Genomic DNA, 111,692 nt, shown 5'->3' on the forward strand with positions numbered 1-111,692 from the left:
GGGAAAGCGAGAAACGAAAACTAATTCGCGATTTCTCCGTGCTCGCATATCATTTCCACAATCGCGTGCTTGAACAATATGGCGTCCACGATGAAGACGTAAAGTTATCTAGCAAAGAAATAGAAGTTTTAAAATGGAGCGCGCAGGGCAAAGCAAATCAGGACATTGCCGACATATTGCGCATATCAGAGCGCACGGTCAGATTTCACCTTGAGTGCGCACGGGCAAAGCTCAACACGATCAACACAACGCAGGCAGTCGCCCGCGCGATTAGGTTGGGGCTTATCTAACGAAAGTCCACTGGCGGAAACGCCACTAGCCTTTCACCATCATCACGGAAATCGTTCTCAAGCGGTTAACATCGTTTGGGAGATTAGTCATGATGATGCTAATTCCTGGGCATCTAGCCCACCTTCATTCCGGCCTTATCGATCAAATGTTCCGCCTTCGGGCGAAGGTCTTTTCAGAAAGACTTGAGTGGGATGTTCGCGTTGAGAATGGCCACGAGCGCGATAAGTATGACGACCTTGAACCGCTATACGCGCTTGCCGTTACAGATGATGGACGGGTTATCGGAACCTTCCGGCTGCTGCAGACCACTGGTCCTCACATGTTGGCAGAAGTTTTCAAAGAGCTAATGCCAGAGGGCATCCCCGTTCGCAGCCCGATCATTTGGGAAAGCACACGGTTTTGTGTTGACACGGAGTTGGCTCAAGCTCGCGGCGACAAGGGCCTCAGTCATATCACCGCAATTTTGCTGTCATCGCTCCTAGAGGTTGGCTTGCAAGCTGGTCTAAGCCACATCCTTACGGTGATCGACGTGAGGATGGAGCGCATACTGCGCCGCGCAGGGTGTCCAATTGACCGCTTGGCGCCTCCCAAGCTTGTCGGGAAAGTACCTTCACTCGCAATCCTTATGGAATGCACTGAGGAGTCAGTTGCAAAAGTCCAGCGGACGAACGGACTAGATGGAAACTGCCTAGAGCCCAGCCAAGTTTGGGCATCTTCGAGGGCGGCCTAGCCATGGCTTATACCTTAGTGAGTACGATTACCGCCGAGGACAGGCTTCAAGCGCTTCTTCGCCAGATGGATTTCCTAATCTCTCTAGGCGACGACGTACCAAGCACGCTGGACGCAGAGGCATTGAAGCGCGTTTTAAAACTAGTCGCAAGAAAGGTTGATGCATTACAGCTTCAAGTTAAGCCCATTAAGGTCCGGAAGGAAAACCCCTTTGAATTTGGCTTAGGCTGCGGCCGCGTATGCATCGCACAGGCGATCCGCCGTTAGGCCTCAAGGTGAGCGGTTAGAAGCAATTTTCAATCGCTCACCACACCACTCGAACAACGAACTGAGCGGCAGTTCCAATGCGCGAGTATAGGCAAAAAGAGTTGCGGCCCCCATGCGTTCTACGCCAGCTTCCCACCTCGCTAGTTGGCTGGGATGGACGCCCATAATATCGGCCATCTCGTCCGCAGAAACGCCTTTGCGAGTTCTCAACACCTTGGCGCGAAGGCCTATCTTCAAATCAATGCTGTTCATTCGCACCTCATCAGACACTCGGTCCACTGTGACCCGCTAACGTACTCAGGGCGCTGCCGAAGCTGGCTATTGTTGTCTCATACCTCAACTGCGCGGGGATAACTCTTATATCAGTGCTCTCCCCGTATGGCTTCCCCGCGACCTGCCAAACCATCATTTGCACAAACCGTTGCACGCGATGCCGTCGCCATTCCCATCGAGTGACTTCACCCCGCACTGTTCAAGATAGAAGGTTGCTTCTTCGCAAGTAGTCATTTGCTTGCAGGTACGCTTCGTTCCGCATGAAAAGCTAGCCGCTCCACTTTCCATCAGTCCGACCGCTCTAGATGCCGTGCTCCCTGCCGACATGAATGGCTGAGCCAAGAGGCGGGAGGACATCGTTGCTTGCGTCTTTCCGCAAAGCGTCTCGCAGGGAATGCCGTCGCCGTTACGGTCGAGACTGCTTACGCCGCATGACGTGAGGTAATAGTGAGCTTCCGCGCACGTCTCCATATCGCCGCAGAGCCGTTTGGTTCCGCATAGGGAAGACTGGGCAATGCGGATTTGACCGGAACCATCTCTCACCGAAATCCTGTCAAGTTTGCCAGAGCCCTGATGTTGGTCAGCACGGCTATTTGACTGATTTTCTATTGCGGTCAGAGCCCAGAAAAAAGAACTCATCAGAATAGTAACAATCAAGCGCTTGACCGCTGCCCGCATAGCACCTTTGCTCCCCAATAGCGGGAGTGTAACAGGCATCTACTTTGCGAAGAAGCTTTGGTGTGCAGACACGCCGAACGCTATCGCACGAGCCATCCGACCGCAGCCAAGATTGCAAAGGCCACTAACGCGACGGCCGTGACCGTAGACCTCCATGATGGATCAGGCCCGCCATAGTCCGGGTTGTTGTCGTGGCCGCCCATATCAGGCTCCATTGATGCAGCGAACGGACTTACGCTCTCTCTTTCAACGTTACCTCATGGAGCGACATGCGGGGATAACTTTCGCGAACATAAATCTCGCCAAGCCGTTGCAGGCTAATCTAGCTGAGGTCAACTGGAACCGCCCCATGGATGATCCAAAGATGGCCCTGCTCTCCAGGCGCCGCCCATCGCGCCTTAAGAAGCACCTAACAAACGCGCCCGCCACATGGATTGTCGTCGCCTTGTTCGTCACCGCACTCGCCGCCGCTTACTTCGGAACCGGAGGCGTGCAGCAATTCAAACAAGCGTCGCCAGTCGGAGCGAGCGAACTGTTCGACGGAAGCATTTCGGCTTGCGGTTGGATACGACGCACCTGCCTCGTGGACGGTGATACAGGTTGGCAGGGCGGCCGGAAGTGGCGCCTGATCGGAATTGATGCGCCAGAGCTTGCCAACGCCGAGTGCGGACGGGAGCGCGAACTAGCGCAGAAGTCGCTTCATCGTCTTACTGAGCTAATGGCAAGCGGTTACCGCATCGTGTGGAGCGGCAAAGATGATCGTTACGGGCGTGCCCTCGTTAATGTAACTTTGGCGGATGGTCGCGACGCCGGATCGGTTCTAAAGACTGAGAAGCTTGCGCAGTCGTGGCCGAACCGCGGGAATGTTTGGTGCGAGCGCTAGGTGATCTTGAAACGCCTAAATAAGTCGGACCGAGAGGTCCCGCTTCTCCAACCCCGAACCAGCAATTCTCATCCGATGGGCAGCATAGGGGTGACACAGCGTAAACGCTTCGTCAGGTCTTCCGCGCAACCAAGTTTCCCACTCCGCCTCTGATGTAAGCAGCACCGGCATCCGGTCGTGATTTATGGATGCCGTGAGATCATTCGGAGTGGTGGTTATAATCGAGTACACATCAAGCTCAACTCGCGGCCCGTCTTTCTTGAGAGGCCCAACGTATCGACGCCAGATGCCGGGGAATGCAAACAGCGGCCTTGGATCGTCGTCATTGATTGCGAACCAATACCATCTCGCTGGTTTTACTCCCTTCGGTTCGGAGTAGGCAGTTGCAGGCACGAGACAGCGCCGATGGAGGAACGAGTCCCGCCAGAACGGATTGCCGCGCACTTGATCGTCCCGTGAGTTGACGACGCGTCTAGGTGCCTTACCCGGTCCATGCCGAATAAAGCCCCACGACAGGTTCACCAACTCCCGCTCGCCATCCTCCGCTAAGCGAACAACCGGCGCGATGTCGCTTGGAAGTATCGCGTCTTTAAGATCGACGGTTGCCGCCCTGTTGTCTGACACGCGAAAGAGATTTCGTATGAGTTCTCGGCCCTTCGTATTGGCGTAGAGTGTGCACACGGCGGTCAGCGTAGCCCTTGTTGTAGTGCGTTGCCGCTCAATTCAAACGTTTCCACCACCACCCGGGGTGATTGGTTGCGTCGCTGAAGGCTCATGAACTGCTCCGGGAGCGACACTGTATCAGGTGCTCGATTATGGTTCGATCTCGCCGTTGCTGTTCACCTATAACAACGTCTTCGAAGATGTAACCGGCTTCGGGATCAAGCGCGGGTTCCAAGCGTTGGGCGACGACAAGCACGGAATGGGCGCGCTCTCGTCTGCGAGGTCCGCGGGCCGCGGTAGTCCTTCCGCATTGCTGGGGCCGGGCGCGCGCACGTTAGATGCTGCGTCAGCCGTTGGTCAGGACGTGCTGGGGGTTGGGAAGCGGAGAGTGAGCCGCAAGACGCTGGATAACGCGGCGAAGCTGGTTCCGTACTCCGGGACGTTTTATCTGCAAAAAGTGGTCAATAGCTCAAAGGATGCCGTGGCGGCAGGGTTGGGGTTGCCGAGAAAGTAGTAAGAGGAAGCCCGGAGGTTCAGCGCTTCCGGGCTTTTTCTGTTAGTAGCGTACAATTTTCGAGAAGCATCGATTGATCCCACAGAATACCTATGTACCGCTTGCTCCTTGGATTGTGATCAGAGGTGTAAGTGACCTCGGAAGAGGAATGAGGATATGGCGGCGCGGCCGAGTAACCGACTTAAGGCATTTGCTGATTTGGTATCTGTTGACGCCTGGCATGACGCTTTCAAAGGAAAACGCAAAGGCGTCGACCTTCACGCCGACATTGTATTTGGTACGGCGCGAGTCGGGCAAGACACCGACGTAGCTATTACGTTTCGGCTGAGTGTAACAAGGGCCGATGTGGTGATCGTGCTCCCGGATGGCGAACCTATAGGCGTCGACCCGAGCAGCGTTCGACGCGATGATCCGCACCCGACCGTCAAGCGAACGCAGACTTTCGAGACGAAATCTGAAGGAGCCATTACCGCAAAAGTAAAAGCGGAGTTGGGAGTCGAGCCGGCCGCTTCGTTTGCTGCAAATGCGCATGTCAGCTCGGGCGTGACAAACACGGAAAAGCTAGTTGCCACAACTACGGCGCCACCCGTCCTTGTCACTCTATCGACCACGGCCGACGGATCATACCGCTGGACATGCACGCCTTTGACTGGGCGCAAATTGCAAGGCCGTGGTTGGGACGCCGCAACGGAGCCATGCTTAAAGCTCCTAGACGGTAGGAAGACAGAGAGCCACCTTATCGCACCAACAGTGCGCATTGAGGTGGGCTGCTTGCGGGAAGATCTCATTATAGAAGACTTAGAACTCAAAGATCCCACAATATGGGAGACCGTTCGGCATCGGACCGGGTTCAAAAATCGCATGGCGGCGGCCGAGGCGTACATTCGTAATGAGCTTATGGCGCACGGGCTCAAAGTCGGCGCGTTAGACCAGCGCTTTTCTCCGATAACACTTGCCGACGTAACCGCCGAACCAAGAGGTTAAGGATGGCAGAGGCGTTTGATAAAGTTAGTGAAATTATTAGCGCGCAAACGGCTGATCTAAAAGAACTTGCCCACATTGCGGGTGCGGACCCTCTATACTTTTATTGCGGGGCAAATCTCAACGGAGCCGATCTTAGGGGTATGGACCTGACCGGCATGGAATTTCACGGTGCAACATTTGTCGATGTGAAAGTAGACAAGAACACCAAAGCTGACTGGCCGCATCTGCGTCAATTGATTGAAAACGTGTTTGAGTGGACCAAGGAGAAGGATAGGGAGCTTGCCAGTCTATGGCAAAGCGGTTTCAGCGCAGCAATTATTGCTCGACAAATGAATGTCCGGTCTCGTCAAGAAATAATTCGACGCGTATACGATCTAAGGCTGTCAACGGCGGAACCAGGAAGAACACTCGCAATTTTCGATGGTAAGTACTTTAAGGATCAACGGCTTGGGGGCTTGGGGCCTGCGTTATATCGGCTCAATTTGGAGATAGCCCAAACATCAATGCGCTTCTGGAAGGTTTCTGAGTGGGTTGCTTTCTTTAGCAATAGATCCCTGCGAACCAGGTTACCTAAATCGGCATTAGACGCGGTTTATGAAAAGGAAGTACTGCTGGTAGAAATTGTAGGCGCAGACTCTGTAGAGAAAATTAGAAGCGCCGTCAGCGAGTACAAGCCGAGGGGAATATTTTTGCACTGCTTGTACTCTTCATATGATCGGAAAGCTGCGGCGATTGATTTAGCCATGGTTTTTGGTCCAAAGGCCCGCTCAACTAAATTTTCTAAAAGGATTTCGGCGAAGGGGAAGATGCGAGTAGAATAGAGCCATCATCTCTGAGGCCGCTTATGACCAAGCAATCGCACATTAGAACTTTCACCGCATGGGCCGCAGCAATCGCCGCGTTCGCCGGAGTAATGGTTTTCACGGACAACGTGGGCGAGACGCTTCGCGTTCCAAGCTCGGTCTACGTTGGGCTTCATGGCGTGAACTTTGGCGCGGGCGCAGAGTCGGAGAGCGACACAGTTCAAACGACGTACGGACTCGGAGGAATGTTGCTCTCGATACTCGCTGCAATCGCAGCTTGGCATGTTGTGGCCGGTAAGCGCTTCTCTCCGGAGGCTCGTGCACACTTTCTCGGTTGGCTTGTTGGGGCAGTGATCGTGTCGGTTGGGGGCGTTGTGCTTTGGAAATTGCTGGAGCCGGCAAGAGGTAACGGCATAGTCATTTCCAACATCTGCAACGCAACCCTTGTCGGAATTGCTGCGCTCGTGGGCGTTCAACTCACTAGGAGCTTGTGGCGACGGATCGATGTTGAGCGCCAACAATAGTTGGCAAGACAACCTTTGTTTCTAATGAGAGGTTTTTCGGAGCGTTTTCCGGAGTCAGTAGCTGGGTCCCGGAAAAAGTTTTGCCCCCACCCCCCTCCGCGGAAATTTCAGACCCCCCACCCCCGTCCGCGCATATGGCTCCATAGCAAGGACATCCCTGCCCGATACGTTGGCCGTGCGTTGTGGGGCGGGTTGCGTGAGCTGCGATTGCTAGGCGCGTTTGCGCTTCTTGCCTTTCGCTTCGTTCATGCGAGCAAGGCAATCATGGAGCTGCGCAACCGTGTGTGCAACGCGGCGTTCTCCAACCTTGATCGGGGCGTCCAGCAGTCCTGCGTGCCGCAGTCGCTTGTAACCGGATGAGCTAGTGGCCAGGAACTCGGCCGCCTCTTTCGGCGTGCGCAGTTGGTTGATGCCGTCTCCGAGATCAAACTGCACCGTGTCGTTCTTCATGCCGATAATCGACAACGGTGTAAGCGTCACGATTGGCTTGCCGCTATCGTCTCCGATCAAGTTGCCTTCAGCATCGAACAGGAGCGCAACCGGGTAGACGCCGCTCTTTGACGGCGACTCTTTTGCAGCATGTTGAGCCGCGCGTGACGCGCAGTCGAGAAGCTTCAGCATGTCTCGTGCGAGTTGTTGAAGCTCAGGCGGAAGGCTCGGTAGTTCGCCGTCATCGTCGCGCATGATTATAGTCCCCGCGATGCGTATTGACGGAAAGGTTGTCTGATTTGCCGTAGCCGTACAACACGGCGCTAAAGCCTGGGGTCAAAGACCTTGAATGCCAGGAGATTACCAGGGAGTGGATTGCGCGGAAAACTCGGCGCTCGCGCCACACTCATAAATCATTGATTTGCTAGATAAAATGTTGGTTGCGGGAGTAGGATTTGAACCTACGACCTTCAGGTTATGAGCCTGACGAGCTACCGGGCTGCTCCATCCCGCGATACCGACATCACCGACCCGACGAGGCCTCCGTATGGGACACCCTGTCGCGTCGTCTCGAACGATCCGGCCACCGAGTGGTGTAGGGGCTGATCTGGGCCCTCATATCCCGTGAATCCGGGCCGGCCCGTTCGAAGGAGCCGCTCCGGTGCGGCTCGGCAGGGTCTATAGCATGTTTTTCGGGTTTGTGAACCCCACTCAACCGGGGTGCGGCAAAGGCCGTGGATTACCTGTCCATAGACCCCGGCAGGCTGCATATTTCATGCGCGTTCTTATCGGCCACGAGCGGGAAAGTTTCGTATAAGCTGGCGTCAAAACAGTGCTCAGAACTTGAGACGAGACCCCGCACGCATGACTAAAGCCGACCCCAAGCGAGCCGCCGACCAAGCCGGTCAGAAGAAAACCGGTGCCGGGCTCGAGGAAACGTTCGTTCTTCTCGACAACAGCACCGGGCGCGGGGCGCCTTCGCTGCTCTTCTCGGAGCCGGTCGAGATCGTATCTGCCTTCGCGCCGGAGGAGGTGCCTGAAGCCATTTCCCGGCTCGAGGCCGGGGCGGCCGCCGGGCTGCATGCGGCCGGGTTCTTCGCCTATGAGCTCGGCTATGTGCTCGAGCCCAAGCTGCGCAGTCTGCTGCCCGAGGGGCGCAATGTGCCCTTGCTCTGGTTCGGCCTTTATCGCGGGCCGCGCGAGATGAACGAGGCCGAGGTCGATCATTGGCTCTCGACGCACACGCGCAGCGGCTCCTACCAGTTCACGTCGGTCGCGTGTGCGTGGGATCAGGCGGAGTACGAATCCCGTTTTTCCGCCGTGCAGGACAAGATCCGCGCCGGCGACATCTATCAGCTCAATCTCACGTTCAAGGCGCGCTTCCGTCTCGAAGGCTCTCCGCTGACCTTCTATCGCGACATGCGCCAGCGCCAGCGCGTCGCCTATGCCGGTATCGTCGATACGGGCGAGGTGACGGTGCTGTCGGCGAGCCCGGAGCTGTTCATCGAAAAGCATGGTCGCGTCGTTTCCACGCGGCCGATGAAGGGCACGGCGCCGCGCGCCGGTACGCCCGAGGCGGACGCGGATGCACGGCGGGTGCTCGCGAGCGACGTCAAGCAGCGCGCTGAAAACCTGATGATCGTCGATTTGATGCGCAACGATCTCGGGCGCATCGCGGAAGTGGGGAGCGTCAACGTCACCGATCTCTTCACCGTGGAGACGTTCCGGACGCTGCATCAGATGACGTCCGGCGTCACGGCCACGCTCCAGGACGGCATCGGCCTCACCGATCTCATCCGCGCGATCTTCCCGCCGGGTTCGGTGATCGGGGCGCCGAAGATCCGGGCGATGGAGCTGATCAGCGACTACGAGACTGAGCCGCGCGGCGTCTATTGCGGCGCGATCGGACACATCAGCCCGAAGGGCACGGCGCTGTTCAACGTCGCCATCCGCACGCCGGTCATTTTCCGCGACGGGCGCGGCGAGATGGGGATCGGGTCGGGCGTCGTCTACGACTCGGTCGGCGCGAAGGAGTATGCCGAGTGCCTGCTCAAGATGAAGTTCCTCACCGATCCGCCGAAGAGCTTCGAGCTGATCGAGACGCTGCTTCATGACGCGGGCGCGGGGTACTGGCTCCTCGAAGGGCACATCAAGCGCCTCAAGGCGTCGGCCGCCTATTTCGGCTACGCGTTCGATGAGGCGGCCGTGCGCAAGACGCTGGCTGATGCGGTCAAGGGCCGGGAGGGGGAGCGGCTGAGAGTGCGGGTTCTGCTGGCCGAGGATGGGACGCTCACCCTCACCACGGCGGAGCAGCCCGCCCAGAAGCCGGACGCGGTGATGCGCTATGTGATCTCCGAGACCCGGCTCGACAGCACAAACGCCTTCCTGTTCCACAAGACTACCCGGCGTGAGCTTTACGACCGGGAGTGGCAGCACTACGCCGACACCGTGAAGGCCGACGAGGTGCTTTATCTCAACGAGCGGGGCGAGCTTGCCGAGGGCAGCCGGACCAACGTGTTCGTGGAGAAGGATGGGACGCTCTTAACCCCACCGCTTTCGTCCGGGCTTTTGCCGGGGGTGTTGCGCAGCGAGCTGATCGCGACCGGCAAGGCCACGGAGGCCGTGCTGACGCAAGTTGATCTCGCAAGTGCGAAGACCGTCTATGTCGGGAACTCGGTGCGGGGACTGGTGCGGGCTGAGCCCATCAAGGCCTGACGGGCCATGCGCTGGCGGGTGTCAGGGCAGCGTGAAAAAGTTCAGGATTGTTAGAGAGTTTCTAAGGCGCCGCTTTCGAGCGGTGCTGATGATGCGTGCGTTCGTTAATTAGAACTGTTCGCACCCGGCTCCTGCGACGAGGAGATGGCAGCCGTTTCCGGCGCGTGGCTATGAAGTGCCGCTACGACAAAGACCAAAGCCGCAAGCGTCAGGGCGACGGCCAGTGCGATTTCACGCACGGAACGACGCGCTCGCTCGGCAAAGGGGCCAGACTGCAATTTGCGTATCATCATGGGTGCCAATTTGCGCAAAGGAACGTGCCACATCCAGGGTTCCGAACGCCGCGCGACAGAAGAGCACAGCGAACGCACGCGACTTAACTGACGCTGAAATTTTTGACACGGCGCGGAAAGGTGCCCCCCGGCAAGAGGGCGCCTAGGGGCCTCCCTACAAGCCCCGCATGATGCATCCGAACACGAGCACGAACTGAGCGAGAAGGATAACCCAGAATTCTTGACCCGTAATGTATGGAATTGACGCACCGAAGACGTACGTCACCAGTGCGAGCACGGTGAGAATGACCGAAAGCATGAATGTCAGGATGCCCGGAGCTTTCAGTGCCATGGGTCGTTCTCTCCCTCGAAGTTTTGGATTTGAGCGGGTGGCGACCGGCGCGATTGCGCACAGAATCTAACCGACTCGCCCGCATGCGGCGCTTATAGCAGGCACCACCCGCTCTGGCACGGGCTTCACGGCAACACTCCCGCCGCAGATGGCCGAGGGAGTCCGCAAGGGCTCGAAACACGCAATCTTTGGTGCTAAATTTTTGTGGATTTCCATGGGCTTTATGGATTTTTCTGCGAAGAATGATGCCGGCTCCGCAGTTGTGCCCTTGAAGGTGCGTGTCGCGAGTACGAGATCGTTTCGTGGGGGAGCGTGACAAGCCCGCAGAGAGGAGCCCCCGATGTTGCGTACCTGCCTGGTTGCCGCCGTTGGTTTCGTTCCACTGCTTTTTTCGGGCGAGGCATCCGCCTACGACGACAAGGTGAGAAAGCACTGCCGCGCAGATTACATGGCCCATTGCAGCCAGCATGATCTCGGCAGTGCCGGCCTGCGCGCCTGCATGCGCAAGGTCGGACCGAAGCTCAGCCCGGCGTGCATCAGTGCGCTCATGGATTCCGGAGAGGTGTCTGCGAGTGCCGGTCAACACCGGCGTGTGGAGGGGCGGTAGCGTTGGTTGGCGCCTGTCCGGTTTGAGCGAGATCATCGCCTCATGCTGCGGTGTGTCTTAACTCCGGCCTTCGCCGGAGTGACGGAGTATGTGAGCTGGTACTTGGAAATGCGACCCCTGTCGTCCTGGTGCAGGGCCTTCAGAACATTCTCGGCGAAGAGTTCACGTCCAGAACAGAGAGCCGCTAAGTGCCGCGCGGTTTGGCGCGGGCCGTCGGCGCGGCGCTCGCCGGATCGTCCGGCCAGGGGTGACGCGGATAGCGCCCTTTCATCTCCGCCTTCACCGCGTTCCACGAACCGCTCCAGAAGCCCGGCAGGTCGCGCGTGATTTGGATCGGCCGATGGGCGGGCGAGAGCAGGTTGAGCGTGAGCGCTAGCCGCCCGCCCGCAATCGACGGATGGGTCTTCAGCCCGAACAACTCCTGCACGCGAATGTGCAAGGCCGGCGCGCCCGCGCCTTCGTAGTCGATAGCGTGACGATTGCCTGTCGGAGCCTCGAAGTGAGTCGGGGCCTCCTCCTCGAGACGGCGCTTCAGGCTCCAGGGGACGAGAGCATCGAGTGCGGTGCCGAGATCGTCGGCGCCGATGTCCGCAAGGCGCGTCTTGCCCGCGAGGTAAGGTCCGAGCCAGTCCGGCAGCGTGGCCGTCAGCGCGGCATCCGAAAGATCCGGCCAGTCGCTCGAGCCCTCCGATCCGGTGGCACCGCGCAGGAATGCGACACGATCGCGAAGCTGAAGCTGGGCCTTGCTCCAGGGCAGCTTGGCGGCGCCGAGCGCGGCGAGACCCGCGGCGAGAGCGGCTTCCACGCCGGGGCCAGGCTCTGCGGCGCGCGGCTCGCTCGCAAGCTCGATTGCATCGAGGCGGCGGACGCGCCGGGCGCGGACGGCGGCTGCTTCCCGGTCGAACGTCGTCTCGTCGCGCGCCAGGATGCGATCGCCCGCGAACGCGATCACCTCCGCTTCCGATGTCTCAGCCGCGAGCACGATGCGGGTGGCGGCGGCCGTGCCCTGCATCTCGGCGACCACGAGAAAGGGAGCGCGCGCGAGCGCATCCGCGGCATCGAGGGTTGCGCCGCGCCCATTGGCGAGCAGGAACTGGCCGCGTGCGCCGCGCGCCTTTGCGATGCGCTCGGGATACGCGAGGGAGAGAAGGGCTGCGGTCGAGACGGCGTGGCTGTCGGCCGCTTCGTCGCGTTTGGCTGAGCCACCCTCGCGCGCGCTTCTTGCCCAGCCTTCCGCGAGGCGGCGCATTTCGGTCGCGCGCCGTGAGCGGTCGCGGCGGAAGTTCTCCAGGCGATGATCGAGTGACGTGTCGTTGCCGCCGAGACCGCGCTCCACGAGAACGGCTGCGATCTCGGAAGCCTCGCGCTCGGCGCCGCGGCGCGCAGCCTCTATGAGCATGGCAGCGAGGCGCGGCGGCAAGGGAAACGCGCGCAGGCGGCGGCCCGTTTCCGTGATATGACCCGCGGAATCCAGAGCGCCGAGGATCTGCAATTCCTCGCGCGCGGCATCGAGGGCGGCCGACGTCGGCGGGTCGAGCCACGCCAGCGTGCGCGGATCGGTGACGCCCCACTCTGCGCAATCGAGCAGCATCGGGGCGAGATCGGCCGCGCGGATCTCGGGCTCGCTGAAGGGCGGCAGGCTTGCCGTCTCGGCCTCGTCCCAGAGCCGGTAGCAGACGCCGGGCTCCACGCGGCCGGCGCGCCCGCGGCGCTGGTCAGCGGAAGCACGCGAGACGCGAACGGTGGCGAGGCGCGTGACGCCCACATCGGGATCGAAACGCGGCACGCGCGAGGTGCCGCAATCGACGACGACGCGGACGCCTTCGATGGTGAGCGAGGTCTCGGCGATGGAAGTTGCGAGCACGATCTTGCGCTGTCCGGCGGGGGCAGGCTCGATGGCGCGGTCCTGCTCGCGCCGGTCGAGCGCGCCGTAGAGCGGTGCGAGGATAGCGGCATCGGGCGACAAACGCTCGCGCAAACGCTCTTCGGTTCGACGGATCTCGCCTTGGCCCGGAAGAAAAGCGAGAATGGAGCCGGTATCCGCGCGCAGGGCTCGCTCGATAGCGTCCGCCATGCGGTCTTCCAGGCGCTTTGTGGGATCTTTTCCGAGGTAACGCGTCTCGACGGGATAGCTCCGTCCTTCGCTGGTGATCACGGGCGCGTCGCCGAGCAGCGTCGCGACGCGATCTCCCGCGAGCGTCGCCGACATGACGAGAAGGCGAAGGTCCTCGCGGAGGCTGCGTTGTGCGTCGAGCGCGAGCGCAAGTCCCAGGTCCGCGTCGAGCGAGCGCTCGTGGAATTCGTCGAATAGAACGGCTCCGATGCCTTCGAGGGTCGGATCGTCGAGGATCATCCGAGTGAATACACCCTCGGTCAGCACCTCGATGCGCGTCTTGCGGGAGACGCGCGTCTCGAGGCGTGCGCGCAGGCCGATGGTTTCGCCCACGTCCTCGCCGAGAGTTTGGGCCATACGGCGGGCGGCGCCACGGGCGGCGAGGCGGCGTGGCTCCAGCAGCAGGATCTTGCGGCCTTCGAGCCAGGTCGCACCATCCAGGGCAAGGGGCACGCGGGTGGTCTTGCCGGCGCCGGGCGGGGCGATGAGAACGGCCGACGAGCGGGAGCCGAGCGCGGCTGCGAGCGGGGCGAGCGCGTCGTCGATCGGGAGTGCAGGCGCGAATCGCCTTAGAGAATTCGAGATTGTCGGCTCTGTCATAGTGGCGGACTTAGCACGTCGGCTTGGCCGTGAAGAGTGAGACTGTTCGCGTCGCCTTTACAACATCGTGGTGCTGGCCGATATCGAGGGCCAGGGGCTGCGGCGCCATGTTCCGAGGCCGCGGATCCCGGAACGTTTTCAGGGAAACTTTCATGCTTCGCTTGGCGGCAGTCCTGGGTCTCTTCGTTTCATTCGCGTTCGCGGCGGACCGCGCGCGGGCGACGGAGCTCGATGGGTTCTGGATGGATTCCCACGGCGAGGTGGTGCTGGAGGTGGAGCCGTGCGGAAAGGCGATGTGCGCCAAGGTCGTCTGGCTCCGTCTCCCTTACGGTCCCGACCGGTTACCCCTCAAGGATTTCCGTAATCCGGACAAGTCTCTGCAGCATCGCGAGGTGTGCGGGCTGCGCGTGATCGACGGGTTCACAAAGCAGCCCGACGGCACCTGGGGCGGCGGCAACGTCTACGTGCCCGATCTCGGCATGAGCTTCAGCGGCTATGCACAGATCCTGAGCCCCACCCAAATCGAGGTGAGGGGCTACGTGTTTCTTCCGTTGTTCGGCTCGACGGAAGTCTGGAGCAAGGTAGCAAAGCCCGCCTATCATTGTCTGAAGGACGGGGTGCCGCCTGCGCCGGACCGGGCGAAGGCCGAGTAAGGCTGCTACCTTCGGCTTTTACATCTTGCGTTTTTTCCGCCCGGTTACGGGGCGGAAATGCCCCGCTCGGCTTCGCGCTTCACGAACTCGCGCTGGGTGTCGGTGATGTAGTCGCGCACGATCGGCACGGCATCGCGTTTCTTGGCCAACTGCATGTGGAATACGAGCTGGCTGCCGGTGCGGAACATCATTTCTGCGCTGATGAGATAGAACTCCCACATCCGGCAGAAGCGCTCGTCGTACATCTCGGCCACCTTGGCGCGGTTCGCCTGGAAGCGGCTTTCCCAATGCGCGAGCGTCTTTGCGTAGTGCAAGCGCAGGAACTCGAGGTCGGTGACCCAGAGGCTGTTCTGCTCGACGGCCGTGAATACTTCGGAAAGAGCGGGCGAGTAGGCGCCGGGGAAGATGTACTTCCTGAGCCAGGGGCTCGCGGTGCCGGGCGGGCTCATGTGGCCGATTGAGTGAAGCAGCATCACGCCGGTGTCGGTCAGAAGCTCGTTCACCTTGGCGAAGTACTCGCCGTAGTGGTGCACCCCGACGTGCTCGAACATGCCGACGGAGACGATGCGGTCGAAGCGGTCGGTGAGATCGCGATAATCGCGCAGCTCGAAGCGGACGCGGTCAGCGAGGCCGAGGGCCTTGGCCTTCTCGTTGGCGAGCTTGCACTGCTCCTTCGAGAGCGTCACGCCGACGACCTGCACGTCCGCCATGCGGCCGAGATAAAGGCCCATGTCGCCCCAGCCGCAGCCGATGTCGAGCACCTTCTGGCCGGGTTTCAAGTCGAGCTTCGAGGCGATGAGGCGCAGCTTGTTCTGCTGGGCTTCCTCGAGCGTGTTGTCGTCGCTCGTGAAGTAGGCGCAAGAGTACTGCATGCCGCGATCGAGGAAGAGGCGGTAGAAGTCGTTGCCGATGTCATAGTGATGAGCAACGTTCTGCTGCGCCTTGCCGATCGGGTTCGCCTGCTGGAAGCGCTTCAGTCCGCGAGAAACTGAGCGCAACACCTTCTGCAGCGGATAGGAGCCGAGCGAGAGTCGGTTGACGGAGAAGAGCGTGAGGAAGTCGCGCAGTGTCGAGTTCTCGAAGCTCATGCGGCCGTCCATGTAGGCTTCGCCCGCGGCAAGCTCCGGGTTGAAGAACAGGCTGCGGTAGAGCGTCGGATCGGTCAGGCGCATGGTCACGTCGGGACCGGGTGCGCGGCCGCCGAAGACGTGGGTGCGGCCCTCGGCGTCGATCACCTTGAGGGTGCCGACGCGAACGAACGACTTCATCATGTGCGAAAGCGGGAACATTGCGTCGCTACCTCTAAACTCAGGCGTAGAGAATCGTGGGCGTCCGGGCTGCCTCGGCGGCTGCGCGGATGGCGGCGATGTTGGCGGCGTAGCTTTCCTTGGTACCGCCCTTGAAGACGGCGGATCCGGCGACGAGTGCGTTGGCGCCGGCAGCGACGACGAGGCCCGCGGTGTCGGGCGTCACGCCGCCATCGATCTCGATGTCGATCGGGCGATCTCCCACCATCGCGCGAACGCGACGGATCTTCTCGAGCTGCGCCGGGATGAAGGCCTGGCCTCCGAAGCCGGGGTTCACCGTCATCAGCAGGATGAGGTCCACGCGATCCAGCACGTGCTCGATCGCGCTCTCGTGCGTCGAGGGATTGAGGGAGACGCCCGCACGGCAGCCGAGCGCGCGGATGGCTTGCAGCGAGCGATCGAGATGCGGGCCTGCCTCGGCGTGAACCGTGATGATCTCGGCGCCGGCCTTGGCGAAGGCTTCGAGATAAGGATCGGCAGGCGTGATCATCAAATGGCAATCGAAGGTCTTCTTCGAGCTCCCGCGGATGGCACTGATCACGGGCGGGCCGAAGGTGATGTTGGGGACGAAGTGGCCGTCCATCACATCGAGATGGATCCAGTCCGCGCCGGCCGCATCGACAGCCGCCACTTCGGCGCCGAGACGCGCGAAGTCCGCGGACAGGATCGAAGGCGCGATGATGAGGGGCCGGGGCATCGTATCTCCGCCATCCGTTCGAGGTTTCAGGCTCTTGCCCTACACGCGGAGCTGCAACTCGACAAGTGCGGAAGGCCCCGCATCCCAAAGATTGTCCGTTGACCGGTCCCTGGAATGGGTTAGGCGGGTGCGTTCAGGCGTTGCTCTCGGCCCGGATCAGTGGGCGTATCCGGGAAGTTCTGCGGCATCCTTGGACCGGCAGAGCTTGAGGGCGAGACGAATGGCCTCCTTGGGATCGCGGCGGATCGTCGAGAGGGGGATTCGCTCGCGGAAGAAGTTCGCCCAGTGAAACTCGGCGTAGGGCTCGGGCGCCTTATCAAATCCTTCCGCCTCGCGCACCTCCCAGGCCAAGTCGCGGAACGGATCATGTCGCAGGGCATGAAGCGAAGTCGGTAGTAACGACGGCGGGATGCGCCGTCCGAACTCGTCATAGGGGTAGAGGCGGCCTTCGGCTTCCATCCGCTGCCAGAATGCGTGGCGGGACAGTTGCGAAATGTCGTCGATCACGTGGACGTAGGCGGTCTTCACCTGCGCGAGGCAAAGGGCAAGCCCGAAGTGGTGGTGATCGACAATGAAGAGTGCGCCGTCGGGGCCGCGCACGGCCGGGATCGGTCTCTTGCAGAGAAGCTTCTCGATCTTCTTGCGCTTGCCGGCGCGGTTTTCGACCTTGCGCTGCTTGCGCGTCACGGAGCGCATACCGACGGCCATCTGGGTCGGGCGAAGCGCTTCGAGAGGCGCCTGGAGGAGCGCGCCAACGGCCATTCGATTGCGCCGCTGGGCAGTTTCATCGGGATGTGCGGTGGAGAGGGTCTTGCGTGGCCAATGGTAATCGAACGCCAGCGCATCGTACATGTGCGTTACCCCACGCGTCGTCGGTCGTTGTGTCCCTTCCGGAAAAGCTAACGAGGCTTTGGTAAACGAAAGGTAAAGGCGGAGGGGGCGGCCTCGCGGCATCGACTGCTTTTAGGCGACGTCGGCGAGGGCCAATGTGCTGGCCGTGCTGTTCGCGCCGACCTGAGCGACGGCAATTCCGGTCTTTGCGCTTTTCGCACGCAGCTTGATCTGAGCGAGATAGGAGGCGACCTCCTCCGCGCTCATGCCGGGTGCGTGCTGATCGAGGTCGAGGGCCGCGATCGAGCAGGTGAGAAGAGGGAAGGCCTGATCGCGGCCGTCGCGGCTCTTGCCGATGATGACGCCGGCTTCGCGGTCCAGAGGCGAATAGAGGCTTTCCGCCTCGAGATTGAAACGCTGCCGGATGGTGGGCAGAAGGGCGAGGAGAGGTGCGCTGTGCTCCTCCACGCCGCCTATGAAAAAGTCGTCGCCGCCGATGTGGCCGACGAAAATATCGCGCTCGATCTGAAGCGACTTCAAGATGTTGGCGAGCATCATGAGCGCCCGGTCGCCGATGCGGAAGCCATATTTGTCGTTGAACGGCTTGAAGTTGTCGACGTCGAGATAGCAGACCAGACGCCGCAGCCCCTGGCGTTCGGCAAGCTCGTCCAGATAGGTGCGGATGGCCTGATTGCCGGGCAGGCGCGTCAGAGGATTGCGGTTGGACGCCTCGCGCGTGCGCATGTCGTTCGAGAGCTTGAGCAGCCCTGTGGTCGGCAGGACGCCGCAATAGGCCATTTGATCGATGACGATGATAGCATCGTTGGCGTCGCTTCCTGACAGCTCGAGCAGGGGATCGAACGGGGAGTTGATGTCGGCGACGACGGCTGAGCAGACGAAGTTCTTGAGGCCAAATCCCAAAGCCTTGTTGCGGAGCAGCTCGCGGCCGAAGCGGGAGTAGATGAAGGGCTTGATGTCACGCTCGCGGACGATGCCCCTCGGCATTCTTCCGGCGTCGATGATCGGAATCATGGTTTGGCGGGGATTGCGCTCGAAGATCTCGAACACGTCCGCGAGGGACGCATCCACGGACAGCGGCATGAGGGGTTCGACGAGGGCGCGCACGTCGTCGGCCGAGAGTCCGTTGCCGCGCCGGCATTGCTCGTTGCCGATCACGCCGTAGCTGGTCTTCAGCTCGGCCGTGTCGATTACAGGACGGGAAATGTAGTAGCCCTGCGCCAGGTCGCAGCGAATGCGGCGGCAGCTATGCAACTCCGCCGTCGTCTCGATGCCTTCGGCAATGACACGGATGCCGAGCGCATGAGCGAGATCGACGATGGATGAAACGAGCACGCGCTTCTTGGGATCGGATTGCACCGAGGAGACGAAGAAGCGGTCGATCTTCAGGAAATCCGGATTGCATTTGTAGAGCATCTGCAGACCGGAGTTTCCGGTGCCGAAATCGTCGAGGGCAACCGAGAAGCCAGCTCTGCGGAGACTTGCGACTTCGCACTCGAAGGCTTCTGCTTCGAGAACCTGATTGCGTTCCGACAACTCGATGCACACGTCGGATGGGTTCATGCCGTGTGCGGACAGAAGCTGCGTCAGATGCGCCTCGATCTCGCGGCGTCTTCCGAGGAGGCGGCCGTCGAGGTTGAGAAAGAGCAGGGCCCAGCCATTCTCCCGGGCGCCTGCATACTTCGCGAGCGCCTTGGTCTGGATGACGAGCTCGAGCTCAAGCAGCACACCCGTTGCGTGCGCGTGCTCGAACAGGCTTTCGGGCGAGGCAAAGCCGAGGCGGTCCGTCTGGCGCACGAGGCTTTCGTAGGCAAGCGTGCGGCCGGTGTTGATGTCTACGATCGGCTGGAGCGCGCAGTCGAGATCCGCGCCCGCGCGCATGAGAAAAAGGTTCGGATCTCGTTGCCAACTGACGTCGACTTCGGCTGTTGCATTCGGCATTGCACGACCCTGTACCCGCTTGAGCGGACCCTAAGGGTGCAGAGCTTAAGGACGCGCTAATCGCAATCCACGCAAGTTGCTGAAATGTATGGTGTTATTCCCGTCTTTTTGTCGTCGTTCCGTCATCTTTCGCTGTGCTGCTCAGAAGAACGTTCTTCTCTTGCGCTCGATGAGCTGAAGGATCATCGGCGTCAGGATGAGCTGCATGGCCAGATCGAGCTTGCCGCCCGGAATGACGATCGAGTTTGCGCGCGACATCCAGCTGTTCTGGATCATCGACAGCAGATAGGAGAAGTCGATGCCGCGCGGGTTCTTGAAGCGAATGACGACCATGGACTCGTCGGGCGTGGGAATCCAGCGCGCAACGAACGGGTTCGAGGTGTCGACGGTCGGGATGCGCTGGAAGTTGATGTCGGTCTCTGTGAACTGCGGGCAGATGTATTTCACGTAGTCCGGCATGCGGTGGAGGATGACGTCGGTGATCGCCTCGGGCGAGTATCCGCGCTCCTCCTTGTCGCGGTGGATCTTCTGGATCCATTCGAGATTGATGACGGGCACGACGCCGATGCGTAGATCCGCGTGGCGGGCGATGTTGACCTTGTTGGTGATCGCGGCGCCGTGCAGACCTTCGTAGATCATGAGGTCGGTGCCGTAAGGGATCTCCTCCCAGGGCGTGAAGGTGCCGGGCGGTGCGCCGTAGATTTCGCTTTCGGCCTGGTCGTGGACGTAGTGGCGCGCGCGGCCCGTGCCGATCTCCCCATAGGTCTTGAAGAGCAGCTCGAGCTCCGGCAGCAGGTTCGCCTCCTCGCCGAAATGGCTGAGCGTGTAGTTGCCTTGGGCCGCGGCGGCCTCTGACGCGGCGTGCATTTCATCGCGGTCGTAGCGGTGGAACGCATCCCCCTCGATGAAGACCGCCGTGATCTTCTCGCGCCGGAAGATCTGCTCGAACGTGCGCCGGACACTGGTGGTGCCGGCGCCTGATGAGCCTGTGACGGAGATGATGGGGTGCTTGGCGGACATTTTTCTTCGTTCGGTCTTGTACGGATTGGCGGAAAGGGTGAGGTGCGTGGCTTCGGATCAGATTCTGAACAGGCCGCGCCGTCCGAACAGCGGCGAGCGCTCGCCTAGTCCGTGCGGGTCGTGGTGCAGGCGTGCAAGATATTCCACCTCGCTCTTCGATCCGCCGACGAAAGCCGTGCGTTGGTGAAGAGAGGCGGGCGTTTGATCGAGGATACGCTCGCAGCCCGAGGTCGCGGCGCCCCCGGCTTGCTCGATGATCCAGGCGAGGGGGTTTGCTTCGTACACCAGGCGGAGCCGGCCCATGGTGTAGCTGTCGCGGAGGTCCGCCGGATAGAGGAAGATGCCGCCCCGGACCAGGATGCGATAGATGTCGGCGACCGGAGAGGCCGTCCAGCGCATGTTGAAGTTCTTGCCGCGCGGTCCCTCGCTGCCGCGCAGGCAATCGTCGATGTAGGTGCGGATCGCCTCGTCCCAATGACGATAGTTGGACGCGTTGATGGCATACTCGCGGGTGGTGGCAGGAATCTCGATGTTCTCCGCCGTCAACAGGAATTGCCCCGAGACGCGCTGCAGCGTGAATATGTGCGTACCGCTGCCGAGGGTGAGAACCAGCGTGGTGTAGGGGCCGTAGACGGCAAAGCCCGCCGCGAGTTGTGCGCGGCCCGGCTGGAGGAAGCTCGACGCGTCCACGCCATTACAGCGAGCCGGCAGCACGGTGAAGATCGTGCCGACCGAGACGTTGGCGTCGATGTTGGAGGAGCCGTCGATGGGGTCGACGGCGACCGCCAAGGGGGCGCCGGGGTGGATAGGAAGCGCCCATTCCAGCTCCTCCGATCCGAGCGAGGCGACAGGCGCGTCCTTGAGCGCGGCGACGATCAGATCGTTGGCGCGAACGTCGATCTCCTTCTGGGCGTCGACACCGCTCTGGCGGCCTGTTTCCGAGCCGAGCGCGCCGGCCAGTGCGCCCAGGCTCACGAGATTGCCGATCCGGCCACAGGCCTCGGACAGGCGAACGACCGTGACGGCGATGTCGGCCCGCGCGGGATCTCCGTGGGCCCAGCGATCCAGAAAGGCCCCTAGATCCATCGGGTCTGTCATCCAGCCTTTTCCTCCCATGGCTTCCCGGTCGTTAATCGGCCGCTTCCGGCCTGCCGAGACTTTTGCCTCGTCTCATTCGAGGGGTAGCCGGGCGTTCGCGCAAGGTTGAACTTTAGTCTCACCTATGAGTAGCCGCGATGTGATGAACAATTCTTAGCAAATGACGATGTATATCTTTTAGCGTGTATAATACTTATGAGCACAATTAATAGGTGTATGTGCGATGGAGGCTGTCGAGCGTACCCGGCCCTCGGCCGGGAACTGGCGGGGCGGTGCGCGCGCGGGCGGAGGGTTCGCCTTTCTTGCCGCGCCCCTCATGGCACAGGTTCTTCTGCTGTCCGGCGTGCTCAACCTGCTGCAGCTCTCGACCTCGGCGTACATGCTCCGGATCTACGACCACGTGCTGCCGTCGCAGAGCCTGGGGGCGCTCGGGATGCTGACGGGGCTGGTGCTGGGCCTGCACGCAGGGTTTGCGCTGCTCGACATGGTCCGCTCGCGCCTCCTTTTTCGCGCCGGGCTGACGTTCGTCCAAAGCCTCGACATCAAGGTGCTCGACGTCGTGCGCACGGCTCCGGCGCGGCGAGGCCTCGAAGCACTCGGCGACGTGGAGCGGATCAGCCGGTTCGTCACCAATTCCGGCCCTTCGGCCTTTTTCGATATGGTGTGGGCGCCGGCCTTCCTGGTGGCGGTGGCACTGCTGCATCCGGTGCTCGGCCTGTTCGCACTCGCGGGAATTCTGCTGCTGGTCACGGTGGCCGTATCGGCGGAGCTTCACGCGCGGGATGTGAGCCGGAGGCTTACGCGGAAGCGGCATCAGCGCGCGGTTCTGGTCCGCGACCTCGTGGCTGCGTGCGCCGTTCCTGATGGCTGCGTGCGCTGTCTCGATATCGCCCACCGCTGGCGTGCGGCGTCACGAGGGTACTATCGGCTCAGGGCGTGTGCGGCGCGCCGGTCGTTGCGGTTCGGTGCGCTCGCAAAGGGATTGCGGTTCATGCTGCAATCGGGTGGGCTCGCGGTCGGCGCTCTGCTCGTGATTGAAGGCGCCATGAGCCCCGGCGCGCTCATTGCCTCCTCCGTCATCCTGGGCCGCATTTTCGCGTGCTTCGACGCGGGTATCGCGCATTGGCGGGACTTTTCCGCCGCGCGCGAGAGCCACGACCGGATCGCCGCGCTACTCGCGAGGTAGGAGGTAAGGAGAGGGCGTTCGCTAGATCTTGAATTCCTCAATGTTGGCGAAGGCGGAGCGCAGGGCGTCCGACCAGGCGGTCGAGAGTTTCTTGAAATACTCGTCGTCCTGGAAGATGCGCTTCTCGCGGCGCGCGTCGAGGCTGTCGCGCTCGTACAGAAGGATGTCGATCGGCATGCCGACCGAGAGGTTCGAGCGCAGCGTCGAGTCGAACGAGAGCAGGATGAGCTTCGCGGCCTCGCCGAGGCTCATCTCGGGACGCGCCACGCGGTCGAGGATCGGTTTGCCGTACTTGTGCTCGCCGATTTGCAGGAAGGGCGTGTCGTCGGTTGCTTCGATGAAATTGCCTTCGGAGTAGATCTGGAAAAGGCGGGGACGCTCGGTGCCGATCTGGCCGCCGAGGATGAAGGACGCGGAGAAGCCCGCCTTGCTCATCTCGAGCGCGGCGCCATCCTGGCGGCGCACGTCGCGCACGGCGTCGCCCACGAGGCGGGCCGCGCGATACATGGAGGGCACGGTGAAAAGCGTGGGGCCGCTGTTGTCGGTGGAGGCAAGCTGCTCGTTAAGATTACTGACGACGGACTGCGTCACGGCCAGATTGCCGGCAGAGAGCAGCACGAGCACGCGGTCGCCGGGCTGGCGCCAGAAGTGGAGCTTGCGATACTGGGCGATGTTGTCGACACCGGCGTTGGTCCGCGTGTCGGCCGCAAAGACAAGGCCGCTGTCGAGCCTCAGCGCGACGCAATAGGTCATCGCGAGCATCCTTCCTGGTTCAGGCAGCTACTGTTGCTGCTGAGCGCCTTGCTGCTCAACTTCGACCTTGACGTCAAGGGCCTCGTTCTCGCCGCCGCGCTGGGTGCCACGAATGGGTGAGGCGGTGGCGGCATCGAAACCGCAGGCCAGGCGCACGTAGCGCTCTGTGGGGCACATGCCGTTCGCCGGATCGAAGCCGACCCAGCCCAGACCGTCGACCCAGGCTTCCGCCCACGCGTGGTGGGCTTCCGATGGTGCCAGTGTGCCCGACAGGAAATAGCCGTTCACGTAGCGGGCCGGGATGCCGATGAGGCGGGCGGCGGAAATGAAGATGTGGGCGTGATCCTGGCACACGCCCCTTCCCTCGGCGAGGGCTTCGGCCGCGCTCGTGTGCTCGTGGGTGGCGCCGATTTCGTACTCCACCGCATCGCGCACGGCGCGCATGAGGGCATGCAGGCAATCCAGCGTGTCGGTCGGGATCTTGCCGTTGCTGACGCTGCGGGAGAGCTCGCGAATGCCCTTGTCGGGGGCGGTCTTGGGTGTTTCGCGCAGGAAGACGCGGCGCGGGGCTATTTCGGTAAGCCCTCGCACGATGCCGCACGTGTCCTCGGTCTCCACGATGCCGGAGGCTTCGATCGTGATACCTTCGTGCAGGGCGCCGAGGGAGGCCAGGTGGACGAGGTTTCCGAAGCCATCGCGGTATTCGATGTGCTTGTCGAAGCCCGGCGCGGAGATGGCCCAGCTCACCACCTCCTGCCCTTCGAAGGACGGCGGCGTGAGGCGCAAACTCTGGATCGAGTAGCGCGCGGGTGTCTCGTAGCGGTAGGTCGTTCTGTGGCGAATCTCGATCAGCATCCGCCCCTCAAGAATTGAAGTGATAAGCCTCGGAGATCTCATGCGCGACGCGATTGTTGCGTGCGATGAACTCGATCAGGAACTCGTGAAGACCCGATTGGAAGATGGTGTCGATGTCGCCCTTGTCGAGGAGCGCGAGCGTGGATCTCGCCGTTTTCGCGCAAGGCATCTCCTCGCCGTAAAGGGAGGAGAGATCATCGAGGGTGCTCTCGATCTCGCCGTAGCAGGCGCGCAGCGAGCGGGGCATGGCGCGATTGAGGATGAGATAGTCGGCGATGCGCCATGAGCGATAGCTGTCCTTGTAGACCCAGCGGTAGCTTCGGTGCGCCGATACGGATCGCAGGATCGCCTCCCACTGCGCGTTGTCGACGCCGCTGCCGATCATGCTGGTGGAGGGCAGAAGCACGTAATACTTCACGTCCAGGATGCGCGCTGTGTTGTCCGCCCGCTCCAGGAAGGTGCCGAGCTGGCTGAAGAAGTAGGTGTCGTTGCGCAGGATGGTGTTGAGGAGGGCGCCGCGATAGGCGGCCGATCGCTCCTTGATCCAGTCGAGGATGCGGGGCAGCGCATCCGGGCGCAGCGTATCCGGCTTGATGGTCTGGAATTCGAGCCACGAGCTGTTGAGTGATTCCCACATCTCCCGCGTGAGGGCTGTGCGCTGGGCACGGGCGTTGCGGCGGGCGGTTGCGAGGCAGGCGTGGATGCTCGAAGGGTTGCTCGCGTCGAAGAGAAGAAAGTCGACCACGTTGCGGGTGTCGAGCGTGCCGTGCTTGGCGTGGTACTGCGCGGCGCAGCCGGCGCTTTCGAGGGTGGACGCCCATTCCTGATTGCGGTCGTCGCCCGCGCGGGGAAGGAGCGCGATGCGATAGCCCGCCTCGATGAGGCGAGCCATATTCTCGGCCCGCTCGATGTAACGCGATAGCCAGTAGAGATCGTTCGCCGTGCGCCCTAGCATGTGTTCTGCGACCCGTTTCGCTCGCGGTTTCTTGTCTTAGTCCTGGAGCACCCACGTATCCTTGGTGCCGCCTCCTTGGCTGGAATTGACGACGAGTGAGCCCTTGCGAAGCGCGACGCGCGTCAAGCCGCCGGGCACGAGACGGACCTCGTCTCCAATCAGGACGAAGGGCCTGAGATCGAGATGGCGCGGCGCGATGCCGTCCTCGACCAGGGTGGGACAGGTCGAAAGGGCGAGCGTCGGCTGGGCGATGTAGTTGTCGGGGTTGGCCTTGACGCGTGCGCGGAAGGTTTCGATCTCCTCCTTGGTTGCCGCGGGGCCGACCAGCATGCCGTAGCCGCCCGAGCCATGCACCTCTTTGACGACCAGCTCGGCCATGTTCTCGAGGACGTATTTGAGCGCGTCGGGCTTGCGGCAATTGTGGGTTGGCACGTTTTTCAGGATGGGCGGCCGGCCCATGTAGAATTCGATGATCTCGGGGATGTAGCTGTAGATGGCCTTGTCGTCGGCGATGCCGGCGCCGGGTGCGTTGACGATGGTGACGTTACCGGCGCGGTAGACATCGAACAGGCCGGGGACGCCGAGCATGGAGCTGGGATCGAACGTCAGGGGATCGAGGAACGCGTCGTCCACGCGCCGGTAGAGAACATCGACGCGGCAGAGGCCCTGCGTCGTCTTCATGTTGAGATACCCGTCCATGACGACGAGGTCGGAGCCTTCTACAAGCTCGACGCCCATCTGGTCGGCGAGGAAGGCGTGCTCGAAGTAGGCGCTGTTATAGATGCCGGGCGTGAGCACGGCGATCACGGGGTCCGTATCGAGGCGATGGGGCGCGACACTTTCGAGCGTCTTTCTCAGATTGTCCGGATAGGTCTCGACGGGGGCGACACGGTTCTCCGCGAACAGGTTCGGGAACATGTGCATCATCGTCTCGCGGTTCTCCAGCATGTAGGAGACGCCGGAAGGCGTGCGGGTGTTGTCCTCGAGAACGTAGAACTCGTTCTCGGCTGTCCGCACGATGTCGATGCCGATGATGTGGGAGTAGATGCCGAGCTCGGGCTCGACGCCGATCATCTCCGGCACGAACGCGCTGTTCTGGATGACGAGCTCGGCGGGGATGCGTCCCGCCTTGATGATCTCCTGGCGGTGGTAGATGTCGTACATGAAGGCATTGAGCGCCTTCACGCGCTGCTCGATGCCCGTCGACAGGCGGCGCCATTCGGCGGCCGAGATGATGCGCGGGATCATGTCGAAGGGAATGAGGCGCTCGGCCGCCTCGGCGTCGCCGTAGACGGCGAAGGTGATGCCCGTGCGCCGGAAGAGTAGCTCTGCTTCGGCGCTCTTCTTGCGAAGGTCCTCGACGCGCATCGTATCGAGCCATGCGGAAACCGCCGCATAAGGCTCGCGCACGCCCTGGCCGAGTCCGTTCATCTCGTCAAAAGCTGGCTTCAAGTCCGATGCCCTGATTTGCTCCATGCTTCGTGTATGGCAAGAGCCGGGCCAATCCGAAGGCCGAAAGAAAAGCCAATGTTTCCGCGGATTTCGTCAGAGGCCGCTGCTTATTTCGCAGACAGTTGCCTTTCTCGCGTGCAGTGCACGATTAAAACGTGGTCACCTTGGCGAAGGCGCACACATGCCTTCCCTGAACGCAGAGCTGCGTTGCGCGGGAGACGCCAGCCGGGCCTTGACGAGTGCGGCGTTCCGTTCTTTAATTTCTGTCATGACAGAAATAACAGTACATAATGTCCCGCTGCCTCCCGCCGTCGAGCGCTTCGTGGTCGCCTGGGGCGAAATGGGGGAGATCTGGGGCGTCAACCGCTCGGTCTCCCAGATCCATGCCTTGCTTTACGTGTCGGACCGGCCGCTTTCGGCGGAAGAGATTGCGGACAAGCTCAAGCTCGCGCGGTCGAACGTATCCACCTCCCTGCGCGAGTTGATGAGCTGGTCGCTGATCCGGCGCGTCTCCGCGTTGGGAGACCGGCGCGATTTCTACGAGGCCGAGGCGGACGTGTTCGAGATGGTGCGTCGGATCGCAGCCAACCGCAAGACGCGGGAAATCGATCCGGCCATCGCGGCGCTTCGTCAGTGCATCGCTGCGGCCGAGGGCGATGCGCGCGTCTCGGGCGAGGTGCGCAAGCGGTTCCACGCGATGCTCGATTTCACGGAGGGCGTGGCGCGGAGTTTCGACGAGGTGCTGCAACTGCCAACGCCCGTGCTTGCCAAGCTGATCAAGATGGGGGGCGCGGTGGCGCGCTTTGCCGGGCTCACGGCCGGGCGCCGTTCGAAGCGAGGCCCGCCAAGCGCCTGAGCCAGCCGGGGCGCGACCGAAAGTCCGGCCGGTGGACGTGTCGAGGATGTTGCGATGACCGTGTTGCAAGCCTTCCAGCCTGACAGGAATTCGAGCCCCGATGCGCGGCCGCAAGAGGTCGCGCTCCCGCTTTTCGCCGCAGGGCAATGTCCGGACTTGGATACCAGAGTGGTCGACCTCAGGTTCCGCGCCCTGGTCGGAGAGGCAGGCTGGATGCGGCTGCCGATGGCCGTGCAACGCCGCTTCTCAAAACGTCTCGCTGCAGGTGCGGTGCTGATCTATGCGGGGGAGGTTCTCGAAACGCGGCTTTCACGCGCCGGCAAAGTTCTGTCGTTCCTCGCTCGCGTCCTCGGTGCGCCTCTTCCGCTCGACGACGGCATGACGGGTGGCGCCACGGTGGCGGTGATGGAGAACGCCGGGCTCGGCGGGCAGAGTTGGACGCGGACTTATGCGCGTGCCGGGCGGTTTCCCCAGGTGATCCACTCGGCCAAGTGCTTCTCCGGCCCGACGGGGCTCGAGGAGCACGTTGGCCGCGGGGTGGGCATGTCGCTGTCAGTGGTGGAGGAGAACGGTGCGCTCGTGTTCCGCTCGGTGCGCTACTTTCTGGCGTTGGGACGTTGGCGGATCCCGGTGCTGCGTGCGATTGCGCCTGGAGACATGGAGATCGTGCACAAGGACGAGGGCGGCGGTGCGTTCCTCTTCACGCTCACGCTTTCTCACCGTTGGTTCGGAACGCTCATACGGCAGACGGCCCGTTTTCACGATGCGTGACGCCGGGGACCGCGTGCCCTTGGGCCGCCTTGATTTGGATTTGTGGTGACCGGCAGTGGAGGATAAGGTCCGCCTCCTTTCCTCTTGGGCTTGTTTTCGAGCCGCCGCAGCACAGGGAGCCCAGTATGATCGGATCCGCCAAGGATTGGGCGTCGCTCTTGGGATTTGACCGGGAGTCGGACGAGAAGACCATGGCGGCGCGGGCGCGGGTGCTGAGCAAGACACTCGCCTATCTCGACGCGCACTTCTCCGATCCCGACGGCCAGCGGCCTTCGGAAGAGACGGTGATGGAGATCGGGCAGTTCCTGATCCTGGCCGAAGGCATGGAAGCCAAGGGCCGGGGTGCCAAGTTCAAGGAGCTCTACGACACCCTCGTTCAACTGCATCTTGGATGGGACGAGATCGACCGGGACGAGGCGTTTCGCGCCATCGGGCAGAAGGTGGCGCTGTTCAAGGGGATCGTGGCGTTCTCGGACGCGTGGCTCGGAACGGTAACCGCGGTTGCGGCGCCTGCTGTAGCGCCGTCGTCCGTGTCTGCGGCGGTCTCCCCGTTCGCCGCTCCCGAGTTCGACGAGGCGGACGTGAAGACCCGGCTCGTGCGCCCCTCCCATTTGCGGCCTTAGACCCTGGTTTAGCCCCCGGGCGGGGCCGTGGAGCGCGTGTCTCCGGGCCGCCTGTGGCAGCGCCTTCTAAGCGCTCTTGCGCCCCGGGCGATCACCGGCTATTGAGGCCCGCTCGGTTCGCAAATGCCCGGTGATTTGACCACGATCACCCAGGCGCGATCCGTGGCACGGCCGGAGAGGTGGCAGAGTGGTCGATCGCGCCGCACTCGAAATGCGGAGTACGGGCAACCGTACCGGGGGTTCGAATCCCTCCCTCTCCGCCATTTTTCCGCTCACGCGCCTGTAGGCGCTCCGCGAGGGCGGGCCACTTGGCCCGGGTCGCCTTGCTCCCGAGCCCTTCGGGCTGAAGTTCAAACATGCTCCCTTCTGGTCCGCTATTTTTTCGCTCACGCGCCTGTAGGCGCTCCGCGAGGGCGGGCCACTCGGCCCGGGTCGCTTTGCTCCCGAGCCTTGCGGGCTGAAGTTCAAACATGCTCCCTTCTGGTCCGCCATTTTTCCGCTTACGCGCCTGTAGGTGCTCCGCGAGGGCGGGGCCACTCGGCCCGGGTCGCTTTGCTCCCGAGCCTTGCGGGCAAGAGTTTGCAGCCACACCTCCGCTTGACTGCCTCTCCCGTTCATAAATCTCGCTTCGTCAATCACTTGGCCAGCCCGGCTTATCGAGAGGCTGCTCCCGGTCAGGGATCGATCGCAGACCCTCCTTGGACTGATCGAAAATTAAGCAGAGCCTGCCTCAAAAACAGTCACAAAAGCTTTGAATGGGGTGTGAACCCCGTATATACGGGGCCTCGAAACCTCGGGCCGGTTGTGAAACCGGCCCGTCGCTGAATGAAAAACAGGCGGGGGGACCCGCCTGTTCGCGTGTCTGGACGTGGATAGGGAATTCTCGATGCTCGACGAAAAGCTGGAGCCGATATTTGCCGAGGTGTTGCGGCGCAATCCTGGAGAAGACGAGTTTCACCAGGCGGTGCGCGAAGTGCTGGATAGTCTCGGCGCTGTCGTCGCGAAGCATCCTGACTATGCGGACGGCGCGCTCATCGAGCGTCTGTGCGAGCCGGAGCGGCAGATCATCTTCCGCGTGCCGTGGGTGGACGACAAGAACCGGGTGCAGATCAACCGCGGCTTCCGCGTGCAGTTCAACTCCGCGCTCGGCCCCTACAAGGGCGGTCTGCGCTTCCATCCGAGCGTGATGCTCGGCACCATCAAGTTTCTCGGCTTCGAGCAGACGTTCAAGAACGCGCTCACCGGCATGCCGATCGGCGGCGGCAAGGGCGGCTCGGACTTCGATCCGAAGGGCCGCTCGGACCATGAGATCATGCGGTTCTGCCAGTCGTTCATGACCGAGCTCGGCCGCCATCTCGGCGAATATACCGACGTGCCCGCAGGTGACATCGGCGTCGGCCAGCGCGAGATCGGCTACATGTTCGGCCAGTACAAGCGCATCGCCAACAAGTACGAATCCGGCGTTCTCACCGGCAAGGGCCTCACCTGGGGCGGCTCGCGCGTGCGCACCGAGGCGACGGGCTACGGCGCCGTCTACTTCGTCGAGCGCATGCTGCGCACGAAGGGTCAGAGCTTCGACGGCAAGAAGGTCGTGGTGTCGGGCGCCGGCAACGTCGCGATCTACACCATGGAGAAGGTGAAGCAGCTCGGCGGCCGCATCATCGCCTGCTCGGACTCCGACGGCTATGTCGTCGAGGAGAGCGGGATCGATCTTGCGCTGCTCAAGGAGGTCAAGGAGCGCCTCCGTGGCCGCGTGAAGGACTACGCGGCTCGCAGGGGTTCGAGCGCGACCTTCGTTCCGGAGGGACGCGTGTGGGATGTGCCGGCCGATATCGCCATGCCGTCCGCCACGCAGAACGAGCTCACGGGCAACGACGCGCGCACGCTCGTGAAGAACGGCGTGGTCGCGGTGGGCGAAGGCGCCAACATGCCGTGCACGCCGGACGCGGTGCGCGTGTTCCTGGATGGCAAGGTTCTGTTCGGCCCGGGCAAGGCAGCGAACGCGGGTGGCGTCGCCACAAGCGCGCTTGAAATGCAGCAGAACGCTTCGCGCGATTCCTGGAGCTTCGAGGCGACGGAGAAGCGTCTGTCGGACATCATGCACGGCATCCACGATCGCTGCGCGCAGACGGCCGAAGAGTATGGCGCGCCCGGCAACTACGTGCTCGGCGCCAACATTGCCGGCTTCACGCGGGTGGCCGAGGCCATGCGTGCGCTGGGCGTGATCTGAGCCTCGCGTTCGATCTCTGACATTTCAAGCGCGGCAGGCCGACAGGTTTGCCGCGCTTTCCTTTTGTGAGGCGCGCTCAAGCGAGGGCGGCGAGGATGGCGTCGAGGCCATCGGTCAGGGCGGCGGGGCCGGGCTGAAGGATGATCGGCGATTTGATCTCGACGATCCGACCCGTGGCGACGGCGGGAATTGCGCTCCATCCTGCGCGCGTCTTGAAACTGTCGAGCTGGACCTTCTTTCCGCACCAGGAGGCGAGGATGACGTCAGGTGCGCGCTCGATCACCTGCTCCGATGTGACGACGCGTTCGCTGGCTGCGGCCTTCGCACGCAAATCCGCGAAGACGTCGGTTCCGCCCGCGATCTCGATCAGCTCGGACACCCAGCCGATGGCGGAGATCATAGGGGCGTCCCACTCTTCGAAGTAGACGCGGGGCCGTGTCGTTCGTCCTTTCGCCTGCTCTGCGATTCCGGCGAGGCGGGTTTCGAGCGTGCGTGCCAGCGCGTCGGCTTTCCCGGTGCATCCGATCAGCGCGCCAAGCGTGCGGATCATCGCGAAGATGCCGGCAATGTCGCGCTGGTTGAACAGGTAGACCGGCAGGCCCCGCTTGGCGAGATCGGCGACGATCGGGCCCTGGATGTCGGAGAAGGCAAGGATGAGGTCGGGCTCGAGCGCGATGATCCGCTCGATGTCGGCCGACAGGAAGGACGAGATGCGCGGCTTTTCTTTTCTGACGCCCGGCGGGCGCACGGCGTAGCCCGATACGCCGACAATGCGATCCTGCTCACCGAGGAGGTAGAGGGTTTCTACCGTCTCCTCGGTGAGGCAGATGATGCGTTCGGCGGGATAGCGCCGCAAGAGAGCGGGCCCCCGTTAGGATGCGGCCGAAGCCGTTGCCTGAGTCGCGGGGGTCACCAGCTCGAGCGCGATGGCTGCGCGGTGAACGAGCACGAAGGCGACGTAGGCAACGGCATTGATGACGAGCACCTCGGTGACGATGGCGATCGAGAAGGCATCGCCCTCGTATGCGAAGGCCACGCCCGCGAGATAGAGGCCGATCTGGTAGGTTACGAAAGCGGCGGCGAAAGCGATGACCAGAGACAGCGGCTGAGGCATGGCAGGCCGCGTTGCGATGCAGGCGGCCAGGAAACCGAGAACGGCCGAGACGCCGATGGCCGCGCCCCAGGCGTAGCTGTCGGCGGTGTGCGGATAGCTGAGCAGCAGGAAACCGACGGCTTGATTGACGAGCCACGCAGTGACGACGAGAGCGAGGCCTTCGCTGCGCCCCATCTTGAGGGCGGCAAGCGCGGCAACGGCCGCCAGGGGTGCGGCACAGGCGAATGAGAAGCTGCCGATGACGGTGAGGCCAGCGATCAGAGCGATCCAAATCGCCGTGCCTGCTGTCTGGCTCGTGGAAGCGTTGGAGGTGTCTGCTGTCCTGTTGGTCACGGGCTTATCCTTTGGCGAGTCTCGATCCTGCGTGTGCGATAGCGGAACGCTTCGTCCGTCCTACCGATACGACGCACGCGGGTAGTGTCAATCCGGTAAAGACGATGACTGACGCCGGACGGCTTGTCTCGCGCGGGATCAGGCGGCGCGGGAGGCTTTTGCAGCGGCGAGCCAGCCTTTTACCCGCTCGATATCGGGAGCTCTCCCGTCGCGCAGGATGCGCTGGCCCGCGGGACTTGCAGCGAATGCCAGCACGTCGGCGCAGAGCTTGGCCTCGTCCACGGCGGCGAGACGATCGCCGGTCCGGTAGCCGGCCTGGGCCAGCAACTCGGCGTAGGTGCCACGCAGGCTCGGAATCTCGAGCATGAGCCGGCATTGGTCCTGCCACAGCGCGATCGTCTCCTCCGAGACCTGCCGCAGAGCCAAGCCTTCGGCGATCCCGCGGGGCGAGGCAGCCAGGAAGTCGGCCACAGACTTAACCCCCAGGGGGGCCAGGCGCTCGGCCATGCGCGGCCCGATGGAGGGCGCGCGCTCGATGTCGTCGGCGAGCGCGAGGCGGTGCCGCTCTGTCGGCCGTTCGTTCAATGGCGGCTCGGCGGCCGGGGGCGTTACGTCCTGCGGAGCAGGCTCGGTTTGCGTGGCGGCAGGCTCGTGAGCTTTGACCTGCAGTGCTGCGGGCTTCGGCGCCGTGACCTTCTTCGGCGGCGCGATGGCGGCGGCACGCTGCTCGGCAAGGCGCGCGCGCTGCGGCGCCTCGATCTCCTTGGCGTAGAGGTCGCGCACGACGCGATCGTCCTCCGGCAGCGTTGCGTTCACCTGACCGGTGGTGGTCAGCTCGTCGTACATGGCGGTCACGATGCGGCGGTCCTCCGCATCCGCGAGGCGCTTGGCCAGCATCTTGGCCGGGATCTTCACGACGGCGAGCACTGTGTCGAGCGTCAGGTTTACGTCGGGCGGCGTGACGGCGCTATCTGTGAACGCGCGGTCGAGCACGCTTGCGAAGGTAGCCGCTGCGTAGACCACCAGCTCGGCCAGGATCTTGCGGCTCAAGGCATCGAGCCCGGCCGGAGGATCGATAACGCCGGTGTTGAGATCGTAGTGGGCGATCAGCGCTTCGTAGTGCGGATTGGCTTTCTCCGCGCCGCGGCAGACCAGCTCGCGCAGCCAGCGCTCTCCGTTGCCCGCGCCAAGTCTCATCTCGCCATGGGCGGCAAGGCCTTGGGTGCGGAGGGCATCGTAAGAGCGCGAGATCGACCACTCGGCCGCGCGGTGGATGCTGTTCTCCGCGTCCGACTGTCCGGTGTGGAAGGGCTGGATCGGATCGGTGACGTAATGGGAGAGCACGCCCGCGTTCCAGATGGCCTGCTCCCAATCGTTGCGGCGGAGCGCGTCCGTCAGCTCGCCGTACCATTTCTCGGCTTTGTCCAGGGCGCCGCCCCAATAACCGTCACGCACGTGAAGAACGTGGTTCTTGAAGTCCTTGAACTGGTCGTCGGGCGCCTTGGAGCCTTCCATGTAGAGGTCGGCATGTTTCAGGAACAGGCGCTCCCAGCGATCAGCGTCGGGGCTTTGCAGATGATGGAGGGCGTCGAGCGCCAGCTTGTGGTGCGTGCCCTTGGCGTGGGCGGCGTAAACGATGCGGAACAATAAGGACATGCGCTTTCCCCGGGGCCTCTCTCATGCGTCGCTGCAACTTGGGGCGAGTCGGGCACGGAAAGAAGAAGGCCCGAGCGCAACCCTGTGCATGAGTGGCTTGATTTGCCTTGAGGGCGTGCCTGGATCCCGGCCACCTTGCGAGGCACGGCTCCGCCATGACGCCGGGATGACGTTGCTGGACAAGATTTGGCAGGCCCATTTCACCGTCACCCCGTCTAAGGACGGGGTGCAGATCCGAGAGCTTTCTCGCTGCGTGTTGCCGACAGCCAGCGGTCGCGTGCTCAGAGGAAGTCGAGCAGGGCCTTCAGCGTATCCTCCGGGGCTTCCTCCGGCAGGAAGTGGCCGCAATCGAGGGCGTGGCCGGTGACCGTGGCGGCGGATTTCTCGCGCCAGCTTGCGAGCACGTCGAACTTGCGGCCCACGATGCCGCGGCTTCCCCACAGCGCGAGCAGCGGCATGGTGAGCTTCACGCCTGCCGCATCGCTTTCGGCATCGTGGACGAGATCGATGGTGGCGGCTGCGCGGTAGTCCTCGCAAGCCGCGTGAATGGCCATGGGATCGAAGAAGGATTCCACGTAATGGCGCAGCACAGGCTCATCGAAGGCGCCGTCGGTGCGGCACCAGGAGGCCAGCGTGTGGCGGATGTAATAGTGCGTGTTGTTGGCGATCATCCGCTCGGGAAAATCTGCCGGCTGGATCAGGAAGAACCAGTGGTAGTAGGCGGTCGCGAACTCGCGGTCGGTGGCGGCGTACATGGTGGCGGTGGGTGCGATGTCGAGCACGGCCAGGCGCTCGACCGCGCTCTGATGATCGAGCGCGAGGCGATGGGCGACGCGCCCGCCTCGGTCGTGGCCGACGAGGCGAAAGCGCTCGAAGCCCAAGGCCCGCATCAAAGCGACCTGATCGGCGGCCATGGCGCGCTTGGCGTAGGCGGCATGATCGGCGCCGCCCGGCGGCTTGCTCGATTGTCCGTAGCCGCGCAGATCGGCGGCGACCACGGTGAAGCGCTCGGCCAGGGGCGCGGCGATTTTGCGCCAGCAGGCCCGCGTTTGCGGATAACCGTGCAAAAGCAGCAAAGGCGGGCCGGAGCCCCCTTTCACGGCTGCGATCTCAATGCCGTTGCCGACGGGGATGGTGTGTGATGTAAAGCTCTCGAACATCTCGGACAGGGGCTGGCCACGTTAACGTTTGGCCGATCCTACGACAGCTTGCACACGATGAGGGGGACTTTTCATGAAGCTTGTGCGGTTCGGACCCAAGGGCTCGGAGAAGCCCGGACTGGTGGACAAGGACGGCAAGATCCGTGATCTCTCCGCGCACGTGGCGGACATCACGGGTGAGACGCTCTCGCCGGAGAGCCTCGCCAAGCTCAAGGCGCTCGATCCGGCCTCGCTGCCGCTGGCGCCGGACGGCGTGCGGCTCGGGCAGCCGGTGGCGCGGCCGTGGAATTTCATCGCCATCGGCCTCAACTATGCGGACCACGCCAAGGAGGCCGGCCTCGAGATTCCTTCCGAGCCGATCATCTTCAATAAGCTCGGCAACACCGTCTCGGGTCCGTTCGACGACGTGATCTATCCGAAGAACTCCGACCGCATGGACTGGGAGCTGGAGCTTGCATTCGTGATCGGCAAGCGCGCCCGCTATGTCGAGGAGAAGGACGCGATGGACTACGTCGCGGGCTATGCGATCTGCAACGACGTCTCCGAGCGGCGCTTCCAGATGAAGCGCAACGGCCAATGGTTCAAGGGCAAGGCGGCCGAGACGTTCGGGCCGCTGGGACCGTGGCTGGTGACGACCGACGAGATCCCCGATCCGTCAAACCTCAAGATGTCGCTCAAGGTCAACGGCGAGGTGAAGCAGCAGGGCTCCACCGAGACGATGATCTTCTCGATCCCGTATCTCGTCGCCTACATCACGCAGTTCTGCGTGCTGGAGCCCGGCGACGTCGTGACCACCGGCACGCCGCCCGGCGTCGGCTCGGTGATGAAGCCGCCGCAGTACCTCAAGGCCGGCGACGTGATGGAACTCGAGATCGAAGGCCTCGGCCTCCAGCGCCAGACGGTCGTACCGTTCACGGGCTGAGCGGCCCTCCTCCTGACATTCAGCCGCCGGCGTTCCGTTTGGCGTCGGCGGCGATCCGCTCTTCCTGCGCGCGCAGCTCGGGGGTGAAGGCTTCGCCGAAGTCGTCGGCCTCGAACACCGGGCGGATCTCGATCTCGGTTTCCTCGTCGTGCGGGTTGGGGCAACGCTTCACCCAGGCGATGGCCTCGGCAAGGTCTTTCACATTCCAGAGCCAATAGCCGGCGATCACCTCCTTGGTTTCGGCGAACGGTCCGTCGATGACGAGGCGGTCCTTTCCCGAGAAGCGCACACGCGCGCCCTTGCTGGAGGGATGGAGTCCTTCGCCCGCGAGCAGGATGCCCGCCTTCACCAGCTCCTCATTGTAGTTGCCCATGTCGGTCAGAAGCTGCTCGCCCGGCATCTCGCCCGCCTCCGACGACTTGCTGGCTTTGACGATGACCATGACCTTCATGGGGATCTCTCCTGCTTATGGGTTGTGTCTCCGGCTGTCCGGCGTTCGCCCGATCAGCGGCTCTCGCAATGAAGACGGCGGACACGCCTGTGTTCCGACATCCCACGAAAAAAGAAATGAGGCGTGATGAAATCGGATCCGTGCGGCCGCGCGGGGCGATCTGTCAGCGCACCGAGAACTTGAAAGGCACCGAGACCACCATGGGGCCGTTGTTCGCATCGCTCGGCATCGGGGGGAAGGGGGCGGCCCGGTCGATCGAAGCGACGGCGGCTTCGTCCAGAACCTTCGAGCCCGAGCTTGCGGTCACCTCGCGCGAGATCAACTCGCCTTGCGGGCCGACGGTGAAGCGGACAATGACCGTTCCGACCTCGCGGGAGCGCGGGTTCACCTTCTTCTTCGAGATGTGCGAGAACAGCCTGCCGCGATAGGCGGAGATGGCGGTCGTATCGCCGCCCGTCTGCTTGGCGCCGGCAGCGCGCTGCTCGTCAACGGCGATTTCTGTCTGCTCGACGGCTGCGACCTGCTCGGGCTTCGCCTCCTTGATCTCCTCAGGCTCTGGCTCGCGAACGATCTTCTCCTGCTCGGGGCCGAACTCGGACCCGATCACGTGCTGCACGTCCTCCTCGATCGGCTTTACTTCCTCGACGGGAGGGGCGGCCTGGACGACCGGGGGCGGGGCTTCGACGGCATCGACGTTCATCTCCGCTTCGCCGAGCTTGGCCACGCCTTCGATGGCGATGCCTTGCTCGACCACGAAGGTGTCCTCGCCGGTTCCTTCATCCAGAGATGCGCCGCCGGGCGAAATCAGGAAGAACCCCACGATCGCCCCGTGGAGGAGGAAGGAGACCAGCCATGTTACAGCCCGTAGCGTCATTGCGCCTGGCGGCTCCGCATTTGCGTTATTGTGCGCTCTTGGGCTTGGGCTGGGAGAGAAGCGACACGCGACCGTATCCACTCTCGCCCACGCGGCCCAGCACGTCCATCACGTCGCCGTAGTTGCTCTTCTTGTCGGCTCGGACGTAGACGACGGTATCGCCCTCGGAGGCACGCAGCTCACGAAGGCGCGGCACGAGATTGTCACTCGAGACCTGCTCCTCGCGAATGTAGAGAGACCCGTCGCCCGCGAGCGAGACGACCATGGCCTTCTTGGATTGACTGACGCGGGCGGCGGAAGTGTTGGGCAACTCCAGGGGGACGCCCGCGACCATCAGGGGCGCGGCGACCATGAAGATGATGAGAAGAACGAGCATCACGTCGACCATCGGCGTGATGTTGATCTCCGCCATCGGGCGATAGCCACTATCGTCCTCGTCGCCCTGGGGCGAGCCATTTCCGACCGCCATGCCCATCAGTGAGACTTTCCTGCACGCAGGGGCTCGCCGGTGGTGGCGGTGCGAGCGAAGCCCTCAGACTGGGGGCGCGAAAGGCGGCGGGCCAGCTCCGTGATGGTGGAACCTGCGCGATTGGCGCCGCGGCCGAGCGACACAGAGATCATGTTGTAGGCCATGACCGCCGGGATGGCCGCCGCAAGGCCGAGAGCCGTGGCGAAGAGGGCTTCCGCGATGCCGGGCGCCACGACCGCGAGGGACGTGTCCTTCTGCTGGGCGATCGACGTGAAGCTGTTCATGATGCCCCACACCGTTCCGAAGAGGCCGATGAAGGGGGCTGCCGAGCCGACGGTGGCGAGAAACGGCAGGCCGACCTCGAGGCGCTGCAATTCGCCCTTGAGGGCGGAGCGCATGGCGCGCTCCAGGCGCGTCCGCAACTCGCTGCGGCTCTCGTTGCGGCTGGCGCCGTCGTCGGCCTCGTGGTGGGCCGCGGAGAGGAGCGTGCGGACAAGGCCGCGAGGGGCCTCGGCCGGGCTCTCGTCGGTCACCGAACGCTCCAGGCGGCGCAGGTCGCGGCCTAGCTTCGTGAGGCGGATCGACTTCTCCAGGATGATGGCCCAGCATGCTACCGAGGCGATCGCCAAGAGGGCCATGACCGTCTTCACGACGGGGTCTGCTTGCAGGATAAGGCCGTAAATCGAGAAATCGTGACCGGCCGCGACCGTGATCTGCTCCACGACGGATACCCTTTACTTACTTCGACAGTTGCACATTCGTGAGCGACTTCACCGTCATTCCCGCGAGGCAGTTATCGAGCGGACCTGCATCGGCTTTGCACTCCACGACATCGTTGATCAGGAAGCTCCCGATCTTGTCGCAGGCAATGTTGTCCAAATCGAAGAGCTTCACCGTGCGCTTCTGGGGCTTGAGCGGTGCCAGATCCATGGCGAAGCGGCGGCCGATCACGCCATCCTGCTGAAAAAGCACGATATCGAGCTTGTAGGACTGGTAGGCCGTCGCGTCATCGTTCTGGACGACGAGATAGGCGCGGCAGCCAGAGCCCTGCGGCTCCAGCTTGTTGAGCTCGACGGACAGCGCGGGCGGTCCTGCAAGGACCGGAAGGGCGCCTACGGATAGCGATGCAAGGGCGACGAAGCCGAGCGCGGTGCCTCGGGAGCGAATGGGCCAGTTCAAGAAATGCCTCCTAGACCTCAGAATTCCGGCCCGCTTTGCCCACTCTTCGCCATGCGGGCGACTGCGGGATGCCGGCTCTTTGCTTCATTATAACCTGACACCGAGCCGCAGTCCCCGCAGTCTTGAGCAGAAATCTCGGGTCGGCATTCCGAATCTTGCGTCGTCCTCACGCTCTTCTTCGACAGAACGGAGTGGTGCCTGGAAACCGGCATCCCCGGCCGGTGATTTTCGAGGTGGGCGCAGAGCTTGCCCGTCAATATCGCGAAACCTGCCCTTGGCGCAACTCATCCGAACACGTTCACACCCGGCATGGCGGGCCAGGAATACCTCGCGGAGGGCACTCCGAAGGCGGCAAAACCTGCCGGTGCCTGCCTGCACCACTCCGGTTCCTTAGGTGTATCCGGAGATGACGATCCTGATTGATTTTCACCCAGATTATTACGGGACTTATTCCCTAAATAAGATGAAGTTCTGTAATTGGGAGCAGGTGATTGCAAAATCGGGAAAAATTCCCGATGCGAGAGTGTCACATACTCCATGAAATCCTGCCGTTTGTGGGAAAGATCACTGTTACTTTGTTGACCGTTTTTTCCTGTGGCTCATAGTCCTCCCGAAGGGAAGGGGAACGGCTGTCAAGGAACTGTGCGGATACAACGTTACGCGCACCGCCAGCCCACTACCGACTATTAGTAACCAAGGGGAGCACGGGGCTAATGAATCTCAGTCGGATCGCGCTGGTCGCAGGAGCACTTGTCGTCGGGTCGCAAGGCGCCGCCGCGCAGGACGCCGCTGGCGGTAATCAGTCAGGGGCCGCTGGAAGCGAGCTGCCCGCGATCGACGTCGTGCAGGAAACCCCGGTTCAAAAGGCTGCGCGGGCCAAGAAGAAGGCCGTCGCCGTGTCGCCGCTCTCGAGCGCACCGTCGACGCCTGCGCCGGAGGCTCCCACCGAAACTCCGGCCGTGAAGGTGCCGAGCGCGGTGACGACCGTATCGGACAGCGACATCCAACGCGAGGGCACGGGACAGGTTCAGCAAGCGCTGCAGCAGCAGGTTCCGGGCGTCATTCTCTCCGACGCCGCCGGCAACCCGATGCGCGCGGAAGTTTCGTTCCGCGGCTTCGACGCCTCGCCGGTCAGCGGCCGCTCTCAGGGCCTGGCCGTCTATCAGAACGGCGTGCGCATCAACGAAGCGTTCGGCGACACGGTTCAGTGGGACGTTCTTCCGAGCAACGCGATCGCATCGATGTCGGTCGTCAGCAACAACCCGTCGTTCGGTTTGAACGCACTGGGTGGCGCGGTCAGCATCCTCATGAAAGACGGGTTTAGCTACGAGGGTGCCGAGGTCGACGTGATGGGTGGCTCGTACGGACGCCGCCAGGTTGGCGTTCAGGCGGGCGGATCGAGCGGAAACGCGAGCATCTATGTCGCGGCCGAGGGTATCAAGGAAGACGGCTTCCGTGATTTCTCCGACAGCGAGATCAAGCGCTTTTACGGCGACATCGGCCTCAAGGGCAGCTTTGCAGAATTCCATTTCAGCCTGACCGCCGCCGACAATCATTTCGGAGCGACGGCTGCTGCGCCGATCCAGCTTCTCGAGAAGAGCTGGAGCAATACGTTCACGTCGCCTCAGACGACCGATCTTGAAGTCTTGATGCCGACGATCTCGGGCACCGTGAAGGCAACCAATACACTGACGCTCTCCGGCGCAGGCTACTATCGCCGTTATAAGAACCGCGTCGTTGACGGCAACGTCACGGAGGCTGAAGAGTGCCCCTCTACGCCGCCCGGTGGCGACCCCGCCGAGGAGTACCTCTGCCTTGAGGGCGACGATAACCAGCCCATCGTCGATACGAATGGAAATCTCATCCCGATCGATGACGTTAGCGACAACGAGGAGCTCGTTGGCTCTATCGAGCGTCTCAGAACCGACAGCGACAGCTGGGGTGGCGTTATTGAAGGGCAGGAGAAGAGCCCGCTGTTCGGCCGTCCGAACCTGTTCATCGCCGGTTTGTCGTACGATCACGGACGCTCGCGCTACAAGACGTCGAGCGAACTCGGCGAGATCGGGCCGGGCTACGTGGTTGATGGCTCCGGCGTGATGATCGGCGGCGTGGAGAACCTGGTTGATCCGGACGAGGCGGATGAACTCGCTCCGCGCGACCTGAAGACCGAGAACACCTACTGGGGTCTCTATTTCTCGAACGCGCTGGACGTCACGGACCGCCTCACGGTGACCGTGGGTGGCCGCTATAACTATGCGCGTATCAAGCTCGAAGATCAGACGGGCGAGTTCAGCGAACTCAACGCCACCAATACCTATGAGCGGTTCAACCCGATGGCAGGCGCCAACTTCAAGCTGCTGCCCGGCCTCTCGCTCTACGGTGGCTACTCGGAATCGAACCGCGCGCCGACGCCGGCCGAGTTGGGTTGCGCCGAGCCTGAGGTTCCGTGTCTTATCGAGAGCTTCCTGACGGATGACCCGCCGCTGGAGCAGGTGGTCGGACATACGGCAGAACTCGGACTGCGCGGACAGGGCAACTACTATGGCGGCCGCTACACCTGGGGCGCCGGCTTGTTCCGGACCCTGGCCTCCGACGACATTCTACCGGTCATGGTCGACAATCGCATCTTCTTCGTGAACGCTGGCGATACGCTGCGGCAGGGCGTCGAACTGTCCGCCGGTTACGAGACGCGCAAATGGAATGTTTATGCGACGTACGCCTTCGTCGACGCGACCCTCGACAAGTGCACCAATCCTGACGATGACGGCCTCTGCGCCTTCCTGGAGCAGGGCGACCGCCTCCCCGGCATTCCGCGCCATCGCTTCAAGGCAGGCTTCGAGTACTGGCTGACCTCCAAGTGGAAGTTCGGCGCGGATCTCGTTGCGGCCAGCAACTCGCCGTTCTTCCCCAACGAGGAATCGGCAGAGGATGACCTTCACGCTCTTCTTGCAGGCTATACTCGGGTCGACCTCCATACGTCGTACGACATCACGGACAACATCCAGATCTATGGTCTCGTGAAGAATCTGTTCGATCGGAAATATGGCCTCTACGGCACGTATTTCGAAACGAGCGATGTAAGCCCGATCAACGAGGAGCTGAACGGCTTCCCGCTCACAGACCCGCGCACCATCTCCCCGTCTCAGCCCTTCGCGGCCTACGGCGGCGTGAAGGTGAAGTTCTAAACTCCCACCTTTCTCCCAAAGGCGGCTCTTAAGAGGCCGGTTGCTCAGCAACCGGCCTCTTTTCTTTTTTGGCGGTCTGCGTGGCGGAGCGGAAGAATCGGTAGCCGGCTTGCTTCGCGACGAGCGCTTCTTCGCTCTAGGGCCTTTCATCCGATCGGGCGTTTTCTGGCATCAAATAGTTCCCGGGCAAATTTCTTATCCGTATAATTACATCAGTATATACACTTCAGCATGTAACGTACAAATACTGATGTAAGTAACGCATAAGGTATTGTTGCCACCGTATAGATCGCGAGTCGAAGATGCTTAGGTGCAACATCTGAAGAGTTTCCGTGTTCCCGAGAAATATCGGGAAATAGTGCCATTGTCGGTGCCAGGACTCTCCGACATTTCTGAATTTGACCAAAAAGAGGCCAATTGGCGCTGGGGTGCCTTGGTCCGCCAGAACAGGGTCGAATAGGGAGTGGGCGGGATGCAGACCTTCAGGTTCACCACGACGAGATCTCTACTTATGGCAGGTGCATCCTGCCTGATTTCAACCAGTGCGTTTGGCCAGCAGGCCGCGCAGCCCGCTAACGAGGGCGGTCTTCCGGAAGTCCAGATCATCCAAAAGAAGGCTCCGGGGGCTCCCAAGGCGGCGACCAAGAAAGCTCCTCCGCCTCAGGCTCCCGCGCCGGTCGCTCAGCCCGAGCCAGTGCAGGACGCCCCGATCGAATCCAACTCGCCCTACGGTGCGGCCAACAGCGGAGGGGCGCGGGCCCGGGCCGAGAACTCGCCGACGTCTCCCATCAACCCGTCCAACATCCTGCCGGGCAACCTGCAGAACTTCTCGTCCGCGGCCAGCCGGGTCGACACCGCACAGATGGACGAGTTCCAGCCGCGGCAGACCAACGACGTGCTGACGCGCGTGCCGGGCGTGAACGTGATCAACGATGATGGCTTCGGGCGCCACGGCGGCATCGGCGTGCGCGGCTCGCCTCCGCGGCGCGGCCGAAAGGTGCTGCACCTCGAGGATGGCCAGCCGATCAACATGAGCGTCTGGATCGATCCTTCGGTGCACTACGTGCCGCCGGTCGATCGTCTCGAGAGCATCGAGGTGCTGCGCGGCACGGTGATCAACCACGGCCCGCTCAACAACCATGGCGTGGTCAACTTCCGTAATCTCTCGCCGTTCGGACCGAACGAGACGGTGATCGGCGCTTCGATCGGACACACCGAGAACGACGGGCGCGGCGAGGCGAAGAGCCAGGATCGTTGGGGCGTTTCCAACACCCGGCATTTCCATACGCGCCAGGGCATCGGCAACGTGGGCGTGGTGTTCTCCTACAGCGGCGCGGAAGCCGACGGCGCGTGGGATACGGAGCGCCTGCGCTACAACGACTTCTACGGCGCTATTGGCTGGAAGGGGATCAACTCGGATCTCACCTTCTCGGTGACGCACTTCCGCCAGCGCGACAACTACGACGAGGCCAACATCGAGGGCGAGGAGGGTGATGGTCCGGGCAATGCCGAGGCCAAGTTCTTCTCGATCGGACACGCCAAGTCGTTCGAGAACCCCGGCGCGAACTACAACACCTACAATGCCGACGTGACCAAGCTTCAGCTCGTGCACAACTACTATGTGGACGACACGACGACGATTACATCGCGCGTCTACGGCTTCGATCATCGCCGTGACCGGTACCAGAACTTCGAAGGCGAGGATCCGAGCGATCCCGGTGATGGGCTCTCGGCAGAGATCGACGGCGACGACGTCTTCGTGCCTGAAGGCGTGATGCTGGGGCGCCTGCGCACCTATCGCCAGCTCGGCGCGGAAATGCGCGCCGAGTTCGCCGACCGCCCGTTCATCGGCGGTCTGCGCCAGGATATCCAGGTGGGCATCCGCTACGAGTACAACGACTTCACGAACAAGAACTTCTTTGGACGCCAGGGGCAGATCCTGGAGGATGGCGACGAGACCGGAACCGTTGTGTTCGACACCGACACCAACGCGAACGCCTTCTCGACGTTCCTGCAGTCGACCATCCATGTAACGAACACCTTCAACGTCACGCCGGGGGTGAGGCTCGATCACTACCGTGTGTCGCGTCTCACGCGTGCGTCCACCGAGGAAGAGGGCGAAGGTGAAGAGGAGGATGTGGGCGATTGCGGTCCGCTCGATCCGTTCCTCGATCCCGTGGATGGCGAATGCGTCGTGATCGAAGGGTTCGATGGCACTCGCCGCACGGACTCCTTCGACACCACGGCCGTATCGCCGGGCATCTCCTTCGCCTACACCGGCTTCTTCAAGTCCACGATCTACGGCGGCTATCACCGCGGCCTGACGCCCCACGTTCTGCGTGAGGCGAACGCCGGCTTCCCGCCGGAGGACGAGATCGGCGACAACTTCCAGATCGGTCTTCGCTCGACGGCGATCCGGGGCGTGACGTTCGACATCGCCGCTTTCCACCACAACATCGAGAACTTCCAGGTCAAGGGCGCTGGTACGGATGCGGCCGGCAACAACGTCTATCACACGCTGGATCGCGTCCAAATCAACGGCTTTGAAGTCTACGGCCGCGTGGACAGCCGCCCCTTCACGGGCGGGCCCTTGAACCTCTTCTTCGAGGGCAACTACACGCTCTCGGACGCCAAGATCAAGAAGGGCACGCTGTTCGAGTGCGAGGAGCCGAACGATGCGGAAGATTGTCAGGCCGATCCCTCGCTGCTCGAGGTGGAGTCTGTCGGCGGCAATCGCGTGCCCGAGGTCTACAAGCACTTCGCGCACCTGACCGTCGGTGTCGAGCACCGCTGGGGCTGGGACGCAAGCGTATCCTGGACCTATCGCGGCAACTTTTACACCGACGAGGTCAACACGCCTTATGGCGGCGACGAGGAAGGCGAGGACGGTCTCGTGCCGGACGTGTGGCTGCTTTCGGCCCGCGCCAACATGAAGCTCGGCGATACGGGAGCGAGCCTCTTCATCGCCGGCGATAACCTGCTCGACAAGCTCTACATCGCAGACCGCGAGGACGGCATCAAAGCCGGCCAGGGCCGTACGGTGTGGGGCGGGTTCAAGTACAAGTTCTAATCGCTATTGCGCTTCTCCCGCATTTGCGACACGGCGGAACGCGGCGTCTCGAAAGAGGCACCGCGTTCCGTCTTTCGAGGCCGTACGGATGCGGGTTTTCGAGGGGCGCTACGAGCGGGCGATCTCGGCCGTGTCTGCGAGGATGTCGTAGGTGCAGGAGATCCCGGTCCGCGTTACCGACAGGATCAGGTAGGGCTGGCGGAAGCGCGCGTTCCAAAGCTCGTGCTCGAACTGCCAGACATGCACCGGAATGGCCGGGTTGCCGACGGCGACCCGAGGCTCGGCCTCCGCCGACCAATCGACCGCCCCCGCAGGCGCGGGCGCGCGATGGGCGCAGGCATCGGCTGCGCGGGTTCGATATGCAGAGACGAGGGCCTCCTCGGTTGCGGACCGGTAGAGGCTATCCTGAAACCAGACCTTGAGGACGGCGAGCAACGCCAAAGCCAGGACGAGAGCCCTCATGACGGATTCGCAATCTCGGCCTTTCGCGGCCGGCCAACGGACAGGGCCGCGCTGCATTCAGCCCTTGGGCGGACGCTGCGGCGTTTGATCTCAGAGGCGGCCAGAGTGCCTCCGGCATGGTGAACAAAGAGTTACGGCGAGCGCGCGGCGGCAAGCGAAAGAGGCTCACTCCGCCCGCCTCATTTCGCAGTGCGGCAAGCGCCGAGGGCCGCGTTTCGGCCGGGAATTGCCCGCGAAAGGCTTGTCAGAGCGCGTTCCATGCGGCATGGATCGCGGCCAGTCTCACACCAAAGTCGAACTTCCGGGGAGGACATACGACCCATGGCAAAAAAGAAGATCCTGATCACCTGGCCTCTGCCGGATGCCGTCATGGCCCGCGCGCGGGAAACTTATGATGTGATCGCGCACGGAGACAACCCGAAGATCACCGTCGACGAGATGCTGGAAACCGCCAAGTCGGTGGATGCCATCCTGCTCACGCTCAACGAGAAGTGCCCGAAGGCCGTGATCGATCGCGTGCCTGAGAACATCAAGTGCATCTCGACGTTCTCGATCGGGTTCGACCACATCGATCTCGAGGCCTGCAAGGCTCGTGGCATCAAGGTCGGCAACGCGCCCCATGGCGTGACGGTCGCGACGGCGGAAATCGCCATGCTGCTGCTGCTCGGTGCTGCGCGCCGTGCGGGCGAGGGCGAGAAGATGATCCGCACGCGCTCCTGGCCGGGCTGGCAGCCGCTGCAGCTCGTCGGCCAGCGGCTCGACAACAAGAAGCTCGGCATCTACGGCTTCGGCAAGATCGGCCAGGCGCTGGCGCAGCGTGCGCGCGGCTTCGACATGGAAGTCCATTACTACGACATCTATCGCGCGAAGCCCGAGGTCGAGGCGAAGTACAACGCGACTTATCACGACAGCCTCGACAGCCTGCTCAAGGTCTCGCAGTTCTTCTCGATCAACGCACCTTCGACGCCGGAGACGCGCGGCTTCTTCAACAAGGCCACCATCGAGAAGCTGCCGCACGGCGCTATCGTCGTGAACACGGCGCGCGGCGATCTCGTCAACGACGAGGACATGATCGCGGCGCTCAAGTCCGGCCGCCTCGGGTATGCCGGCCTCGACGTGTTCGCGGGCGAGCCCAAGATCAACGAGGGCTATTACGACCTGCCGAATACGTTCCTGTTCCCGCATCTCGGCTCTGCGGCCATTGAGGCCCGTAACCAGATGGGCTTCGAAGCGCTCGACAACATCGACGCGTTCTTTGCGGGCAAGGACATGCCGTTCAAGCTGGCCTGATCGCCTGACCAGATATGCTTCGGGGCGGGATACGGATTTGAAAACCGTATCCCGCCCCGATTTTTTTCGGACCGCTCGAAGTTGGCTATTGCTTCAGCTCGGCCTGCTTCTTCGGCTCCGACTTCTCGGCGCGCACGCGGGCGAGCATGTCACGCACCATGTCGCGGGCCGTGAAATCGCAAGCTTCGCGGCTCGAATAGCTTTGATTGTAGTCGCGGGCGAGCTGCGGGAAGACGCTCTCGCTCAGGCGCTGATTGGCCTTGTTGCCCGTCATGAAGGCCGTCTGGCTTTCATCGATGTAGGTGTCGAGCTCCCCGATCTCAGCGGGCGTCAACGGGCCGCTGCACTTCACGGCGATGATGCGCGCGGCGATGGCGCCGCCGATCGAGGCCTTCGTACCCGGCCAGCGGGCGGTGTTCGCGGATGCGCCGCTTGCGGCGATGAGCGAGAGGCCGAGCGCCAGTGTCGAGGCGCGGAAAGCCCAGGTAGTCTTCATGATCGTCTCCGTCGTTGAATGACCGCCGAGCTCGTTTCATTCGTTCCGGCCGGCGTTGAGAGGGAAGCCAGGCCGTGCTCTTGGATCGGTCATAGAACTTGAGGCGAGGGCTCGTCCGACAAGTGTTTTGTCCGGACACCGGACCCGCCTATGATGCGCAGAGAAGATATCTCTGAGGCTTGATCATGGCAGACGGCGAGGCGGGGCGCATTGCGGCAAATCGTGGCCAGAACCCGTCCAGGGAAAGCGGGAAAACGCCATCGATCGGTCTTGTTCTCGGCGGCGGGGGCGCGCGAGGGCTTGCTCATCTCGTCATGCTCGAAGTGTTCGATGAGCTTGGAATCAAACCGAAAATCATCGCCGGAACGTCCATCGGCGCCATCTATGGCGCGGCCTATGCAGCCGGACTTTCCGCCCGCGACATTCGCGCGCATACGGAAGAGACGTTAACCAACAGATTTGAGCTCCTGCGTGATCTGTTCGCCGCACGCGTGCAGGGAGCGGGGCGTTTCTGGAACCTGTTTTCAGAGCGTCACGCCATTCTGACGCCGGAGGCGCTTTTGGATCTCGTGTTTCCCGAAGGGGTTCCAAGGTCGTTCGACGAACTCGCCATTCCGCTCCACATCGTGGCGAGCGACTTCTACGCGCTCGAGCCCGCGGTCTTTTCCTCCGGCCCCTTGCGGCCGGCAGTGGCGGCGAGCATGGCGCTGCCCGTCATCTTCGAGCCGGTTCTGATGAGCGGACGCAGCTATGTGGATGGCGGCCTCACCAACCCGTTGCCGTTCGATCTCATGGCGGGGCAGGTGGACGTTGTGGTGGCGATCGACGTGTCCGGCTCGCCGGTGCCGTCTCCCTCGCGTTTGAGGCCGACGGCGATCGAGGCGCTGTTCTCCTCCTCGTTCCTGTTCGAGCGCTCGATCGTGCGGGAGAAGCTCAAATCTCACCAGCCCGACATCTATATCGATGCCGGAACGGGGCGGTTCCAGGCGCTCGAGTTTTGGAAGGTCCGCGAGATTCTCGCGGCCGCGGAGCCTGCCAAAGCGCAGCTTCGCGCCAAGCTTCAGCGGGTTCTCGGCTCCGAAAGACTGGCGGAGATCGCGCCTCCCGAAAAGCACGCAGCACTCGCCCCGCCGGATGGCGCGAAAGAGCGGATGCGCCGCCTGCTTGCGCGCGCCAAGTCGGATGGAGACCGGCAGACGTGATGCGGTGTGCTGGCGTTTTCTAGTCCGCGCGGCGCGAGGCGAAGAACGTCTTCAGAAGCGCGGCGGCCTCTGTCTCGCCAAGACCAGGATAAAGCTCCGGCCGATGATGGCAGGTGGCGTGGCTGAACACGCGGGCCCCATGCTCCACGCCGCCGCCCTTGGGATCGGGCGCGGCATAGTAGAGGCGGCGGATGCGCGCGAAGGAAATCACAGCCGCGCACATGGGGCACGGTTCGAGCGTGACGTAGAGATCGTGGCCGATGAGCCGCTCGCTGCCGAGCCTGGCGGCGGCTTCGCGAATGACCAGCATTTCCGCGTGCGCCGAGGGATCAGACAGCTCGCGCGTGCGATTGCCCGCGGTGGCGACGACAGCGCCGCTCTGATCCGTCAGGACGGCGCCGACGGGAACCTCTCCCCGCGCCGCGGCGGCTTGGGCCTCCGCGAGCGCGAGTTCCATGTGGCCGAGGCGGGCCGAGGGTGCCATAAGGTCGTCTTCCATTCGAATCCAGAGCCTGACGTCCATGCGCAAGTCATCATTCGGTCATCGCCCGCCGCGGGGCAAGCCGCAAGACGGCGGTTCGCGACATCGCGATCGTTCCAGCACCTCCGCCTCGGGAGGCCGTGGCGGTCGGGAGGAGCGGCGCGACGGCCAGGGCGGCAAGAAGAAGCCGTTTGCGGCCAAGTTCCGTGCAAGGACTGGCGAGCAGGGGGAAAAGCGCGGGAGCGAGGGGGAGCGTCCGGACCGGAGAGAGAAGCCGTCGCCGGCTACCAGTTTTCGCGTCCGCAAGCCGGGGCCGCGTCCTGGCGGCGGCAAGAAGGGCGCTCCGCAGCAGCGTGTTCCTTCGGTCTCAGAGCCCATGCGCATTGCGAAGGCGATGGCGCGGGCTGGGCTCTGCTCGCGGCGAGAAGCGGAGCGCTGGATCGCGGACGGGCGGGTTAGCCTCAACGGGCAGGTGCTGAAAACGCCAGCGGTGGAGGTGCGGCCCAAGGATCGCGTGCTGGTGGACGGGCAGCCTCTGCCCCTCGCGGAGCCTTCACAGCTCTGGCGCTACAACAAACCGAAGGGTGTGGTCACTACGCACAACGATCCGCAGGGACGGCCGACCGTGTTCGACAACCTGCCGCCGGGATTGCCGCGCGTGATCTCCGTGGGGCGTCTCGATTTCAACACCGAAGGTCTCATCCTGCTCACCAACGACGGCGAACTCGCCCGTCATCTCGAGCTTCCGGCGACGGGCTGGCTCAGGCGCTACCGCGTGCGCGCGAAGGGGCGCGTCACGCAGGTCGATCTTGACAAGCTGAAGGAGGGCGTGGAGATCGACGGCGTGCGCTATGGGCCGGTGGAGGCGACGCTCGACACGATGCAGGGCGCCAACATGTGGCTGACGGTCGGCATTCGCGAAGGCAAGAACCGCGAGGTGCGCAAGGTGCTTTCGAGCCTGGGGCTCGACGTCAACCGGCTGATCCGCGTGTCGTTCGGGCCGTTCCAGCTTCTGGACCTGAAGCCGGGCGAAGCCGAGGTCGTCCGGCGGCGCGTGCTTGCCGATCAGCTCGGGCCGCAGCTCGCGGCCGAGTTCGGGTTGGTGGAGGCGAGCGAGGACAAGCCCGCGAAGAAGAAGGGTCCGCAGCGGCCGCATCCGAAATCCAAAGGCGAGCGCGAGGACGCGTGATGCGGGTCGTCGGCGGGACTTTCAGGGGACGCGCGCTCGCTACGCCTCAGCACGACGGGCTCCGGCCTACGTCGGATCGCGTGCGCGAGGCGGTGTTCAACATCCTGCTGCATGGCGTGCCGGGGTTCACGCTGACGGGTGCGCGCGTCATCGATCTCTTTGCGGGAACGGGGGCGCTCGGAATCGAGGCCGTTTCGCGTGGGGCTCAGTATTGCCTGTTCGTGGAAGAAGCCCCCGAGGCGAGGGCGCTTATCCGGACCAACGTGGAAGCGATGGGGCTCACGGGCGCAACACGTATCTTCCGCCGCGATGCCACGGATCTCGGTCCTGCCGGAAACATGGAGCCCTATGGGCTCGCGTTTCTCGATCCGCCCTACGGCAAGGGCCTGGGCGAGAAGGCGCTCGTGGCGCTACGCGACGGGAAGTGGCTGACACCCGGCGCGGTCGTGGTGCTCGAGGAACGGGCCAACAGCGAGGCGGTTTTGCCCGACGGGTTCACCGAGTTCGACCGCCGCACCTGGGGCGACACGCAGGTGGTGTTCGGAGGCTTCAACGGATCCGGCGGATGAGGTTCGCTTCTGTGGCGCTCTGGTAGGCTTGCCGCATAGTTCGTACTGAGCTGTGTCTGGATACCGGCCTCCGCCGGTATGACGTATGCTGAAGCCGCTCGCCACAAACTGACGTCACCCCGACGGAGGTCGGGGTCCAGACACGTATCAAGTGGGTGTCACTTGCGGCCGAAGAGACGCTCGATGTCTGAGAGCTTCAGCTCGACATAGGTGGGGCGTCCGTGATTGCACTGGCCGGAGAAAGGCGTCGCTTCCATCTCGCGCAGGAGCGCGTTCATCTCGGCTGCGGTGAGGCGGCGGCCGGCGCGCACGCTGCCGTGGCACGCCATGCGCGAGGCAATGGCTTCGAGGCGTTCGCGCAAGGGCGCGGCGGTGCCTTCGTTCAGCAGCTCGGCGGCGAGATCCTTCACGAGTCCATCTACTGACGAGGTGCCGAGGAGGGCCGGAACCTCACGCACGGCGACGGCGGCAGGGCCGAACTTCTCGAGCACGAGGCCGAGCTCCGCGAGCTCTTCGGCCTTCTCATCGAGGGCGAGCGCTTCGTCGTCGCCCACTTCGACGACGGCGGGGATGAGGAGGGCTTGGCGCGCGACACCGCCATTGGCAAGGGCACGTTTCAGGCGCTCGTAGACGAGACGCTCGTGTGCGGCGTGCTGATCGACGATGACGACGGAGGTCTCCGTCTGCGCGACGATGTAGGTTTCGTGAAGCTGCGCGCGGGCCGCGCCAAGGGGACGGTGCTCATTGCCGGGAACAACGGACGCTTCGTCGTGCGCATTGCTGTCGGCGCTCGGCGTGTCGAACGCTTCGAAGGGCGCCTGGAAGGCCGCTTGCCGCTCTTCCGCGAAGCCTCCGCTTTGGGCGGGTGCTTCGAAGCGGAAGGACGACGGCGCGGGGTCGTAGTGGCGGTACTGCTGCGGTGTGGCGGCCGGTGTGCGCGCGAGCGTTTCGAGTGTTCGCGCGCCACCCTGCGCGCTGGCCCGGAAGCCCGCGTTTTCGAGTGCATGACGCAGGGCGCCAATGAGAAGGCTGCGCACGGTTGCGCCGTCGCGGAAGCGGACCTCTACCTTTGCGGGATGTACGTTGACGTCCACTTCCGTCGGCGGCAGGTCGACGAAGAGTGCAAGCAGGGGATGGCGCCCCTTGGGAACGAGATCGCCGTAGGCGACACGCACGGCGCCGATAACGAGCTTGTCGCGCACCGGGCGGCCGTTGACGAAGAGGAACTGTTGGGATGCGTCGGGACGATGCAACGTCGGAAGGCCAGCGAAGCCTCTCACGCCGATGCCGTCGCGCTCACCCGATACGGGCACGGCATCGTCCATGAACTCGCGTCCCATGATGCGGCCGAGGCGCTGCAGCATACCTTCTGACGTTGCGTCCGTGCGAGGGAGGCGCAATCCCGTGCGCTCTCCCATGGTGAGGGAGAAGCCGACGTTGGGATGCGCCATCGCGAGACGCTTTACGGCTTCGGAAACGGCCAGATTTTCGGAGCGTTCCGATTTGAGGAACTTGAGCCGCGCTGGGGTAGCGGAAAAGAGGTCGCGTACCTCGATGCGCGTTCCCGGATTGAGGGCTGCAGGCTTCAGCGGTTGCTTGGCGCCACGGTCCACGGCGATCTCCAGCGCATCGCGTGCACCGCGTGGCCGGGAGGCGATGGAGAGATGGGCGATGGCGCCGATGGAGGGCAGGGCCTCGCCGCGAAATCCCAGGGTGTGAATGGCCAGCAGATCGTCCCCGTCGAGCTTCGAGGTCGCGTGGCGCTCGACGCAGAGGGCCAAGTCGCGGGCGTCCATTCCGATGCCGTCGTCTGTCACGCGGATCAGCGACAGCCCTCCCGAGACGGTGACCACCTCGATCTCCGTCGCGCCCGCGTCGAGGGCGTTCTCGACCAGCTCTTTGACGACGCTCGCAGGCCGTTCGACCACCTCGCCTGCGGCGATGCGGTTGACGGTTTCTGGGCTGAGCTGGCGAATGGCCATCGTGAGATCGGAACCTGCGGTGGGAGCGAACGGTAGGCGGCGGCGCCGACTCGATACCGTGTTCCTCAGGATAGCCGCAGGCAGACGGCATAAAAAGGGGGCGGAAACTTCATGCGTTTCCGCCCCTTCTTCGTTCGTACGTTCGTTTTCCTCAGTTCAGGCCCCAGACCTCGACGATGCCTTCGCCTTTGAGGCCAAGCTTCGAGCGGTATTTCAGCTCGATTCGGTCGACCCGCCGGCCGCGGCCCTTGAGGTCGATGGGCGTGGTGAATTCGCCGTCCTTGAGCTTGCGGGCGAATGGCAGGTTCTCGGCCTCGCCGTTCTCGTAGACGATGCGGGCGCTGTAGAACGTGACGTCCGACCGGCGAGCGGCGAAGCGGATCGCCTTGATGCGGCCGACGCGGGGATCGACGCGGATGGCGTCGCGCTCCTTCGAGAACATGGAGACGCGCTCGGCGCCGAGCATCAGCCAGCCTCCGTTGCGGCCGGGGCGATCGCGGTCGCCGATCCAGGCGTTGGCGATGTCGCCGTAGATCTCGACCACGGCGGGGCCGCGGCGATTGGGGGCTGCCCTGTAGACCAGCTCGATCTCGCGGATGAAGCGGTCGCCTCGCAGATCGATCGGCCGGGTCTGGCTGCCGGCGGGGATGGCGGTCTCGATGACCTTGCGGTCGCGCTCGCCGTTTCCATAAACCACGGTCAGTTCGCGCAGGAAGATGTCGTTGTCGGAGACGCGGAGCGCGAGCCGCTCGAAGCGGCCGAACTGCTCTCCCACGCGGATGACGTCGCGCTCGCCGCGGAACGTTACGTCCTGCACGCCGAAAAGCACCCAGCCGGGCGGGATATTTCCGCCGATGCCGCCCCATTGCCCCGGAGGCGGGCCGCCTGCGCCAGGACCGGGGCCGGGACCATGCGGCGGACCGCCTTCGACCTTGCCAATCACTTGCAGGATCGTCTCGCCGGGCCTGAGGCCGGGGCGCTTGGTGACAGAGATCTGTCGCACGGCGCGGCGCGGATCGACGGCGATGGGTTTGCTCTGCTGGCCGGGCGCGACGCGGTTCAGGATCGGCGATCTCTGGCGCGTCCCGTCGGCGTATTCGATCTCGGCGTCTTCGAGGAGGACCGGCAGGTTGCCTGAGCGGATCGCGATTTCGGAGACGTGCGACTGGCGCGGGTCGATGCGGAAGACGACGTTGGCCATCCGATTGTTTATGCGCGCTTCGCCTATGATTTCCGGCGGACGCTCGCGGGAGGGCGGGCCGCCCCGGTCGCGCTCGCGGAACTGAGCAAGGCGGATCTGTGCGTCTGCCGCCTGGGCGACGGATGCGAAGCTGCCGGCCAGAGCCGATACGAATGCAGCTGAGGCAAGTGCGAGCGAGATGTGGTTACGCGCCACGGCGTATTCCCCTGTTAGGCCTATTGTCTTCATCGAAGTGCGCCTGGCCGGGACGCTTTCGACGCTTCGGAGAGTAAGGGCCGACGGAGCCCAAAAAAAGACAGGACTCGGATGAGCCCTGCCTCATTTCGTTCTACCGGTTTGCCAGCGAGCTACGCAGCCCGGCGGTCAGTGCTGACCCCAGATCTGGACCACGGCCGGACGTCCGTCGAGCGCGCTGCGGAGACCCTTGGCGAGGTCGAAGCGCGAGCGGTAGCTGGCCTCGATGGATTTAATCGGCGCTTTGCCGCCTTTGAACTCCAGCGGGCCGTAGGGCTTGCCGGGGTCCACGCGCTCGCGCATCGTGAAGACCTCGTCTGGGCCGCTCGCGTATTTCACGCGGATTTCCTTCAGCGTGATGGCGCGGTCCACGGCCTCGATGCGGAGGCGCGTGAAGCCGCCCTCGTTCTCGCCGACGGTGATCACGTCGCGGTCGAAGCCGGTGAAGCCCGCCGTCTGGGCGCCGAGCAGCACCCAGCCTTGGCGATAGTTGCGCCCTTCGCCCGCAGGATCGAGCCAGCCCTTTGCATATTCGCCCGTCACCTCAATGCGGGCTTGCCCACGGAAATTCGGATGCGAACGGTAGGTCAACTGGATTTCACGAATGAACCTGCTGCCGTCGATTTCGAACCATTTGGAGCGCGTGTTGGCTTTGAGGTCGGCGTCGACGGCGAGGTTCTGCTCCTGCCCGTCGACGAACACCACCCTGAGCGCGTTGACGTGGACGTCGTTGCCGATCACGCGCAAGCGGATGCGCGTGAACTTGCCGAGGTCGCCGCCGACCTTGATCACGTCACGGTCGATGCCGAAGCCGACGTTCTGGTATCCGAACATGACGTCGCGGCCGTCCTTGACGGTGCCCGGGACGGAGTTGTCCGGCAGGGTGCCGGATTTGGCGTCGGTCACGTCGCCGGTGGAGGGCGCGGAGCGTTGCTTTTTCGCGCCCTCGGCGGTCTGGATGCCGAGTACCTCGATCACCGCCTTGCCGCTGCCGGGCGAGTTCACGATGTTGACAGTGTCGATGAAGCCATCGCCCGATGTGTCGTTGATCGGCCGGGTGCGCTCGCCTTTTGAAAGCACGATGGGACGCGTCTCGTTGTGAACGGTACCGTCGCGGTAGACGATCTGCACGCGATCGATGTTCGCCGTCCCCGTCTTGGCGCGAATGCGGATGCCGCGAAACGCGCCCGGCGCCTCGCTGACGTCGATGGATACGCCGCTCCCGCTGAGATCCACGGTTTGCGTGCCGATGAGGACGAGGCGATCTTCGGCTTCGGCGACGGACAGAGCGCCGGCCGCCATCAAGGCGAATACGGCAACTCCCAGCCTGCGGAACATGATGGTCTCCGTTATGGATATGCCAAGCTTTGGCGTGGCCAGTGTTACGCAAGAAAGCGCCGAAAAAGAAGCGGGCGGTATTCTGCTCGTCCGCTCACGGCCTAGGCGGCGGTCAACATGCCGGACTAGTGGGATCGGCGGGCGAACTCGCCTATGGTCGGGGGCATTCAGCCCGGTGCGCGTTGATGGGAGACTTTCGAGCGATGCGGATCGATCAGGGGGCGGCCATCGCGGAGCTCGCGGCGCTGTTCGGGGAGCGTGTGCAGACGGGCGAGGCGGTTCGCCGTGCTCATGCCAACACGCTGACCTGGATCGCGGCCGAGCCGCCGGACGCGGTGGTGTGGCCCCTCACGACTGAGGAGGTGGTTCAGATCGTGCGGGTGGCTGCGGGCCATCGCGTGCCGCTGGTTCCGTTCGGGGCGGGAACCTCGCTCGAAGGGCAGGTGAATGCTCCGCGGGGAGGCATCTCGGTCGATCTCAGCCGCATGACGCGGATCCTCTCGGTTTCGCCGAGCGATCTCGATTGCGTGGTGGAGGCCGGTGTTACCCGCCCCTCATTGAACGCGCATATCCGCGATCTTGGTCTCTTCTTCTCCGTAGATCCGGGGGCGGCGGATGCGACGCTCGGGGGCATGGCTGCCACCCGGGCATCCGGCACCAACGCCATGCGGTATGGGACGATGCGGGACAACGTTCTTTCCCTTAAGGCGGTGATGGCCAACGGGGATGTGGTCGTGACGGGAGGACGGGCGCGCAAGTCGGCAGCAGGGCTGGATCTGACGCGGCTTCTGATCGGCTCGGAGGGCACGCTCGGCATCATCACCGAGCTTACCCTTAAGCTCAATCCCATCCCCGCGCGTATCATCGCCATGGCCTGCCCGTTCTCGTCGCTCGGCGGGGCGTGCGATGCGACGATCGAGGCGACCGAATGCGGCCTGGGACTGGCCCGCGTGGAGCTTCTGGATGCGCTTCAGATCCGCGCCGTTAGTTTTCATTCCAAGCTCTCGTTGCCGGAGCAGCCGCATCTGTTCGTCGAGATCGCGGGCGGAGAGGCAGCCACGGAGGAGCAGCTTCGAGACTTTCGCGAGATCGCGCTTCGCAACGGAGCCATGGCTTGCGATTGGGCGGACGGCGAGGAGGGGCGGAGAACGCTCTGGCGCGCGCGGCATGATGCGTTCTGGGCGGTCAAGACCATGTGGCCGGGCAAATCGGTGATCGCGAGCGATGTGTGCGTGCCCGTTTCAGAGCTGGCGCGCTGTGTCTTGGAGACGGTTGCCGACATCGAGGCCTCGGGATTGACCGCTCCCATCGTGGGACATGTGGGCGATGGGAATTTCCACGTGCTGCCGGTCGTGGACGTGGAGAGCGCCGCGGAGCTTGCTCGGGTACGCGCGTTTCTCGACCGGCTGGTGATGCGGGCGCTCGACATGGGAGGGACCTGCACCGGCGAGCATGGGGTCGGGCAGGGAAAGATGGCGTATCTCGCCCGGGAACTTGGTGCACCCGCCGTAGAAACGATGAGAGCAATCAAGAGCGCCCTCGATCCGTTTCAAATATTAAATCCTTGTAAGATGTTAGGAGACGGATTAGGGAATTGAGCGCGGGTGCCCTGGCATTCATCTAGTTGAAAATACTGTATATTTTTAAAATACAGTTCTTTGGAGTTATTAGCCTAAATCTTAAGCAATATCTCCGGTCGTTTTCGCAGCAGCTTGCAAAGTCGTTTCATTTGGGGTGAAATAAAAATTGCGAACGTGGCGCCGTCCCACCTATCCCCCCCTAGGGGCGTCACAGTTCTTCAGCCCGCGACCTCCCCCCCGGTCGCGGGCTTTCCATTTTCTGGAAGGTCGTCGTGGGATCGTGGCGGCTCTCGCGTCGCTCGCCCTTCATGATGGGGCGGCGCGTCTCCAGCCAGCGGCCTTTGCTTCGTTCTCCGAGCAGAACCAGCGCTCGCCCTTTGCGGTGCTCAGCTTCACGCTGTCGTAGGAAGGTTGCCACGGGAGCAGGTAAGTGCGTGCGCCCGAGCGGATGCGGCCCTTGATGGGGCAACCTTCGGGTGCGGATCGTGTTGCTTCCTCCCAGCGTTTGTCGCGGTAGTCCTGCGGGCGCTCGATGTCTCCAGCCCACAGCCCCACCTTGTCCGTCTGGGCTTCGCTTTCGACACTGGCGTAGCGGCTCAGGAAGCCTCCGGTGGCGAACACGCTGCCTTCCCGCACAAGCTGCCGGGCGATGTCCTTGCCGCGCGTGTAGCAGCGGGCCTTCTTGCCAGTTTCGCCGTCGCTCAACAGCTCGCAGGAGATACGCCGGCCGCGCACCAGGTTGGCGAGGGCATCCTTGGCAGCTACGCCGCAGCGCCACTTGCCGCTCTTGCGCTGGCAGGATTGGCCGGTCTCGGGGGCCTCGATCCCGTCGAGGGTGATGAGCGTGCCGGCGACACGCAGCGTATCTCCCGAGATGGCGATGGCTCGGCCTTCGAGTTTTACTGCATCCGTGTCGGGGAGGGCGCCTGTCGTGGACGGCGCGGATACGACGCCTGCTATCTGGCTTGGCGCCGCATAATAAAGAGCAGCGCTGCCCGCCGCTGCGATGGAGACGATGCCGAGCAGCGCGAGGCCTGCCGTCGTGACGGATACGCGCGTATCTCCGGGAAACACGACCTCGTAGTTGCGCAGCTTGGCCAGCAGGCCTTCCCGATCTCCAGACCGGCGGTCGCGGCCGGGATCGGTCAGGTGGGCCAGGACAAGGAGGAGAGCGAGAACGCTTGCGATGACGGCTGCGACGAGGGCGTCGCCATCGAAGCCGAATGTCCAGGTGCGATACGCGGTGCCGAGCACTGTGAGAGCGGCCGCAATCCTGAGCGCGAGATTGATCTTGGGAGCGCGGACGACAGACAGAAGCGGTTCGAGGATCGGTCCAAGCGGCTCTCCTGCGCGCCGGGCCAGCGTGGCCGTGCCTGCCCCCAGTCCCTTGGCCGTGGCGGCCAAAGCGGAGCCTGTGGCGAGGCTCGCCCGTCCCAGAAAGGAGGCTGATGCAACCGAAAGCGACTTGAAGTGTGACCAGGCGCCGGTGCTGGCGCTGCGAACGCCGGATACGCTGGCGTCGAGCCCGCGCTTGCCGGCCTCCTTCACGTGGGCGGCGGCTGCCGACTGCACGTCCTTCAAGCGCTGGCGGCGCTGCTCACGGCGCACGAGGATGGTGGTGCGGACGTAGTCGCGCCATTCGAAGCCTTCATTGCGTTTTCGCCACCAGAACACGCTCTATCCTCGTGCCGTCTTTCCGTGATGTTTCGATGGGGAAGGGGCCAGCTTACACGCGGGCGCCACGCTTCCTGCCGGACCCATGTCCCCCAATGATGGCAGGGCTTTGTCCGAACGACACAAAAAGCTCAAAATCCCCAGCCGGCGCCACATGGACTTGAGCGCGGACGAGGGATAAAATTCCCGCCAATTGGATTTGTCGTTTGCTGCAACTGGAGAAATCTCATGAAGCCGGTTGGTTTGCGCTTGGTTGGTCAGCTCGTTGCGGCAGCCGGTGTCACGGCCTTTTTCGCGGCCGCTACCCCGGTTCTGGCCATCGACGACGACGGTCCCGCCAAGCCGCGTATCGATTGCACGAAGCCAGTCAACAAGAAGAAGCCTGCCTGCAAGCCGCACAACGTCTCCGACGATGCCGTCATCAACGGGGCCTACTGGCTGGCGCATACGGGGCGGCTGGCGGAGTCTCTGGCTCTTCTCGGTACGGTCCAAGATCGCGAAAATCCGCGCCTTCTCAACGCGATAGGCTTCGCCACGCGGAAGATGGGAGATGTGGACGGCGCTCTGCCCTACTACGCGCGTGCACTCGAGATCGAACCCGATTATGTTCAGGCGCGCGAGTACATGGGAGAGGCGTTCCTGGCCAAGGGTGACCTCGCCCATGCGACCGAGCAGCTTGGTGAGATCGAGCGCCGGTGCGGCCAAGGCTGCGTGGCGTTCACGGAGCTCAAGCGGCAGATCGTGGCGTTCGAAGCGACGCATCCGCAGCGCGGGTGAGCGAACCTCGCACAGATTTTGATTGAGACTAGCGGGGGCGGGCATCTCGCTTCCCAAGGGGGACTTTGATGATCAGACTTGCGTCCAGAACCGTTCGGCTTCTCGGTGTCTCGGCTCTCGGTGCCGCGCTTTGCGCGTCTCCGCTGCTGGCTGAGGGACAGCGGGTTTCCAAGGATGTGGGACCCACGAGTGCGGCGTGCGATGCGCTGGCCAAGGGAACGGCTGCGTGGACGGCCTGCGTTGGGCAAGCGAGCGCCAAGATGGCGGACGAAGAGCTGTTCTATGCCGGCTACTGGCTGGCGAAGAACGGACAGTACGAGCAGGCGCTCGGCTATCTCACTCTTGCCCAGAAGAAGGACGAGCGGGTTCTGACCTACATCGGCTTCGCGACGCGTAAGCTCGGCCATGTCGACGAGGCGATGCCGATCTACCAGAAGGCCCTCGAGGTCAACCCGAACTACACGGTTGCGCGCGCCTATCTCGGTGAGGCGTTCCTCACCAAGCACCAGCCGGAGCAGGCTCGTGTGCAGCTTTCTGAGATCGAGCGCCGTTGCGGGGCTACGTGCCCAGCTTACGTGGATCTCGAGGGACATATCGCCGACTACGAGCGCGCAGCGCGGGGCTGATCGTCTAGCGATCCGGCCAAAGGCAACAGATAAAGAGCGTGTTCTCGCACATGAGACCACGCTCTTTTCTTTTTCGGACTGGCGGCCGGTCAGTTGGTGGCGGGCCGCAGAAGCGGGTTTGCCCAGAGGCGCACGATGCCATCCGCGCCTGCGGAGGCGAGGCGTGATCCGTCCGGCGAGTAGGTGACGGCGTTGATCGCGCCGGTATGGCCGGTGATGGTGCGGATGGTGCGCCCGCGCGAGACATCCCAGATGCGAAGCTGCCCGTCGGCGCCGCTCGACGCGAGATTTGCGCCGTCGGGCGAGAACGAGAGCGAGCCTACGCGGCCGCGATGGCCGTATAGGCGGCGCTGGGAGCGGCCGGAGCTGGTGGACCAGAGACGGATACTGCCATCGAGACTGGCCGAGGCGATCGCCTTGCCGTCCGGCCGGAAGGCCAGTGCGGTGATGAAATCCTGGTGGCCGCGATAGGTGCGGATGCGATCGAGGGTATCGAGGTTCCAGAGCTTGACGGTTTTGTCGGCGCCGCCCGAGGCAAGGCGCGGACCTTTGTCGGTGGTGGCGTAGGCGACGGCTTGCGCCGCGCTGGCGTGGGCGTCGATCACCTGCACTGGGCCGCCGGGCGTCGCGGTATCCCAGAGCGTGACTTTCCAGTCGTGGCTGGAGGCTGCGAAGCGGTCCGCGCGGCCGGCAAAGACCACGGACCAGATCTCGGCCTCGTTGCGCTTGAAGGAGCCGAGCTTCTCGGCGCGCTGCCAATCCCACAGCACGATTTCGCCGCTGCCATGGCCCGTTAGGGCGTGTGTGCCGAACAAGGCGAATGCAGTCGCCGGGCCATTGTCGAGCTCAATCGTACGGATGAGCGTGCCGGAGCTTGGGTTCCAGATCTTGAGGCGTGCGTCCGCGCCGACGGTGGCGATGGCCGAGCCGTCATTGGAGAATGCCACGGCGGTCACCGGCCCAACGTGTCCGCTCAGCTCGGCGACGGGGCGAATGACGGGGGCTTCCTGCAAGGACGCGGTGCGAATGGACGATCCCGTCGAGACGCCAGCCGTGGTCTCGCCGCTGCCGCGGCTTTCGAATTGCGGAAAGCGATCCTGCATGGCGACGGCGCCACTCGCGACGCCGACGCCGACGAGAAGCTTGAACAGGATGGGGCGCCATCCCACGCCCTGCCGCGCGCGGATCGGGCGAGGGCGGCTCGCGGGTTTGCGCTTTTCCTTTTCCTTGTCTTTCTCCTTGGCCTCCGCCTTCGGCTCCTTGACGATGATGGCGGTGCCGGGGTCCTTCTTGCGCAGGATGCGCGGGAGCTTGATGGGCTCGGGCGGCTGAGACAGTTTCTTGGTGCCGCCCGCTGCCGCGGCTGGCGCTGCGGCGGCGGCAGGCTCCGCCTTGGCAGGAGCCACCTTCTCTTTTTTCTCTTTCTCTGCTGCGGGTTTCTTCTTCAGCCCGTCGAGGAAATCGAGCATGCCGCCCTTGGGACCCGGCGCATCGGGTTGCGGCGGTGTCGCCGCGGCGGCAGGAGATTTCGCAGGCTTGGCAGGGGGAGCGGCCTCCTCCTGAGCATCTGCCGGCTTTGCAGCCGGGGCTTTTGCAAACCAGCTCGGCTTCGCGGGCTCGGGCGCGAGCAGCGCGCCGCGCCAGGCCGCGATCGATTGCGGGCGAGCTTCCGTCTGGAGGGCGAGTGCGTGATCGATGGCCTTGAGGAAGCCCGCGCGGTAGGCCGACAGTGCCGCGTCGCGCGCGGGCGTCAGCTCGTCCTTGACCATGCGCGAGGGGCTATCGGACGGCCGCTTGCCGGTGACCGCATGATAGAGCGTGGCGCCGAGTGCGTAGATGTCGGTCCAGGGGCCCTGCTGGCGGCTCGTCTCGGCGTACTGCTCATAGGGCGAGTAGCCCGGCTTCACGAGTGCGGAGACGGTTTTCGAGTGCGCGGCGATCTCTCCGCGCGCCGAGCCGAAATCGATCAGAACGGGCGAGCCGTCCTTGCGGATGATGATGTTGTCGGGCGCGATGTCGCGATGCAGGAAATCCTGCTTGTGAATGAGCTCGAGTGCATCGAGGAGCGGCGCGATGATGGCGTCTAGCTCCTTCTGGCGGGGCGCGCGGCCGAGACCCTTGAGCCACGACTTGAGGCTTTGACCCTCCTCGAAGTGAAGCACCATGTAGGCTGTGTTGTTCGCTTTGAAATAGCGATACACGCGCACGATGTTGGGGTGCGAGAACTTGGCGAGCGTCTGGGCTTCCTCAATGAAGCGGTCGAGCCCCCAGCGATAGTCGCCGGCGCAGTCCTGCGAGCGGGGACCGGCATCCGCGGTGGAGGAGCGGGCGGCGAAGTCCGACGGGAAGTATTCTTTGATGGTGACGTTGCGGTCGAGCGCGACCTCCTCGGCGAGATAGGTGATCCCGAAGCCGCCCGCGCCAAGCACGCGCTCGATGCGGTAGTCACCGACAAGCTCCGTGCCGCTCTTTAGCGCAATCAGATTGGTCATCAGCTCTCGGGCTCTGCGTTGGCTCGGGACGCGTGTTCGATGCCTGTGGCTCGAATTTTGTTGAATCGCTCCAACAGTCTAGCATCTTGGCGGGCGCTCATCCGGAAGGGGGCAATCAATACCCATCTTTCTCGGCGGGCCACTCTTCAAGTTGTGCTCCTCGCGGAAAAGCACGTCGTGTGCAAATCACCTCCGTTGCCCCTTGTGAAGCAGGAATGTGGCGGAGGCGTGCGCTTGGCGCTCCAATGTTGTGCCATTTTGCGCGGGAGCCGCCGTCCGGCCATGTTGCTGCCGCAGAGCGCAACGAAGACTTGAGGCAGATTCGGGCCTGAGCATATCCCATGCAACCTTCGAAACGCGAACCCGTCAGGCTCCGCCGTGGTTGGGCGCCGACGATCCTGATTGTGGCCGGCGGACTTGCGCTCGCCGGGCTCGGCACGTCCGCGTGTGCCAATCCGGAAGCCGCGCCGGGCGGGAGCGGTTTTGCAAATGCCAGCTCGGCCTTCGACTCGTGGGCGGCTTTCACAGATTGGATCGCTGCTAGCTATGCGCAGGCGCCCGCGCTGGTGCTCGGTCTCGTGGCGCTGATTGCGGTGCCGCCGTTGGCGCTGATCGGGTTGCTGGTTCGGAAACGCGAAGCGGCATCGCTCGAGGTGTCGCAGCTTCAGACGCAGGTGCGCCGTGTTTCGCGCGAAGCGGCGGCCGAGCCTCGTGAAGGCGTGAGGACGGGGCATATTCCATTGCGTCCGCTGGAAGCGTGGATCGAGATCGTCAATGCCGGCGAGGTGGCACCATCCGCCACTCAGCAGCGTTACGGACTTCGGCGCACTCTGCTCCGGATCGGCCGTGAAACCGACAACGACATCTGCCTCGAGGACATGACGGTGCATCGCTATCATGCTGCCATTCATCGTACCGAAGATGCGGAGTTCGTGATTACCGACCTTTCGAGCGCGGGCGGAAACGGCGTGGTGGTCAATGGACGCGCGGTGGCGGAGGCGCGGCTCGGCAGCGGCGACGTCATCGAGCTCGGCAACGCGCGGCTGAAATTTTCGGCCGCTCCGGCGAGCTAAGACTGGCGAGCTTAGAGAACACAGGATCAGGAGGAGGACGAAGCAGCATGTCTGGGAACGCTGGTGGGCCACAAGGTCAACGTTCGGGCCGTTTTCTTGGGTCGCTCAAGGATGCGCTGGTGGCTGCCAGCCGGGAGGATACCGGGCGGCAGGAGGCGGCGGTAAAGCTGGCCGCGGCCCAGGCGAGCGAGGGTGCGACGGTTGCCGTGCCGGGGCCGGATGCGGCCGTCCAGCTTCCTCCGCCGCGCGGCGAGGCAGCAACGCCGAGTGCCGCGGAAGCGGCGCGTGAAGCGCGCACGCCGCGGGTGACGGTGGAGAGCCGTCATGTGGAGACCGACTCGCCGCCGACGACGCGCGTGGTGCGTGCGGCCGGCAAGCCGTCTCAGGATGCGCCTCAGCGCACGACGCTCGTGCGCGGCAAGATGCAGGTGACGCGCGGCGCGTTCGAGCACGATCCGGTGGTGGGATGGCTGGTCGTCGTGGGCGGGCCCGGCATCGGACAGTTCCGCCCGATCTTCGAAGGCAACAACTCTCTCGGCCGCGCGAGCAGCAACCGCATTCCGATCGATTTCGGTGACGACGCGATCTCGTCCGAGGAGCAGGCCTATATCCGCTACGATTCGGCGGAGCGCTCGTTCCTGTTCGTGCCGAACCTCGCGAAGACCAATGTCGTTTCCGTGAACGAGAAGCGGCCTACGGGTGCGGTCGAGCTCGCGCAGATGGACGTGATCACGATGGGGCGGACGCAACTCGTGTTCGTGCCGTTCTGCGGGGCGGACTTCGACTGGTCGGCGCTGCAGGAGCAGAGTTGAGCACAAGCTTTCACGACTTTGACGACGGGCCGTGGCGACACGGCTTAAATACTTGTCATGTCTGGCTCCTCGCCGGAAAACCGCTTCACACTGCTGTTGAAGCGCTCTAGGTTTTCGAGGAGCCCGGCGCTGCCGTTTCGGATCCCGCGAGCCGGGGCCGAGCGATCATGGTCTAAAAGGACGAATGCTAGCTTTCGAGCATGCCAGCCGCACCACCAAGGGTGCGCGTAGCTACCAGGAAGACACCGCTCTTTTCTGGAGCGGGGAAGATGCAGCCGCTCCCGGCGCGGTCGTTGCCGTGCTGGCCGACGGCATGGGCGGGCACGCGGGCGGCGCGCTTGCGAGCCGCATGGCGTGCGAGAGCTTCATCAAGGCCTACGCGGATCAGGACGGCCCGAACACGGAGCGCCTGATCGAAGCGCTGACGGCGGCGAACCAGGCGATCGCCGATACCGTAGATGCCAATCCCATGCTGGCGGGCATGGGGTCGACGCTGGTCGGCGTGACCTTCGGGGCGGACGGGATCGAATGGGTCAGCGTGGGCGATAGCCCGCTGCTGCTCTACCGGCGCGGTGAGATCGCGCTTCTCAACGAGGACCATTCGCTCGCGCCCGAACTCGACCGGCTGGCCGCCGCGGGCGCGATCTCGGAGGACGAGGCGCGCCGCGATCCGCGCCGCCACATGCTGCGCTCGGCCGTGACCGGCGACGACATCGATCTCATCGATCTGTCGCGCCGTCCGCTCAAGGTTGAGCCCGGCGATTATATCATCCTGGCGAGTGACGGCTTGCAGACGCTCGAGTCGATGGAGATTGAGCGTATCGTCGCTGCCTATGCCGAGGATGGGGCGGTGGCGGTGGCCAATGCGCTGATCCGCGCCGTCGAGGCGCTCAAGGATCCGCATCAGGACAACGCCACGGTGGTGGCGGTGCGCCTTCTTCCTCAAGACGCCAGCAGCGCAGGTGTCGCCGATGCAACGGGCGATGCGCGGGCGCCAGTGCAAGACGAGGACCGGTAGCAGGTTCTTGCGACCGGGTCTCCCCTGCAACGCGGCGGCAAGGTCCAAACAAGCGAACGGCGGCACTATGGGTGCGTGGACGTCTGCCGTCCGCGGACGCGATCTCTCCAGACACGAGAGATTGCGCGGCCCCGCTTTCGTGAGCGGGCCTCGGTCCGGCAGGCAGGTGCACATCGATCGTGGTCTGGGAGGTCGCTTTGGTCTGGCCAACGCGCGTTCGGCGCCGTGAGCAGAAGCATGCCTTCGAGGCTGCGCTCGAAGACGCACGCCTCGATCCGGACGGGCAGCCCATTCTGTTCGAGGAGAGTGCCGGGATCGGGCCCGCGATCGGAAGTCTTGGCGACATCGCGACGGCCTCCGGCTACGTGGCGCACCAATCGCTGGCGAACGCCTACAGTGCGGAGCGCGATCCCATCGAGGCCAAGACCGTCGAGCCGCCGGGCGAAGCCGCGCGCAAGCTCAAGGAGCTTTTGACGTCCAAAGTGCATTCGCCGGGTGAGTTGCGGCGCTTCAGGCGCCGGTTCGCTGCCCAGAACCATCCCGACCGGGTTCCGGCGGAGCTTCGCGCCGAGGCGCTGGCGGCGATGGCCGAGGTCAATGCGGAGATCGACCGGGCCTTGAAAACGGCTAGGCCGTCCTAGAGCGAGGTGGGGGGCTGGGGCGCGCTACTTGATGCGGCCTCCGTATTCGAAGCCGCCACCATCGATCGTGTCTTCCCAACTGAACGCGGCGAGGAAATCCTCGCATCGTCCCATCACGCGGCTGGGGTAGGCGCGCATGTGCTCGACGCGGCCGCTGTTGAACCACACGGTCACGAACAGCGGCGGCTCGGTCTCGCGGCCCAGCATGTCGTCGATGAAACGGATGAGGGAGCGGGGCGGACAGTATTGCCAGGCCTGGCGGAGTCCTTTGACCTGAATGTAACTCGGCGGCCCCATGACGGATTGAAGCTCGGTCTGATTCATGCCGGGAGCCACGAGTGAGATCTGGTAGCCGTCGCTCAGGGCCGCGCGCGGCAGACCCGCGAGCGCGAGCGCTGCGGGGGCGACGAGGACCAGCTTTCTCAGCCACATCGATACGCGGATCTTGAATCGCATTGCCGCTCCCACTCGCAATCCGGACGCGGTGGGCATTAGAGCGGGCTGCGCTTGTGCCAGGCTTGAGGGACGGCAGGTCTTCTCCGTACGCGGTTCTTTATTCTGCGACTCTCTCCAAGGCGGAATGACCACTTTCAGCAACACTTCAAGAGCGATTCGCGGCAGCGTCCGAGAAATCCTCAACAAATCGTTGATCGAAAAGCCGACGCACTGCATCCCGGTTAAGTGGGGTTGCGTTTCTGATTCGGGGGGTGCCGATGTGCGGGGGAACATCAAATGATCGTCGTGGTGGACGAGCGGGCGACCGTTACGGAAGGATACACGTCCTGGTTTAACCGGGAGGGAATCTCGGCGTGCGGCTTGGCGCCGGGAGAGTTCGAAGGCTGGGTGAGTGCTGTTTCCGAGGCGGATATGCGGTCCGTCGAGGCGTTTCTGCTGGGTGACTGCGGGAACCGCTGCGCGCTTGCCAAGATCATCCGTCGCCGCTCGGCGACAACTGCCGTGATCGCGATGAACGAGAACCGGTCTCTCGAGGAGACGCTGGATCTGTTCGCGGTCGGCGTGGACGACGTGGTGAGGAAGCCAATTCACGTGCGCGAGATCATCGCTCGCGTCAAGGCAATCCGCCGGCGCGCGGTGGGGGCGCCCGACTATACCGATGTCGGCGAGATGCGCGTGTTCTTCGATGGGCGCGATCCCGAGGTGAAGGGAGAGGTTCTTCAGCTTCCGCGCCGCGAGCGGCGCATCCTGGAGTATCTCGTCAGCAACCGCGGTTGCCGCATCAACAAGACCCAGATCTTCAACTCGGTCTACGGCCTGTTCAGCGAGGACATCGACGAGAACGTCGTCGAAAGTCACATCAGCAAGCTCAGGAAGCGGCTTCGCCACCGGCTCGGCTATGATCCGATCGACTCCAAACGCTACCTCGGCTACCGGCTGGTGGTCGACGCGGTGGCCGAAAAACGGGGCGAAACTGGTGATCCGTCCAGCTTCGCGCAAGATGCGGATGCTCTACTCGATAGGTCAGAGCTATTCGTGAAGGATCCCGTCGTATGAGCATTTCCGGCATGATGCGGACCAGTGCGTCCGGTATGGCTGCGCAATCGAGCCGTCTCGGCACTGTTTCCGACAACATCGCCAATGCCAGTACGCACGGCTACAAGCGCGCGTTCACCGAGTTCTCAACGGTGGTGCTCGAATCCGGCTCGTCAAGCTACGTGCCGGGCAGCGTGGATGTTCAGGTCCGCTATGGCATCACGCAGCAGGGCGGCTTCGACTACACCACGTCGAAGACCGATCTTGCGGTGAGCGGCGAGGGGTTCTTCCTGGTCAACGACGGCAGCGGCGTGACGTATCTCACGCGCGCAGGCTCTTTCGTCAAGGCTGCCAACGGAGATCTCGTCAACGCGGCGGGTCTTACGCTCCAGGGCTATCCGTTGAACGGCGGTGTGGCCGCCGTCTCCGCCAACGGAACGACGGGCCTGCAGAACGTCAACATCAGCGCGATGTCGCTCGAGGCAACGCCCTCAACCCAGGGCACGTTCTACGCGAACCTCAAGGAAGACTCGGCTATCCAGACCTCGACGCCTGGAACGGTCAACGACACGACCTCCGTCTATTCCGCGAAGACGTCGATGACGGTGATCGACAACGTCGGCCGCGAGGTGACGCTCGACATCTATTATACGAAGACGGCGACGAACACGTGGGAGGTCTCGATCTTCGACGCTTCCACGGCCGATCCGACGACAAAGTCGTTTCCCTATGGCTCGGCCGGCGATCCGCCGCTCGCGATGGAAACGCTGTTGTTCGACCCGACCACAGGTCAGCTCGATACCACCACGCCGAGCCCGACCTACATGGATATTCCCGTGCCCAACGGACAGACCCTGCGCCTCGACATGGCCGAGTCGAGCGAGCTTGCCGACGAGTTCCAGATCCTCAAGTCGGACGTCAACGGCAACAAGCCTAGCTCGGTGGAGAGCGTGGAGTTCGCCGGAGATGGCACGCTCTATGCCGTCTACGGCAACGGCGCGCGCGTCGGCATCTATCGCATTCCGCTCGCTACCGTGCCGAGCCCGGACAATCTTACGCCTGAGGCGGGCAATGCCTATTCCGTCAGCGCGGATTCGGGAAATCTTCAGCTCGGTTTTCCGGGAACGGCCCTGTTCGGAAAAATTCGTTCCTCGGCACTCGAAAAGTCGACCGTCGATACGGCAAGCGAACTCACCACGATGATCGAGTCTCAGTTCGCCTTCACGGCGAACTCGAAGGTGTTCCAGACCGGTGGCGAGCTCATGGAGGTCCTCGTCAACCTCAAGCGCTAAGCGCTTGAGATGATCTAGGGGGAAGCACGCGCGATGAGCCTTTCGGCAAGTTTGTCCACCGCGAACTCGTCCCTCTGGGTCTCTGGCGACCGCACCTCGGTCGTCTCGCGGAATATTGCCAACGCGGATCGCGCCTATTACACGCGCAAGTCGGTCGAAGTCGTCACCATGCCGGGTTCCGGCGTGCGGAGCTCGGGCGTAACGCGGGCGGAAGAGCCCGTTCTTTTTCGCCAGATTCTGTCGTCGAGCTCGTCGTCCGCGATGCATTCGGCGATCCTCGATTCCCTCGATCTTCTTGATGCCACCGTCAATGACGTGGAGCTCGATGCGTCGCCAGCCGCGCTCATCAACAAGCTCTCGACGGCGCTTCAGAGCTATTCGACGCAGCCTCACAGCGAGCTTGCCGCGAAGGCGGCCGTGCGGGCAGCCCAGGATTTGGCGACCGGCCTCAATGGCGCAGCGGCAACCGTGCAGAAGGTCCGCAACGACGCGGATGCCGGCATCCAGTCGTCCGTCGATCGCGTGAACTCTCTGCTCGCGCAGTTCCAGACGCTCAACGACCAGATCACCAAGGGGACGATCTCCGGCACGGACGTCACCGACTATCTCGATCATCGCGACCAGATTCTCGCCAGCCTCTCGAACGAGGTGGGCATCCGCACGGTGTCTCGCGACAACAACGACATGGCGGTCTATACGGACAGCGGCGTGACGCTGTTCGACAGATCGCCTCGCAGCGTGGTTTTCGACCGGACGACAAATCTCACGCCAGGTCTGGCGGGCAGCGCGGTGTACATCGACGGCGTTCCGGTGACGGGCGCCAATGCCACCATGCCGCTGCAGTCAGGCCGCCTTGTGGGGCTCGTGCAGGCGCGCGACGATATCTCGCTTGCCTACGAGGCTCAGCTCGACGAGATGGCGCGCGTTCTCGTAACGGCCTTCGCCGAGACGGACGCGAGCTCCGCTCTGCCCGATGCGCCTGGACTTTTCACCTATTCGGGCGCGACGACTGTTCCTCCGGACGGTGTGCTGATCAGCGGTCTCGCGGCCGCGCTGCGGATCAATCCGAACGTCGATCCCGACAAGGGCGGCGTCGCGACCCGTTTGAGGGACGGCGGCATCGCGGATCCTTCGGTCTCGAACTACATCTACAACACGACCGGAGCGGCGAGCTATACGGATCGCCTCGATGAGCTGATCACCAAGATGGGCGGGACGTATGCCTTCGATGGCGCGGCCAAGCTCGCCAACGGTGGCACGCTCGAGACCTATTCCTCGTCCTCCGCCGGTTGGCTGCAGGAGGCGCGTAAGGTCGCCGACGACAGCTATCAGTATCAGAACACGCTTCATCAGCGGTCCTTTGAATCCTACACAAAGCTAACGGGAGTGAACCTCGACGAGGAGCTTTCGCTCATGCTCGAGCTGGAACGGTCGTTCCAGACATCGTCGAAACTGATTTCGGTTGTCGACACGATGTACACCGCGCTTATCGGGGCCATCTAGGTAAGACGCCATGAAAACAACCTCGATATCGACCCTGGCCCTTACCAACGCGACAAGAGAGACGCGCGTCAATCTGCAGACGAAGCTTGCCGAGGCGCAGAAAGAATCGACGACGGGGCGGCATGCCGACGTGGGGCTGAGCCTCGGCTATCTCACACAGCGCACGGTCTCGCTGCGGCAGGATCTCGATCGCCTCAATACGTTCAAGGATACCAATTCGGTCGCCTCGTCGCGGCTCGAGCTGACGCAGACGACGCTCGAAGGCATCGGAGACGCGGCGCAGCAGTTCATGCAGACGCTGATGGCTGCGCGCGCCGCGCGCAGCAGCGACGGCGTCGCCATTACAGACGCGAAGGCCAAGCTGACCTCCTTCACCGCGGCGATGAACACCGCGGTCAACGGCGCCTATATCTTCGCGGGCGTCAACACGGACGTGAAGCCGATCACGGACTACTACGGGACGCCGCCATCGGCCGGCCGGGTGGCGATGGAGAATGCGTTCGTCAGCGAGTTCGGTGTCTCTCAGACCGGGCCCGGCGTCGAGAATATCACCGGCACTCAGATGACGACGTTCCTCGACGGCGCGTTCGGCGATCTGTTCAACAATGCCAACTGGACAACAACGTGGTCGGCGGCTGCGGACCAGAACATCACGACGCGCATTTCGACCAACGAGCGCATCGAGACCTCGACGAATGCCAACGAGGAGGGGCTTCGCAAGATCGCCTCCGTCTATACGATGATCTCGGATATTGGCCTCGAGAACCTCGGCTCGGATGCCTATTACGCCGTGGTGGACAAGGCTATCGCCGTTATGGGCCAGGCGCTCGGCGACCTCACGCAGCTCCGGTCCGGTCTCGGCACGTCGCAGGAGCGTATCTCGGCCGCGAACGATCGCACGGATATTCAGGTGTCGCTCCTCAAGGAGCACATCACCAGTCTCGAAGGCGTAGATCCTTACGAAGCCACTGCAAACGTCAACGCTCTGCTCACGCAAATCGAAACAGCCTACGCACTCACGGCGCGCCTGCAGAACTTGAGCCTCATCAGCCACATCTAAAGCGCAGCCTGAGCGTCCGGAGATTTGGGAAGCCGAATGTACAAGTTCTACTACAACGAGGTCCTCGACGAGTCGCCCAAGGAGGCGAGGGAGCAAGAGCGCTCTGCGCTCGAGCGTTCGATCGCCTTGCTGCAAATCGCCGAGAAGCATGGCTCCCAGTCCCGCGAGGCTGTGGACGCCATCTATTTCGTGCGCAAGCTCTGGGGGATTTTCATCGAGGATCTTGCCAAGGCCGAGAACGGATTGCCGCCGAAGCTCAGGGCGGATCTGGTGTCGGTGGGGCTTTGGGTGATGCGCGAGGCGGAGGAGATCCGGCTCGGACGGTCCTCCAATTTTGCAGGGCTGATCGAAGTATCAAGGACCATTTCGGAGGGATTGAGATGACGACGACGCGGGTCACGCTCCGCCCTGGCGAGCGCATTTTTCTCAACGGCGCGGTGCTGAAATCGGAGGGAAGGTCGTCGTTCGAGATCCTGAACGATGTGCCCTATCTGCTCGAAAACGAGATCATGCAGGTGCAGCAGACGATCACGCCGCTCCGCCAGCTCTATTACATCCTGCAGACCATGGTGATGGAAGCCGATGGCATGGAGATGGCGCGGGGCGTCTATGAGGACACCATGCGCTGGCTGCGGGTAGCCTTCGAAAATCCCATCGTTCTGGCAGGCCTCGACACGATCGGCCAGCAGGTGAACGCCGGGTCGCCGTTCGCGGCGCTCAAGACGCTCCGCACACTCGTCCCGATCGAGGATGCGATCCTCGGCGGAAACAAGGGTTCCGAGCTCCGACTGGTGGAGGCCGGCTGATATGGACGTCGGAAGCTCTACCTCGACCTCGAGCAATCAGCAGACCAACAACTCGTCGTCGACGTCCTCCAGCTCCTCTACGAGCGGGACCTCGACGCTCGGCTACGACGCATTCCTGAAGCTTCTCACCGCGCAGATGAAGTTCCAGGACCCGACGAAGCCCATGGACTCTACCCAATTCGTGGCCCAGCTCGCCTCGTTCTCGAACGTCGAGCAGGCCATGAAGACGAACACGAAGCTTGACTCTCTCATCACGTCGCTGGCGCTCAACCAGGCCGACGGGCTCATCGGGAAGACGGTGACGTCGGCTGACGGCTCGGTGAGCGGCAAGGTCGCCTCCGTGCGCATCGTGTCGACGGGCGCCGTTGCCGTGCTCGAAAGCGGCAAGGAGATCGTGATGGAAGCCGGAGTGAAGGTCTCTTAGTCATGAATCCAGCTGACGCACTCGACATCGGACAGGCGGCCATCTGGACCGTCGTGATCGCGGCTTCGCCCGCGGTTGTTGCAGCAATGTTCGTGGGTATCCTGATCGCGCTCCTGCAGGCGCTCACCCAGGTGCAGGAAATCACGCTCACCTTCGTTCCGAAAATCATCGCGATCCTGGTCGTGACCTCGTTCACGGCCCCGTTCGTCGGATCGGTGATCTTCGCGTTCGCCGAACAGACCTACGCGCGCATCCCTAACGGCTTCTGACGCCGTTCTCTAAGGCCGCGCAGGCGCAGGCGTTTTTCTGCGGCGTGTGCCTGGCGGAGACCTTCGCGCAAGGTTGATCGGCCAGACTTTCCTCGGCTTTTTTGTGAGATCGATGATTCTCGCCTCGGGCGGCGTGCGCCCGATGTGATCATCGTCCTGGCTCGGGGGTAGCATGGCCACGACCGTCGCCGTACCTGGCGCACCGGACCGTAGCAGCAGACGCGACATCGGGTTTGCGGTCGGCATCGTCATCATCCTGACGGTGCTGTTCCTGCCGCTGCCCGCGATCATGATCGACGTCGGCCTTGCCTTCTCGATTGCCTTCGCCGTGCTGATCCTCATGGTCTCGCTTTGGATCCACCGTCCGCTCGAGTTCTCCGCCTTTCCGACCGTGCTGCTGATCGCGACCATGCTGCGTCTGTCGCTCAACGTGGCGACGACGCGTCTCATCCTTTCGAATGGCGCCGAGGGCCATACCGCGGCGGGGCACGTGATCGCGGGCTTTGCCAATTTCGTCATGGGCGGCGACTTCGTGATCGGAACCGTGGTGTTCGTGATCCTGATCACGGTGAACTTCCTCGTCATCACGAAGGGCGCCACGCGTATCGCAGAAGTGGGCGCGAGGTTCACCCTCGACGCGATCCCCGGCAAGCAGATGGCGATCGACGCCGACTTGTCGGCCGGCAACATCGACGAGAAGGAAGCCATGCGCCGCAGGCGCGAGCTCGAAGAGGAAAGCGCGTTCTTCGGCTCGATGGACGGTGCCTCGAAGTTCGTGCGCGGCGACGCCATCGCCGGTCTCATCATCACGGCCGTCAACGTGTTCGGCGGCATCATCATCGGCGTCACGCGCCATGATATGGACCTCGGCCACGCAGCCGACGTGTTCGTCCGCCTGTCGGTCGGTGACGGTCTCGTCACCCAGATCCCGGCCCTCATCATCTCGCTGGCCGCGGGCCTTCTCGTTTCGAAGGGCGGCACGCGCGGCTCGGCGGAAATGGCCGTGTTCAGCCAGCTCGGCAATTATCCGCGCGCCCTTGGCGTCGCCGGCGCCGTTCTGCTTGCGCTCGCCGTTGCGCCGGGTCTTCCGTTCCTGCCGTTCGCTCTTCTGGCCGGTGGCCTGATCTTCGTTTCGATCTCGATCCCGAAGAAGCTCGCCGAGGCGAAAGCGGCGGAGGAGGCCGTCAAGAAGGAAGAAGAACGGCGCACCAAGGAAGAAGCGCGTCAATCGGTCAAGGAGCAGCTCAAGACGGCCGAGGTGGAGATCTCTCTCGGCAAGCAGCTTTCCACGGCGCTGCTGTCCTCGCAGGGAGAGCTTGCGCACCGCGTGGGCCGCATGCGGCGCGCGTTCGCCAAGCAATACGGCTTCGTCGTGCCGGAGATCCGGATCAGCGACGATATCGCGATATCCAGCAAGACCTATCAGATCAAGATCCACGGCACGGTCGTGGCGTCGGAAGAGCTCAGGATCGGCGACGTTCTGGTCATCACCGGCGATGGGCCGGTGCCGGACGTTCCGGGCGACGAGGCGCGGGAGCCGGCGTTCGGCATGAAGGCGCTGTGGGTCTCCGAGATGTTTGCCAACACCGTGAAGCGCGAAGGCTTCAATCCGGTCGATCCTATGTCGGTGATGCTCACGCACCTGCGCGAGGTGATCCGTGGGAACCTGTCGCAGCTTCTCTCGTACAAGGACATGCGCTCGCTCATCGACCGGCTGGAGCCGGAGTACCGCAGGCTGGTGGACGAGATCATTCCCTCGCAGCTCTCCTACTCCGGCCTGCAGGCGGTGCTGAAGCTCCTGCTCGCCGAGCGCATCTCGATCCGCAATCTTCACCTCATCCTGGAAAGTATCGCCGAGATCGCTCCGCACGTGCGCCGTGCCGAGCAACTCGCCGAGCATGTGCGCATGCGCATGGCCCAGCAGATCTGCGGGGATCTCGCGGATGCCGGCGTGCTGAAGGTGCTCCGCCTCGGAAACAGGTGGGATCTGGCGTTCCACCAGAGCCTCAAGCGCGACGCGAAGGGAGAGGTGGTGGAGTTCGACATCGATCCACGCCTCATCGAGCAGTTCGGCGCGGAGGCGTCGAAGGTCATTCGTGGCCTTCTCGATCAAGGGCATCAGTTCGTGCTGGTATCGGCGCCGGACGCGCGGCCTTATGTGCGCATGGTGACGGAACGGTTGTTCCCGACGCTGCCGGTGCTCTCGCATCTCGAGATTGCACGCGGCGTGCAGGTCAAGGCCTTGGGAACGATCTCGTGATCACGATCACTGCAGGAACGGTGTTGCTCACCTTCCTGGTGTTCTGCCGTATCGGCGGCTGCCTCATGATCATGCCCGGGTTCGGAAGCCCGCGCGTTCCCGTGCAGGTGCGCGTGTTTCTGGCGGTCTCGGTGACGCTCGCACTCGCGCCGATCATCATACCGGAGGTGGAGGGCGATCTCGGGAAGGCTACGCCGCCCGCCATCGCGCAGCTGATCCTTTCCGAGACGATGATCGGCGTCGTGATCGGCATCATGGCGCGCATCTTCTTCCTTGCGCTGCAGTTCATGGGGACGGCAGCGGCCATGCTGGTCGGCTTTAGCGGCATGGCTGATCCGCCTGTCGAAGAGGGTGAGCCTGCGCCCGCGGTTGCCACGCTGCTCACGCTCACCGCTACGGTTCTCCTGTTCGTCACCGGGCTGCATGTGGAGGTGATGCGGGCGCTGGTGGCCTCCTACTCGGTGCTGACGGTCGTGGATATGTTCGATCCGCAGTTTGCGCTGGCGAAGGTCACGGATGCGGCTTCGGACTCGTTCATCCTGATCGCCCAGCTCACGAGCCCGTTTCTCGTCTACTCGCTGATCGTCAACTTTCTCTTCGGCATCATGAACAAGATGACGCCGCTCATTCCCGTCTACTTCATCTCGGCGCCGTTCGTGCTCGCGGGAGGGCTTCTGCTTCTCTATTTCACCTTCAGCGAGGCGCTCACGCTGTTCATCTCGGGCTTCCAGATGTTTCTTTCCAACGGGTGACCGCCATGCGGGATCGGGTTCGCGGCCTCAAACGTATTCTGGAAGTACAAAAGCACCTTCACAGCATGGAGGAGCTCAAGTACGCGCGCCTTCAACAGCAAATGACGCGGTGCCAGACGGAGCAGCGAGAGCTGGCGGAAGCATTGTCGGGCGAGGGCGCGCTGCACGGGCTGTTCACCGACGTGACGGTGCGCCGCCTCAAGTCCCTGCGGCAGGAGGAAAGCAAGCTCTTGCCGGAGCTCGAAGCGCAGATGCAGGTCGTGGTGGCGCATGGCGGGCGGGTGCGCAACTCGGAGCGGCTTGCGGAGGAGCTTGCGGTGGAGTTGCGGCGGGTGGAGGAGCGGGAGGAGCTGGAGCGGCTGCTCGAGGCCGGGTTCGCGCAAAGCGGCGCAAGCTCCAAGCAAGACCGTTGAGTCATGGTGAACCTGTCAAGACATCCCCTACGGGAGGGCCTGCTTTTTGGCGGCTGATCTTACAATCCGTCCGATTTCCGATGTGAAGGCCGCGAGCGAGGCTCTGCCTTCTCCGCACCCCACGCATGTGCGCAAGACGCCAGATGCCGCGCAGAAGTTCGAGGCGTTCGTGCTGCAGTCGTTCATCCAGGAGATGATGCCGGATACGGCGGAGGGCGTTTTCGGCTCGGGCATTTCAGGCGATTTCTGGAAGTCGATGATGTCCGAGAAGATCGCGGAGCAGGTGGCCGAGCGCGGTAGCGTCGGCATCGCAGATTACGTGAGGGCCGGTCATGTGGTGCCGGTCCGTCCCGGAGGGTTCTCCTCTCCGGATGTGCTGAGCCACATTTCGACCCTGAACGGCTCGGTGGGGTCGGCACTTGGTATCGAGCCGAATACTGGAGAGTAAACTTATGTTGCAGCGCTTTTCCGTTCCGCCTCAGACACCTCAGCCCGCCCAGAGCGCGCCTCCTCAAGCAGCGTCTCTGCCGCCGAACGCGGGGCGAGGCTCCGTCATTCCGATGCTCGAGGTTTCCATTCAGCGGCTGGAAGAGATCGTGGATCAGGAGACCGCGGCGTTGCGCGATCGCAAGGCGATCGATCTCAAGGACTACAACGATCGCAAGAGCCAGGCACTTTTGGAGCTGACGCGCTCGCTGCGCAACATGCAGGGAGCGGTGCCCAATCCGACGCTCGCAGCGCGCGTGGGCTCGCTGCGCTCCAAGCTCGCGGCGAACCAGCATATGCTCAAGCTCCATCTCGAAGCGGTGCGTGAGATTTCGACTTCGCTGTCGGATGCCATCCGTCAATCGGAATCCGACGGAACCTACACGCGGGCGATTTCGGCCGCTTATAGTCGATCATGATCAAGGTTCTTGCCACGGGTATCTGGGTCTGTGTGGTGACGCTGGCCGCCGTATTCGGCGTGCTCGAATGGCAGAAGAACAGCGGTACCGGGCAAGTCGCCGAATCCGAGAAAAAGCTCGAGGAGCTGCGGACGAAGGCCATCAACGTGCCCATCATCGGCGCGGGCACGATCCAGGGCTACATGGTGGCGCAGTTCGTGTTCACGGTGGACGCCAACGCGCTCAAGAAAGTGCCGGTGAACCCCGAAGTCTACGTTCTCGACGAGGCATTCAAGACCATCTACGCGGGCGAGCAGGTCAACTTCCAGAACATGAAGAAGCAGGACCTGCCTCTGCTTGCTAAAAAGCTCGGCGAGAACGTGAACAAGCGGCTCGGGGTGGAGATGGTGCAGGATGTCCTGATCGACCAGCTCTCCTACATTCCGAAGAAGGACGTGCGCGGTCCGCCGAAGCTGTAGGATCGTGCCGCAGCAGCAGGAGCAGGGAACAAAGATCAGCGGCCGGGCGGCTTCTGGCCGTCGTCCTTGGCGGGATCGGGCGCGAGCGCGCGCGCTATCTCCTGGAACGGATCGACGCTCTGCGGGTCAGTCAGGGTCTGCTTCATCGCCTCATAGAGTTTCGGCACGATGTCGATCGCCCTGTCGAGCTCCGCGTCGGCGCCGCGCTGGTAGCCGCCCATGAGGCGGAGATCGCGGGTGTCTTCGAAGTGGGAGATCATGGCGCGCAGCATCATCACGAGCTTGCGCTGCTCCGCCGACCAGACCGTATTGGCCAGACGCGAGACGGACGTGAGAACGTTGACGGCGGGATAGCGGCCCTGGTCGGCGATCTTGCGGTCGAGCACCACGTGACCGTCGAGGGTGCCGCGGATGCTGTCTGCGATGGGATCGTTGTGATCGTCGCCGTCGACGAGCACGGAAAAGACGCCTGTGATCGAACCGGTCCCTTCGGCGCCGGGGCCTGCGCGCTCCAGGAGCTTCGGCAGCTCGCTGAAGACAGACGGCGTGTAGCCTCGGGCGACCGGGGCTTCGCCTGCAGCGAGTGCAACCTCGCGCGTGGCGTGGGCGAAGCGTGTCACCGAATCGACGATGAGCAGCACGCTGTCGCCCGCGTCTCGGAACGCTTCCGCAATGGCGAGCGCGGTCTTCGGGGCAAGGCGGCGCATCATCGGGCTCTCGTCGCCCGTGGAGACCACTGTGACGGCGCGGCTGCGGTTCTGCGCCAGCGCGTCCTCCAGGAACTCGCGAACCTCGCGGCCGCGTTCACCGACGAGCGCGAGGACGACGGTGTCGAAGCCGCGCGAGCGGGCGAGCATGGAGAGCAGGGTTGATTTGCCGACGCCGGAGCCGGCGAAGATGCCGATGCGCTGCCCGGCGCAAAGCGGTGTGAACAGGTCGATGACGCGAACGCCCGATTTGAGCGGCGTGCGGACGCGCTCGCGGCTCATGGCCGATGGAGGCTCTGCGTCGAAGGGGTAGGCGCGAGGGCCTTCGAGCAGCGGTCCCGCGCCGTCGATTGGGGCGCCGAGAGCGTTAAGCACGCGCCCTTTCCACGAGGGATGCGGGCGCAGGCTCTGCTCGCCGTGCTGCCAGACGATGCCGCCCGGGCCGATCTTCAGATTGGCATCGAAAGGCTTGATGGTGGCGCCACTGCCGTCGATGCGCACGACCTCGCCGAGCTGGGGCACGGGGGTCGAGCTGAAGCTCACGCAATCGCCGAGTTTCAGATGCTGGGAGAGACCGGAGACTTGAACGTAAGCGGGCGTGACTTGGGTGACGATGCCGCCGATGCGAACCAGCGGAACGGCCGACGTGGCGTGCGCGATGCGATCACCCAGCCGTTCGAGCGCATTCGGAGGCCGCTTTTCGGCCTTGCGCTCGTTCGCTGTCTCGGTCGCGGGTTTTGTCATGCTGGCTCAGTCTCGAGAGGAACGCGGCGTTGTGCGGCGGGCGCTTGGGTCTAGCTCGTCTCGCCGAGCGTCTTGATGGCGGTGGTTAGGGTCTGCTCGGATTGGGCGATGGAATTGCTGATCGAGTCGAACGACCGCTGGATCTGAATCAATCGCGAGATCTCCGATACGGGATTGACGTTTGCCTGTTCCATGAACCCCTGCAGCAAGCCTACCCTGCTGAAATCGAGCGCCGGCTCGGCAGCCATGTCCGGCATCACGCCGGAGTTCTCGAAGCGGCTGAGGCGTGCCTGGTCAGGAATGGTGAAGAGACCGACGGCGCCAACACGGTTCTGGCCCTGGGTCATGGTGCCGTCGCGGGAAATGCTGGGCGGGCCGCCGTTGGGATTGAGCTGGATCGGCGCGCCGCCGACGTCAAGGACGGGATAGCCGGTCAACGTTCGCAACTCGCCTTCAGGCGTCATGGTCATGCGGCCGTCACGCGTGTATACGGGGCCGTTAGGTCCCTGGAAAGCCAGCCAGGCGTCGCCGGTGACGGCAATGTCCAGCGGGTTCTCGGTGCGCACGACCTCACCGGCCTGGCGCGACAGATAGGTCTGTCCCGTAGAGACGAACGCGGTCGGCTCGTCCGTCTTCTGCGAGATCAACTGCTCGAACTTGATCTCCTCCGCGCGGAAGCCTGCCGTGTTCACGTTGGCGACGTTGTGCGCAAGCGTGTCGAGACGGCGCATGAGCGACAACTGGCCAGACAGCGAGACGTACAGACTTGGCTGCATTCAGCGGCCTCCGAGTTTCAGGGTTTGCAAGGTCGCGAGCACGCCGACGGAGATGCCCACGGGGCTCGCGCCGGTAATGGACGGGACGGCGAGCGAGGCCGACAGCGAGGACGCGGCGTTGTTGAGCTCCCACATGTTGGTGAAGCGGGAGATGAACTTTTCGAGCTTCTTGGGGTCTTTGAAGTCTGCGACGTCGATGCGCTTGGCATACATTTCGGCCTGCTTGTCGATGTCCATCAGCGACGTTTCGGCGGGAATGTTCAAAGCGGTCTGCGCAACCTTGAGGAGCGCTTTGTCGGCGAGGATGCCGAGCGTGCTCGAAATGGTGGGGGCCTTGCGGGCGAAATAGAGCGCGAGGCGAACGCCCTCGTTCTGCTCTCCAGAGCGCTGCTCCAGCGAGATGCGCATGAAGCGGTCGACAGTGCCTTGCTGGGTGTCCGCCGCCTGAGTGGTGGTCTCGCCGTTGGCGGCGAAGTTGAAGGTGGAGGCGAGCTCCTTGAAGCGCTTGTCGGTCAGCGTGTTCGCGAATGCCTTCGAATCAGAAATGCCTTCCTTCAGGACCTTTTTGACGAACGCCTTGGCGTAGGTCATGTCCTCGAGGCCGAACGCCTTCATGGCAAAACGATAAATGCGGTCGTTCTTGATGAAATCGTCGACCGTTTTGATTTGCCCGATATTCTCTAGATAATATTTTGATTCGCGCGCGATCTGCGGATCCTTCGAAAGCGTGGTGAGCGACTTCGAGAGGTTCTGGGCGATTAGTCTGTAGCTATCGGACGTTGTGAGCACGGTTTTCGGCCTCGCGTGTCTCGGGTTGCCAGTTTCGTCAAGCCGCCTTGCCTCAGGCTGACGTCAATTCGTTCTGCAACTAGCTCGAGTGATTTGGGACGCGGCACGCGACGGGAGCATCCGGGAGGCCTGCCAGGGCCGGACCACAGATCAGGCTCGCACAAGGAGGTCACCGCTAGTAATGCGTTAACAACCATTAACGCGAGGTTAGCTCGTGACGATCATCCTCGGTCTCGTCGTTATGCTCGGATGTATGCTCGGTGGCTTCATGGCCATGGGCGGGCATGTGGAAGTGCTGTGGCAGCCGTGGGAATTCGTCATCATTCTCGGCACGTCGCTCGGTACCTTCATCGTCGCCAATCCGATGAAGGTGATCAAGGACGCGGGCAAGGGCCTCGGCGAAGCATTCGGCAATGCCGCGCCCTCGGGACGCCAGTACCTCGACGTGATGGGGCTTCTCTACTCGCTCATGCGAGAGCTGCGCAGCAAGCCGCGCAACGAGGTCGAGAAGCACATCGACCAGCCGGCAGAATCGCCCATCTTCCAGAAATTCGCGACGGTGCTGAAGAACAAGGATCTCACCGTCTTCATTTGCGACTATTGCCGTCTCATCATCATCGGCAACGCACGCACACACGAGGTCGAGGCGTTGATGGACGAGGAGATCCAGACGCTGCGCCACGACAAGCTCAAAGCCTATCAGGCGCTGACCAATGTCGCGGACGGCCTTCCTGCCATCGGCATCATCGCGGCGGTGCTCGGCGTCGTGAAGGCCATGGGCGCGATTTCGGAGCCGCCGGAGGTTCTCGGTCACCTGATCGGCGCGGCGCTGGTTGGAACGTTCGCAGGCATTTTCTTCTCCTACGGCGTGTTCGGCCCGCTCGCGACAAAGGTGAAGGTGGGCCGCGAGAAGCAGATGCGCCTCTACATCGTCGCCAAGCAGACGCTTCTGGCCTTCATGAACGGGGCCATGCCGCAGGTCGCGGTCGAGTATGGGCGCAAGACCATTTCCGCCTACGAGCGTCCGACCATCGACGAGGTGGAAGCAGAGACGGTGGGCGGCGGAGGCGGCGGCGAGGCCAAGAAGGCCGCGTAAGCCGCACGGGCGCCCGCAGGATTTTACGTAACGCGAGTCTTTCGGATCATTTTTGAAACGCAGTCAACCCAGGTAGCCCGCGATGAGCCAAGAAGGTTCCGATTTTCGTCCCGCCGCAGCCGAGCTGCAGTCGATCAATGATCCGGGGCAGGGTGAGGTAGACGGGGCCGCGAAGGCGGCTCTTGGCCAGAAGCCGCGCCATCTGGAGACGGTGCTGCAAATCCCCGTCTCGGTGAAGATCGTGCTCGGGTCGGCGACGATGCCGGTTGCGAACGTTCTGAAGCTCGGACGTGGCGCCGTGGTTCCGCTCGACCGTAAGGTGGGCGAGCCTGTCGACGTGGTGGTGAACGGCCGTGTCATCGCCCGGGGCGAGGTGGTGGTGCTCGACGAGGACAATTCGCGGTTCGGCGTGTCGCTGACGGAAGTCATCGGCAGCTCGGCGCCGACGCGGGTAGCCTGATCGCGAGACTATTGCGCAACCGTGCTTTTTTCAGCGGCGGCGCCCGTTTCCACTTATTGCCCATTCTGAGCAGGTCTCATCTCGATGTCAGAGGCGCCAGACAAAGAGAGTAAAACAGAAGAGGCAACAGAGAAGAAGATCCGCGATTCGCTCGACAAGGGCCAAGTCCCTCACTCGCGCGAAGCGACCACTCTGGCCTCTATGCTCGCGATCCTCATCGCGGTCTACTTCCTGATCTCCGACAACGTGGTGAAGCTGCGCTTCTCGCTCGAGAGCTTCATCGATCATCCTGGAAGCTTCTCGGTCGGAACAGGTGCGGACGCATCTGCGATCCTGCTCGTGGTGGCGATCGAGGCGGCGAAGGTGATCGCACCCGTCGTTCTGGTGCTGGCGGTCGCGGGCGTCGCAGCGTCGTTCCTGCAGAATCAGCCGCAATTCGTCGTGGACCGGATCGAGCCCAAGCTCGAGCGCATCTCGATCGCCAAGGGATGGAGCCGGATTTTCGGCGTACAGGGCCAGGTCGAGTTCCTGAAGAGCCTGTTCAAGCTCTCGATCGTGGCGGTGGGCGGCTACATCGCGCTAGGCGGCTCTTACCGCGAAATGTTCAACGCGCTGTTCATGGAGCCGACCGCAATCCCGGGCCTGATGCAGGATCTCAGCATTCGGTTTCTATCGGCCGTGGTGGTTACGACGGCTATCCTCGTCGCGGCGGATCTCGCCTGGTCGCGCTTCTCCTGGCGCAAAGAGCTGCGCATGACCAAGCAGGAGGTCAAGGATGAGCACAAGCAGGTCGAAGGCGATCCGCTCATCAAGATGCGCTTGAGGTCTCTGCAGAGAGACCGTTCGCGGCGCCGGATGATGGCGGAGGTGCCGAGAGCGACGCTGATCGTCGCCAATCCGACGCATTATTCCGTCGCATTGCGCTATGTGCGGGAAGAAGGAGGCGCGCCAGTCGTTCTTGCTAAAGGCAAGGATCTCATCGCGTTGAAGATCCGGTTCATCGCCGAGCAAAATAATATTCCGATTTATGAGGACCGGGCGCTGGCACGCTCGCTCTACGCAAGCGTCGAGGTGGATAAGATGATTCCACCGGAGTTCTACAAGGCCGTGGCCGGCGTCATTCTGTTCCTGCAGCAGCGGGGACAACAGCCACGACGGGCCGTGTGAGGATCGAGATATGCTGAAGCAGGGCAAAGATTATTCGCGCGAGCGTGAAAAGGCACTGGCCGAAGGCATGAGGGATGTGGCCTCGGAGCTGAGGCTCGTCGATCCTGCCGATTTCATCGCTTTCATCCGAACGGAGCAGTTCGGAAACATCCGCAATCTCGTCAACTCGTCCACCGAGATGTTCTTCAAGCCCGGGACGATCTGCTTTGGACTTTCAGGAGAGGTGGATCTGCCGTGGGGATGCGCGCCGTGCATCTCGCTCGACATGGAGTTCCATCATCTCAACGTCTCGGCCTACTTCCGTCTGGTGCTGCAATCCCTGCAAGCGGGGATCGAGATCAGCTACGTATCTTTCGAGGGTGGCTCCGAAGATCCGGACAAGAACACGGCCCGCCTCGTCGAGGCGATCGAGGACGCGCGCCTCGTGCCGACGAGCCGGGGACATCGGCCGCAAGCGGATACGGGCGCGCGCGCCGAGCACTAGATCCCTGCAGATTGCTCGTTACTGGAGCCTGAACTCGGCTCCAATCAACTTCAGCTCGCACGGCTTTACGAGACCTGAGTGCGCAACGAGAACCTGATGCAGTTTGCCTTCCAGGTTGTGCGACCAGAAGTCGAGGAAGCTCTTCAATTTTGGAAAGCGCGGGTGCAGGTCGTAGTCTTGCCAGATGTAGCTCTGCATCAGCGACGGGTGGTCGGGCAGGCGGTAGATGATCTCGGCGGTCGTTAGACTGTAGCCCGCAAGCATGCGGACAAAGTCGTTGTCGGCTGTGCTCAAGGTTGGCTCCCCCGGTTGCCAGGTTCACGCAAACAGGGTACGTGAAATTCAGAAATTTCCAATTATTATTTATTGCAATCAATTGCTTAGCAGCATCTCGGTGGTGTTGCTAACAGCTTGCCTAGTGATTTTGCATCGCTTCGCTAGACTGCCTAAACCTCGTTCGCTTCCTTCGTTTGCGATGGCTCTTCATTTCCGCTCGGAGCCGAGCTGATGCTTGCCGCGGCGCTCACAAGCTTCACGACGTTCTTCGCCACGATCGGTCCGATCGAGGCGGCTGTGCTGTTCGCAACGCTGACCCCCAAGGTCTCGGCGGCGGAGCGTAGGCGAATCGCGATGCGTGCGACGTTCATCGCGAGCGTCATTCTGGGGGCTTCCACGCTTGCAGGCGGTCCGCTGCTGAAGCAACTCGGCGTTTCGATCCCGGCCTTGCAGACCGCGGGCGGAGTCATTCTGCTCGTCATTGCGCTCGACATGGTGTTCGCGCGGCCAACTAGTGCGTTCAAGCTCACTCCTCCGGAAGGAGCAGAGGCGCAGCACAAGGAAGATCTTGCCGTCTTTCCCCTCGCGACGCCGCTGCTTGCAGGGCCCGGCGCGATGAGTGCGGGTATCCTGCTCGCGGCCAACGCGCACGGCGATGCGTTCGCTCTTTCCATGACGCTTGCCGCGCTCGCGACCGTGATGGCGCTCACGCTCGCGCTGCTGATGCTCGCTCATGACGTGACGCGTTTCATCGGGGTGACTGCGCAACGCGTGCTGATGCGGGTGTTCGGCATTCTGCTGGCCGCCATCGCGGTGCAGGCGCTTTTCAACGGCATCGGCGCGAGCGGGCTGATCCCCGCGCATGGCTAGCGGACGCTCACCGAGACGACGTTAACACTTTCAGCCGCCGATGATTTCTCTCCCTGCTCAGGGTCGCACGCGCGGACAATCACAAGGTTCAGACAAGATTAGAGACCTAAAACCGATGGAGGCTCAGAGGGGACTGCGCTTCCCATGGATTCCATCAACTTCTTCTCGATCGCGTCTCAGCAGAACCGCTGGCTTTCGGTGCGCCAGTCGGTGCTCGCGCAGAACGTCGCGAATGCGAACACGCCCGGATACAAGGCGCTCGACGTGGAGCCCTTCGAGGCAGTTCTCAACTCGACCGGCATCGAGATGCGTAAGACGCAGGCCAACCATCTCAGCCCCACGAGCGGCGCCGGCAGCGATGCCGACACCGAGGAATCGGCGAAGTGGCAGGTGGTGCATTCGGGGAACAGCGTGAGCCTCGAAGAGCAGATGCTCAAGTCCGGCGAGGTGGCCGGCGCCTACGCACGCAACACGAGCGTGCTGAAGACGTTCCATCGCATGCTTCTAGCTGCGTCGCGGGGGTAAGACATGGCCGATCCAATGCAAGTTGCGATCAAGGTGGCCGCCTCGGGGCTCGAGGCGCAGTCGCGGCGCATGCTGGTCGTGTCTGAAAACCTGGCCAACGCGTCATCGACTGGCAAGACGCCGGGCTCCAATCCCTATACGCGCAAGACCGTCAGCTTCGAATCGGCCCTCGACGATGCGTCCGGCGCCAAGATGGTGCAGGTGGATCGCGTCGATCTCGACCGCAAGCCCTATCGCATCGAGTACGATCCGAGCCATCCGGCGGCGGATGCCAACGGCAACGTCAAGCTGCCCAACGTGGACATGCTGGTGGAGCTCGCGGACATGCGCGAGACCAATCGGTCCTATGAAGCGAACCTGCAGGTGGTGAAGCAGGCCCGCTCGCTGATCTCGATGACCATCGATCTTCTCAGGAGCTCGTGATGCTGGACGGCGTCGGCAAGCTTTCTCCTTACGGCGGATTTGCCGGAACGGTCGGCGCGGGCCAGATCGCCCAGCCGACGCCGGTCGTCGGCACGCCGAACACGGTCAAGACCGAGACGCTTCCTACCGATTTCGGGACGGTGCTCGGGCAGATGACGCTCGATGCGATCACGACGCTCAAATCCGGCGAGCAGACCGCCGTCGCGGGCGTTCGCGGACAAGCAACCACGCAGCAGGTGGTCGAGGCCGTGATGGCCGCCGAGCAGACGCTGCAAGCCGGTATCGCCATTCGCGACAAGGTCGTCGCTGCGTATCTCGAAATCAGCCGTATGACCATTTAACGGTACAAGCAGGACACCTTCATGAGAGCGCTTTCGATTGCTGCGACCGGTATGAATGCGCAGCAGACAAACCTGGAGGTGATCGCGAACAATATCGCGAACATCAACACCACCGGGTACAAGCGGGCACGGGCCGAGTTCACGGACCTGCTGTATCAGGCGGAGCGGGCGCTGGGAGCGCCGGCGCGCGGCGGTGAATCCAACGTGCCGGAAGGCGCGTACGTGGGCCTCGGCGTGCGCACGGCGGCCGTCCGGCATCTGCACGAGCAGGGCTCGCTCGCACAGACCACCAATCCGCTCGATCTCGCGATCAATGGCCGGGGCTGGTTCCAGATCACCGGGCCCGAGGGCGAGACGTTCTATACGCGCGATGGCGCCTTCAACAAAAACGACCAGGGGCAGATCGTGACCCTCGACGGGTACGAGGTGCAGCCTGCGATGACGGTTCCGCAGGATACGACGAAGATCGTCGTCAACGAGACGGGCGAGGTCTACGCGACGATCGCGGGCCAGACGCAGCCCCAGCTTATCGGCCAGCTTACGATGGCGGCGTTCGTCAACGACGCTGGTCTCGAGCCCATGGGCGGCAACCTTTATCGGCAGACGCAATCGTCCGGCGATCCGGTCACGGGCGTGCCCGGAGATGCTGGTTTCGGACGTATCCACCAGGGCTATCTCGAAAACTCCAACGTCGATGCGGTGAAGGAGATCACGCAGCTCATTTCGGCGCAGCGCGCCTATGAAATGAACTCGAAGGTCATCCAGACGGTCGATGCGATGTACGGCACTGTCGCCAACAACATGCGGTAGGCGTGAAAAGGAGCGGTGACGACCATGGTGCAGGCTTTTAGACCCGTCATTTCCAGAATGCGGGGCTGGTTCGCGCCTGTGGCGTGCTTAGCTCTCTGCGTGGTTGCCGCCTTGCCCGCCGTGCCGGCTCTCGCAGCCGAGCGCGTGCTGCCGGTTCCGCGCGTGACCATCTATCCCGGCGACGTGATCGCCGACACCATGCTGGTCGACCGGGTTTTTCGGAGCCCCGACTTCGAAGGCCCTGGCTTCGCCGGTGCGCGGGAGGAGCTGATTGGCAAGGTGGCGCGCCAGACGCTGCTTCCGAATGCGCCGATCGCAGCAACCGGCATTCGTGAGCCTTTTGCCGTCAAGCAAGGACAGCCCGCGGTCGTCATCTTCCAGTCGGGCGCGCTTATCATCTCTTCCGTGGCGGTGCCGCTTCAGGCCGGCTCGGCAGGCGAGATCATCAGCTTGCGCAATACGGAAGCGGGGACCACGATCCGCGGCGTCGTGCAGGCAGACGGAACGGTGCGGGTGGGCATGTGATGATGCGCTGCCTCACGCTCTTTGCTCTTTTCATCCTGATGAGCCTGCCGGCGAGCGCGGGCGGCGACGGGGTGCGAATAAAAGACATCACGGCCGTGCAGGGCGTCCGCGCGAACCAGTTGATCGGCTACGGTCTCGTCGTTGGCCTCAACGGTACGGGAGACAGCTTGCGCAACTCGCCGTTCACGGCGCAGTCGCTGCAATCCATGCTCGACCAGATGGGCGTCAACATCCGAAATGCCAATTCGCGGACCAAGAACATCGCGGCGGTGCTCGTCACGGCGGATCTTCCGCCGTTCGCAGGGCCGGGCTCACGCATCGACGTCACGGTGTCGTCGCTGGGTGACGCCACGTCGCTTGCGGGCGGATCGCTGGTCATGACGCCGCTCAACGGTGCGGATTCGGCCATTTACGCGGTTGCGCAAGGGCCGGTTGCGGTCAGCGGGTTCTCGGCGACGGGACGGGCGGAATCGCTCAGCCAGAACGTGCCGACGACGGGGCGCATTCCGAACGGCGCCCTGGTGGAGCGGGAAGTCGCGGGCTCGCTCGACGACGAAGGCACGCTCGTGCTCGAGCTGCGCAATCCTGACTTCAGCACGGCGGTTCGCATCGCGGATGCGATCAACGACTACACCACGCACAAGTACGGCAAGCGGACGGCGCGCGAGCAGGATCTGAGAAGCGTCGCGCTCGAAAGGCCCTACAACGTGAATGCGGCCCGTTTTCTGGCGGAGATCGGGGAGCTCTTCACCCATGCCGATGGCCCCGCCCGCGTCGTGATCGACGAGCGCACCGGAACGGTGGTGATCGGCCGCGACGTGCAGATCGCGACGGTTGCCGTTTCGCATGGAAGCCTCACGGTGCGCATCACCGAGGGCGCCAAGGTCTCGCAGCCCGAGCCGTTCTCGGATGGGCAGACGGTGGTGGTTCCGGAAAGCTTCGTGACGGTCAACCAGGAAGGCGCGAATCTCGCGATCATGGGCGGCACGAACCTGGAGACGCTCGTGCGCGGGCTCAACATGATGGGGCTCAGGCCGACCGGGATCATCGCCATTCTTCAAGCGATCAAAACTTCGGGTGCCCTGCAGGCGGAGCTCGTGGTGCAATGAGGCGGCAGCAGGCTCATGACTGGCGGTTTGACCGGATAGAGGCGCAGGCGCTGCCGCGCGGTTTGGAAATCGCCTTCTGGCTTGCAGCGCTGTTGCTCGTCGCGGCGCTCTGGTCGCCGGCGTCCGCTCAGCAGGGCTGGATGCCGACCGTCGCCACGACGCCGGGCGGAACTTTCAACGCGCCGCCGCCGGGTTCGGCCAACCGGCCTGCCGCTACGATCGATCCGCGCTTTTTCCCCGCGCAGCGGAACACGCCGCCAAATGTGCGCAACCCACTTCCCCAGGGCGCCTGGTCGCCGATCGTAACGGGGGCCATCCCGCAGCCTCGCGCTACGACGCCTGCAGCCGGGGCTCGCCCGGTTCCGGACGCGACCGTTCCACCGCTTGCGGGGCCGACGCCGATCAGGCCGCTCACCGCGCAACCGGTTGCGCCGGCGCAGGCCGTGGCGGCAGCGGCTGAAAATGCAGCGGCTGCGAAGGCGCCTGAGGCTGCCGCGGGCGAATCTGCGCCTGCAACTGACAACGGCACGCTCTTCAAGAAGCCGGGTCCTTTGGACGCGCTGCCGCCTAATGCGACCGCGGCGCAACAGTACTGCTTCAATACCGCGGATACGGCGGCAGATGCCCGCTTTGCCTGGCAGGCCAAGAAAATCAAGGAAATGGAAGCGGAACTCGACAAGCGCGCGCAGCTGCTCGAGTCGAAAACGCTGGAGTACAAGCGCTGGCTCGAACGGCGCGACGAGTTCTCACGTAAGGCTCACGAAAAGCTCGTGGGGTTTTATTCGCGGATGCGGCCCGATGCGGCGGCGGTGCAACTCGCAACGCTCGACGAGGAGATGGCCGCGGCCGTGGTGACCAAGCTCGAAACGAAGGTGGCCAGCCAGATCATGGGTGAGATGGACCCTGAGCGGGCTGCCAAGATCGCGACGATCATCTCGGGTGCCGCGAAAGTTCCGCCTGAACGACGGCGCGCTGCCGGACAGGCGGGGGGTGCTGCGCCGGAGCCGCCCGCGGGGGAAGCTCCTCAGCCGCAGCGGCCGGGAACATGACGAGGTGAGCCATGACGAGGATCTGTCTTTGGCGGAAGCCGGCGCTCTCGAGGCGGCCGGCCCTCGTCGTTGTTGCGCTCACGCTGTTTGCGGGCGGCTGTGCCAATGACATCCGTGATTTTAACCGCGAGCCGGCGCTGAGCGCGGTGGGGTCGGGATTGCTTGCCGACCGCGTCCCGCTGCCCGCGGAGCCGACGCCGCAGCCGGCCTATCGGCCTGGAAACTCGATCTGGCAGGATGGGAGCGCCGATCTTTTCCGCGATCCGCGTGCGCGCAAGATCGGCGACGTTGTGACGGTCAAGATCTCGATCAAGGACAAGGCGAACCTCGACAACAACTCCAAGCGGTCGCGTGACGCCACGACCAAGCTCAAGCCGAAGATCGGCTACGATCTCGCGACGTCCGGCGGCCTCAACCACACCGGCGATATGTCCGTCAACGTGGAGGCCGATGCGGAGACCTCGACGGACAGCAAAGGCGGCATCACCCGGTCCGAGAGCATCGAGCTTCTGGTGGCGGCCGTCGTCACCGGCGTGCTGCCGAACGGCAACCTGATCATCAGCGGCAGCCAAGAGGTGCGGGTGAACTTCGAAGTCCGCGAGCTCAGCGTGGCGGGCATCGTGCGGCCGCGCGACATCTCGACCGACAACGCCGTGGCCTATGACAAGATCGCGGAAGCCCGCATCTCCTACGGTGGCCGCGGTCGCATCACGGAAGTGCAGCAGCCGGCGGTGGGCCAGCAACTGTTCGACCTTCTCACGCCCTTCTAAGGAGAACCGGCGGTGGCGAAGAGCGATGCCAAGGGTGACGGGAAGGGCGGTGGCGGCGGTCTGATCGGGATCATTGTCGTGACCCTTCTGGCGCTCGGCTTCGGAGCCGGGTTCGGTTTCTTTCTCGACGGCAAGCTGAAGAGCGCGGCTGAAGCGAACGCCAAGCAGAAGGCGAAGGAGCCCGAGGCGCAGGAGCCGGTCAAATCCACAGTGCCTTCCACCGCTAAGCTCGTCACCATGACGCCGATCGTGGCCAATCTCGCCGAGCCCAAGGATGCCTGGACTCGCATTGAGGCATCGCTGTTGATGGATGACATGCCCCAGGGCGCCGATACCTTGGCGGCCCAGCTCGCCGAGGATTTCGTTGCCTACCTCCGCACGGCGACGCTCGCGCAGTTCGAGGGGCCGAGCGGGTTCCAGAACCTCCGGGAGGATTTCATCGATCGCGCCACCATTCGTGACCGCACGCATATCAAAGATGTCATCATTCATGGCGTGGTGATCGAATGAGACGTCTCGCCGCTTTCTCCGTGCTCATGCTTCTGCTGGTGCTTCCGAGCGCTGCTCTGGCGCAGGGGTTGAACCTCGAGGGCCTGTTGCCGGCGGGCGAGCAGACGGTCAGCGGGCGCATGGTGCAGATCATCCTGATCGTCACCATGCTGTCGGTGGCGCCCGGCATCCTCATGATGGTGACGTGCTTTACACGGTTTGTGATCGTGCTCTCGCTGCTGCGGTCGGGTCTCGGACTGCAGACGACGCCCGCGAACATGATCCTCGTGAGTCTGGCCTTGTTCATGACCTTCTACGTGATGGCGCCGACCTTCGACAAAGCCTGGCAGAACGGACTCAAGCCTTTTGCCGAGAACAAGATCAGCGAGGAGGAGGCGTATGTTCAGATCACGCAGCCGCTGCGGGAGTTCATGCGGGCCAACGTGAGGCCCAAGGATCTCGAGCTGTTCGAGGATCTCGCGCAGGAGCGCTTTGGTCCCCGTCCCGCCGATGCGGAGGTGGAGCTGCGCGTCTTGATCCCCGCGTTCATGATTTCGGAGCTGAGGCGCGGCTTCGAGATGGGCTTTCTCGTGGTGCTGCCATTTCTCGTCATCGACCTGATCGTCGCCACGCTCACCATGTCCATGGGCATGATGATGCTACCGCCCACTGTCATGAGCCTTCCGTTCAAGGTGCTGTTCTTCGTGCTGATCGACGGGTGGAATCTGCTCATTGGCGGGCTCGTGCGCTCGTTCCCATGAGGCAAAGCTCCGAATTTTACGGAGGGGAGCAAGGCCGGATTAACCGTGGATCAATACCTCGACGCTATAACTTCGATTAGTGGCAGATTGGGTTGGGGGGCAAGGCCCTAAGCACGGTGCCGCGAGTGTAAAAGAACGACCGTAGTCGCGGTCGCGGTGGTGTAGCGTAAAGGTAGTAGTAATGAGTAGCATCAATACGAACATCGCGGCGATGACCGCGTTGCAGTCGTTGAACCAGACCAACAAGTCCATGTTGGTCACGCAGAATCGCATTTCGACCGGCCTTCGCGTCGGCAATGCCTCGGACAACGCCGCTTATTGGTCGATTGCTACGACGATGCGCTCGGATCGCAGCGCCGTGTCGACCGTCTCCGACGCGCTCGGGCTCGGCTCGGCCACAGTCGACGTCGCCATGCAGGGCATGGAAGGCGCCATCAAGATCGCCGGCCAGATCAAGGACAAGCTGCTCGCTGCCCGCGCGCCGGGCCTCGATCGCGGCAAGATCCAGTCTGAAATCACTCAGCTTCAGGAATCGCTGAGAAGCGCTGTCTCTACGTCGAACTTCTCGGGCCAGAACTGGCTCGCGGCAGACGGCGCCGACAGCACGCGCTCGCTCGTCTCGTCCTTCTCGCGCGATGCCTCCGGCAACATCTCCGTCGGCACGATCTCGGTCGATCTGTCGAAGACGCGCCTTCTCGATACGGGCTCGGGCACGACCGGCATTCTCGACAGCATGATTACGGCCGCCAGCGGCGGCGCCGATTTCCGCATCGTCCCCGAGGACGACGGCAGCGGCACGCCTGACCCGGATGCCATCAACATCAGCACGCTTACGGATGATTCCCAGGCGAACCTCGATCGCATCGAGGACTTCATCAAGGGTGTCGACTCGGCGATCGCCAAGATGACCGATGGCGCGACCGTCCTCGGCGCCGTGAAGTCGCGCATCGATATGCAGAAGGATTTCGCGGACAATCTGATGGATGCCATCGACACCGGTATCGGCCAGCTCGTCGACGCAGACATGAACGAGGAGTCGACGCGTCTTCAGGCTCTGCAGGTGCGTCAGCAACTTGGCGTTCAGGCGCTCGGCATGGCCAACCAGTCGGCGCAGTCCATCCTTTCGCTCTTCAGATAAGCAGCGTCAGGATTCGATTTGACGATTTCGAAGGCCGCACCCTTGGGTGCGGCCTTTTATTATTTATTGTTTTTGGGCCACCGGGAGGTGGCAGATGCCCCGTCGTTGCGGCCCCGGGATAGTCCGGCTTTTGGCGGCCGGGCCGTATGGCACCCTCAATTCTGCTGCGTTTTCCAGCACTTCCACCGCGCGCGGGGGCTGGGAGTGTCCCATTTTGAATTGTTTTGGTGCATTTGGGGCACTGTTTAACGGTTCGGTAAGCAACAATGCTTATTTTCTTCCGTGAAAGCCCGACTTGGGGAGCGGGACAGACGAGTCGGAAGAGGAACACACGATGAGCAGCATTAACACCAACATTGCGGCGATGACTGCCCTGCAGTCATTGAATCATACCAATAAGGAAATGTTGACCACGCAGAACCGGATCTCTACCGGCTTCCGGGTCAACGATGCGTCCGACAACGCAGCTTATTGGTCGATCGCCACGACGATGCGTTCAGATCGCAGCTCCATCTCCACGGTGTCGGATGCGCTGGGTCTCGGTGCCGCCACGGTCGATGTTGCTATGCAGGGCATGGAAGCGTCGATCAAGACCGCGACCGCCATCAAGGACAAGCTGCTTGCCGCCCGCACGCCGGGCCTCGATCGAGTCAAGATCCAGTCGGAAATCTCGCAGCTTCAGGAATCGCTGAGAAGCGCCGTCTCGACGTCGATCTTCTCGGGCCAGAACTGGCTCGCCGTCGACAGCACGGGCGAAATGGAGCGTACGCTCGTTTCCTCGTTCTCGCGCGATGCCGCCGGCTCGATCTCGGTCGGCACCATCACGGTCGACCTCAACAAGACGATCCTGCTCGATACCGGCGCAGGCACCACGGGCATTCTCGACAAGATGCGGACCGCTGCCAGCGGCGGCGCCGACTTCCGTATCGTCCCCGAGGACGACGGCAGCGGCACGCCGGATCCGGATGCTATCAACATCAGCAGCTTCACCGATGACTCGCAGACGAACCTCGACCGTATCGAGGACTTCATCAAGGGCGTCGACGAGGCCATCAAGGAGATGACCGAGTCCGCGACCGTCCTCGGCGCCGTGAAGGCCCGCGTCGATCTTCAGAAGGGATTTGCCGACAGCCTGATGGACGCCATCGATACCGGCGTTGGCCAGCTCGTCGACGCAGACATGAATGAGGAATCGACTCGCCTCCAGGCTCTGCAGGTTCGCCAGCAGCTCGGCGTCCAGGCGCTCGGAATGGCCAACCAGTCGGCCCAGATGATCCTGAGGCTGTTCCAGTAAGCCTCTACAAGCTTCGACCGTTCCCCCAATCGAAAGCCGCGCCCCCCCAAAAGGGGCGCGGTTTTCGCTTTTTTGCGCTTTTCCGATTCGTGACTCCCTCGTGGTCCTGCGCCGGGCCTACGTCAGGGTGGCAATCCCCACACAAGGTTCAAAGGAAACAATGAGTCACGAATCGGTAAAAGGGCGCCGGAATGAGCAGCTTAAATACCAACGTCGCGGCCATGACCGCGCTGCAAACCCTCAACAAGACCAACAAGGATATGTTGGTCACGCAGAACCGTATCTCGACGGGCCTGAGGGTTAAGGACGCCTCCGATAACGCCGCCTACTGGTCGATCGCCACGACGATGCGATCCGACAATATGGCGGTTTCAACGGTTCAGGACGCGCTCGGCCTTGGTGCGGCAACCGCCGACGTCACCGTGACGGCGATGAACAGCGCGATCGAAACTGTAAGCAAAATCAAAGCCAAGCTGGTGGCTGCCCGCGCCCCCGGCCTCGACCGCGGCAAGATCCAAAGCGAAATCTCGGCGCTGCAGACAGAGCTGCGCAGCACGGCCGAATCAGCAGTGTTCTCCGGCGAGAACTGGCTGATGACCGATTCGACCGGCATCATCTCCAAGACGATCGTGGCTTCCTACTCGCGCGACAGCACCGGCGAGATCACGATCGGCAAGATCGAGGTGAACGTCGGCCCCACCGGCACCATGCTGTTCGACACCACGACGTCGGGTACCCTGCAGGGTGTGCTCGACAAGGATCGGACGACCACGGCTGGCACCACCTACACGGCTGCGACCCTCGATATCTCGACAATTACCGACGATACGGCCGATCTGGCCGACCTCGAGGATATGATTCGAGGCGTGGACGATGCGCTCAGCTCGATGACGGACGCGGCGACGGTGCTGGGCGCGGCTAGGTCGCGCATCAACCTGCAGAAAGATTTCGTCAGCAAGCTCATTCAATCGATCGACACCGGCATCGGCCAGCTTGTCGATGCCGAGATGAACGAAGAATCGACTCGCTTGCAGGCGCTTCAGGTCCGCCAGCAGCTCGGCGTCCAGGCGCTTGGCATCGCCAACCAGTCCGCTCAGCAGATCCTGCAGCTGTTCCAGGGCTAACCGCCGTCCCAAGAGTTTCCGGGCCCGGATCCCATCACCCCGCGCCCCCGAAGGCCACGCCACCCCGCCCCGGCGTGGCCTTCGCTATTTTGGCGGCGTTTCAGGGCGTTTCGTTACTCGGCGCAATTTCCACGCAAGCTTGATTGCCCAGAATCCCTTCGGCACAAATCCAACAAGCCGCGCAAGGGGTTGAGTCGGCAATGCTCGGACTCGAACAACTCGACAGACTTTGGGCAAATCTGCTGGCGCTCGGGACGAAGCGCCTGGCAGCGCTCGGCTTGGTTGGTCTCGCCGTTTTCGCGTCGGTCGGCTTCGGCAGCTACTACCTCAGCCGGTCCGATTTCGACACGCTCTACTCCGGCCTCAACGCGCAGGATGTCAGCCGCATCGGCGCCGTTCTGAAGGATGCCGGCATCACTTTCGACGTCAACTCCGAGGGAACCAAGGTGATGGTTCGCCGCGAGGAGACGGCGCAGGCGCGCATGCTGCTCGCGGAGAAGGGCCTGCCTTCGAGCTCCAACGCGGGCTACGAGCTGTTCGACAAGCTCGGCCCCATCGGCCTCACCTCCTTCATGCAAGAAGTGACGCGCGTGCGCGCCATCGAGGGCGAGCTTGCGCGCACCATCCAGGCAATGAAGGGTGTGAAGGCCGCGCGCGTTCACATCGTCATGCCGGAAACCGGCTCCTTCCGCCGAGGCCGCCAGCCCGCTTCGGCCTCCGTCGTCATCCGCACCGAGATGGCGGCCGACGCCTCGACCGCGCAGGCGATCCGTCACCTCGTCGCGGCGGCCGTTCCGGGCCTGACCGTCGATGACATCAGCATTCTGAGCACCGACGGCACCGTGCTCGCCTCCGCGGGCGATGCCAGCTCCACGTCATCGAGCCGGATGATCGAGCTCGAGAAGACGGTGAGCAAGGATCTGACCGACAATGTTCGCAAGACGCTGACGCCCTATCTCGGCCTCGATAATTTCGAGGTCAGCGTCGCGGCGCGCCTCAACATCGACAAACGCCAGACCAACGAGACCTCGTTCGATCCGGATTCCAAGGTCGAGCGCTCGCTGCGCGTCGTAAAGGAAAGCGGAAGCCAGCAGGATACCTCCAGCAAGCAGCCGGTGGGTGTCGAGCAGAACGTTCCGGAGCAGAGCGCGGGCGGCTCGGGCGGCGATCAATCGAAGCGCACCAACGAGCGGCGCGAGGATCTCACGAACTTCGAGCTCAACTCGAAGACGATCTCCACAACGAGCGAGGGCTACCGGATCGACGCGCTGACGATCGCGGTCGTGCTCAACCGCAAGAGGTTGCTGGCGACGCTGGGTGAATCCGCGACGCCGGAAGCCGTGCAGGCGCAGGTGAAAGAGGTCGAAAGACTGGTCGGAACCGCGGCTGGCGTGGATGTGAAGCGCGGCGATCAGATCAGCGTCGTGGCCGTCGAGTTCGCCGAAGACACCCAAATGAACCAGGGCTTCGACACAGCGAGCCTCATGGGGCCGCTGATCGGGCTCGCTACGGGACTGATCAAGGCACTGACGGTGCTCGGCCTCGTGTTCATCGTGGTTACGTTCGGACTGCGGCCCGTGACGCGGCTGCTGCTCGACCAGAAGGAAGGTGCGCAGGTGGCCGGCGGAGCGCTTGGCGCGGCCGAAGGTGGCGCGGCCGTCGACGACGGGTCGCTGCTCACCTCGAACGAAGAGGCGGAGATCGCGGCTCTCGCGGCTGACTCCGCGGCGACCGCCGAACTGCTTGGCATCAAGGCGCAGCGCGAGCCCAATCTCATCGAGGACATCACGACCGACGTCATGCGCTTGTCGCAGCGCCGGCTCGAGCAGATGGTCGCGCTCGATGAAGAGCAAGCCGCCAACATCCTCAAGCAGTGGATGCGGGAGCGGGCCGCATGACGACGGCACTTCCGGTCGCCTACTACCTCACCGAGATGAGCGGGGAGCCGTCACGGCGTGGCGGCCGAGCCCCGATCGGCGGAGAGGGCAACTCAGATATCGCCGCGCAGATCAGCGATGCGCACGCCCGCGGCATTCTGGAAGCGCGCGCAGCCGCGCAGGTGGAAACCGACGCGGCCCTCGCAGCTCAAGCAGCCGCGTTCGAAAAGAAGCTTGCCGCCGAGCGGCAGAAATGGGCGGCAGAGCAGGGCGCGCTTCTTGGGCAGCTTCTCTCGTCGTCCATGGAGGATCTCGAGCGGCGCATTGCCGATCAAGCGAGCCGCATTCTCGTTCCGATCATCAGCGAGCAGTCCCGCGTAAAGGCCATCGAGGAGCTATCCGCTCTCCTCAACAGTCTGCTGGCGAAGGGCGAGTACGCGAAAGTCTCTGTCTCTGGGCCGAATGATCTGATCTCGGCGATGGAAGGCCGGCTGGGTGCCTATGAGGGTGTGTCGTTCTCGGTGACCGAGAGCGTTGATGTGACCGTGCGCGCCGACGAGACGATTATCGAAACACAGCTCGGCGCCTGGGCGAACGCAATCGAGAGGGATGGCGCATGAGTGCCGACGGAGATGTGTCTAGCCCGCATGAGGTCGTCATCGTCCGGCGTCGCGGCGGTGACGGCGAGGAAGGCCATCACGGCGGTGCGTGGAAAATCGCGTTCGCCGACCTCATGACGGCGATGATGGCGTTCTTCCTTGTGATGTGGCTCCTCAACGTTTCCGACAAGGAGAAGATCCAGCAGATCGCCACCTACTTCAATCCGCTGAAGCTCAATTCTAAGAGGCCGACCACGAAAGGCGTCGAGGAGGAGCAGGAGACGGAGAAGACCGCTCCCACGACGGTCGGGCCCTCCGACAAAGGCGCCAACATCAGCGACATCGAGGGCAAGGACAAGATGCAGGGCGCTTCGAAGCCGGGAGGCGACGGAGAGCTCAAGGAGGGCGTGGCGCAGAAGGCCGAGGAGGAGCTGTTCAACGACCCTTACGGCGTGCTGGCACGGCTCGCGCTCAAGGCCGCGAGCGACAACGATCAGATCAAGGACGCCAAGAGCGAGAGTACGCTGCCCGGGGGAGACGCCTACAGCAATCCGTTCGAGCCGTTCGCAGAGCGCCCCATTGTTCCGGACAAGAACACGGGTCAGGCCGAGCCGTCGCCGATGACACTCGACGAGGCGGGTGATTATCCGAAGCCCCCGGGCCTCGAGCCGCCGCTCGAGGTCAAGCCGGAAGAAGCGGGGGAGCCGGCGCCCAAGGCCGTACCCGCGGAAGCGCAGCCGGCAGATGCAGCAAAGGACGCGGACGCGGAAAAGAGCAAGGCGGAAGCGCGCGCTCTCGAAGGCGAGATTTTGAAGGAGCTTCAGGGACTCGCGCCGGAGAAGAAGCCAAGCATCGAGGTGAAGAAGGTCGACGAGGGCTATCTGATCAGTCTCACGGACGATTTTCGTTTCGGCATGTTTGCCAGCGCTTCCGCAGAGCCGCGGCCTGAGCTGGTGCTCGTGATGGAGAAAGTGGCGAAGGTGCTGGCTGCGCGCGACGGCAACATTGTCGTGCGCGGGCACACGGACGCGAAGAAATTCCGGTCGGAGAAGAACAACAACTGGCGTCTTTCTATGTCGCGCGCGCAGATGGCCTACTACATGCTCGTGCGGGGCGGCGTTCAGGAAACCCGCTTCGAGAGCATCGAGGGGCAGGCCGATCGCAAGCCTAAGATTCCGTCAGATCCTAATGCGGCGGAGAACCGCCGTATCGAGATCCTTCTCAGGGTGCCCAGGACGTGATGAGAGGTGGTGCTCTCTTCCTGCTGCTCGCACTCGCCTGCCTCTCGGCCGGCGCCGGCGGAGCCATAGCGGCGGGAGACCATGGCGAGAGCGCGAAGGCGGAAAGCACTCCGCCGCCCGAGGGCGCGGAAGCCGGGCACGGCGAGGCCACTGATAACGCGAAGGCTGCTGAAGGCGGCGAAGCGGAGGGCGAGCCTCCGCCTGAACCGCTTTGGCCCGAGATGCCGGCCGTTGAGCTCGACAAGCAGCCCTACGTTCTCGTGCGCTCGCTTCGCTCCGTGCAAGACGAGGTCGCTTCCGGCAGCACGACGGCGCATGAGCTTCAGCGGAAATTGCTGCGCGATTACGGCGAGCAGATGCGCGATCTGCCTGTGGGCGTCTGGGACGACGTTCGCAATGTTCGCGCGGCCATCTTTTTCGTTCTGAGCGGCGGCGATCCGGCGGTTCTCAAGACGGTTATCGGGCGTAAGAAGACGCCGTTCATCGAGCGCCGTCTTCTCAAGGGTGCGCTGGCCTACGGGGAAGGCCGGCTCGTCGATGCGCTGAGCATGATCCACAAGATCGAAGCCCGGAAGCTCGATCCGTTGCTCGGCGGCATGATCGCGCTCATCCAGGGCACGCTGATCGGCAAGAAGGACATCAAGAAGGCCATCGATTTCTTCGACGAGGCGCGCCTGCTCGCGCCGGGAACGCTGATCGAGGAATCGGCCCTGCGCCAGCAGATCCTGCTCCTGGCGCGAGAAGGCGAGGTGGAGCGCTTCGACGTGCTCGCCTCACAGTATTCGCGCCGCTTTCCGCGCTCGCTTTTCGCGCGCAACTTCCGCAGGCAGTTCTTTGCTGGCGTGGCGCGTCAGAACTACAAGCGCGCGTCGGAGTGGGTGTCGCGCACCGAGTCCGAGCTGATGAAGGTGCCCGCGGCCGAACGTGTCGGCCTCTACCTTTCGATTGCGGAGGAAGCGACGAAGGGCGGCAACATCGACATCGCGAAGTTCGCGGCGAACAAGGCGCGGGATCTCTCGCAGCCTGGCAGCCGCGCGGTCGAGCGGGCGAAGCTGTTCGAGGGGGCGTCCCTGGTCGCGACCGACGAGTTCGAGCGCGGGGTCGAGCTGCTGAACCAGGTCGATGTCGCAAAGCTCGGTGCTTCGGATCGGGAGGTGCGCGAGTCCGCGCTCGCCGTGGCGCGGTCTGTCGGCAAGTGGCCGGAGGCGCCGGAGAAGCTCGAGGAAGCGCCGCCGGAAGCCGTCGGCCGTGCGCAGACGTTGCTTTCGAAAGTCGATTCACTATTGGAAGGAGTGCCGCAGTGAGCGCCGCGCAGGCTTTGAATTCAGCCATGCTCTCCGTGACCACGAGTGTGCGCCAGAGCCCGGGTGAGGGCGCGCGCAACGATCGTGGAGACACGTCATTTCGCGATGCTCTGGATTCGGCTTCGCGCTCTTCGGATACGCCGGCTTCCTCGTCTTCGCGGAGCGCGAACGCGTCCGAACGGGCGAGCACAGAGCGCAAGGACGCGAGCAACGAGGATGCGGCCGATACGGGCAAGCGCGAGGACGATTCCGCGCGGTCGAGCGACGAGGGCACGAAGCGGACCGACCAGGGCGGTGTCACTGGCCTTTCGTTGATTCTTGCGGCGTTGGAAAAGCCTGTCGAGCCTTCGGACCCGGCTCAGAGCGGGGAGTTTGCCGAGGCACTCGCGACATTGAAGACGGGCGAAGCGCTGGTGCGCCGTGGCGATATCACGGAGGATAAGAAGGCCGAGACGCAAGATGACGGACCACTGCTGCCGAGCGAGGTCATCGAAAACGAGGATCAGCTCGATGCGGCCAAGCTTCTGGCCCTTCTCAAGAACCCGGAGGCGTCCGAGGAAATCGGCGTGGACGCGCTCGCTGACGCACCCGGCGTGGAGCCTCCGGTCGAGATCAAGGTGACCGTCCTGGGCCAGGAGAAGCATCTGGCTCTGGAGCCGATGCCATCGGATGCGGTCGCGTCTTTCGGTGAGCCGGTGGATGCGGCTGCGTCGGAGGCGGCGGAGGCCGCTCCGGAGGGAGAGCAGCTTGCCCGTGAGACGGCAGCAGCCAAGGCGGGACAGGGTGTTCGAGAGACGTTCGATCGCGTCCGGCCGGAGATGAATACAGACACCACCGCATCCAAGAGCGAGACCGGTGCGAGCCGGTCACCGGCGGTCGAGGCGCGGAGCCAGGGTGGCAGCGCATCCGCGGATCAAGCCATGGGAGCCCATGCGGGCGGGCGCCAGCAGGATAGCGGAGGCTCTTCGAGCGGGAATTCGCAACAGCAGGGGGCGAACTCGTTCGTGTCCATGCTCAACGCCGCTCAGGCCAGCCGGCCGATGGACGAGGCCTCCGATGCGACTGGCACTTACGAGCCCCTGAGCGATCAGATCGCCCGGGAGGTGAAAGCTGAGTTGCGGGCCGATGGCCTCGGCGAAAGCTCGTCGGAAGGCGTGGTCAAGGTCCTGAGCATCGAGCTCAAGCCCGCCAATCTCGGCAGCGTGACGGTGCGGCTCGCGCTCAAGGACAACGCGATCACCGTGCATCTCGAGACACAGCGGCGCGAGACGCTGGCCGTGATCGAGCGAGAACGCGATGCGCTGGTCGGTGCTTTGTCCTCGGCGGGCTACTCGGTCGACGGCGTCACGACCGGCCCGCAGAGCGAAGCCTCCCGCTTGAGCGTTACGCAGTCCGGCTTCGGCGGTTCCGGCTCCGCGGCATCCCAAGGGTCGCCGCAGGGGCAGCTTGGCCAGGGCCTCGCGAATTCCTCCGGTGGCCAAGGCCGCCAGGAGAACGGATCTTTCGGCCGGCAGGACTATCCCACACCCGCGGATGGTAAGGATGCCGGCAGCAACGGCATTCGCAGGAGCGCGGAAGGGCTATATGTTTAATCCCGCGTAAACGGCGTTGTTAGAGCGTGAGTTCGGTATGAGCGTAATTCCATTCCCGTCTGGTCCACGAGCGGCGAGAGCGATGACAAGCACAGGACTTCTCGGGCCCTTCAGGCTCGCTTACGACGACATTACCGACACCATCCCGCGCGTCGCGCCGGGAGCCTTTGTGCTTGGACACAAAGGCCCCGACGGCAGGTTCTATGTCGACTACGTCGGCCGGGCCGACCATGACGTCCGCGACAAGCTTCTTCAGCTCATCGGGTCGGGCAATCTGTTCAAGTACAGATGCTCGACGTCCAGTGAGGCGGCCTTCCATGCGGAGTGCGAACTGTTCCACGACTTCCAGCCGCCGGGGAACCGGATGCATCCGGATAGGCCGGCCGGCACTAATTGGGAATGTCCGAGGTGTCGTTTCTTTCGCCTTCAAGGGCGAGCATAGCCATGATGTCGCTCAGCGCGGCTTGATAGCCATGGTGCCAATAGGCACGCTCGGGCGTATGGGCATCGAGGTGACGCTGGTCGACGTCGGTGTACGGGGCTTCTTCCTCCAGCCACTCGCGGATGTTGTCGCGACGCTGACGGAGCATAGTCACATTGGCTTTCTGGTACATGTTTGAACCGACCCTGACCCTGATACTTTTTTCGGCTCACCGCTTTGGTGCGGCAGCGTCACTCTTTGTACCTCAGGGCCTCTTGCAGTCGGCTTAGGTGACACAGGAAAAGTTTGCTCAAATTTTACGGGCTTATTCGTGCCAGAACGGGACAGGCAGTAACGGCTCGTCAGGCTTCGGCACGGTGAGGCGGGAAGACCGGCGCAATTGCGATGGCACAACGCTTCCAGTGAGCCGCTAAGAGCTCAGTGGATCTCCGGTAGAACGTCTCCGATGCGGCGCGGACCGGCCGGCTTTCTAGGCGTGGCGGTCTCGGTAGGGGCTTTTTCGACGATCTCAGCGGCAATACGGCGAATCCAGCCGTCGATGGTGGCTTGTGGATCGCGGCCATGGGCTACGTCGGTCGCGACTGCATTGACGAGCGCGCGGGCAAGAGCCGTCGCACGGGTTTCTCCCAAAGGGCGGGACAACTCACCGAGAGCGGAGATTCGAGCGCGAAGGTTAGCGGATAGCTGCATGGCTGCACCAAACGAGGACACATACCGTTCTACGCAACTGCCGTGCCAAGGATCTCGTGAGTCTGGGTCTGGAAATCGGCGTCAGCTTTACGCAAGGGCCTCGGGTTAACAAGGCTGGTCGGAGGCCACAGATCCCTGCCATGCACAGCTTTTATCTGGATGCGATCCGCAACTTCGAAGGTTTCACGCCCAAGGCGACTTGGGACTATGCGCAGCACACGAACGGCTACGGCACGCGGGCACGCTACGCCGGTGAGGTCATCAGCCGTACGGAGGCTGAGCGCAGGTTCCAGGCCGAGGTGTCGTCTGCGCGTTCGATCGTCGAAAAGGCGGCGCCGCATGTGGACGAAGGCACCAAGGCGGCGCTGACGTCGCTCACCTACAACGCGGGAACGGCTTGGATCGACAGCGGCCTCGGCGATGCCGTGCGGCGGGGCGATCTCGATGCAGCCCGCGACATCTTCCAGAAATACAACAAGGCGGGCGGCGAGGTTCTGCCGGGGCTCGTCAATCGGCGCACTCAGGAAGCGATGTGGATCGGCAATCCGGACGCCATGCCGGTCGCCAGCGCCCCGAATGACGCGGCGGCGAGCGGCGGCGCGGCGGAGATGTTGCCGCCGGTCGTGCTCGATCGTGATGCGAGCGCGCTCAAGATCGCCGAGCTTTTGAAGGCGAGACCGCCACGCTCGACCGATGCACCGGGCGACACCGGATCGGTCGCGCTCGAGCGCGGGCCGCGGACGGAGCGTCTTGCGGTCAGGACAATGCTGCAGAGCGTAGCGGGCGACGCGCTGGCCGCGCTTGTCGATACAGAAGGCCTCGGAGCCAACAACATCGCTGACATCACGCGGCTCGCGCAGCTCGGGAGAGGCAGCGAGCTTGCACGGCCTGACCGGGATCGTCAGGAAAAAGAAACGCGGCGGATTTGACCGCCGCGTTCAATACGTCCAATTCTGAGATGATGACCTAGCCGGCGGTGCGAAAGCGGGCCGCGGCATTCATGGCCGTTGCGCCAAAGCCGGGCGGCAGGGTGGGAGCCGGTGTGTCGATGCGCGAGGCAAAGCGGGAAGCCGCGTCTGCTGCGGGAGACGCCATGGCGCCGCCGCGCTGGAAAATTCCGCGGTGCTCGGGATGCGGGACAAGATCCGTCTTGAGGCCGATCAAGCTTTCGGATGCGCCGAGCGTGAGGAAGCCATCGGGCGCAAGGATGCGCGTCATGCGGCCGAGGATGTCCATCTTGCGGGCGGCATCGAAGTAGATCAGCACGTTGCGGCAGAAGATGATGTCGAAGCGGCCGAGGGAGGTGTAGTCGGCGAGCAGGTTCATCTGGCGAAAGGTGACCTTCGAGCGCATCGCGTCCGAGATCTGCCAGCTATCGCCGATCTGATTGAAGTGGCGCAGCAGCATGGGCGTCGGCAGGCCGCGCTGAACCTCGAACTGCGAATAGATGCCTTTGCGGGCCTTTTCGAGCACCTGGTCCGAAAGGTCGGTTCCGAGGATCTCGATCTTCCAGCCGGGCATACGTGCCGCGTTCTCGTCCAGGATCATCGCGAGCGAGTAGGCTTCCTGGCCGGTGGAGGCCGCGGCGGACCAGATGCGCAGGCGCTTGTCGTTCTGGCGTGACGCGATCAGCGCCGGCAGCATGACGTTGCGGAACTGATCGAAGGGGGCCTTGTCGCGAAAGAAGTAGGTCTCGTTGATCGTCATCGCCTCGATGACGTCTTTGGTGAGCTTGGGGTTCTGGTTCTTCTGGAGGATGAGCACCAGTTCCTCGAGCCCCGAAAGCTTTTCGCGCCGGACGATCGGCATGACGCGGCTTTCGACGAGGTACTTCTTGCTCTGCTCCATCACCAGGCCGGACGAGCGGCGCAAGAATTCGCAAAGGGCGTCAAATGCTTGGGACATGTTACGCATCACTTATATTAAGGTTGAGCCGATCGTGGCGGGCTTGCCTTCGCGGGCTCACACGCACGGGCTTTGATCGTCACACCATCCCGATCTGCTCGAGCTTGGTGCGAATAATTTCCTGATCAAAAGGCTTCATGATGTATTCGGTCGCGCCGGCTTCGAGCGCGGTCAGGATCTTGTCGCGCGTGTTCTCGGTGGTGCAGAAGACGACCTGGGGTTCGTCGCCGTGCGGCATCTTGCGGAGCTTGGTCAGGAACTCCAGACCGCTCATCACGGGCATGTTCCAGTCGAGAAGGATCAGGTCGGGCAGGGATGCCTGGCACTGCTCGAGGGCATGTGCGCCATCCTTGGCCTCCGAGACTTCGAAGCCCATGTTGTCGAGAATCTGCCGGGCGATCTTGCGGATGAAGGAAGAGTCATCCACCACGAGCGCTTTCTTCATGTCACTCACCTTTACGCTACACTACTCACTTTGCGGACCGTGTTTCGCCTTCGGGCTCCGTGTGGAGCCGAAGGGATCGCAGCCACGTTCTTGAGGCCGGCGTGCCGGGCCCGAGAGCCCGGGCCTCGTCCGGTCTAGTTGGAGAAGTCGAAGAGAGCCCCGATGTTGAGTGCGGGGATCAGGAGGTTTCCGACTTTGTAGAGACCCGCCATGAAGCGGGAACGTGCAGGATCGAAGTGGGCAGGAATCTGCACCTTCATCGAGGCGTCGAGCGTCAGCACGTCGCCGACCTCGTCCACGATGAGAGCGAAGTTCTCGCCTTTGTGCTCGATGCCGATTGCAAGCGAGTTCTGCACCTCGTCGACGGGGATGCCGAGGCGGCGGCGCAGGCTTACGGCGGTTACGATCTTTCCGCGCAGGTTTACCAAGCCGACGATGTCGATCGGGCCAAGCGGGATCGGGGTCACGCTCGTGATGCGGAAGATGGTCTGCGTGTGGAGGACAGACAGGCCAAATGCTTCCCCGCCAGCGAATACGGTGAAGTAGCTCTCCTCACCTGCGGTCGGAACGTCGGAGACGGTCTGAAGGGCGACAGCGGCGCTCATGCTGCAATCTCCATGCTCGTGGCCTTGGCATCGGCGGCTGCATCGAGAGCGTAGGCGAGCGTCTCGAGCAGGGCATGGCGGTCATGCTTGCTCAGAAGCGCGAGCATGCCGTTCTCGGTGGCGATGCGCGAGGTGCGGTTCGTGGGTGTCCGGCTGACACCGATGATGGGCGTGCGGGCCGGATCCTTGCGCTCCTTGAGTGCGCGGAGGAACCCGGGCGCCGACAAGGCCGGTGCATCGGCATCAAGGATGATGGCGTCGAAGGAGGCGAACTGGTTGACCAGCTCGCTGATGTCGGCCGGGATGGACGTCGCGACAAGGTTGTAGCTTGCGGCCGAGAGAGCCGGGCAAAGCATGTCGCGGACGAGTTGGTCGTCGGCTGCGAACAGCACCCGCTGAGGCACGGGGTTGGTCCTGCCGGGCGAGTCGGCCATGCGGATGAAGTGCGAGACGTCGATGAGCTCGACGGCTTCGCCGCGGATCTCGGCAGAGCCCACCAGCTCGGAGTTGGCAGAGGCGAGCTGGATCTCGAGCTTGTCCTCGAGGATGTCCACGATCTCGTCGGCCATGAGTCCGATGGAGCGGTTCTCCGTTGCGACCACCAGCACCGGATACGACGGACGCGACATGTCGATGTGCGACGAGATCGGCACGATCGGCATCAGGCGGCCCTGGAGCAGCACCATAAGGCGGCCGTCCGAGCTTTCGATGCGGTTGGTCTCGACCATCTCGATGCGCGAGACGAGCGAAAGGGGCAGAACCTTCGGCGCGCCGGGGCCGGCGCGGAACATGACGAGACGGCGGCGCTCCTGGGCGTTCTGGTCGCGGGCCTGCTCGCGCTTCTTCTCGGTCGACTTCTCGATGCCAAGGTTGGCGCCAATGCCGGCGGGATCCAGGATGAGAACGACCGAGCCGTCACCGAGGATGGTGTGGCCGCTGAAGACCTTGAGGTGAGCCAGCGAGGCGCTGAGCGGCTTGACGACGATCTCCTGGATGTCGGCAACGCCGTCGACGATGATGCAGAAAGAGTCCGTGCCCACGCGCATGACGACGGCGAGCTTCTCGCTCTCCTCGTTCGCGTCATTGTTGCCGAGGCCGACGACTTCGCGCAGCTCGACGGCGGGAATTACTTCCTCGCGCAGCTTCAGCACCAGAGCGTTCTGCACGTTCTGGATCAAATCCTTGTAGTTCTTGCCCAGGCTCACCGCCTCGACGACGGACGTCTGGGGCAGGGCGAAGCGCTGGCCGGCGACCTCGATGATGAGGGCAGGCGCGATCGCGAGCGTGAGCGGAATGCGGAGTGAGAAGCGGCTGCCCTTGCCTTCGTTCGAGGAGAGGGTGACGGAGCCGCCGATCGCCTCGATGTTCGAGCGCACGACGTCCATGCCGACGCCGCGGCCGGACACGTTCGACACGACCTGGGCCGTGGAGAATCCGGGCTCGAAAATGAAGCGATAGATCTCCTCGTTGCTCATGGCGTGGAGCTCCTGCTCCGTCGCCATGCCCTGGGAGAGAATCTTCTTCTTGATGCGCTCGGTGTCGAGGCCCTTGCCGTCGTCGGCGATGTCGATGGTGATCTGGCCGGCTTCGTGAGCGGCAGAGACGCGAATTTCTCCGCGCTCGGGCTTGCCCTTCGCGAGACGCTCTTCAGGGCGCTCGATGCCGTGGTCGGCGCAGTTGCGGATGAGGTGGGTCAGCGGATCGCGAATGACCTCGATGAGCTGACGATCGAGCTCGGTATCGGCGCCTTCCGTAACGAGATCGATGCTCTTGCCAAGGCTGGTCGAAAGCTCGCGGACGAGGCGCGGCAGGTTCGCGTAAAGACGGCCGACCGGCTGCATGCGGGCGCGCATCACGGCGTCCTGCAGGTCGCTGGTCAGCGTCGAAAGGTGCTGAAGCGGTGTCTTGATCGCGTCGTCCTCACGGTGACGCGCGAGCTCGAGGAGCTGGTTGCGGCTGAGGACAAGCTCGGAGACGAGCTGCATCATGCGCTCGATGGTGTCCACCGAGACGCGAATGGATTCCTGGTTTGCCGTGGAGCCGCCTTGCGAGCGGCCTTCCTTCGACTGGGACGCAGCGGCTTCCGCCTTCGGAGCCTCGGCGCGTGCTGCGGGTGCTTCGACCTTGGGCTCGGCCGGCTTGACCTGCTCGACAGCGGCGGCTACGGGGGCAGCTTCCACAACGGGAGCTGCGGGTTCGGGCGATGCTGCCGGCGCGGCGGCCTTGTTGGAGCTTGCCTCCGCTGCTGCGGCGGCCGTTGCGGCCTCGGAGCCGGCGGCATAGTAGGCTTCGAGCGCATCGATGATGGCGCTGTCGTCGCCCGGGGGCTCGGAGCCGTGGGCTCCGATTTCCTCAATGATTGTCTTGATGCGATCGATTGCAGCAAGAATGATGGTGACGGAGTGCTGCGTCGGCGGAACGCCGTCGCGCAGCATGCCCATCACCGATTCCGCTGCGTGGCCCACGCGCTCAAGGCGTTCGAGGCCCAGGAAGCTCGATGTGCCCTTGATGGTGTGAACAAGGCGGAAAATGCTGGTGATCAGAGACGCATCGGAGGGATTGCGCTCGAAATGCACGAGCTGGGTTTCCGCTCCTTCGATGTGCTCGGTCGTCTCTGTCAGAAAGTCCCGCAGTAACTCGTCCATTGGAAGTCCCCCTTGGCGTCTGGCGCGCTTACTCGGTTACGCCACACACGGGATGAGCCGGTCGGCCATGCCCTGAGGAGACTCGGCCGCGTTTTCCCTTCCGTTGTTCACGAGATCGGAGGCGCGGTTGAGTGCGCTCCGGATTGCGCAAGATGCATTCTCGCAGAAGTCGGAAACGCGCGAAGGATCGAGTTCCCCATCGGGGCTGCGATGAGCGCGAATAACGTCGATGCTCGCCATCGCCATGGCGTTGATGCCGTCGATGATGCTTTCGAAGTCGCGCCGGAAGGCTTCGTCCAGGCCTTCGTAGATTTCGAGGGCGCGTGCGCTGCCGGGCAGCAGGGACTTCGCGAAATACTCGCGGTAGGTCACCGGGCGCCACTCGAGCAGCTCATCGAGCATTTCGGGCAGGAGCGTCGGAAGGTTCTCGATCAGAAGGAGAACCTCGTTGAAGTGATTGAGGTAGTCGTTTGCGATTCCCGACGCGGGATTAACAAGACACGCAGCACGTTGTTCCAATGAGTCGACGCTTCCGGCTTCTTGTGATCCGGTTTCGATTTCAGTCATTCCCATTTGCTGTCGCCCGCGCTGAAGTTTCGTCATATGAACGACGATACTCCACGGCCTTGCCTAAGAATCGGTTACGAGCGGCGTTGTTTAGGACGCAATCTGATCAGCTTCTTTAGGTGAAAGCGCAAAAAAAGCGGCGTGCACCGCGGGAGAACCGCTCTGGCCGCGGGGCGGCAGGCTTAACGAAGCGTAAATTTCAGAGCGTCGTTCACGCGCCCCGCGGGCAGATGACGCAGTGCGACTGTCTCGCGTCAGCGCGCGGGAGAGCTCGAGATCAGATCCGCAACCAGCTCCTTCTGCCGGTCGATCGGCTGCTCGACGACGAGAGCGAACTGGCTCTTGGATTGCGCGAGGCGGCACCAGAAGAGGCGCTCGTCCTGACATTCGAGGGCGATCAGGCTCTTGGTGTCGGCGTCGAGGCGCAGGATCTGGCCGGGCTCGAGCGCCGTAATCTCATCGAGCGTCATTTCCGGACCCTCGAGCACGCCCTTCAGAAGCATGGTTGAAGACGCAAGTCCGTCCTGCATCTTCTTCTGCCACTCGGGATCGACGCTGGTGCCGTCCAGCGCGCGAGACCGTTCGAGCAGCTTGCGGATCGGATAGAGCGCCGATTGCGGAATGATCATGAACATACGCCCGCCGTTATCCAGGATCTGAAAGAGGATCTGGACGGCGATGACGGGCACGTCGGTCTGGCCGAGGATCTGGAAGTCGAGCTTGGTTTCGAGCTTCTCGAGATCGAGATTGACGGGCGTGATCGGGTTGAGGAGGTCCTCCAGCTCGGGAACGACGATGCTGAAGACGCTGCGGGCGAGGCGCGCTTCGAGCGAGGTGAAGGGCCGATCGGCTTCGAAAGGCGGCATGCTGCCGTCACCGCCGAAAGCTGCGTCGATCAGCGAGAAAATGAAGCGGCGGTCGAGGCCGATGACGATCTTGCTGTCCCACTGGCGGCAGTAGTAGATGCCGGCGATGCTGTCCTCGTAGGATTCGAGAACGTCCCAGGAATTTCCGCTTTCCACCTGGTTGACGAAAAACGACGAGGGAACGTTGCAGTAGTCGCGGAAGCGCTCGGCGAGCGTAGTCACCAGGCGTTCGAGCACGCCTTTGAGCACATGCAGGCGCTCGACTTCGAGCTTGGGGGGCTCCAGCAGCTTGTCCGTGCCGGGCTGGCCGCCGGAGTGGCGGATCTCTGCGTATTCCTCCCGCATCATTCCTCCTCCGAATTCCCGATCTCAATGATACCTTTTTCGATCATCTCCATCGCCGCGTCGGCGATGGCGCGCCGTGCCTTCTGAACTTCCTTGGCACTGGCCTTCTTGCCCGTGGCGAGCTCCTGCTCGATCATGCGGCGGGCGCGCGCGGGGGTAGCTTCGAGGATCAGCTCCGCCATCTTCGGATCGGCGCCGAAAAGCGCCGTGATGGTGCGATCCGCCGGAACGCCGTCGAACAGCGTGACGAGGGCCGGCTGCGAGAGACGCATCAGATCGTCGAAGGTGAAGAGCAGGCCGCGCACGACCTCGGCTTCCTTCGGGCGATGCTGATCGAGATCGGTCAGGATCTCGTCCATCTGCTTGCGATCCATCTTGTTGATGATGTCGGCAAGACGGGCGTGGATGGTGGGGCCGGTGTTCTTCGCGCTCTTGTAGAGCAGTTCTTCCTTCACGGCGCCCTCCAGCAGCATGATCGGCCGTTCGAGCACGATCTTGAGCGCAAGCATCCGGCGCATGATCTCGTTGCGCAGCGGGGTGGGCAGCATCTTGAGGGCCGCAGCCGCGTAGGCAGGAGGCGTGCGTGACAGGACGAGCGCGGATACCTGGGGATGCTCCTTCGAGAGATACTGCGCTGTCGAAAGCTCCGGCACCTCGCCGAGCTTGATCCAGATCGATTGCAGCGATTTCGAGCGCACCTGAGACATGATCTCGGC

114 protein-coding genes and 2 tRNA genes (2 of these 116 running past the window's edge) are annotated in these 111,692 nt (G+C 63.2%); 68 read left to right on the plus strand and 48 right to left on the minus strand.

Features of this window, described 5'->3' with window-relative positions:
* The 3 genes from PE058_RS04650 to PE058_RS04660 all read left to right on the plus strand — a co-directional run.
* Positions 1–290, plus strand: the final stretch of a protein-coding gene (locus PE058_RS04650) for a helix-turn-helix transcriptional regulator (RefSeq protein WP_271029998.1). It extends 424 nt beyond the left edge of the window; only the last 290 of its 714 coding nucleotides appear in the window; the start codon falls outside the window, past its left edge; the stop codon is at positions 288–290.
* Positions 291–379: 89 nt separating this feature from the next.
* The gene (locus PE058_RS04655; RefSeq protein WP_271029999.1) at positions 380–1,021 is read left to right on the plus strand and encodes an acyl-homoserine-lactone synthase; all 642 of its coding nucleotides are present in this window, start codon (positions 380–382) and stop codon (positions 1,019–1,021) included.
* A 2-nt stretch (positions 1,022–1,023) separates the two neighbouring features.
* Positions 1,024–1,287, plus strand: coding sequence for a hypothetical protein (locus tag PE058_RS04660; protein ID WP_271030000.1), 264 nt, complete (start codon positions 1,024–1,026; stop codon positions 1,285–1,287).
* Positions 1,288–1,290: 3 nt separating this feature from the next.
* Here the strand turns inward: PE058_RS04660 and PE058_RS04665 are convergent, their stop codons facing one another.
* Together PE058_RS04665 and PE058_RS04670 are read right to left on the minus strand one after the other, a co-directional pair.
* Positions 1,291–1,539, minus strand: a complete 249-nt coding sequence (locus PE058_RS04665) for a helix-turn-helix domain-containing protein (RefSeq protein ID WP_271030001.1) — start codon at positions 1,537–1,539, stop codon at positions 1,291–1,293.
* 153 nt (positions 1,540–1,692) lie between these two features.
* Positions 1,693–2,238 carry an excalibur calcium-binding domain-containing protein gene (locus PE058_RS04670; protein WP_271030002.1) on the minus strand — a complete coding sequence of 182 codons (546 nt, stop codon included), beginning with the start codon at positions 2,236–2,238 and terminating at the stop codon, positions 1,693–1,695.
* A 349-nt stretch (positions 2,239–2,587) separates the two neighbouring features.
* Here PE058_RS04670 and PE058_RS04675 point away from each other — a divergent pair, with 349 nt between their 5' ends.
* Positions 2,588–3,121, plus strand: coding sequence for a thermonuclease family protein (locus tag PE058_RS04675; RefSeq protein WP_271030003.1), 534 nt, complete (start codon positions 2,588–2,590; stop codon positions 3,119–3,121).
* A 15-nt stretch (positions 3,122–3,136) separates the two neighbouring features.
* Here the strand turns inward: PE058_RS04675 and PE058_RS22060 are convergent, their stop codons facing one another.
* Positions 3,137–3,802 (minus strand): SOS response-associated peptidase, encoded by a 666-nt coding sequence (locus PE058_RS22060; RefSeq protein ID WP_442908676.1) that lies wholly within the window; start codon positions 3,800–3,802, stop codon positions 3,137–3,139.
* A gap of 124 nt (positions 3,803–3,926) precedes the next feature.
* Here PE058_RS22060 and PE058_RS04680 point away from each other — a divergent pair, with 124 nt between their 5' ends.
* The 3 genes from PE058_RS04680 to PE058_RS04690 all read left to right on the plus strand — a co-directional run bounded on the left by PE058_RS04680 (position 3,927) and on the right by PE058_RS04690 (position 6,103).
* Entirely contained in the window at positions 3,927–4,298 is a 372-nt protein-coding gene (locus tag PE058_RS04680; protein WP_271030004.1) for a hypothetical protein, read from the plus strand.
* Positions 4,299–4,454: 156 nt separating this feature from the next.
* Entirely contained in the window at positions 4,455–5,282 is an 828-nt protein-coding gene (locus PE058_RS04685; protein ID WP_271030005.1) for a hypothetical protein, read from the plus strand.
* A 2-nt stretch (positions 5,283–5,284) separates the two neighbouring features.
* Positions 5,285–6,103: a GcrA family cell cycle regulator gene (locus tag PE058_RS04690; protein ID WP_271030006.1), complete on the plus strand. Its 819-nt coding sequence runs from the start codon at positions 5,285–5,287 to the stop codon at positions 6,101–6,103.
* Between the two features lie 716 nt (positions 6,104–6,819).
* On the opposite strand, the gene PE058_RS04695 is transcribed toward PE058_RS04690, so the two are convergent.
* Both PE058_RS04695 and PE058_RS04700 read right to left on the minus strand, forming a co-directional pair.
* The gene (locus PE058_RS04695; RefSeq protein ID WP_271030007.1) at positions 6,820–7,293 is read right to left on the minus strand and encodes a hypothetical protein; all 474 of its coding nucleotides are present in this window, start codon (positions 7,291–7,293) and stop codon (positions 6,820–6,822) included.
* 182 nt (positions 7,294–7,475) lie between these two features.
* A tRNA-Met gene (locus tag PE058_RS04700) sits at positions 7,476–7,552 on the minus strand.
* 350 nt (positions 7,553–7,902) lie between these two features.
* Here PE058_RS04700 and pabB point away from each other — a divergent pair.
* Positions 7,903–9,753, plus strand: a complete 1,851-nt coding sequence (gene pabB / locus PE058_RS04705) for an aminodeoxychorismate synthase component I (protein WP_271030008.1) — start codon at positions 7,903–7,905, stop codon at positions 9,751–9,753.
* Between the two features lie 447 nt (positions 9,754–10,200).
* Here pabB and PE058_RS04710 read toward each other — a convergent pair whose 3' ends face one another.
* Positions 10,201–10,377, minus strand: a complete 177-nt coding sequence (locus PE058_RS04710; RefSeq protein WP_020084197.1) for a hypothetical protein — start codon at positions 10,375–10,377, stop codon at positions 10,201–10,203.
* Positions 10,378–10,717: 340 nt separating this feature from the next.
* On the opposite strand from PE058_RS04710, the gene PE058_RS04715 reads away from it, so the two are divergent.
* Complete coding sequence (locus tag PE058_RS04715; RefSeq protein ID WP_020084198.1) at positions 10,718–10,984, plus strand: hypothetical protein; 267 nt, start codon at positions 10,718–10,720, stop codon at positions 10,982–10,984.
* A 184-nt stretch (positions 10,985–11,168) separates the two neighbouring features.
* Here PE058_RS04715 and hrpB read toward each other — a convergent pair whose 3' ends face one another.
* Complete coding sequence (gene hrpB / locus PE058_RS04720) at positions 11,169–13,697, minus strand: ATP-dependent helicase HrpB (RefSeq protein WP_271030009.1); 2,529 nt, start codon at positions 13,695–13,697, stop codon at positions 11,169–11,171.
* Positions 13,698–13,849: 152 nt separating this feature from the next.
* Between hrpB and PE058_RS04725 the strand changes: the two genes are divergently transcribed.
* Positions 13,850–14,350: a DUF2147 domain-containing protein gene (locus PE058_RS04725; protein WP_020084201.1), complete on the plus strand. Its 501-nt coding sequence runs from the start codon at positions 13,850–13,852 to the stop codon at positions 14,348–14,350.
* Positions 14,351–14,394: 44 nt separating this feature from the next.
* Here the strand turns inward: PE058_RS04725 and PE058_RS04730 are convergent, their stop codons facing one another.
* The 6 genes from PE058_RS04730 to PE058_RS04755 form a co-directional block, all read right to left on the minus strand.
* The gene (locus PE058_RS04730; protein ID WP_020084202.1) at positions 14,395–15,639 is read right to left on the minus strand and encodes an SAM-dependent methyltransferase; all 1,245 of its coding nucleotides are present in this window, start codon (positions 15,637–15,639) and stop codon (positions 14,395–14,397) included.
* A gap of 19 nt (positions 15,640–15,658) precedes the next feature.
* The gene (gene rpe / locus PE058_RS04735; protein ID WP_020084203.1) at positions 15,659–16,354 is read right to left on the minus strand and encodes a ribulose-phosphate 3-epimerase; all 696 of its coding nucleotides are present in this window, start codon (positions 16,352–16,354) and stop codon (positions 15,659–15,661) included.
* Between the two features lie 156 nt (positions 16,355–16,510).
* Positions 16,511–17,206 (minus strand): ParB-like protein, encoded by a 696-nt coding sequence (locus tag PE058_RS04740; RefSeq protein WP_020084204.1) that lies wholly within the window; start codon positions 17,204–17,206, stop codon positions 16,511–16,513.
* Positions 17,207–17,317: 111 nt separating this feature from the next.
* Positions 17,318–19,144 carry an EAL domain-containing protein gene (locus PE058_RS04745; RefSeq protein WP_271030010.1) on the minus strand — a complete coding sequence of 609 codons (1,827 nt, stop codon included), beginning with the start codon at positions 19,142–19,144 and terminating at the stop codon, positions 17,318–17,320.
* 141 nt (positions 19,145–19,285) lie between these two features.
* On the minus strand, positions 19,286–20,164 hold the full coding sequence (locus PE058_RS04750; RefSeq protein WP_020084206.1) for a phosphoribulokinase: 879 nt from the start codon (positions 20,162–20,164) through the stop codon (positions 19,286–19,288).
* A 57-nt stretch (positions 20,165–20,221) separates the two neighbouring features.
* Positions 20,222–21,262, minus strand: a complete 1,041-nt coding sequence (locus PE058_RS04755; protein WP_026867763.1) for a class 1 fructose-bisphosphatase — start codon at positions 21,260–21,262, stop codon at positions 20,222–20,224.
* Between the two features lie 223 nt (positions 21,263–21,485).
* On the opposite strand from PE058_RS04755, the gene PE058_RS04760 reads away from it, so the two are divergent.
* Positions 21,486–22,448 carry a hypothetical protein gene (locus PE058_RS04760; RefSeq protein WP_271030011.1) on the plus strand — a complete coding sequence of 321 codons (963 nt, stop codon included), beginning with the start codon at positions 21,486–21,488 and terminating at the stop codon, positions 22,446–22,448.
* A 21-nt stretch (positions 22,449–22,469) separates the two neighbouring features.
* On the opposite strand, the gene PE058_RS04765 is transcribed toward PE058_RS04760, so the two are convergent.
* The 4 genes from PE058_RS04765 to PE058_RS04780 are packed head-to-tail and all read right to left on the minus strand — an operon-like array spanning position 22,470 to position 26,463.
* Positions 22,470–23,201 carry a proteasome-type protease gene (locus PE058_RS04765; protein ID WP_026867764.1) on the minus strand — a complete coding sequence of 244 codons (732 nt, stop codon included), beginning with the start codon at positions 23,199–23,201 and terminating at the stop codon, positions 22,470–22,472.
* A gap of 27 nt (positions 23,202–23,228) precedes the next feature.
* The gene (locus PE058_RS04770; protein WP_271030012.1) at positions 23,229–24,056 is read right to left on the minus strand and encodes a transglutaminase family protein; all 828 of its coding nucleotides are present in this window, start codon (positions 24,054–24,056) and stop codon (positions 23,229–23,231) included.
* Between the two features lie 7 nt (positions 24,057–24,063).
* The gene (locus PE058_RS04775) at positions 24,064–25,011 is read right to left on the minus strand and encodes an alpha-E domain-containing protein (protein WP_271030013.1); all 948 of its coding nucleotides are present in this window, start codon (positions 25,009–25,011) and stop codon (positions 24,064–24,066) included.
* A 36-nt stretch (positions 25,012–25,047) separates the two neighbouring features.
* Positions 25,048–26,463 carry a circularly permuted type 2 ATP-grasp protein gene (locus PE058_RS04780; RefSeq protein WP_026867765.1) on the minus strand — a complete coding sequence of 472 codons (1,416 nt, stop codon included), beginning with the start codon at positions 26,461–26,463 and terminating at the stop codon, positions 25,048–25,050.
* A 268-nt stretch (positions 26,464–26,731) separates the two neighbouring features.
* Between PE058_RS04780 and PE058_RS04785 the strand changes: the two genes are divergently transcribed.
* The 5 genes from PE058_RS04785 to gdhA all read left to right on the plus strand — a co-directional run bounded on the left by PE058_RS04785 (position 26,732) and on the right by gdhA (position 30,943).
* Positions 26,732–27,319: a GbsR/MarR family transcriptional regulator gene (locus tag PE058_RS04785; protein WP_271030014.1), complete on the plus strand. Its 588-nt coding sequence runs from the start codon at positions 26,732–26,734 to the stop codon at positions 27,317–27,319.
* A gap of 54 nt (positions 27,320–27,373) precedes the next feature.
* Positions 27,374–28,090, plus strand: coding sequence for a DUF4166 domain-containing protein (locus PE058_RS04790; protein ID WP_271030015.1), 717 nt, complete (start codon positions 27,374–27,376; stop codon positions 28,088–28,090).
* 125 nt (positions 28,091–28,215) lie between these two features.
* A complete protein-coding gene (locus PE058_RS04795; protein ID WP_271030016.1) occupies positions 28,216–28,713 on the plus strand; it encodes a hypothetical protein in 498 nt (165 codons plus the stop codon).
* Positions 28,714–28,886: 173 nt separating this feature from the next.
* Positions 28,887–28,976: transfer RNA gene (locus tag PE058_RS04800), tRNA-Ser, on the plus strand.
* Positions 28,977–29,599: 623 nt separating this feature from the next.
* Positions 29,600–30,943: an NADP-specific glutamate dehydrogenase gene (gdhA, locus tag PE058_RS04805; protein WP_020084216.1), complete on the plus strand. Its 1,344-nt coding sequence runs from the start codon at positions 29,600–29,602 to the stop codon at positions 30,941–30,943.
* A gap of 76 nt (positions 30,944–31,019) precedes the next feature.
* On the opposite strand, the gene PE058_RS04810 is transcribed toward gdhA, so the two are convergent.
* The 4 genes from PE058_RS04810 to PE058_RS04825 form a co-directional block, all read right to left on the minus strand.
* Entirely contained in the window at positions 31,020–31,799 is a 780-nt protein-coding gene (locus tag PE058_RS04810) for a cobalamin-binding protein (RefSeq protein WP_271030017.1), read from the minus strand.
* A 15-nt stretch (positions 31,800–31,814) separates the two neighbouring features.
* Positions 31,815–32,390 carry a hypothetical protein gene (locus PE058_RS04815; protein ID WP_271030018.1) on the minus strand — a complete coding sequence of 192 codons (576 nt, stop codon included), beginning with the start codon at positions 32,388–32,390 and terminating at the stop codon, positions 31,815–31,817.
* Positions 32,391–32,528: 138 nt separating this feature from the next.
* A complete protein-coding gene (locus tag PE058_RS04820; RefSeq protein WP_271030019.1) occupies positions 32,529–34,046 on the minus strand; it encodes a DUF4332 domain-containing protein in 1,518 nt (505 codons plus the stop codon).
* A 281-nt stretch (positions 34,047–34,327) separates the two neighbouring features.
* Positions 34,328–35,206 carry an alpha/beta fold hydrolase gene (locus PE058_RS04825; protein WP_020084220.1) on the minus strand — a complete coding sequence of 293 codons (879 nt, stop codon included), beginning with the start codon at positions 35,204–35,206 and terminating at the stop codon, positions 34,328–34,330.
* A gap of 73 nt (positions 35,207–35,279) precedes the next feature.
* On the opposite strand from PE058_RS04825, the gene PE058_RS04830 reads away from it, so the two are divergent.
* The gene (locus tag PE058_RS04830; protein ID WP_271030020.1) at positions 35,280–36,128 is read left to right on the plus strand and encodes a fumarylacetoacetate hydrolase family protein; all 849 of its coding nucleotides are present in this window, start codon (positions 35,280–35,282) and stop codon (positions 36,126–36,128) included.
* Between the two features lie 19 nt (positions 36,129–36,147).
* Here PE058_RS04830 and PE058_RS04835 read toward each other — a convergent pair whose 3' ends face one another.
* The 5 genes from PE058_RS04835 to PE058_RS04855 all read right to left on the minus strand — a co-directional run bounded on the left by PE058_RS04835 (position 36,148) and on the right by PE058_RS04855 (position 39,101).
* Positions 36,148–36,579, minus strand: a complete 432-nt coding sequence (locus PE058_RS04835; RefSeq protein WP_271030021.1) for a YciI family protein — start codon at positions 36,577–36,579, stop codon at positions 36,148–36,150.
* A 163-nt stretch (positions 36,580–36,742) separates the two neighbouring features.
* A complete protein-coding gene (locus PE058_RS04840; protein ID WP_020084223.1) occupies positions 36,743–37,453 on the minus strand; it encodes a cell envelope integrity protein TolA in 711 nt (236 codons plus the stop codon).
* 25 nt (positions 37,454–37,478) lie between these two features.
* Positions 37,479–37,928, minus strand: coding sequence for an ExbD/TolR family protein (locus tag PE058_RS04845; protein WP_020084224.1), 450 nt, complete (start codon positions 37,926–37,928; stop codon positions 37,479–37,481).
* Positions 37,928–38,644, minus strand: coding sequence for a MotA/TolQ/ExbB proton channel family protein (locus PE058_RS04850; RefSeq protein ID WP_271030022.1), 717 nt, complete (start codon positions 38,642–38,644; stop codon positions 37,928–37,930). The genes PE058_RS04845 and PE058_RS04850 overlap by 1 nt, the downstream gene beginning before the upstream one ends.
* Before the next feature lie 16 nt (positions 38,645–38,660).
* On the minus strand, positions 38,661–39,101 hold the full coding sequence (locus PE058_RS04855) for a hypothetical protein (RefSeq protein WP_020084226.1): 441 nt from the start codon (positions 39,099–39,101) through the stop codon (positions 38,661–38,663).
* Positions 39,102–39,814: 713 nt separating this feature from the next.
* On the opposite strand from PE058_RS04855, the gene PE058_RS04860 reads away from it, so the two are divergent.
* Positions 39,815–42,286: a TonB-dependent receptor gene (locus tag PE058_RS04860; RefSeq protein WP_020084227.1), complete on the plus strand. Its 2,472-nt coding sequence runs from the start codon at positions 39,815–39,817 to the stop codon at positions 42,284–42,286.
* A gap of 511 nt (positions 42,287–42,797) precedes the next feature.
* Positions 42,798–45,356, plus strand: coding sequence for a TonB-dependent receptor family protein (locus tag PE058_RS04865; protein ID WP_271030023.1), 2,559 nt, complete (start codon positions 42,798–42,800; stop codon positions 45,354–45,356).
* A 108-nt stretch (positions 45,357–45,464) separates the two neighbouring features.
* On the opposite strand, the gene PE058_RS04870 is transcribed toward PE058_RS04865, so the two are convergent.
* Positions 45,465–45,818 (minus strand): hypothetical protein, encoded by a 354-nt coding sequence (locus tag PE058_RS04870; protein WP_020084229.1) that lies wholly within the window; start codon positions 45,816–45,818, stop codon positions 45,465–45,467.
* A 321-nt stretch (positions 45,819–46,139) separates the two neighbouring features.
* Between PE058_RS04870 and PE058_RS04875 the strand changes: the two genes are divergently transcribed.
* Positions 46,140–47,108, plus strand: coding sequence for a 2-hydroxyacid dehydrogenase (locus PE058_RS04875; RefSeq protein WP_020084230.1), 969 nt, complete (start codon positions 46,140–46,142; stop codon positions 47,106–47,108).
* Positions 47,109–47,193: 85 nt separating this feature from the next.
* Here PE058_RS04875 and PE058_RS04880 read toward each other — a convergent pair whose 3' ends face one another.
* Entirely contained in the window at positions 47,194–47,604 is a 411-nt protein-coding gene (locus PE058_RS04880) for a hypothetical protein (RefSeq protein WP_020084231.1), read from the minus strand.
* A gap of 185 nt (positions 47,605–47,789) precedes the next feature.
* On the opposite strand from PE058_RS04880, the gene PE058_RS04885 reads away from it, so the two are divergent.
* Positions 47,790–48,806: a patatin-like phospholipase family protein gene (locus PE058_RS04885; RefSeq protein WP_020084232.1), complete on the plus strand. Its 1,017-nt coding sequence runs from the start codon at positions 47,790–47,792 to the stop codon at positions 48,804–48,806.
* Positions 48,807–48,825: 19 nt separating this feature from the next.
* Here the strand turns inward: PE058_RS04885 and PE058_RS04890 are convergent, their stop codons facing one another.
* Positions 48,826–49,290: a nucleoside deaminase gene (locus PE058_RS04890; protein ID WP_271030024.1), complete on the minus strand. Its 465-nt coding sequence runs from the start codon at positions 49,288–49,290 to the stop codon at positions 48,826–48,828.
* A 37-nt stretch (positions 49,291–49,327) separates the two neighbouring features.
* On the opposite strand from PE058_RS04890, the gene PE058_RS22005 reads away from it, so the two are divergent.
* Together PE058_RS22005 and rsmD are read left to right on the plus strand one after the other, a co-directional pair.
* On the plus strand, positions 49,328–50,476 hold the full coding sequence (locus PE058_RS22005) for a pseudouridine synthase (RefSeq protein WP_333780413.1): 1,149 nt from the start codon (positions 49,328–49,330) through the stop codon (positions 50,474–50,476).
* Positions 50,476–51,045, plus strand: coding sequence for a 16S rRNA (guanine(966)-N(2))-methyltransferase RsmD (gene rsmD / locus PE058_RS04900; RefSeq protein WP_271030025.1), 570 nt, complete (start codon positions 50,476–50,478; stop codon positions 51,043–51,045). The genes PE058_RS22005 and rsmD overlap by 1 nt, the downstream gene beginning before the upstream one ends.
* A gap of 158 nt (positions 51,046–51,203) precedes the next feature.
* Here rsmD and mutL read toward each other — a convergent pair whose 3' ends face one another.
* The 3 genes from mutL to PE058_RS04915 form a co-directional block, all read right to left on the minus strand.
* Positions 51,204–53,027, minus strand: a complete 1,824-nt coding sequence (gene mutL, locus PE058_RS04905; RefSeq protein WP_271030026.1) for a DNA mismatch repair endonuclease MutL — start codon at positions 53,025–53,027, stop codon at positions 51,204–51,206.
* Positions 53,028–53,178: 151 nt separating this feature from the next.
* Positions 53,179–54,423, minus strand: a complete 1,245-nt coding sequence (locus PE058_RS04910; RefSeq protein WP_271030027.1) for a hypothetical protein — start codon at positions 54,421–54,423, stop codon at positions 53,179–53,181.
* 168 nt (positions 54,424–54,591) lie between these two features.
* Positions 54,592–55,800 (minus strand): hypothetical protein, encoded by a 1,209-nt coding sequence (locus tag PE058_RS04915; protein ID WP_020665344.1) that lies wholly within the window; start codon positions 55,798–55,800, stop codon positions 54,592–54,594.
* Between the two features lie 203 nt (positions 55,801–56,003).
* Between PE058_RS04915 and PE058_RS04920 the strand changes: the two genes are divergently transcribed.
* Positions 56,004–57,398, plus strand: coding sequence for an FAD-binding oxidoreductase (locus PE058_RS04920; protein WP_271030028.1), 1,395 nt, complete (start codon positions 56,004–56,006; stop codon positions 57,396–57,398).
* 288 nt (positions 57,399–57,686) lie between these two features.
* On the opposite strand, the gene PE058_RS04925 is transcribed toward PE058_RS04920, so the two are convergent.
* Positions 57,687–59,054, minus strand: a complete 1,368-nt coding sequence (locus tag PE058_RS04925) for a thermonuclease family protein (protein WP_271030029.1) — start codon at positions 59,052–59,054, stop codon at positions 57,687–57,689.
* Positions 59,055–59,282: 228 nt separating this feature from the next.
* On the opposite strand from PE058_RS04925, the gene PE058_RS04930 reads away from it, so the two are divergent.
* A complete protein-coding gene (locus tag PE058_RS04930) occupies positions 59,283–59,831 on the plus strand; it encodes a tetratricopeptide repeat protein (protein ID WP_020084241.1) in 549 nt (182 codons plus the stop codon).
* A 68-nt stretch (positions 59,832–59,899) separates the two neighbouring features.
* Positions 59,900–60,457 (plus strand): tetratricopeptide repeat protein, encoded by a 558-nt coding sequence (locus PE058_RS04935; protein ID WP_271030030.1) that lies wholly within the window; start codon positions 59,900–59,902, stop codon positions 60,455–60,457.
* A gap of 89 nt (positions 60,458–60,546) precedes the next feature.
* On the opposite strand, the gene PE058_RS04940 is transcribed toward PE058_RS04935, so the two are convergent.
* Positions 60,547–62,949 (minus strand): WD40 repeat domain-containing serine/threonine protein kinase, encoded by a 2,403-nt coding sequence (locus PE058_RS04940; RefSeq protein ID WP_271030031.1) that lies wholly within the window; start codon positions 62,947–62,949, stop codon positions 60,547–60,549.
* Between the two features lie 341 nt (positions 62,950–63,290).
* Between PE058_RS04940 and PE058_RS04945 the strand changes: the two genes are divergently transcribed.
* The 4 genes from PE058_RS04945 to PE058_RS04960 all read left to right on the plus strand — a co-directional run bounded on the left by PE058_RS04945 (position 63,291) and on the right by PE058_RS04960 (position 66,493).
* A complete protein-coding gene (locus PE058_RS04945) occupies positions 63,291–64,022 on the plus strand; it encodes an FHA domain-containing protein (protein WP_020084243.1) in 732 nt (243 codons plus the stop codon).
* A 47-nt stretch (positions 64,023–64,069) separates the two neighbouring features.
* Entirely contained in the window at positions 64,070–64,834 is a 765-nt protein-coding gene (locus PE058_RS04950; protein WP_271030032.1) for an FHA domain-containing protein, read from the plus strand.
* Positions 64,835–65,018: 184 nt separating this feature from the next.
* On the plus strand, positions 65,019–65,852 hold the full coding sequence (locus tag PE058_RS04955; RefSeq protein WP_020084245.1) for a PP2C family protein-serine/threonine phosphatase: 834 nt from the start codon (positions 65,019–65,021) through the stop codon (positions 65,850–65,852).
* Positions 65,853–66,049: 197 nt separating this feature from the next.
* Positions 66,050–66,493 carry a hypothetical protein gene (locus PE058_RS04960; protein ID WP_020084246.1) on the plus strand — a complete coding sequence of 148 codons (444 nt, stop codon included), beginning with the start codon at positions 66,050–66,052 and terminating at the stop codon, positions 66,491–66,493.
* A gap of 24 nt (positions 66,494–66,517) precedes the next feature.
* Here PE058_RS04960 and PE058_RS04965 read toward each other — a convergent pair whose 3' ends face one another.
* Positions 66,518–66,949 carry a hypothetical protein gene (locus PE058_RS04965; RefSeq protein ID WP_020084247.1) on the minus strand — a complete coding sequence of 144 codons (432 nt, stop codon included), beginning with the start codon at positions 66,947–66,949 and terminating at the stop codon, positions 66,518–66,520.
* 276 nt (positions 66,950–67,225) lie between these two features.
* Between PE058_RS04965 and PE058_RS04970 the strand changes: the two genes are divergently transcribed.
* The 14 genes from PE058_RS04970 (at position 67,226) to PE058_RS05035 (ending at position 78,126) form a co-directional block, all read left to right on the plus strand.
* The gene (locus tag PE058_RS04970; protein ID WP_420537155.1) at positions 67,226–68,005 is read left to right on the plus strand and encodes a response regulator transcription factor; all 780 of its coding nucleotides are present in this window, start codon (positions 67,226–67,228) and stop codon (positions 68,003–68,005) included.
* Complete coding sequence (locus PE058_RS04975) at positions 68,002–69,276, plus strand: flagellar hook protein FlgE (protein WP_026867772.1); 1,275 nt, start codon at positions 68,002–68,004, stop codon at positions 69,274–69,276. Before PE058_RS04970 ends, PE058_RS04975 begins: the two co-directional genes overlap by 4 nt.
* Positions 69,277–69,309: 33 nt before the next feature.
* Positions 69,310–70,779: a flagellar hook-associated protein FlgK gene (gene flgK / locus PE058_RS04980; protein WP_020084250.1), complete on the plus strand. Its 1,470-nt coding sequence runs from the start codon at positions 69,310–69,312 to the stop codon at positions 70,777–70,779.
* 10 nt (positions 70,780–70,789) lie between these two features.
* Positions 70,790–71,839, plus strand: a complete 1,050-nt coding sequence (locus PE058_RS04985; protein ID WP_020084251.1) for a flagellar hook-associated family protein — start codon at positions 70,790–70,792, stop codon at positions 71,837–71,839.
* A gap of 36 nt (positions 71,840–71,875) precedes the next feature.
* A complete protein-coding gene (gene flaF, locus PE058_RS04990; RefSeq protein ID WP_020084252.1) occupies positions 71,876–72,223 on the plus strand; it encodes a flagellar biosynthesis regulator FlaF in 348 nt (115 codons plus the stop codon).
* On the plus strand, positions 72,220–72,645 hold the full coding sequence (locus PE058_RS04995; RefSeq protein WP_271030033.1) for a flagellar biosynthesis repressor FlbT: 426 nt from the start codon (positions 72,220–72,222) through the stop codon (positions 72,643–72,645). The genes flaF and PE058_RS04995 overlap by 4 nt, the downstream gene beginning before the upstream one ends.
* Position 72,646: 1 nt before the next feature.
* Positions 72,647–73,069 (plus strand): flagellar hook assembly protein FlgD, encoded by a 423-nt coding sequence (gene flgD, locus PE058_RS05000; protein WP_020084254.1) that lies wholly within the window; start codon positions 72,647–72,649, stop codon positions 73,067–73,069.
* 2 nt (positions 73,070–73,071) lie between these two features.
* A complete protein-coding gene (locus tag PE058_RS05005; protein ID WP_020084255.1) occupies positions 73,072–73,338 on the plus strand; it encodes a flagellar biosynthetic protein FliQ in 267 nt (88 codons plus the stop codon).
* A gap of 172 nt (positions 73,339–73,510) precedes the next feature.
* Positions 73,511–75,598: a flagellar biosynthesis protein FlhA gene (gene flhA, locus PE058_RS05010; RefSeq protein ID WP_020084256.1), complete on the plus strand. Its 2,088-nt coding sequence runs from the start codon at positions 73,511–73,513 to the stop codon at positions 75,596–75,598.
* Entirely contained in the window at positions 75,595–76,350 is a 756-nt protein-coding gene (locus PE058_RS05015; protein ID WP_020084257.1) for a flagellar biosynthetic protein FliR, read from the plus strand. Before flhA ends, PE058_RS05015 begins: the two co-directional genes overlap by 4 nt.
* Positions 76,351–76,355: 5 nt before the next feature.
* Complete coding sequence (locus PE058_RS05020) at positions 76,356–76,763, plus strand: hypothetical protein (protein ID WP_156827174.1); 408 nt, start codon at positions 76,356–76,358, stop codon at positions 76,761–76,763.
* Positions 76,764–76,809: 46 nt separating this feature from the next.
* Positions 76,810–77,211 carry a rod-binding protein gene (locus PE058_RS05025; protein WP_271030034.1) on the plus strand — a complete coding sequence of 134 codons (402 nt, stop codon included), beginning with the start codon at positions 76,810–76,812 and terminating at the stop codon, positions 77,209–77,211.
* A gap of 4 nt (positions 77,212–77,215) precedes the next feature.
* Positions 77,216–77,668, plus strand: a complete 453-nt coding sequence (locus PE058_RS05030) for a flagellar protein FlgN (RefSeq protein WP_271030035.1) — start codon at positions 77,216–77,218, stop codon at positions 77,666–77,668.
* Positions 77,665–78,126, plus strand: a complete 462-nt coding sequence (locus tag PE058_RS05035; RefSeq protein WP_020084261.1) for a hypothetical protein — start codon at positions 77,665–77,667, stop codon at positions 78,124–78,126. Before PE058_RS05030 ends, PE058_RS05035 begins: the two co-directional genes overlap by 4 nt.
* A gap of 35 nt (positions 78,127–78,161) precedes the next feature.
* On the opposite strand, the gene fliI is transcribed toward PE058_RS05035, so the two are convergent.
* Genes fliI through PE058_RS05050 form a run of 3 tightly spaced genes read right to left on the minus strand, consistent with a single transcriptional unit; the run spans position 78,162 to position 81,142 of the window.
* Positions 78,162–79,577, minus strand: a complete 1,416-nt coding sequence (fliI, locus tag PE058_RS05040) for a flagellar protein export ATPase FliI (RefSeq protein WP_020084262.1) — start codon at positions 79,575–79,577, stop codon at positions 78,162–78,164.
* Between the two features lie 50 nt (positions 79,578–79,627).
* On the minus strand, positions 79,628–80,353 hold the full coding sequence (flgF, locus tag PE058_RS05045; RefSeq protein WP_020084263.1) for a flagellar basal-body rod protein FlgF: 726 nt from the start codon (positions 80,351–80,353) through the stop codon (positions 79,628–79,630).
* The gene (locus PE058_RS05050; RefSeq protein ID WP_020084264.1) at positions 80,354–81,142 is read right to left on the minus strand and encodes a DUF1217 domain-containing protein; all 789 of its coding nucleotides are present in this window, start codon (positions 81,140–81,142) and stop codon (positions 80,354–80,356) included.
* 214 nt (positions 81,143–81,356) lie between these two features.
* On the opposite strand from PE058_RS05050, the gene motA reads away from it, so the two are divergent.
* The 4 genes from motA to PE058_RS05070 all read left to right on the plus strand — a co-directional run bounded on the left by motA (position 81,357) and on the right by PE058_RS05070 (position 84,349).
* Complete coding sequence (motA, locus tag PE058_RS05055; RefSeq protein WP_020084265.1) at positions 81,357–82,238, plus strand: flagellar motor stator protein MotA; 882 nt, start codon at positions 81,357–81,359, stop codon at positions 82,236–82,238.
* An 82-nt stretch (positions 82,239–82,320) separates the two neighbouring features.
* Entirely contained in the window at positions 82,321–82,698 is a 378-nt protein-coding gene (fliN, locus tag PE058_RS05060; RefSeq protein WP_020084266.1) for a flagellar motor switch protein FliN, read from the plus strand.
* 84 nt (positions 82,699–82,782) lie between these two features.
* Positions 82,783–83,865, plus strand: a complete 1,083-nt coding sequence (flhB, locus tag PE058_RS05065; protein WP_020084267.1) for a flagellar biosynthesis protein FlhB — start codon at positions 82,783–82,785, stop codon at positions 83,863–83,865.
* Positions 83,866–83,875: 10 nt separating this feature from the next.
* On the plus strand, positions 83,876–84,349 hold the full coding sequence (locus tag PE058_RS05070; protein WP_020084268.1) for a hypothetical protein: 474 nt from the start codon (positions 83,876–83,878) through the stop codon (positions 84,347–84,349).
* Positions 84,350–84,367: 18 nt separating this feature from the next.
* On the opposite strand, the gene PE058_RS05075 is transcribed toward PE058_RS05070, so the two are convergent.
* Positions 84,368–84,643: an usg protein gene (locus PE058_RS05075; RefSeq protein WP_020084269.1), complete on the minus strand. Its 276-nt coding sequence runs from the start codon at positions 84,641–84,643 to the stop codon at positions 84,368–84,370.
* Between the two features lie 213 nt (positions 84,644–84,856).
* On the opposite strand from PE058_RS05075, the gene PE058_RS05080 reads away from it, so the two are divergent.
* From PE058_RS05080 to PE058_RS05170, 19 genes are all read left to right on the plus strand, one after another.
* Positions 84,857–85,495, plus strand: coding sequence for a MarC family protein (locus tag PE058_RS05080; protein ID WP_020084270.1), 639 nt, complete (start codon positions 84,857–84,859; stop codon positions 85,493–85,495).
* Positions 85,496–85,639: 144 nt separating this feature from the next.
* Positions 85,640–86,020: a flagellar basal body rod protein FlgB gene (gene flgB, locus PE058_RS05085; protein WP_020084271.1), complete on the plus strand. Its 381-nt coding sequence runs from the start codon at positions 85,640–85,642 to the stop codon at positions 86,018–86,020.
* Positions 86,021–86,023: 3 nt separating this feature from the next.
* Positions 86,024–86,443 carry a flagellar basal body rod protein FlgC gene (gene flgC, locus PE058_RS05090; RefSeq protein ID WP_020084272.1) on the plus strand — a complete coding sequence of 140 codons (420 nt, stop codon included), beginning with the start codon at positions 86,024–86,026 and terminating at the stop codon, positions 86,441–86,443.
* Positions 86,443–86,784, plus strand: a complete 342-nt coding sequence (locus PE058_RS05095) for a flagellar hook-basal body complex protein FliE (protein ID WP_020084273.1) — start codon at positions 86,443–86,445, stop codon at positions 86,782–86,784. Before flgC ends, PE058_RS05095 begins: the two co-directional genes overlap by 1 nt.
* Positions 86,785–86,805: 21 nt before the next feature.
* Entirely contained in the window at positions 86,806–87,594 is a 789-nt protein-coding gene (flgG, locus tag PE058_RS05100) for a flagellar basal-body rod protein FlgG (protein WP_026867773.1), read from the plus strand.
* 24 nt (positions 87,595–87,618) lie between these two features.
* Positions 87,619–88,119: a flagellar basal body P-ring formation chaperone FlgA gene (flgA, locus tag PE058_RS05105; RefSeq protein ID WP_083929028.1), complete on the plus strand. Its 501-nt coding sequence runs from the start codon at positions 87,619–87,621 to the stop codon at positions 88,117–88,119.
* A complete protein-coding gene (gene flgI, locus PE058_RS05110) occupies positions 88,119–89,228 on the plus strand; it encodes a flagellar basal body P-ring protein FlgI (protein WP_020084276.1) in 1,110 nt (369 codons plus the stop codon). The genes flgA and flgI overlap by 1 nt, the downstream gene beginning before the upstream one ends.
* Entirely contained in the window at positions 89,225–90,277 is a 1,053-nt protein-coding gene (locus tag PE058_RS05115; RefSeq protein ID WP_020084277.1) for a MotE family protein, read from the plus strand. Before flgI ends, PE058_RS05115 begins: the two co-directional genes overlap by 4 nt.
* An 11-nt stretch (positions 90,278–90,288) precedes the next feature.
* Positions 90,289–91,047 (plus strand): flagellar basal body L-ring protein FlgH, encoded by a 759-nt coding sequence (gene flgH / locus PE058_RS05120; protein WP_020084278.1) that lies wholly within the window; start codon positions 90,289–90,291, stop codon positions 91,045–91,047.
* A gap of 12 nt (positions 91,048–91,059) precedes the next feature.
* Entirely contained in the window at positions 91,060–91,557 is a 498-nt protein-coding gene (locus tag PE058_RS05125; RefSeq protein ID WP_271030036.1) for a flagellar basal body-associated FliL family protein, read from the plus strand.
* Positions 91,554–92,297, plus strand: a complete 744-nt coding sequence (fliP, locus tag PE058_RS05130; RefSeq protein WP_020084280.1) for a flagellar type III secretion system pore protein FliP — start codon at positions 91,554–91,556, stop codon at positions 92,295–92,297. Before PE058_RS05125 ends, fliP begins: the two co-directional genes overlap by 4 nt.
* Positions 92,298–92,478: 181 nt before the next feature.
* Positions 92,479–93,435 carry a flagellin N-terminal helical domain-containing protein gene (locus tag PE058_RS05135; RefSeq protein ID WP_020084281.1) on the plus strand — a complete coding sequence of 319 codons (957 nt, stop codon included), beginning with the start codon at positions 92,479–92,481 and terminating at the stop codon, positions 93,433–93,435.
* A gap of 334 nt (positions 93,436–93,769) precedes the next feature.
* The gene (locus PE058_RS05140) at positions 93,770–94,729 is read left to right on the plus strand and encodes a flagellin N-terminal helical domain-containing protein (RefSeq protein ID WP_020084282.1); all 960 of its coding nucleotides are present in this window, start codon (positions 93,770–93,772) and stop codon (positions 94,727–94,729) included.
* Between the two features lie 191 nt (positions 94,730–94,920).
* Positions 94,921–95,853 carry a flagellin N-terminal helical domain-containing protein gene (locus PE058_RS05145; protein ID WP_020084283.1) on the plus strand — a complete coding sequence of 311 codons (933 nt, stop codon included), beginning with the start codon at positions 94,921–94,923 and terminating at the stop codon, positions 95,851–95,853.
* A gap of 200 nt (positions 95,854–96,053) precedes the next feature.
* A complete protein-coding gene (fliF, locus tag PE058_RS05150; RefSeq protein ID WP_020084284.1) occupies positions 96,054–97,751 on the plus strand; it encodes a flagellar basal-body MS-ring/collar protein FliF in 1,698 nt (565 codons plus the stop codon).
* Positions 97,748–98,350 carry a hypothetical protein gene (locus PE058_RS05155; protein WP_271030037.1) on the plus strand — a complete coding sequence of 201 codons (603 nt, stop codon included), beginning with the start codon at positions 97,748–97,750 and terminating at the stop codon, positions 98,348–98,350. The genes fliF and PE058_RS05155 overlap by 4 nt, the downstream gene beginning before the upstream one ends.
* Positions 98,347–99,570, plus strand: a complete 1,224-nt coding sequence (locus PE058_RS05160; protein ID WP_020084286.1) for a MotB family protein — start codon at positions 98,347–98,349, stop codon at positions 99,568–99,570. Before PE058_RS05155 ends, PE058_RS05160 begins: the two co-directional genes overlap by 4 nt.
* Positions 99,567–100,874, plus strand: coding sequence for a hypothetical protein (locus PE058_RS05165; protein WP_271030038.1), 1,308 nt, complete (start codon positions 99,567–99,569; stop codon positions 100,872–100,874). The genes PE058_RS05160 and PE058_RS05165 overlap by 4 nt, the downstream gene beginning before the upstream one ends.
* Entirely contained in the window at positions 100,871–102,466 is a 1,596-nt protein-coding gene (locus PE058_RS05170; RefSeq protein WP_271030039.1) for a flagellar hook-length control protein FliK, read from the plus strand. The genes PE058_RS05165 and PE058_RS05170 overlap by 4 nt, the downstream gene beginning before the upstream one ends.
* Positions 102,467–102,855: 389 nt before the next feature.
* On the opposite strand, the gene PE058_RS05175 is transcribed toward PE058_RS05170, so the two are convergent.
* Positions 102,856–103,080, minus strand: a complete 225-nt coding sequence (locus PE058_RS05175; RefSeq protein WP_020084289.1) for a hypothetical protein — start codon at positions 103,078–103,080, stop codon at positions 102,856–102,858.
* A gap of 245 nt (positions 103,081–103,325) precedes the next feature.
* Entirely contained in the window at positions 103,326–103,598 is a 273-nt protein-coding gene (locus PE058_RS05180; protein ID WP_156827177.1) for a hypothetical protein, read from the minus strand.
* A gap of 140 nt (positions 103,599–103,738) precedes the next feature.
* On the opposite strand from PE058_RS05180, the gene PE058_RS05185 reads away from it, so the two are divergent.
* The gene (locus PE058_RS05185; protein WP_271030040.1) at positions 103,739–104,527 is read left to right on the plus strand and encodes a lysozyme; all 789 of its coding nucleotides are present in this window, start codon (positions 103,739–103,741) and stop codon (positions 104,525–104,527) included.
* A gap of 37 nt (positions 104,528–104,564) precedes the next feature.
* On the opposite strand, the gene PE058_RS05190 is transcribed toward PE058_RS05185, so the two are convergent.
* From PE058_RS05190 to PE058_RS05220, 7 genes are all read right to left on the minus strand, one after another.
* Positions 104,565–105,503: a CheR family methyltransferase gene (locus PE058_RS05190; RefSeq protein ID WP_051113759.1), complete on the minus strand. Its 939-nt coding sequence runs from the start codon at positions 105,501–105,503 to the stop codon at positions 104,565–104,567.
* A 79-nt stretch (positions 105,504–105,582) separates the two neighbouring features.
* The gene (locus PE058_RS05195) at positions 105,583–105,948 is read right to left on the minus strand and encodes a response regulator (protein WP_020084292.1); all 366 of its coding nucleotides are present in this window, start codon (positions 105,946–105,948) and stop codon (positions 105,583–105,585) included.
* Between the two features lie 134 nt (positions 105,949–106,082).
* A complete protein-coding gene (locus tag PE058_RS05200) occupies positions 106,083–106,553 on the minus strand; it encodes a chemotaxis protein CheW (RefSeq protein WP_020084293.1) in 471 nt (156 codons plus the stop codon).
* Positions 106,550–109,198, minus strand: a complete 2,649-nt coding sequence (locus PE058_RS05205) for a chemotaxis protein CheW (RefSeq protein WP_020084294.1) — start codon at positions 109,196–109,198, stop codon at positions 106,550–106,552. Before PE058_RS05205 ends, PE058_RS05200 begins: the two co-directional genes overlap by 4 nt.
* Before the next feature lie 36 nt (positions 109,199–109,234).
* A complete protein-coding gene (locus tag PE058_RS05210) occupies positions 109,235–109,717 on the minus strand; it encodes a hypothetical protein (protein ID WP_026867777.1) in 483 nt (160 codons plus the stop codon).
* Between the two features lie 302 nt (positions 109,718–110,019).
* The gene (locus tag PE058_RS05215) at positions 110,020–110,979 is read right to left on the minus strand and encodes a flagellar motor switch protein FliM (protein ID WP_271030041.1); all 960 of its coding nucleotides are present in this window, start codon (positions 110,977–110,979) and stop codon (positions 110,020–110,022) included.
* Positions 110,976–111,692, minus strand: partial view of a flagellar motor switch protein FliG gene (locus PE058_RS05220; protein ID WP_020084297.1) — the 3' portion only. It continues 321 nt past the right edge of the window; the window shows 717 of its 1,038 coding nt (coding positions 322–1,038); its start codon lies off the right edge, out of view; it ends in the stop codon at positions 110,976–110,978. The genes PE058_RS05215 and PE058_RS05220 overlap by 4 nt, the downstream gene beginning before the upstream one ends.

Source organism: Hyphomicrobium sp. DMF-1 (genome assembly GCF_027886585.1).
In the GTDB taxonomy this organism is placed as follows: Bacteria; Pseudomonadota; Alphaproteobacteria; order Rhizobiales; family Hyphomicrobiaceae; genus Hyphomicrobium_C; species Hyphomicrobium_C zavarzinii.

Excerpts from the sequence above, each read along its gene's own strand:
- rpe (WP_020084203.1), bottom strand. The coding sequence starts at position 16,354 with ATGCCCCGGCCCCTCATCATCGCGCCTTCGATCCTGTCCGCGGACTTC.
- PE058_RS04695 (WP_271030007.1), bottom strand. The coding sequence starts at position 7,293 with ATGCGCGACGATGACGGCGAACTACCGAGCCTTCCGCCTGAGCTTCAA.
- PE058_RS05180 (WP_156827177.1), bottom strand. The coding sequence starts at position 103,598 with ATGCAGCTATCCGCTAACCTTCGCGCTCGAATCTCCGCTCTCGGTGAG.
- PE058_RS05080 (WP_020084270.1), top strand. The coding sequence starts at position 84,857 with ATGCTTGCCGCGGCGCTCACAAGCTTCACGACGTTCTTCGCCACGATC.
- PE058_RS04750 (WP_020084206.1), bottom strand. The coding sequence starts at position 20,164 with ATGTCCGCCAAGCACCCCATCATCTCCGTCACAGGCTCATCAGGCGCC.
- PE058_RS05160 (WP_020084286.1), top strand. The coding sequence starts at position 98,347 with ATGAGTGCCGACGGAGATGTGTCTAGCCCGCATGAGGTCGTCATCGTC.
- PE058_RS05070 (WP_020084268.1), top strand. The coding sequence starts at position 83,876 with ATGCTGAAGCAGGGCAAAGATTATTCGCGCGAGCGTGAAAAGGCACTG.
- PE058_RS04935 (WP_271030030.1), top strand. The coding sequence starts at position 59,900 with ATGATCAGACTTGCGTCCAGAACCGTTCGGCTTCTCGGTGTCTCGGCT.
- PE058_RS04835 (WP_271030021.1), bottom strand. The coding sequence starts at position 36,579 with ATGAAGGTCATGGTCATCGTCAAAGCCAGCAAGTCGTCGGAGGCGGGC.
- flgA (WP_083929028.1), top strand. The coding sequence starts at position 87,619 with ATGGTGCAGGCTTTTAGACCCGTCATTTCCAGAATGCGGGGCTGGTTC.
- PE058_RS04975 (WP_026867772.1), top strand. The coding sequence starts at position 68,002 with ATGAGCATTTCCGGCATGATGCGGACCAGTGCGTCCGGTATGGCTGCG.
- PE058_RS05035 (WP_020084261.1), top strand. The coding sequence starts at position 77,665 with ATGATCAAGGTTCTTGCCACGGGTATCTGGGTCTGTGTGGTGACGCTG.
- PE058_RS04665 (WP_271030001.1), bottom strand. The coding sequence starts at position 1,539 with ATGAACAGCATTGATTTGAAGATAGGCCTTCGCGCCAAGGTGTTGAGA.
- PE058_RS05200 (WP_020084293.1), bottom strand. The coding sequence starts at position 106,553 with ATGAGCGCCGCTGTCGCCCTTCAGACCGTCTCCGACGTTCCGACCGCA.
- PE058_RS04915 (WP_020665344.1), bottom strand. The coding sequence starts at position 55,800 with ATGTTCCGCAGGCTGGGAGTTGCCGTATTCGCCTTGATGGCGGCCGGC.
- gdhA (WP_020084216.1), top strand. The coding sequence starts at position 29,600 with ATGCTCGACGAAAAGCTGGAGCCGATATTTGCCGAGGTGTTGCGGCGC.
- PE058_RS05115 (WP_020084277.1), top strand. The coding sequence starts at position 89,225 with ATGAGGCGGCAGCAGGCTCATGACTGGCGGTTTGACCGGATAGAGGCG.
- PE058_RS05195 (WP_020084292.1), bottom strand. The coding sequence starts at position 105,948 with ATGAAGAAAGCGCTCGTGGTGGATGACTCTTCCTTCATCCGCAAGATC.
- flgG (WP_026867773.1), top strand. The coding sequence starts at position 86,806 with ATGAGAGCGCTTTCGATTGCTGCGACCGGTATGAATGCGCAGCAGACA.
- PE058_RS04995 (WP_271030033.1), top strand. The coding sequence starts at position 72,220 with ATGACGACGACGCGGGTCACGCTCCGCCCTGGCGAGCGCATTTTTCTC.
- PE058_RS04745 (WP_271030010.1), bottom strand. The coding sequence starts at position 19,144 with ATGCCGAATGCAACAGCCGAAGTCGACGTCAGTTGGCAACGAGATCCG.
- PE058_RS04930 (WP_020084241.1), top strand. The coding sequence starts at position 59,283 with ATGAAGCCGGTTGGTTTGCGCTTGGTTGGTCAGCTCGTTGCGGCAGCC.
- PE058_RS04845 (WP_020084224.1), bottom strand. The coding sequence starts at position 37,928 with ATGGGCATGGCGGTCGGAAATGGCTCGCCCCAGGGCGACGAGGACGAT.
- PE058_RS04725 (WP_020084201.1), top strand. The coding sequence starts at position 13,850 with ATGCTTCGCTTGGCGGCAGTCCTGGGTCTCTTCGTTTCATTCGCGTTC.
- rsmD (WP_271030025.1), top strand. The coding sequence starts at position 50,476 with ATGCGGGTCGTCGGCGGGACTTTCAGGGGACGCGCGCTCGCTACGCCT.
- flgB (WP_020084271.1), top strand. The coding sequence starts at position 85,640 with ATGGATTCCATCAACTTCTTCTCGATCGCGTCTCAGCAGAACCGCTGG.
- PE058_RS05030 (WP_271030035.1), top strand. The coding sequence starts at position 77,216 with ATGTTGCAGCGCTTTTCCGTTCCGCCTCAGACACCTCAGCCCGCCCAG.
- PE058_RS04970 (WP_420537155.1), top strand. The coding sequence starts at position 67,226 with ATGATCGTCGTGGTGGACGAGCGGGCGACCGTTACGGAAGGATACACG.
- mutL (WP_271030026.1), bottom strand. The coding sequence starts at position 53,027 with ATGGCCATTCGCCAGCTCAGCCCAGAAACCGTCAACCGCATCGCCGCA.
- flgD (WP_020084254.1), top strand. The coding sequence starts at position 72,647 with ATGGACGTCGGAAGCTCTACCTCGACCTCGAGCAATCAGCAGACCAAC.
- PE058_RS04655 (WP_271029999.1), top strand. The coding sequence starts at position 380 with ATGATGATGCTAATTCCTGGGCATCTAGCCCACCTTCATTCCGGCCTT.
- flgC (WP_020084272.1), top strand. The coding sequence starts at position 86,024 with ATGGCCGATCCAATGCAAGTTGCGATCAAGGTGGCCGCCTCGGGGCTC.
- PE058_RS04795 (WP_271030016.1), top strand. The coding sequence starts at position 28,216 with ATGATCGGATCCGCCAAGGATTGGGCGTCGCTCTTGGGATTTGACCGG.
- PE058_RS04775 (WP_271030013.1), bottom strand. The coding sequence starts at position 25,011 with ATGCTAGGGCGCACGGCGAACGATCTCTACTGGCTATCGCGTTACATC.
- PE058_RS04945 (WP_020084243.1), top strand. The coding sequence starts at position 63,291 with ATGCAACCTTCGAAACGCGAACCCGTCAGGCTCCGCCGTGGTTGGGCG.
- flgI (WP_020084276.1), top strand. The coding sequence starts at position 88,119 with ATGATGCGCTGCCTCACGCTCTTTGCTCTTTTCATCCTGATGAGCCTG.
- PE058_RS04820 (WP_271030019.1), bottom strand. The coding sequence starts at position 34,046 with ATGTCCTTATTGTTCCGCATCGTTTACGCCGCCCACGCCAAGGGCACG.
- PE058_RS04885 (WP_020084232.1), top strand. The coding sequence starts at position 47,790 with ATGGCAGACGGCGAGGCGGGGCGCATTGCGGCAAATCGTGGCCAGAAC.
- PE058_RS04670 (WP_271030002.1), bottom strand. The coding sequence starts at position 2,238 with ATGCGGGCAGCGGTCAAGCGCTTGATTGTTACTATTCTGATGAGTTCT.
- PE058_RS04840 (WP_020084223.1), bottom strand. The coding sequence starts at position 37,453 with ATGACGCTACGGGCTGTAACATGGCTGGTCTCCTTCCTCCTCCACGGG.
- PE058_RS04920 (WP_271030028.1), top strand. The coding sequence starts at position 56,004 with ATGCGGATCGATCAGGGGGCGGCCATCGCGGAGCTCGCGGCGCTGTTC.
- PE058_RS04760 (WP_271030011.1), top strand. The coding sequence starts at position 21,486 with ATGGAGGCTGTCGAGCGTACCCGGCCCTCGGCCGGGAACTGGCGGGGC.
- flhB (WP_020084267.1), top strand. The coding sequence starts at position 82,783 with ATGTCAGAGGCGCCAGACAAAGAGAGTAAAACAGAAGAGGCAACAGAG.
- PE058_RS04880 (WP_020084231.1), bottom strand. The coding sequence starts at position 47,604 with ATGAAGACTACCTGGGCTTTCCGCGCCTCGACACTGGCGCTCGGCCTC.
- PE058_RS05005 (WP_020084255.1), top strand. The coding sequence starts at position 73,072 with ATGAATCCAGCTGACGCACTCGACATCGGACAGGCGGCCATCTGGACC.
- fliP (WP_020084280.1), top strand. The coding sequence starts at position 91,554 with ATGAGACGTCTCGCCGCTTTCTCCGTGCTCATGCTTCTGCTGGTGCTT.
- PE058_RS04715 (WP_020084198.1), top strand. The coding sequence starts at position 10,718 with ATGTTGCGTACCTGCCTGGTTGCCGCCGTTGGTTTCGTTCCACTGCTT.
- PE058_RS05145 (WP_020084283.1), top strand. The coding sequence starts at position 94,921 with ATGAGCAGCTTAAATACCAACGTCGCGGCCATGACCGCGCTGCAAACC.
- flgF (WP_020084263.1), bottom strand. The coding sequence starts at position 80,353 with ATGCAGCCAAGTCTGTACGTCTCGCTGTCTGGCCAGTTGTCGCTCATG.
- PE058_RS04765 (WP_026867764.1), bottom strand. The coding sequence starts at position 23,201 with ATGACCTATTGCGTCGCGCTGAGGCTCGACAGCGGCCTTGTCTTTGCG.
- flgK (WP_020084250.1), top strand. The coding sequence starts at position 69,310 with ATGAGCCTTTCGGCAAGTTTGTCCACCGCGAACTCGTCCCTCTGGGTC.
- PE058_RS05215 (WP_271030041.1), bottom strand. The coding sequence starts at position 110,979 with ATGATGCGGGAGGAATACGCAGAGATCCGCCACTCCGGCGGCCAGCCC.
- fliN (WP_020084266.1), top strand. The coding sequence starts at position 82,321 with ATGAGCCAAGAAGGTTCCGATTTTCGTCCCGCCGCAGCCGAGCTGCAG.
- PE058_RS04690 (WP_271030006.1), top strand. The coding sequence starts at position 5,285 with ATGGCAGAGGCGTTTGATAAAGTTAGTGAAATTATTAGCGCGCAAACG.
- fliI (WP_020084262.1), bottom strand. The coding sequence starts at position 79,577 with ATGACAAAACCCGCGACCGAGACAGCGAACGAGCGCAAGGCCGAAAAG.
- PE058_RS04875 (WP_020084230.1), top strand. The coding sequence starts at position 46,140 with ATGGCAAAAAAGAAGATCCTGATCACCTGGCCTCTGCCGGATGCCGTC.
- PE058_RS04685 (WP_271030005.1), top strand. The coding sequence starts at position 4,455 with ATGGCGGCGCGGCCGAGTAACCGACTTAAGGCATTTGCTGATTTGGTA.
- PE058_RS05155 (WP_271030037.1), top strand. The coding sequence starts at position 97,748 with ATGACGACGGCACTTCCGGTCGCCTACTACCTCACCGAGATGAGCGGG.
- PE058_RS04710 (WP_020084197.1), bottom strand. The coding sequence starts at position 10,377 with ATGGCACTGAAAGCTCCGGGCATCCTGACATTCATGCTTTCGGTCATT.
- PE058_RS05190 (WP_051113759.1), bottom strand. The coding sequence starts at position 105,503 with ATGTCCCAAGCATTTGACGCCCTTTGCGAATTCTTGCGCCGCTCGTCC.
- PE058_RS04860 (WP_020084227.1), top strand. The coding sequence starts at position 39,815 with ATGAATCTCAGTCGGATCGCGCTGGTCGCAGGAGCACTTGTCGTCGGG.
- PE058_RS04825 (WP_020084220.1), bottom strand. The coding sequence starts at position 35,206 with ATGTTCGAGAGCTTTACATCACACACCATCCCCGTCGGCAACGGCATT.
- flgH (WP_020084278.1), top strand. The coding sequence starts at position 90,289 with ATGACGAGGATCTGTCTTTGGCGGAAGCCGGCGCTCTCGAGGCGGCCG.
- PE058_RS05095 (WP_020084273.1), top strand. The coding sequence starts at position 86,443 with ATGCTGGACGGCGTCGGCAAGCTTTCTCCTTACGGCGGATTTGCCGGA.
- flhA (WP_020084256.1), top strand. The coding sequence starts at position 73,511 with ATGGCCACGACCGTCGCCGTACCTGGCGCACCGGACCGTAGCAGCAGA.
- PE058_RS04955 (WP_020084245.1), top strand. The coding sequence starts at position 65,019 with ATGCTAGCTTTCGAGCATGCCAGCCGCACCACCAAGGGTGCGCGTAGC.
- PE058_RS04950 (WP_271030032.1), top strand. The coding sequence starts at position 64,070 with ATGTCTGGGAACGCTGGTGGGCCACAAGGTCAACGTTCGGGCCGTTTT.
- PE058_RS04740 (WP_020084204.1), bottom strand. The coding sequence starts at position 17,206 with ATGTACGATGCGCTGGCGTTCGATTACCATTGGCCACGCAAGACCCTC.
- PE058_RS05020 (WP_156827174.1), top strand. The coding sequence starts at position 76,356 with ATGCGGGATCGGGTTCGCGGCCTCAAACGTATTCTGGAAGTACAAAAG.
- PE058_RS04830 (WP_271030020.1), top strand. The coding sequence starts at position 35,280 with ATGAAGCTTGTGCGGTTCGGACCCAAGGGCTCGGAGAAGCCCGGACTG.
- PE058_RS04770 (WP_271030012.1), bottom strand. The coding sequence starts at position 24,056 with ATGCTGATCGAGATTCGCCACAGAACGACCTACCGCTACGAGACACCC.
- PE058_RS05185 (WP_271030040.1), top strand. The coding sequence starts at position 103,739 with ATGCACAGCTTTTATCTGGATGCGATCCGCAACTTCGAAGGTTTCACG.
- PE058_RS05140 (WP_020084282.1), top strand. The coding sequence starts at position 93,770 with ATGAGCAGCATTAACACCAACATTGCGGCGATGACTGCCCTGCAGTCA.
- flaF (WP_020084252.1), top strand. The coding sequence starts at position 71,876 with ATGTACAAGTTCTACTACAACGAGGTCCTCGACGAGTCGCCCAAGGAG.
- PE058_RS04730 (WP_020084202.1), bottom strand. The coding sequence starts at position 15,639 with ATGTTCCCGCTTTCGCACATGATGAAGTCGTTCGTTCGCGTCGGCACC.
- PE058_RS22005 (WP_333780413.1), top strand. The coding sequence starts at position 49,328 with ATGCGCAAGTCATCATTCGGTCATCGCCCGCCGCGGGGCAAGCCGCAA.
- PE058_RS05175 (WP_020084289.1), bottom strand. The coding sequence starts at position 103,080 with ATGTACCAGAAAGCCAATGTGACTATGCTCCGTCAGCGTCGCGACAAC.
- PE058_RS04940 (WP_271030031.1), bottom strand. The coding sequence starts at position 62,949 with ATGACCAATCTGATTGCGCTAAAGAGCGGCACGGAGCTTGTCGGTGAC.
- PE058_RS04870 (WP_020084229.1), bottom strand. The coding sequence starts at position 45,818 with ATGAGGGCTCTCGTCCTGGCTTTGGCGTTGCTCGCCGTCCTCAAGGTC.
- PE058_RS04785 (WP_271030014.1), top strand. The coding sequence starts at position 26,732 with ATGACAGAAATAACAGTACATAATGTCCCGCTGCCTCCCGCCGTCGAG.
- PE058_RS05135 (WP_020084281.1), top strand. The coding sequence starts at position 92,479 with ATGAGTAGCATCAATACGAACATCGCGGCGATGACCGCGTTGCAGTCG.
- pabB (WP_271030008.1), top strand. The coding sequence starts at position 7,903 with ATGACTAAAGCCGACCCCAAGCGAGCCGCCGACCAAGCCGGTCAGAAG.
- PE058_RS04985 (WP_020084251.1), top strand. The coding sequence starts at position 70,790 with ATGAAAACAACCTCGATATCGACCCTGGCCCTTACCAACGCGACAAGA.
- PE058_RS04965 (WP_020084247.1), bottom strand. The coding sequence starts at position 66,949 with ATGCGATTCAAGATCCGCGTATCGATGTGGCTGAGAAAGCTGGTCCTC.
- hrpB (WP_271030009.1), bottom strand. The coding sequence starts at position 13,697 with ATGACAGAGCCGACAATCTCGAATTCTCTAAGGCGATTCGCGCCTGCA.
- PE058_RS05205 (WP_020084294.1), bottom strand. The coding sequence starts at position 109,198 with ATGGACGAGTTACTGCGGGACTTTCTGACAGAGACGACCGAGCACATC.
- PE058_RS04675 (WP_271030003.1), top strand. The coding sequence starts at position 2,588 with ATGGATGATCCAAAGATGGCCCTGCTCTCCAGGCGCCGCCCATCGCGC.
- PE058_RS04865 (WP_271030023.1), top strand. The coding sequence starts at position 42,798 with ATGGCAGGTGCATCCTGCCTGATTTCAACCAGTGCGTTTGGCCAGCAG.
- fliF (WP_020084284.1), top strand. The coding sequence starts at position 96,054 with ATGCTCGGACTCGAACAACTCGACAGACTTTGGGCAAATCTGCTGGCG.
- PE058_RS04790 (WP_271030015.1), top strand. The coding sequence starts at position 27,374 with ATGACCGTGTTGCAAGCCTTCCAGCCTGACAGGAATTCGAGCCCCGAT.
- PE058_RS04660 (WP_271030000.1), top strand. The coding sequence starts at position 1,024 with ATGGCTTATACCTTAGTGAGTACGATTACCGCCGAGGACAGGCTTCAA.
- PE058_RS04755 (WP_026867763.1), bottom strand. The coding sequence starts at position 21,262 with ATGACAGACCCGATGGATCTAGGGGCCTTTCTGGATCGCTGGGCCCAC.
- PE058_RS04890 (WP_271030024.1), bottom strand. The coding sequence starts at position 49,290 with ATGGCACCCTCGGCCCGCCTCGGCCACATGGAACTCGCGCTCGCGGAG.